This window comes from Pantoea sp. RCC30.1 (assembly GCF_058148845.1).
On record NZ_JBXUHX010000001.1, the window covers coordinates 1 to 115343 of the forward strand.

A 115343-nucleotide genomic window follows, 5' to 3' on the forward strand; every position below is an offset into this window, starting at 1 on the left:
GCCGTGGTGAAATCAGGCGGCAAAGCCCAGGTCATTATCTTTACCGACTCGCTGTATAAAATCGCGCTGGATAAAGCTAATGCCATGAAGCAGGAAATTGAGAAATGCAGCGAGTGTAAGGTCATCGATTTTATTGATACACCGCTGGCCGATACCTCTAACCGTATGCCGTCACTGACCTTCAGCCTGTTACAGAAGTACGGCGACCGCTGGCAGTATTCGCTGGCCATTAACGATCTCTATTTCGATTTTATGGCACCAGCGCTGAAAACCGCAGGCAAAGGCGGCAAAAACGCACCTTACAATATCTCCGCAGGTGACGGCTCAATCTCAGCCTTCCAGCGCATTCGCAATGGGGAAAGCCAGGTCGCTACCGTGGCTGAACCGTTGAAACTGCACGGCTGGCAGCTACTGGATGAGTTTAACCGCGCCTTCGCCGGTCAGCCATCCTCAGGCTATGTGACGCCCGCGCATTTGATTACCCAGGAAAATATCAGCCAGGATGGCGGACCGCAGAATAATTACGATCCTGCAAACGGTTATCAGGCGCATTACAAAACTATCTGGGGCGTGAAGTAACGGAGGCCAGCAGCATGCAGGTAGAAAAACTGTGTTCCCCTGCCATCTGGGCTGAAGGCCCGGTCTGGCTCCCGCAGTATGATGCGGTGGTATTCAGCGATGTAAAAGGCAACCGCATGTACTGCTGGCAGCGTAACGGTGAGCTTAGCATCTGGCGTCATCACGCTAACTATGCCAACGGCAATGCCCGTGATAGCCAGGGACGTGTCGTCAGTTGCGAACATGGTCGTCGGGCAATCAGCCGGACCGAAGCAGACGGCTCGGTCAGCGTGCTGATCGATAAAGTCGAGGGCAAACGCTTTAACTCGCCCAACGATCTGGCGATCCGTTCTGATGGCACCATCTGGTTTACCGATCCGCCTTACGGAATCGTTAATGATCACGAAGGCTATCTGGCGCCCAGCCAGGTGATTGGCTGCTATCTCTACTGCTATGACCCCAGTAGCGGGCAGCTCAGCATTGCGGCCAGCGATCTGCAACGTCCTAACGGACTGGCATTCTCGCCCGATGAAAGCCTGCTTTATGTGGCCGATATGTCGGTGGTGGACTTTCCGACGCTGGGACGCCATCAGCTCCGGGTTTACAGGGTAGAAGGACAGGAACTGTCACCCGGGCAATTTTTTGCCGATGTCACGCCGGGCTTTCCTGACGGATTTTGTGTGGATACCAACGGTGACATTTACTGTAGCTGCGCTGACGGCGTCATTATTTTCGACGCCCACGGGGCGCGTAAAGGCAAAATCCCGATCCCCGAGACGGTATCCAACTGCACCCTTGGCGGACCCGATAATAATGAACTTTATATCACCGCCAATACCTCACTCTACCGGGTAATCCTGCGCTAAAGCGACCGGGCAGGCAGAACGGGACGAAGTATCACACATGTCAGCTCATCGGGAGCTGACGGGTTTCCTGCGGGTAAAATCCGGCAAAAAAGCCTGAGATCACAAAAGCCAGCAATAAATATAACTACCTGTTTTGTATGAAATAATTTTCAGGTCATTTCTTTGACTGGTTCTGTTTTTCCCCATAGCATTTAGTTGAAATGACATTCCACATTATGAAATTAGCGGCAACGCCGGGAGTATCAGTCCTATGAGAATCAGCTATCAGCAGTTGTATGAGGAGTTTCTCCGCGTACTCACGAGTCGCAACGTGCCCCAGGATAAAGCCGAAGCCTGCGCGCGCATGTTTACCGAAACCAGTCTCAACGGCGTCTATTCCCACGGAGTTAACCGCTTCCCGCGTTTTATTCAGCAACTGGACGCGGGCCATATCGTTCCTGATGCTGATGCGCAAAAGGTCCTGTCGCTGGGCGCGATCGAGCAGTGGGATGCGCAGCGTGCCATCGGCAATATCACCGCGCATAGCATGATGGATCGCGCCATGGCCGTGGCATCTGAGCACGGTATCGGTCTGGTGGCGTTGCGTAATGCCAATCACTGGATGCGCGGCGGCAGTTACGGCTGGCAGGCGGCAGAAAAAGGGTTTGTGGGCATTTGCTGGACAAACTCTATTGCCGTCATGCCGCCCTGGGGTGCGAAAAGCGGGGCTATCGGGACGAACCCGCTGATTATCGCCGTGCCGGGCGAGCCGATTACCATGGTGGATATGTCAATGTCGATGTTCTCCTACGGCATGCTGGAAGTGAATCGTCTGGCCGGTAAAAGCCTGCCGGTCGACGGCGGGTTTGATGACGAAGGCAATTACACCCGCGATCCGGCCACTCTTGAGCAAAACCGCCGCATCTTACCCATGGGTTACTGGAAAGGCTCCGCGCTCTCGGTGGTGCTGGACATGCTGGCCACCCTCCTCTCCAACGGTGCCTCCGTTACCGAAGTCACCCACGACAACGGCGATGAATTTGGCATCTCGCAGATCTTTATCGCGATTGATGTAGACAAGCTGATTGATGGTGAAACCCGCCAGCACAAACTCGACCGCATCCGTGCATCCGTGATCAACGCTGAACGTGCCGACAGCGAGCAGGCCATTCGCCTGCCCGGCGATAAGTTTCCACCGCTGCGGGCTGAAAACCAGCGCCTTGGCATTCCGGTGGATGAAAGCATCTGGGCGCGGATTCAGGCGCTGTAAGGGGAAAATGATGATTACCGGACATATTGCGAACACTGACCCGCACCACTATCCCCCGGCGATTGCACGGGCGCTCGCCTGTCTCATTCGCCCTGACCTGACCACACTGGCTGCGGGGCGCTATCAGGACAGCGAAACGGGCTGGATCATGCAGGTACTTGATCTGCACACCGCCCTGCAAGAAGAGAACTACCCGGAAGCGCATCGCCTGCATATTGATGTGCAGTATCTGGTGGCAGGAGAAGAAGTTATCGGCGTTGCCACGCAGCCCCTGGATTTACCGGTGCATCAGCCTTACGACAGCGAGCGCGACATCATCTTCTACCAGCACGCGCCGGAAGAAACCCTGGTGCGTATGCTGCCGGGCACCTTTGCCGTGTTTTTTCCGCAGGATATTCACCGCCCGAATTGCGCGGTGGGAACGCCGGGGCCGATTCGCAAAGTGGTGATTAAGATCCCCACCCGCGATCTGGTTTAGGCAAGGAGGATGCCATGAGTCTGACATCGACCGCCGTTAATCGTGAGAAGATCCCTGCCCTGCGCTGGTTACGGATCATTCCCCCCATCCTCATCACCTGCATCATTTCTTATATGGACCGGGTCAATATTGCCTTTGCCATGCCCGGCGGAATGGATGCCGAACTGGGTATCAGCGCCTCCATGGCCGGACTGGCAGGCGGCATTTTCTTTATTGGTTACCTTTTCCTGCAGGTGCCGGGCGGCAAGCTGGCCGTGTATGGCAACGGGAAACGTTTTATCGGCTGGTCACTGCTGGCCTGGGCGATCATCTCGATGCTCACCGGTATGGCCACCAGTCAGTACCAGCTGCTGGCGTTGCGTTTCGCATTGGGGATCGCTGAAGGCGGCATGCTGCCGGTGGTGCTGACGATGATTGGCAACTGGTTCCCGGATGCCGAGCGCGGTCGTGCCAATGCCATTGTGATTATGTTTGTGCCGATCGCCGGGATCATTACCGCGCCGCTCTCCGGCTGGATCATCACCCACTGGGACTGGCGCATGCTGTTTTATGTGGAAGGTGCATTATCGCTGGTGGTCATGGCCCTGTGGCATTTCACCATCAGTAACCGACCGCAGGAAGCGACGTGGATCTCTCCCGCTGAAAAGCAGTACTTAATCACCACGCTGCATAACGAGCAGCTGATGATCAAAGGGCAGAACGTGCGTAATGCCTCTCTGCTGCGGGTCATGCGCGAGCCCGTGATGTGGCGGCTGATTATGGTGAATTTCTTTTACCAGACTGGCATTTACGGCTACACCCTGTGGTTGCCGACCATCCTGAAAGAGCTGACGCACGGCAACGTCGAACAGGTCGGTATGCTGGCCATTCTCCCCTACGTCGGCGCGATCTTCGGCATGTTTCTGTTTTCGGTTTTGTCGGATGCGACAGGACGACGCAAGTTGTTTGTGGCGCTGCCGCTGGCTGGCTTTGCATTATGCATGGCGTTGTCCGTGTTGCTAAAAGCGCATATCTGGTGGTCATACGCGGCGCTGGTGGGCTGTGGCGTCTTTATTCAGTCTGCCGCGGGCGTGTTCTGGAGTATACCGCCGCGCCTGTTCAATGCCGAAGTTGCGGGCGGAGCGCGCGGCCTGATCAACGCCCTTGGCAACCTGGGCGGCTTCTGCGGGCCTTATATGGTCGGCATGCTGATTGCGTTCTACAGCAAAGATGCCGGAGTTTACAGCCTTGCCATTTCGCTGGCGTTAGCTGCGCTGCTGGCAATGACGCTGCCTGCCCGTTGCGACTCTGCGAAACGGGAGGCCATATGAAACGCTGGCTGGGACTGGATTGCGGCGGCACCTTTATCAAAGCGGGTTTGTACGATATGCAGGGCCGTGAGCTTGCCGTTGCGCGGCAAAACCTGGCGGTACGGGTGCCAGAGCCGGGCTATGCCGAACGTGATATGACGCTGCTCTGGCAGCAGGCGGCAGCGGTCATTCGCGAGGTACTGACCAGCAGCAGTCAGGATGCCGCCGATGTCGCAGGATTAGGCATCTCTGCTCAGGGTAAAGGGCTGTTCCTGCTGGATAAAGATCGTAACCCGCTGGGGAATGGCATCTTATCCTCTGATCGTCGCGCCCTGAGTCTGGTTCAGCAATGGCAGCGGGAAGGCATGCCGCAGCAGCTTTACCCGCTGACCCGACAGACGTTATGGACCGGTCATCCGGTTTCACTCCTGCGCTGGCTTAAGCTGCATCAGCCACAACGCTATGCCGCCATTGGCAGCGTGCTGATGGCCCATGACTATCTGCGTTTCTGCCTGACCGGTGAACTGGCCTGTGAAGAAACCAATATCTCCGAATCCAATCTCTACGACATGCAGGCTGCCGACTGGTCGCCCGCGCTGGCTGAGATGCTGGATATCAGCGAAATCGTTCCTGCCCTGCCCCCGATTATCGGCTCAACGCAGATTGCCGGCTATGTGACCTCACAGGCTGCCGCCGCATGTGGTTTGCTGCCCGGAACCCCGGTGGTTGGCGGTCTGTTTGACGTGATGTCCACTGCCCTGTGTGCGGGCCTGAATGACGCAACACGCCTGAACGCGGTAATGGGCACCTGGTCGGTGACCAGCGGCATTACCGACTGCATCAGCGATGAAGCAGACTATCCCTACGTTTATGGCCGCTATGCCATAGAGGGTCAGTACCTGATCCATGAAGCCAGCCCGACCTCGGCGGCCAACCTGGAATGGTTCTGTGAGCAGTGGGGCATCAGCGACTATAGCCTGTTAAATAAGTGGGTCACGGATCTGGAACCCGCCAGCACCGCGCTGCTGTTTCTGCCTTTTTTATACGGTACCAATGCCGGAGCCGATCTGCACGGCAGCTTCTTTGGCCTGCAGGCTGGCCATACCCGCGCCCATCTGGTGCAGGCCATCTACGAAGGTGTGGTGTTTTCGCACCTGACGCATCTGAACCGTATTCTGCAACGTTTTCCTCAGGTCACCGCCCTGCGCCTGAGCGGCGGCCCCACGCGCTCTGCCCCCTGGATGCAGATGTTTGCCGACGCAAGCGGCCTGACGGTAGAAGTGCCACAGATCAGCGAAAGCGGCTGTCTGGGTGCGGCACTGGTCGCACTTACCGGAACCGGCGCTTACGCCTCGCTGCAACAGGCGCAGCAGGCTCTTGCGCCGGATATCGTGTCCTGGCAGCCAGACAGCTCAAGACATGCCCGTTATCAGCAGAAGTATCAGCGTTATCAGCATCTGATCCGCGTCCTGAGTGACGCACAAGGAGTCACTTTATGAGCCTGCCCTTACTCCAGCTGGCGCTGGATCATACCGAGCTGAATGCGGCGCTGAGTACCGCCCAACAGCTCCACCCGCATGTGGATATCATCGAAGCCGGTACCCTGCTGTGTCTGAGCTGCGGAGTGGAAGCCGTGCGCCGTCTGCGCCAGCAACATCCGGAAAAAACACTGGTCGCTGACTATAAAGTGGCGGATGCCGGCGGCACGCTGGCCGACATGGCCTTTACCGCGGGCGCAAGCTGGATGACGGTCATCTGTGCCGCTCCGCTGGCGACCTTTGCCAGCGCGCTGGAAGTCGCTCAGCAGCACCAGGGCGATATTCAGATCGAACTGTTTGGCAACTGGACGCTGGAGGATGCGCGGAAATGGCGGAAACTGGGGCTGAAACAGGCCATTTATCATCGTGGCCGGGATGCCCAGGCCAGCGGGCAGCAGTGGAATCAGCACGACCTGGACACCATGAAAGCCTTGTCAGATATAGGTTTCGCACTCTCCATCACCGGCGGGATTACGCCTCAGGACCTTTCACAATTTAAAGACGTTGACGTTAAGGCGTTTATCGCCGGACGCGCCCTCAGCGATCCCGCCAGCGGCATACAACGCGCCGCAGAATTCCATCAGGCCATTGCCAGCCTTTGGGGAACCGTATGAAACACCAGCATCCGTTAGGTATTTACGAGAAAGCCCTGCCCGCTAACCTCACCTGGCCAGAACGACTGGCACTGGCAAAAGCCTGTGGTTTTGATTTTGTGGAAATGTCGGTGGATGAAACCGACGCGCGGCTGGAGCGCCTGAACTGGAGCAAAGAGCAACGAATGTCGCTGGTGAATGCCACGATTGAAACCGGCGTCACCATTCCCTCTATGTGCCTGTCGGGACACCGCCGCTTCCCCTTTGGCAGTCACGATCCGGCCATTCGCCAGCGCGCGGACGACCTGATCGATCGGGCTATCCAGTTGGCAAAGGATGTCGGGATCCGCACGATTCAGCTTGCGGGTTATGACGTCTATTACGAACCCCACGACGAAAGCACCGTTGCGCGCTTTGCCGAAGGGCTATCACGCGCGGTGCAGCGTGCCGCCGCAGCTCAGGTGATGCTGGCGGTTGAGATCATGGACACCGAGTTTATGAACGCTATCAGCAAGTGGAAGGTCTGGGAGCAGCAGCAGGCTTCGCCGTGGTTTTCCGTGTATCCGGATGTCGGCAATCTCAGCGCCTGGGGCAACGATGTGACCGCTGAGCTGACTTTGGGCATTGACCGCATCGCCGCTATTCATCTGAAAGATACGCAACCCGTGACCGCAAGCTCACCCGGACAGTTTCGTGATGTGCCTTTTGGTCAGGGCTGCGTGGACTTTGTCGGCGTATTCCGCACGCTCAAAGCGCTGAACTATCGTGGGTCGTTCCTGATTGAAATGTGGACTGAGAAAGCCGAAGAACCCGTTGCCGAGATCGTGCTTGCCCGGCGCTGGATTGAACAGAAAATGCAGGAAGGAGGTTTAATATGAGTTTGGCCACAATGAAAGAGCAGGTGCTGGAAGCTAATCTTGCACTGCCGCGGCATAAGCTGGTGACTTTTACCTGGGGCAACGTCAGCGCTGTTGATCGCGCGCAGGGGCTGATAGCCATCAAACCCTCCGGCGTAGAGTATGACGGTATGACGGTGGACGACATCGTGGTCGTGGAACTGGAAAGCGGTCGCGTGGTGGAAGGCAGTAAAAAGCCTTCATCGGATACCGCGACTCACCTGGCGCTCTACCGCGCCTTTGAGAATATCGGCGGTATTGTGCATACCCACTCCCGCCACGCGACCATCTGGGCCCAGGCGGGTCAGGACATACCTGCCTGGGGCACCACCCATGCCGACTACTTTTACGGCACGATCCCCTGTACCCGATTGATGACCGAGGCCGAAATCGCTCAGGATTATGAACACAATACAGGCGAAGTGATTATTGAGACCTTCCGCACGCGGGGCATCAGTCCGGCCGCCATTCCCGCCGTACTGGTAAACGCTCACGGGCCGTTTGCGTGGGGTAAAGACGCCGACAGCGCGGTGCACAACGCGGTGGTACTCGAAGAGATTGCCTATATGGGTATTTTCTCCCGTCAGCTTTCCCCCGATATCACCCGGATGCAGCAGCCCTTGCTGGACAAGCACTTTCTCAGAAAGCATGGGGCGAATGCTTATTACGGTCAGTAATTAGGCCTCCTGAACCACTACTCAGAACGGCTTAACTCTGTTGTTTTAGGCGGATGGGATTTCAGGAATGGCCTTTCTGAAACACCTGAAGGCAAACTTAGCTTTGATATGTTTATGTCTTATGCAAGAAGCACAGCACCAGAGCTTACCTCTGGGCTTTCGCTAGACGATGAAGAAAGTGCAAGATGCTTTTTCAATGAATTAAGAAAGTACTCTGAAAAAAAGAAGGCTTATTCCCCTATAAGACACCAATTCTGCTTTGGGCGGGTGCTCGCGATCCTTATTACGCATCCATGGCTGAGATAGCATAACAACATGATTTATAGATAATTACTGGAAAAGGAGATCATTTGAGTGAATTAAACCATCCCGGCAAAACATCAATAATTGAAATTTTTAAATTTATTGAATCCCAGGAGGCTTCAAAGCCGCCTGTAGTCTGTTCATCAAAATATAAATTCTGATAGCTTTGCTAACGTCCGCTTTTGGCACAAAGCGGGCTGACGGCAGGCCAGGGTCCGCTATGAGCGAGAAGCATAAGTCGCTGCGGCGTGAACTGGAATAGAGCTTTGGTGGTGCGGCGGGCGAGAAGAACAGTCCGCATTCAAAAAGCTTTCTCGATGGCGTCAAAAAGTTCATCGACGATTTGACTCGCTAAGCGGAAACGCTGCGGTAAACATAAAAAGCCCCTGCGGTGCAGGGGCTTTTTTTATTGCTGTACTATTCAGCACAACGTATCCGTTAAGGCGTACTCAAAAATCTTTCTCATGTTTCCGCTTTCGTTGTCGATAACCTGATTGCTGGCTGAGTGATGATTTCACTCAGCATTTATTTTTTCATTTAAGGCGATAAGGATATTTATGAACAAGCTTTGTGTTGCGGCGTTGTTGGCTCTGAGTTTAACCGGCTGTGCGCAGCAGACTTTCGTAATGAAACAGAATCAAGTTGGCGCGGCGACGAAAACCACCAGCCAGCCGTTCTTTGTTTCAGGTATCGGTCAGCGTAAGAGCATTGATGCGGCGCAGGTGTGCGGCGGCCAGGAAAAAGTTAGTCGGGTTGAAGTGCAGCAGACGTTTGTTAATGGCTTACTGAGCGTGGTGACGTTTGGTATCTACACGCCACGTGAAGCGCGTGTTTATTGCGCCATCTGATAATGCCTCAGGCCGGTTCGCCGGCCTAATCCTGCACCTGTTATTAGATCGCATTAGTATATCGTAACTATTAAATTCTGCTGTCGCACCGCTGCGCGGCTTGCCTGCTGACGACGTTACCCGAAACGAGTTCAGGCAACGTCGTCCAGCCTGGTAAAAGCAGTGGTAAGCTGTTGAAGCATGTCAGTCCGCTTTGAGCGAACTTCGGACATTACTGACAGCATTCTATTTGAATCAAAAGTGGGGTCACTCCACACTTTCATCTGCTCGCTATAGATTGGCGTCTTGCGATGCTAGCAACGTCCGCTTCTGGCTCAAAGCAAACTGAAGCGCAGATTAGTTTCCGCTACGAGCGATAAAGGGATATTTTATAAAGTTTTTTTCATGAAGATACGGCTGGTTCCTTCGGGTTTGCAGTCAATACGGCCGAATTCTTCCCAACCATGCTTTAGGTAGAAATCAGGGGCCTGAAAGCTAATTGTGTATAAGAATGCTGCAGTACAGCCCCTTTTTCTGCCTTCCTCCTCAAAGCGGAAAAGGATTTCTGTACCAATACCCATTTTCCGCAACTCTGGTGGAAGATAGAAAAGGTCTACAAAAAGCAGACCTAACGAAGACCGTCCTTGAATACCGCCTATTACTTCACCATTTTTATTTGATTTTATTAATACAGATAATGGCTGACGATCACTCATTCCTGTCATTAAATCGTTGAAATCGTTCAGACCTGTTTCAATAGGTAGTAATTGTTCCGCATCTGGATCTGCGCAGACCTCTAAATTTATCCCGTCGACAAAGCCATTCATTTCAGATGTCCTTTCAAATTGAGTTACTGTTTAAATATACAGTATTAAAGTGCATTCTCCAGAGTTTTTCGTTTATTGTTGACGCTTAAGCCGCTCCATCATCATCTTTCGCTTCTGGCATAGAGCGGATATTCCTGCTCTGGAGTGAATGTCTGCGCTTCCACTCATCCACTACATCACCAAGATTTTTTGGTACATCATTTCGTATCCAGGCCATAAAATCGCGATCAAATCGGAAATCTGGTCCGCACTCACCCATCATGAAACGGCGAACGTTTTGTGTATTTTTGTAATGTTTATCAACGACTGTATAGCGTGTTAGTGAAGAACTATGCCAGTTAGTGTTCACTTCTTGAGTCCTGTTTTAAGCAAGTGATAGCAGCGTTTAACCTATCACACTGACTTTGAAATACCCGCTTCTGGCACTAAGCGGACCTGTCAGCACAATAAGTTTTGCTATGGCGAGGCACAGACATGGCACCCAGGGGAGAGTCTGGAAACAGTTTTGTTCAATCACCCATTTTGAGCTGATGCTTTCCTGAGCATGATACGTTATGTTGGTCACAATCATCCTGCAGGGCATGACTATGATAACAGTACAGAAATCAGATCCCTTTTCTTCAGAATCCCAACTTCTGATTGAATTGTTATCAACAGAACTTGCCGCAATTACTGGTGATAACGGCAAAAGCAATTTCACCGCTGAAGCCATGAGTGGTGACAAAGCATTATGGGTATTAGCAAAGAACTCTCAAGGCAAAGCGATAGGATGCGGTGCTATACGGCCGTTAACGCAAAATATAGCCGAACTTAAAAGAATGTTTTCAGACGGGAGTGTGTCAGGGGTTGGCAGTGCTTTACTCACTTTTCTTGAGAAATCCGCAAAAGAGATGGGGTATATCGAACTCAGTCTGGAAACCCGACAGGTCAATTATCGGGCTGTAAATTTCTACAAGAAAAATGGTTATATGCGTATTGAGAATTACGGCCCCTATATAGGCCGGATAGAAGCTGTCTGTTTCTCAAAAGTATTGCGCTAATCGTATTAACTGGATCTGACGTCCGCTTCCGGCATAAAACGGACATCCTTTCTTCACTTCAGTAATTTCCCCAGCGGATTTGAATATCAATTAACCCTTAATGCGATGATACAAATACCGGGGATTGCTGCACGAGCGGAACAGAAAAATAACGCTGCATGCGTTTTATCTCCTCAGCCGGGGCAGACCAAACAGACGTTTAAACTCGCGATTAAACTGCGATGGGCTTTCATAGCCCACTGCGTAGCCCGATGCGGCAGCGGTCATCTGCTGGCGAACCATCAGCATGCACGCCTGATGCAGGCGTACCGATTTCACATACTGCATTGGCGGCATCCTGATAATCGCTTTGAAATGAAGATGAAAGGTCGGGACGCTCATGCCCGCTTCGCCTGCCAGCTGCGTCAGCGTTAACGGCTCCGCATACGTTGCGTGAATGTGTTTTACCACGTTGCCCCGCTAGTCAGACGTCCATCGTCAGAAGCACGACGATAAAGGCATGGATTGTCGGGCTAATTCGGGATTTTTTCAGGACCGCGAAGATTTGTCCTTGCAACTCATTCTGCGATGGATATCCTATATACAAAACATATACGTTTTATATAGGGCTTGCATGGGTATCGTAAAAATCTCCGACCTGATGCATGAGAATCTGCGCATCGCCAGTCAGGCGATGAGCCGCTCCATCAACGCACAGGCAGAACACTGGCTGAAACTGGGCATGCTGGCTGAACTCTATCCGCAGCAAACCCAACATCAACTGACGCAGATGCTGATCCGGCTCGAACTGGAAGGCAGCGCTGATATTCGCACTATGCTCCCTAAAGAGAGCCTCACTACACAAGGAGACGTGTCATGAACACCGTTAAAATTCATACCGCCGCAGAGATTGAAATGGCGCGGGAAGCCGGACAGGCTGCGGCTCAGGTGCTGGCGATGATTACACCACACGTCCGTCCAGGCATTACGACCGAAGAGCTGGATGATATCTGCCACGACTTCATTGTGAATGAGCTTAAGGTGACGCCCGCCAACATCGGCTATCACGGCTATACCCGGACGACCTGCACATCGGTCAATCATGTGGTGTGCCACGGAATTCCGGCCAGCAAGAAACTGAAGGATGGCGATATCGTTAATATCGATGTGGCGATCATCAAAGATGGCTGGTACGGCGATACCAGCCGGATGTATTTTGTCGGCACGCCGTCGGTACGCGCCAAACGTCTGGTTGAGATCACCTATCAGTCGATGGTTGCAGGGATTAAAACCGTCCGTCCTGGCGCGACGCTGGGCGATGTGGGCGCGGCTATTCAGCGTGTAGCGGAAGGCGCTGGCTTCTCGGTGGTACGTGAATATTGCGGTCACGGCGTCGGTGAGATTTATCATACCGATCCGCAGGTCCTGCATTACGGCACGCCGGGTGAAGGGATGCCGCTGAAAGCAGGGATGATCTTCACCATCGAACCGATGATCAACGCCGGTAAAGCCGGAACCAGCGTGCTGTCAGATGGCTGGACGGTGGTTACTAAAGATCGCTCGCTTTCGGCGCAATGGGAACACACCATCGCCGTCACCCAAGAGGGTTTTGATCTGCTGACGCCGTGGCCGGAAGGCACTGGCGACTATCCGGCGATTTAAACATCGAGCCTGAGCTACAGTCTCAGGCTAAATTCTCTGTCTGCCCCTGACTTCACTCAGCGTTTCCAGCGTACCGGCATGCCACACCTGCACATCGTTGCGTCCGGCGCGCTTGACATGATAAAGCGCCTCATCGGCACATCTCAGCCACTCATGAATCGACGCCGCATCACTTGCCGCTGCAATTCCGATACTTACCGAACACTGAAAGGTGGATGACGCTGGAAGCCGCAGCAGAGCAATCCCCTGTTTGATCTGCTCTGCCAGCAACAGAATGCTGGTTTCATCAGCATCCCGCACAATCACACACAACTCGTCACCGCCAAAACGTGCAGGGATATCTTTAAGGCCGACGCTGTCACGCAGTAGTGCCGAGATCTCTGCCAGTAAAAAGTCGCCCGCTTCATGCCCGAAGGTGTCGTTAACCTGCTTGAAGTGGTCGACATCCAGCAGCATCAACCAGGCTTTACCCTCGCCTCGCTGCGTCCGCAAAAACTCACTTTCAAGCCGCCGCTCAAACAGACGACGATTGGGGATTTTCAGACCGGGATCCATCAGTGCGATGCGTTCGAGTTCGCTGTTCTTTTTGCGCAGCGTCAGGGTCAGATTGTGTGAAACCACGCTGAGTGCCAACAGATATATGCTGGCAAGCGGCAAGGTTAGCCAGACGGTGCGGGTACTGAACGTCAGCAATATGGGCGCTCTTTCCGCTAACCAGAACAGCATAAAGGCCAATAAAAAGGCCTGCAGCGCAGACTTCAGCTGAACCCAGCCACCCGCTGAATAACGGTCGGAGATCAAAACTGCCATGATAATAATTGAGGGAAGTGGACTGAGCGCCATAGTGGCAATCCAGAAGCCACCAAAAGCGGCATCCAGTGTCAGATTCTTGCGCTCAAAGCCTGTGGGGTCGCGCGATCGTAATGCCAGTCTGTAGGCTGCATAAGGCCACGCAAAGGCATTAGTAAACAGCAGCGCGCAGAGCTCCGGGCTTTTCCCCATCTCCATCAGAACCGACAGAATCGGCAGAAAACAGAGAAAGGTGCCTAGCTGGCGCATCATAAACATGCGGCGCACAAATCGCTTCGAGCGGCGCTTCAGTTGAACGTCATCGGGAGTGTAATAATTCATAAGCACACTGAAGCTGCCACAGGTTATGGCAGTTTATCGGCAAATGATGAAACAGGGTTAATTATTTGCAGAATATTCTTATTGCGTAACCACTACTTTCCTTGGTTATGGATGCGCACATGGCTCAGCCGATGATAGCTGAGTGAGAGTTATGGCGCGCAATGGCAGCGCGCACATGAAGATTATCGACGCCCTTTAACGATTGACGCCGACCAGTTGAAATCACTGACTTCGCTGGCGGTCAGTGAAGAAGGTTTCTTTTTACGCAGCGGTTTTTTCTTCGCCTTCTCTGCCAGCGCTCTTTCTTTATCCATTTTACTGGTCATGACGATCTGACGCGCTTCACTATTAAATTCTTTCTCTTTCTTACTATCAGGCTCTTTACCGGTTCGTTGACGGTACTTCTCTGCCAGGCCCTTATAGGTTTGCTCGACGGCCAGTCGTTCATCAGCGTTGAACTGATCAATGGATATCATCTTTTTATCGTTCATAGCGGCATGTCCTGTGGCGAGTTATCCGGGCAAGTGTACCGCATTTGTGGTCGGTTAACGCAGCGAATGGCATTAATCCGTTGGTCTGATGATTTCGGTTGCCCAGGCCGCCCGGTAATTCTTCTGAAACTCCCGCTTAACCCATGATAAAAACAGGGTTATCTCTTAATATAAAACTAATGTTCATCAGGTTTACTGGCAGTGACCACGTACTGCCGAGGAGCTGAAGGAATGATAAAAGAGACAGATCGCCTGTCACAGGCATTATTACGGCGGCATGGGATAGGCGTTAAACAGAAACGAATACACTTTCGCGGCAGAGATCTACTGTTTCAGCTGCATAACACCCACTATGATGTTTTCAACGGTGATCGTTGTATAGCGACCGTGGATACCAATAATATCAATGAAGCCATTAAGCAGTTTAAATCGCTGGACAATCCTGCGGAGAAATAACCATGCCAGACTATTGTCTGTTTCAGAAGGATCACACAGTCAAAGCCGTTAACGTGGTTCGGCAGGATCAGCAGGCCGCGTTAACTTCCATGGGCTTTGAGAAGGTGTGGGACGAGGTGCATGCCGATAATGCCGATGCCGCCATGCTGCGCTATCAGCAGATGCGTCATGAAGAAGATAATGCCGCACACTCTTTTGCAATCGTTTCAGTAGTAAGCAGTCTGTTGAGCCTGATATCCCGGTAAGCCAGTACGAGGTTGCCGGTTCGAAGCCAAAGTTACTGTTAATTCATCGCGTGCTGATTAGAATAAAGAAAATTCCCCGAATACAGGTTCCTGATGAAAATCACCATTCACAAAGAAGATGAGCTGTTTATGCACAACTTCTTTGCTGCGCCATGCCACACCATTGAAACAGATTCACCGCAGGCTCATCAAATTCAGCAATCGCTTCAGCTGGCTATTCAGCAAAAAGGATTGGAGGCCGATGGCGACTGGAAACGTAGCCTCACCTTTCTGCTGCTGTTTCTCTTTCTGTATGCGGCGTTGGGTGCCTCACTGACGCTTGATCTCAGCGCCGCCGGCACGGCCCATAAAAGTATCGCCTATGCGCTGGAAGCCATTCCGGTGCTCATCGCCTTCTCCGGCTTCTTCATCTCTATTCTCTATCTATTCCTGACGCGCGCCAGCGCGCGAAAACAGCGTAACTGGGAAAAGAGCATTCTGGTGCTGGAGAAGTACTCTATCGGCAACCTGTTTAAAGCGACCCACACCCAGGGCGGCGGCACCAGTAACTACTCCGTGCCTAACCTGTCCATTTCGCTCGCGCTGTTTATCTGCGTAACCTGGCTGGTGATTTATAACTATCTGACGTTTACAACCAGCGGCGTGTTTGGCAGTGTGATCTCCCTGTTCATCAGCACCATGGTGTATGTGATCCTCGATATTCAGCTGCTCAAGCCTTTTATTCATCTAGTTGAGCAGGATGAAACTGACAAGAGTAACGCGGATAAAGAGCAGGATTAACAGACAGCTTCAGGTAGCAATAGAAATACCCGGTCATCGAGCCGGGTATTTTTTTGCCCGGGTTTCGCTGGCAGGCTAATTGAGTGCAGGGGTTGATGCAGGCATGCAGTTACGCTATCAACTAACAGCATGTTGTAACTATGATGCGCCCGTTTCAATCTTCGGATTCCGGCCTGGGGCCAGGAGGAAAATGACCCGCCTTTACAGCGGGCCTGTGACTTACCAGTGGGTTTTCTGCATATCGATGACAAAACGATATTTCACGTCGCTGGACAGCATACGTTCAAAGGCCGTTTCGACCTCTTCACCAGTGATCATCTCCACGTCAGCCGTGATGTTGTGCTGACCACAGAAGTCGAGCATCTGCTGTGTCTCCTTAATACTGCCAATCGAGGTGCCAGTGATGCTCAGGCGGCGAAATACCATCGGGGTGACATTCGGTGACGGATGTGGCTGATCGGGGATCCCCACCAGCACCAGCTGGCCGTTGGTTTTTAGCGCATTCAGATAGGGATCGAGGTCGTGTGGCGCGGCAACACAGTCCAGGATGATATCCAGCGACGCCTGACAGGCTGCCATTTGTGCCGCGTCTCGCGAGACCACCACATGTTTAGCGCCGAGACGGCGCGCATCGGCCCCTTTTGCCGGAGAGGTAGTAAACAGGGTGACTTCCGCGCCCAGTGCGCTGGCCAGCTTAACCGCCATATGACCCAGCCCGCCCAGACCGACCACACCCACCCGATCGCCTGCTTTAACGTTGAAGTGCTGCAACGGAGACCAGACGGTCACACCGGCACACAGTAAGGGTGCCACCGCATTCAGCGCCAGATTGTCGGGCACCGTAACCACGAAATGCTGGTCGGCGATGACATGCTGCGCATAGCCGCCAAACGTCGTATTGCCGGTGTATTTATCGGTGCCGTTGTAGGTCGGCGTGAAGCCTGCCTCACAATATTGCTCTTCCTGCTGCTTGCAGAAGTGGCATTCACGGCAGGAGTCGACCATTACGCCAACCCCCACCGTATCACCGACAGAAAAACGAGTGACATTGTCACCTGCTGCGATAATACGTCCGACAATCTCATGACCCGGAACCAGCGGGTAGCGGCTGACGCCCCATTCGTTACGCGCCATGTGAAGGTCGGAATGACAGACGCCACAATAAAGGATTTCGATTTTGACATCGTCAGCCTGAAGGTCACGTAACTCCACCTGACCGGCCTTAAGGGGTAGATCTGCCTGGTCGGCTACCAGCGCGTTAATTTTCATCTGTTGCCTCTTCTCACCTGATGGTCTTAAAGAAAGCGGCCCACTATAGACACACAGACCCCCATTTGGTAGTAGTTACCTGTTGGTTACCATGAAACGGGAAGAGAGACTATGCCGGTCTGGGTTGAAGGAAAACTGTGCTTTTATGCGGACTCACCGCCGCGCCGTCTGCTGGAACTTTTTTCGGTCAAGTGGAGCACGATGGTGCTGCATGCGCTCTATCACTGGCCGCAAAATCGGGCACGCACGGGCGAACTGGAACGCAGCCTGCAGGGCATTTCAAAGAAGATGCTGATTCAGACGCTGCGGGAGCTGGAGCAGCGCGGACTGGTGTCACGTCAGGTCTGGCAGGTGGTGCCGCCCAAAGTGGAATACAGCCTCACGGCACTCGGCCATACCTTCGCAGAGCCGATCGAGCAGATGTATCAGTGGGGTCTGGAGAATCAGGCTGCGCTGGATGAGATGGAAAATCACGCGCGCAGCCATCAGAAGAGTGACGGGTAAAACCGTCACTGATGCACGTTAAAGGGTTTAATCGAACGGGAATTCGCGCGCCAGCACGCGCGCAATCACATTTAGCGCGCCTTCATCATTGTTGCTCTGAGTCTGATAGCGCGCCACGGCGGCGACCGCGTCAGCAGCATTCGCCATCGAGAAACTGAAGCAGGCCTGACGCAGCATCTCAATGTCATTAGCACTGTCACCAATCGCCAGCACTTCGCAGTCGCTGATGCCCCATTTTTCCTGTAACAGCGCAATGCCGTGTGCTTTATGGCAGCCGGGAATAATCAGATCGATAAAGCCAAAGCCGCTGGAAACCGGATGCATGATGTGTTCCAGCTCGCCCAGACGGGCATGCAGTCTTTGCAGCAGAGCATCCACACCTTCATGCTCCAGCTTCAGCGAAAATTTGAAAATGGTATCGTCGATAGCATAGAGGTCATCGCGTTTTTCCAGACGATGATAATGGTTTGCCAGTTGCGCCATCATCTCGTCAGAGGCGGATGAGTGCATGTAGGCACCATTGCGTCCACAGACAACCACCGCGATGTCGGGTTCATGCGCCAGGATGTCGAGGATCTTATGCACCTTCTCCTGCGCTAACTCTCCGCAGAAGATCTCTTCGTTGCAGTCAGAGACCCAGGCACCATTTTCCGCCACGAAAGCGATCTCATCTTTAATGTCGGGAAAATAGCGCTGTAGCTGGTAATACTGATTACCACTGGCCACTACAAAACGGATGCCCTTCTGCTTCAGCAGCGCATACTGACGTGAAAACCGCTGAACGTTGTACTGCTTATTGTCGTCCAGAAAGGTGCCATCCATATCCACCGCAATCATCTTAACCGCCATCTCGCCTGCCCCTATACGTTCGCCGTTCTGTCCTTTCGGCTGATTGATTTGATTCATAAAGCTTACTCGCTGTGTGGATTAATGAGAATGCAAATAGTGACTTCGCTAACGAATTTCAGAGCGTTCCGGTGCCTGAGTTGTGTTACCACTCACGGTTTTTACGATTAAAAGGATGTTAACCTCAGCCGCATATTACGAATGAAGGTTATTTTAATTACATTCGTAACTCAACCCCGAATATTGAGGAGCATGAGATGCGAGATGAAACCCGATCTACGCCGTTGCCTGACGATGTCAAAGCCGCTATTCACGCGATGAAAAGTCAGTTACGCCAGCAAATTGGTGATGTCGATGCCCTGTTCCGGGAGGTCTGCGACAACATCACTGACGCAATTGCCGAGGCAAAAGCGGATGAACAGCGTACCGGCAGCGCCTGGCCGGTGGTCCCGATGCAGGATATTTCAGAGGGAAAGGTTTCGGACGAAACCCGGGTGCTGATTAAACGTCGCGGCTGTGTGGTGATTAAGCAGCATTTCGCCCGTGATCAGGCGCTGGCCTGGGATAAGTCGATGCTCGACTATCTGGATCACAACCGGTTTGACGAACACTATCGCGGTCCCGGCGATGACTTTTTCGGCACGCTCGCTGCCTCGCGTCCGGAAATCTACCCGATTTACTGGTCGCAGGCGCAAATGCTGGCGCGGCAGAGCGCGGCAATGGCTGATGCGCAATCCTTTCTAAACCGGTTGTGGACGTTTGAATCACAGGGTAAGCAGTGGTTCGATCCGGATATCAGCGTTATTTACCCTGATCGCATCCGTCGCCGTTTGCCGGGCACGACCTCAAAGGGATTGGGTGCCCACACCGATTCCGGCGCGCTGGAACGCTGGTTATTGCCCGCTTATCAGCAGGTCTTCGGTAAGCTGTTTCACGGCGATTTTGCTGCATACGATCCCTGGGATGCGGCTCACCGCACCGAAGTGGATGAGTATGATCTGCCGGGTACCACCAAATGTTCCGTATTCCGGACGTTTCAGGGATGGACCGCGCTCTCCGATATGATCCCCGGTCAGGGGCTGCTGCATGTGGTGCCGGTGCCGCAGGCGATGGCTTACGTGCTATTGCGCCCGCTGCTGTCAGATGTGCCGGAAGATGAGTTGTGCGGCGTCGCGCCGGGTCGGGTATTACCCATCAATGAACAGTGGCATCCGCATCTGATTGCCGGACTCTGTTCAATACCTGCCCTGGAGGCGGGTGATTCGGTATGGTGGCACTGTGATGTGATCCACGCTGTGGCTCCGGTGGAGGATCAGCAGGGCTGGGGCAATGTGATGTATATCCCCGCCGCGCCAATGTGTGACAAAAACCGCACCTATGCACGGCGGGTTGCGCAGGCACTGGAACAGGGACGTTCGCCGGGCGATTTCCCGCCGGAAGATTATGAAGCGACGTGGGAGCAACGGTTTAAGCCGGAAGATCTCAACCTGAATGGACGCCGCTCACTCGATTTAGCCTAAGCAAAACCTCGCGCTCTGCACCGACGCGGGATAATCCCTGATACACTGCTGATTTGCTGCTGTTTAACGATGAAAACTCACTTATGAATCCGCGACATCATCAGATTATTCAACTGGTTAATAGCCGTGGCAGTGTTACGGTCAGTGAACTGGCGCAGCTTACCGGCGTTTCCGAAGTGACGGTGCGGCAGGATCTTACGCTGCTGGAGCGTGACCGGCTGCTGCTCCGGGTTCACGGCTCGGCGCTGGCACTGGATAGCGACAACGTCGGTACCCGCATGAATACGCGTTATCCCATCAAGCAGGCGCTGGCGCGACATGCGGCCAGCCTGGTACAGGCGGGTGAATCGGTGTTCATCGAAGGTGGCAGTACTAATGCGCTACTGGCGCGTGCGCTGGCTGACCGAGCCGATCTCACGCTGATTACCGTCAGCCACTATATTGCCCAGCTTCTGCGGGAAGCCGCCTGTGAAGTGATCGTGCTCGGGGGATTGTTGCAGAAAAGCAGTGAGTCGGTGGTCGGCCCGCTGACGCGTTACTCCATTCAGCAGGTCCATTTTCACCGGGCTTTTGTTGGCGTCGATGGCTGGCATCCGGAGACCGGCTTTACCGGCCGTAATATGCTGCGCTGTGATGTCGTGGATGCGGTGCTGGCGAAAGGCGCTGAAAGCTACGCCCTGACCGACGCCTCCAAATTTGGTCAGATTCACCCTTATCCGCTCTCATCCGGTTATCAGGTCGGCCATGTGATTACCGATGAGACGCTGGATGCCGCAACGGTCGCTCAGCTCAGAGAACAGACGATTGAAGTGATACAGATCGCGGCGGATTAAGTTAATCCCGGTCCTTTGGTGACGGAATCGCGCAGCATCAGGCTGGCCGTGAAAGGCGCCTGAGTATGCCAGTCACCGCCATCCAGCATGGTCAGCAGGCGGTTAATCGTCTCATCGATCATCTCCGGGACCGGCAGCTTCATGCTGGACAACGACGGCGTGATATAGGGTGCCAGCGGGATATCATCGAAGCCAATCACCGAGACCTGAGCGGGCACCGCAATATTGCACTCGGTCAGGCGCTTGATGGCACCAATCGCCATCTCATCATTACTCGCCACCAGCGCAGTAAAGGGGACGTTGCGTTCAAGAAGCCTGTCCACGGCAGCCATCCCGCTCTGCGCCGTCCATTTCCCTGCCACAATACGTCGATCGTCAGCTACCAGGCCCTTTGAGGCCAGCGCAGCGTGATAGCCGGAAAGACGCTCGACGCCAGTCGGGGAATCCAGCGAACCGGTGATAAACGCGATATCACGATGTCCCTGGTTCAGCAGATGACTCACCGCCATCGTGCTGCTGGCGTGCTGATCGCTGTAAATACAGTAGCTGTGATTGACGCGTAGTCGCCGGTTGATGACCAGAATCGGCTGTTTGTGGCGGGAGATAATCGCATCCAGCGCGTCAATGCTCAGGAAGCGCGGGTAGATAATAATGCCGTCACAGCGCAGGTCGAGCAGAAACTGAATAGCCGCCTCTTCCTGTTCAGCGGTGTGTTTGCCGTCCGCCAGAATTAGCTGGCGGCCCTGCTGCTCCATCATGCGTGCAGAATGCGCCATTAATTCAGTAAAGTAGCTGCCGCTGTAGAGCGTGTTGGTGATAACCAGTCCAATGGTCTGAGAGGTTTTCGTCGCCAGGTTGCGCGCCAGCAGATTGGGCCGGTATCCGGTTTCCGCAATCGCCTTTAACACCCTTTCACGCTTTTCCTGCCCGACATAGCCATTGCCGGAGAGCACGCGTGACACTGTCGCTTTTGAGACGCCCGCCCTGTTTGCCACTTCCTGAATCGTTGCCATCGTGATGCTCCTTTGCTGCGTCGTCCTGCAGTCTACCTAAGCCTCTCAAAGTTGGAAATATTTACACCGCCTGAGTGCGAAGTTAACAGCACCAGCCGGGTGACGTACTTCACAAAACAGAAAACTGTTTAATTTCAGCTCTTGTCGGCGCACTGAAAGCACTTCATGATTTTGTGAAACCGGTTTCCTATTTGCCTGCCTGCAGGCGCTAAAACATAAAAACTTTAACCGATTTACCCTACAGAGAAGAGCGATCATGCCCATGAACTATGCCGAGGTGTCACGCGCCATTGTCGATGCGCTAGGCGGCCTCACCAATATCGAAGCCGTCACTCACTGCATGACCCGTTTGCGGTTTGTGGTGAAAGATGAAACCAAGGTCGACACTCCCCGCCTCAAAGCGATTAAAGGCGTTATGGGCGTGGTGCACAACGAATCTCAGTGCCAGGTGATCATTGGTAATAACGTGTCACAGGCTTATCAGGCGGTGCTGGAAATGGGATCGCCCGGCGGCATTGCATCAACCGCGCCGGTGAAACGCAAAATCACCCTGAAAGGCATCGGCGCAGGTATTCTGGATGCGCTGGTGGGCACCATGTCACCACTGATTCCGGCCATTATTGGCGGGTCAATGGTTAAGCTGCTGGCGATGATCCTCGATATGGCGGGCGTGTTTGAAAAAGGCTCGTCAACGCTGGTGATCCTTAACGTCATTGGCGACGGTGCATTCTTCTTCCTGCCGATCATGGTAGCTGCCTCTGCGGCGCTCAAATTCAAAACCAATATGTCGCTGGCGATCGCCATTGCCGGTGTGCTGGTCCATCCCAATTTTGTTGAACTGATGGCAAAAGCGGCTCAGGGTCAGCCGGTCGAGTTCGGCTTCATCCCGGTGACGGCGGTGAAATATACCTACACGGTAATTCCGGCGCTGGTCATGACCTGGATCCTGTCGCACATTGAGCACGGCGTAGATCGCATAACCCCTGCCGTTACTAAAAACTTCCTGAAACCGATGCTGATCGTGCTGATTGCTGCCCCTATTGCGATTGTGCTGATTGGCCCGATTGGCATCTGGATCGGCAGCGGCATCTCCGCACTGGTTTATACCGTCCATGGCTATCTTGGCTGGCTGTCCGTCGCAATTATGGGCGCTATCTGGCCACTGCTGGTCATGACCGGGATGCATCGGGTGTTTACGCCGACCATCATCCAGACTATTGCCGAAACCGGCAAAGAGGGCATGGTGATGCCGTCTGAAATTGGTGCCAACCTGTCACTGGGTGGATCGTCGCTGGCGGTGGCGTTCCGCACCAAGAACCGTGAACTGCGCCAGACCGCGCTGGCGGCGGCAGCTTCCGCCATTATTGCCGGGATTTCAGAACCGGCGCTTTATGGTGTTGCTGTGCGCCTCAAACGCCCGCTTATCGCCTGTCTGATCAGTGGTTTTATCTGCGGCGCGGTAGCGGGCATTGGCGGGCTGGCCAGCCACTCAATGGCCTCTCCAGGCCTGTTTACCAGCGTACAGTTTTTCGATCCTGCTAATCCCATGAGTATTGTCTGGGTCGGTGCGGTCATGGTGTTGTCGGTGGTGCTGTCATTTGTGCTGACGCTGTTGTTAGGGTTTGAAGACATTCCTGAAACAGAGACTGAAACGAAATCCGAAGCCGGAACCGCCGCGCAACCTGCGCCTGTTACCGAACGCACTAACGCGATTAATAGCCATTAAACAGCCACTAAAGGAAAGGGTCACGCTGACCCGGAAAAGAGGATTGCATGTCTGATTCAAGGTTTCCGCAAGGGTTTTTATGGGGCGGCGCACTGGCCGCCAACCAGAGTGAAGGCGGCTATCGCGAGGGCGGAAAGGGCTTAACCACCGTCGATATGATCCCGCATGGCCCGCACCGTATGCCGGTCAAACTGGGTCTGGAAAAGCGATTTACCCTGCGTGACGATGAGTTCTATCCCAGCCATGAGGCCATCGATTTCTATCACCGCTATCCGGAGGATATCGCGCTGATGGCAGAAATGGGGTTCAGCGTATTTCGCACCTCGATTGCCTGGAGCCGCCTCTATCCCAATGGCGACGAACTGACGCCTAATCCGGAAGGCATCGCCTTTTACCGCGCAGTCTTTGAGGAGTGCCGGAAATATAATATCGAACCGCTGGTGACGCTCTGCCATTTTGATGTGCCGATGCATCTGGTCACGGAATATGGCTCGTGGCGCAATCGCAAAATGGTCGACTTTTTTGCCCGTTATGCCCGCAGCTGCTTCGAGGCGTTTGATGGGCTGGTGAAATACTGGCTGACCTTCAACGAAATCAATATCCTGCTGCACAGCCCGTTTTCCGGTGCTGGCCTGGTGTTCGAGCCCGGAGAGAACAAGGAGCAGGTAAAGTATCAGGCGGCCCATCATGAACTGGTTGCCAGCGCGCTGGTCACGCGAATCGCGCATGAGGTGAATTCGGCTAACCAGGTCGGCTGCATGCTGGCAGGTGGCAACTTCTATCCCTGGTCGAGCAAGCCGGAAGATGTCTGGGCGGCGCTGGAGAAAGATCGCGAAAACCTGTTCTTTATTGATGTGCAGGCGCGCGGCGCTTATCCGGCCTACGCCGCCCGCGTATTCCGTGAAAAAGGGGTGACGCTTGAGATCGCTGAGGGTGATGCAGACATTCTGAAAAATAGCGTCGATTTCGTCTCTTTCAGTTACTACGCCTCACGCTGCGCCTCGGCGGAGATGAATGAGCAGAACAGTAGCGCCGCCAATGTGGTGAAATCCCTGACCAATCCCCATGTGCCGCGCAGTGAGTGGGGCTGGGGCATCGATCCGCTTGGCTTACGTATTACCATGAATATGATGTATGACCGCTACCAGAAGCCGCTGTTCCTGGTAGAGAATGGCCTGGGGGCGCGCGATGAGATCGATGCGAATGGCGAGATTAATGACGATTACCGCATCAGCTATCTGCGTGAACACATCCGCGCCATGGGCGATGCCATTGAAGATGGCGTGCCGGTGATGGGTTACACCAGCTGGGGCTGCATCGATCTGGTTGCTGCCTCAACCGGTGAAATGAGCAAGCGCTACGGTTTCGTCTATGTTGACCGCGACGACCTGGGTAACGGCACGCTGGCGCGCACGCGCAAGAAATCGTTCTGGTGGTATAAGAAAGTGATTGCCAGCAACGGGGCAGATCTTGAGTGACGTTGTCACTTAAGAGCGCACACTCGCGCCGTTGTGCTCCAACAATAAATATCGTATAACAAATGTCTCCGAGGGGTGTCCTGTAATGGGCTGAGATGGCGCAAGCCGAACCCTTTGAACCTGATCTGGGTCATGCCAGCGAAGGGACGGGTCGGCAGAATTTTCTGCGTCATCTCCTGCACTATCCCCTGTTCCAGACCGTATGCCCGGATCTCCCTGTTACTGGAGATCCCATGTCTCATCCGCTTTTCGAAACCGGCTTCTATGGTCGTCTGCGCCAGCAGGCGGGCAGCCAATGGCACGCATATGTCAGGCACGATTTTGTGCAGCAACTCGGTCAGGGCATGCTGCCACCCGCCGCCTTCCGCCACTATCTCACCCAGGATTATCTGTTCCTGCTGCACTTCGCTCGTGCCTGGGGCCTGCTGATCAGCAAACTCTCTGAGCCAGCGGCCTTACGCAGCGCGACCGCATCGCTTAACGCCATCGTCAGCGAGCTACCGCTGCATCTGGCTTACTGCCAGCAATGGGGCATCAGCGAGGCGGCGATGGCGAGCGAACCCGAAGCAATGGAAACGATCAATTACACCCGCTACGTGCTGGACGTAGGTCACACCGGGGATGCGCTGGAGCTGGTGACGGCGCTGATGCCGTGTGTCGCCGGTTACGCTGAAATTGGTCTGACGCTGCTGGACGATACTGCGACCCGCTTTGAGGGGAATCCTTACGCGGCATGGATTGAGAATTACGGTGATGAATCCTACCTTAGCGGCGTCGGTTCTTCATTGTTGCTGTTTGAAACCCTGGCTCAGCAGCGCGCGGGTGAACAACGTTTTGATAGGCTGGCGGAGATTTTCACCACCGCGACCCGGCTGGAAGCTGCGTTCTGGCAAATGGGCCTCAATCATGCTGCCGATTTTCAGGTCAGCCCATGAATCAGCCGGATGATGCCGTGCCGCCGGGGATTACAGTTCGCCAGCTCTGCCTGACATTGGGTCAGCAGACACTTTTCAGCCAGCTTGATCTGGAGATTGCAGGGGGTGCATTTACCGCTTTACTGGGTGCCAGCGGCGTGGGTAAAAGCAGCCTGATGCGGGTCATTGCCGGTCTGACGCCCCCGACATCCGGGCAGATTAGCGGCAGCGACGGTCTGCCGCTGAACGGCCGTATCGCCTGGATGGGGCAACAGGATTTGCTCTATCCCTGGCTCACGGTGGAACAGAATGTCTGCCTCGCCAGTCGCCTGAACGGTGAGAAAGCCGATCGCGACTGGGCGCAGCATTTGCTGGAACGGGTGGGCCTGAGCCACTGTGCCAGTGCGAGGCCAGCGACGCTCTCCGGCGGGATGCGTCAGCGCGCCGCGCTGGCCCGTACCCTCTACACCCGTCAGCCGGTTGTATTAATGGATGAACCGTTCTCCGCACTGGATGCACTAACACGCACTCAGATACAGACGCTGGCCGCAGAAGTGCTGGTCGGGCATACCGTGCTGCTGATTACCCATGATGCTGCTGAAGCCTGCCGGCTCAGTCATCACCTGCTGGTGATCGGGTCAGCGGGGATAGAAGCCTGCCCGCCCCTCCTGGGTCAGCCACCACGTGCAGCAGACGATATACAGGTATTGCAGAGTCAGGCCGCGTTGCTAAAGCGGCTGAGCAGGATAGCCCGATGAAAAACCATTTCGCCGCTCTTCGCCGGGGCGTGACGCTGTTAACCGGACTGATTGCGCTGTGGTGGCTCGCCACGCTGACCGCCATTCCGGCGTTTCTGCTACCCTCGCCCGCTGCGGTCGCCGCCGCGCTGTGGCAGAGCGCTGACTATCTCAGCCATCACATGCTGATTACCCTGACCGAGATCCTCAGCGGCATGGCGCTCGGCGTGCTGCTGGGTGGCGCGCTGGCGCTGGGCATGACCTTTTCGCCATGGTTACAGCGCTGGATGATGCCGCTGGTGATCACCAGCCAGGCGATTCCGGTTTTTGCCCTGGCCCCTTTGCTGGTGCTCTGGTTTGGCTTCGGTATGAGCGCCAAAGTCGCGATGGCCGTGCTGGTGATCTTCTTCCCGGTAACCTCCAGCTTTTTTGATGGCCTGCGAGGCGTCACCCCCGGCTATCTCGATCTGGCTCGTACTATGGGTGCTTCACGTGCCTCTCAGTTGCGCCATGTCCGGCTGTTAGCCGCGCTGCCTGCGCTGGGTTCGGGCTTAAGGATGGCGGCGGCCGTCGCGCCGATCGGGGCAATCATCGGTGAATGGGTCGGTTCTGCCGAAGGGTTGGGCTTTGTGATGCTGAATGCTAACGCCCGGATGCAGAGCGACCTCTGTTTCGCCGCGCTTTTCATTCTGGTGCTGATGACGCTGGCCCTGTGGCTGACTATCGATCTCCTGCTGCGCCGCCTGATCACCTGGGCACCCGAGACAATTTAATGACCTCAAAAATGAGAAACCCTATGACTAAACTGCCCCTGTTTACCCTGCTGTTCAGCGCGTCCTTAGTGGCCCAGGCTCAGGCGATGGAAAAACTGACGCTGGTGCTCGACTGGTATATCAATCCCGACCACGCGCCAATTATGGTGGCTCAGCAGACCGGCGCGTTTGCGGCAGAAGGGCTGGAAGTTAACATCGTACCCCCTTCCGATCCGGCGTTACCGCCGCGTCTGGTGGCAGCAAAACAGGCGGACTTAGCGATTACCTATCAGCCGCAGCTGCATTTTTTTGCCGATCAGGGCCTGCCGCTGATGCGGGTGGGTACGCTGATTAACACGCCACTGAACACGCTGATGACGTTAGACAAAACGGTAAAAAAACCGGCGGATTTGAAAGGGAAACGCATCGGCTATTCGGTCAGCGGCATTGAACAGGCGACGCTGGCAACCATGCTAGCCCATGACGGTGTTAAAGCCGATCAGGTGAAGCTGGTTAACGTCAATTTTCAGCTCACCAGCGCATTGATGACAGGCCAGGTAGATGCAGTGATCGGTGGCTATCGCAATATCGAAGCCCTGGAGATGAAACTTGCGGGCAAAATACCAGTGGTGCTTAACGTCGAGGATTATGGTGTTCCGGCCTATGACGAGCTGATTATCGTCGCTAATCGTGATGAGGCACACTCGGAGAAAATCCAGAAGTTTCTGCGGGCACTGAAGAAGGGAAATGCAGAATTGCAGGCGCATCCCGAGGAGAACTGGCTGGCCTTTGCCCGCGCCCATCCGGAACTGAACACGCCGTTAAACCATCATGCATGGCGTGCCACCCTGCCGCTGTTCGCAGCCGATCCGGCGAAACTGGATCGCGCACGCTATCAGGCTTATGAGCAATTTCTGTTTGATAACAAGCTGATTAAAAGCATCACCCCGGTTGAGCGCTACGCCATCGGCAGTGAGTGATAACAGAGCCCGCAGCGAGTGCTGCGGGCAGGTTATTAGCGTGATTTCTGATAAAGCCAGTGTTCAATGTCGCTGGCGGGCAGCGGTTTTGAGAAGAAATAACCCTGAATCTGATCGCAACCGTAGGTTTTCAACAACCCCAGCGTTGATTCCGTCTCGACGCCTTCGGCCAGCACGGTGTAATTCAGCTCTTTCAGCATCTGAATAATACATCTGACGATGATTCTGGATGCGTCATCCTCACCCATACGCGAGATCAGCGACCGATCAATCTTAATCACGTCCAGCGGGATATCCTGCAGATAGCTGATGTTGCTGTAGCCGGTGCCGAAATCATCCAGTGAGATCACAAAGCCGTGGGATTTCAGCGCTTCCAGCCCTTTGATCGCCACATTACTTTTTGTGATCAGTTCGTTCTCCAGACACTCAATGCCCAGAATAGCGTTGGGCAACTGAGCCGCAGCCAGTTTTGCCACCAGCTGTTCGGCAAAATCTGCTTTTGCGAAGTCGCGCTGGCTGACGTTGATTGAGACCGGAATCAGATCGTATTCGCGATTCCAGCTTGCCAGCTGCTCAACGGTATGATCGATAACCCAGTTGGTCAGATCGGAGATCAGGTTAGTTTTACCCGCTAACGGGATAAATTCTGATGGGAAGAGCTCGCCCCGCTCAGGATGATTCCAGCGGATTAGCGCCTCCAGCCCGACCGTTTTACCGGTTTTAAGACAAACTTTAGGCTGCCAGGCCAGGTAAAGCTCTTCGTCTTTCTTCAGCGCCTGAGCCAGATCGTTCATGATCATAAAGTCATCGGTGCGACGCGAGTCGTAACTCTCGTCAAACGACATCGCACTGATGTTCTCATCAATCGCCTCATGCAGCGCGCTTACAGCCTGACGCACCGTTTCATTGGCATCCATCTGCCCCGGAACAAACTCTGTTTCACCGGTAAAGACATCCAGGTCGAGCGTGATATTTTCCGCCAGATCGGCCTTCATGCCCTTAAACAGGTCGGGCAAATTATGCGCGGTAAAGCGATCTGAATAAGGCTGTACGATGGCAAAACGGCCTGGAGCAAAAGAATAAAGTGTTTCGTTGGCTGGCAGAGTAAGCCGGTGAGCTACATCCTGCGCCATCTGCTTCAGCAATTTCTCCATCGGCGCAATACCCACCGCGCGGGAAAGCTCATAGGCGCGAATGATGTCGAGGCAGTCGATAAGAATCAGGCGAAATCGGCTATGCGGCGCGGTAAGGGTCAGCTGGTGGATATCACGAATCAGCTTTGGACGATTCGGCAGGTGCGTAATGACATCAGCAAAACCTGCGTTGTTCCAGGCATCCAGAAAAGAGGTTACCAGCGTCGCCAGTGAGCGCAACGTGGCAAGTTTCTCATCCGTAAAAGGATGTGGCTGCGTGTCGGTCACGCAGAGCGTGCCCAGCGTGGCGCCGTCGATATTCTGCAGCGAAACACCGGCATAGAAACGAATATGCGGATCACCTTTCACGAACGGGTGGGTGACAAAGCGCTCATCCAGTAAGGTGTCAACCACCACCAGATGCCCTTCTCCATCAACGACGTGGCGGCAGAGAGACTCATCACGGGTCGATTGCTTAAGATCGAAATTCCGTGACGCTTTAATGTATTGATTATGATCGTCAATAATCGAAATGAAGCTGCCTGAAATACCCAGCACCTGACTGGCAAGATTCACGAATCGCTCCAGCACTTTATCCCGGGCTTCATCCGGTGACAAAAGTACCTTGATCGCGCTCAGAAGTTTTACTTCGCTGCCATTTTGCTCGTTATGCACTGAAACCTCTCCTATGCAGGCGCAAAAATCGAAAATAATTTAGCTCAATAATGCTCAATTAGCGCCCAATTATCAGATGAATAGCGGCTCAACCTGACAGTACTTTCACAGCGAAACAGTGTCGCACGATATAGGATCGCTGTCGAAATCATTTAACGCTCTTCTTTCACGCGTGCAACCTTCGGCGATTCCGTCCTGAAGCCAAGACCAATCAGGCGTCCCAGCACAAATCGCAGGAACGGCAGGCGTTGAATAATCGCGGGAACCTTGCTGCTTCCTGTGGGTTTTCTTTTCGCTTTTTTGCGGCTCATTTTGATCTGCAAAAACTGCGTGGCGACCGTGGGGAACTGACGACGTTTCTGCACTTTTTCCAGATCACGCAGCTGCAGTTCACCCCGCTTCAGGGGATCGGTCAACAGATTCGCCGCCGCTACCGCATCCTGAATCGCCAGATTCACGCCAACCCCGCCAATCGGCGACATGGCATGAGCAGCATCACCAATGCAGAGCACGCCGGGTTTCGCCCACTTATCCAGCCGGTCAATTTTAATCGACAGCAGCTTAAACGCCTCCCAGTTCTCGATTTCTGCCATGCGCGTGGCCTCAAAGGGCGAGAGTGCCGCCACTTCAGCTTTAAACGCGTCGAGCCCGGCGGCCTGTTTCGCCTCAAACTCCCCTTTTGGAATGGTCAGCCCGCACTGCCAGTACTCGCCGCGATCGATAACGATAAAGTTCTGCCGGGGCCCTTTGTGTCCCATGCCCAGCTCAGGGTCGTGCGGCTGCTTACTTAAGCGGAACCAGATGACATCTCGCGCTGCGCCAAATTCCTGGCCGGTCAGACCGGCCGCTTCGCGCACGCGTGAATGACGACCATCTGCGCCGACTACCAGTTTGCAGCGGATGTGCAACTGCTGATTTCCGCGTGAGGCTGTCACGCCACTGACCGTGCCATTTTCATCAGTCAGAGACTCAAACGACGTCGATTGCAACAGAGTGAAACCCGGATAGCGGGCACTCTGTTCAGCCATGTAGTTCAGGAAATCCCACTGGGGCATAAAGGCGATAAAGCGACACTTAACCGGCAGGCGCGAGAAATCGGCCATCGTAATACTCTGCCCGGCGATTTCCGCCTCCAGCTTTTCGGCACGCTGATGCGGCAGCGTCAGGAAGGTTTCCAGCAATCCGAGCTGATACATAATTTCCAGCGTCGAAGGGTGGATGGTGTCTCCGCGAAAGTCGTGGAGAAAATCGGCGTGCTTTTCGATTACGACTACGCGCAGGCCCGCGCGGACAAACAGATAGCCCAGCATCAATCCGGCCGGGCCGCCGCCGACAATACAGCAGTCGGCGGTAAGAATTTCAGTGGAATGTGGCTGCATGTCAGCTCCCTTTCGCGCCAGTATTGCTATGATTATTGCGTCAACCGTGGCGATGTTGCCGCAGTCGCTCGATGGTGCTGTGCTCAGGCTAATCACTCAGTGCGATTAATTCCAACTGAAAACTGCCGAAGACCCAATCCTCTCTTCCGCAGTCAGGAGATCATCATGAACGTGATCCGCAACACGCTGCTTATTCTGCCGCTGCTAAGTCCACTTTTTGTGGCAGCCGCGCCCTATGACACGCTGAAGTTTGCGCTGCGCCAACAGCAGATTACCAATGATTTGCGCCAGAAGTGCCAGGTACCGCCTTCCACCTCTGATGAACAATTGCGGCAGACGTTTCTCAACGATAAGCAGAACCTGAAACAGAACCAGACAACACTGAACGCAGCGGTTCAGGCGATGAAAAACCAGGATAATCCAGCCTACCGCGAACGCATGGCTCAAGTGGTTTGTCCACCACAAACCGATTAACAATTTTCCTCTGAAGTAATTGATCCTGACGTTTGTATTCACCTTATCACTCAGTAAACTGGCACGCTGGTCTGGATGAACAAGAATGTCCCTCAATGAATGAAGAATCACCGCAGCCGGTTTATGTTCCGCGCTCCATCGCGGCGCGCAGCCGAATGTTTCGTGCCCTGCTCTATCGGGATAAAACGCCGCTGGCGATGCTGTTCTGTGCCGCACTGGTCGGTACGCTGGTCGGTCTGGCGGGCGTGGCGTTTGCCCGGTCCGTTGAAGGTATACAGCATTGGCGCGCCGACACGCTCACCCCCACGCACATTCAGGGCTGGATGCTCTACGCCGCGGCCTTTGTCATCTCGGCTCTGCTGGCGATGGTCGGCTATTTTCTGGTCAGACGTTTTGCTCCAGAAGCGGGCGGTTCGGGCATCCCTGAAATTGAAGGGGCGCTGGAAGAGCTGAGACCGGTTCGCTGGTGGCGTGTGATTCCGGTGAAATTCTTTGGCGGTCTGGGCACGCTGGGTGCCGGAATGGTGCTGGGCCGGGAAGGCCCGACGGTGCAGTTGGGCGGGAACATTGGCCGCATGGTCATTGATATTCTGGGTATGCGCAGCAACGAAGCACGCCATACGCTGCTGGCAACCGGTGCGGCGGCCGGTCTGGCAGCAGCGTTTAATGCACCGCTGGCAGGCATCCTGTTTATCATCGAAGAGATGCGTCCGCAGTTCCGCTATAACCTGATTTCGATTAAAGCCGTGTTTACTGGCGTGATTATGGCGAGCATCGTGTTTCGCTGTTTCAACGGCGAACAGGCGGTGATCTCCGTCGGCAAGCTGGCTGATGCGCCGGTGCAGACGCTGTGGCTCTATCTGGTGCTCGGCATGATCATTGGCATGGTCGGCGTGCTGTTTAACCGCCTGATATTTATGACTCAGGACCTGTTTGCCCGCCTCTATGCTGGTAAAACAGCGCGCGTGGTGCTGGCGGGTGCTTTGCTGGGCGGCGGCTGCGGTATTCTCGCTCTGCTGTTCGCACCTGGCGCAGGCGGAGGTTCAGCACTGATTCCACAGGCAGTTCATGGCGTCTTCCCGTTTTCCCTGCTGCTGGTTATCTTCCTGGTCAGGCTGGTCACGACGCTGCTCTGTTTTGGCTCCGGGGCGCCGGGCGGCGTTTTTGCGCCGATGCTGGCACTGGGCACGCTGCTCGGAACAGCTTATGGGGTAGCAATGACGGACCTGTTCCCGTTATATCATCTGGAGGCAGGAACCTTTGCGATTGCGGGGATGGGCGCACTATTTGCGGCGTCGGTAAGGGCACCGCTGACCGGGATCGTGCTGGTGCTGGAGATGACCGATAATTATCAGCTGATACTGCCGATGATCATTACCTGTCTGGGCGCGACGCTGCTGGCGCAGTTTCTGGGGGGAAAACCACTTTACTCATCTATTCTGGCCCGCACGCTGGCCCGTCAGGCTGAAGCTACCCGCTCACAGTGAGCAGGTAGCCAGGTCAGTTACTTACCCTCAAAATAATCAGCAGGCATCTGTCCAGGTGCCTGATTGATAACTTCATCGTTATCAGGTCCTTCGTTCTTCATGTAAGTCACTTTCGCAAACTCAGGAATAATCACGTACGGATAGGCCGGGCCTTCATCACGGAAGCGATGCATATCTTCAATGAAGTCATTCTGATAGCAGATAGTTTTTTCCGGATGCTGACCTTCTCCGGCAATCCACTGCGGGAAGAAAATCGTGCCGTGTACCAGGGTGCGATTCAGATCAAACAGCAGGCTCACGCAGGTTCCGGTTGGCTCGTGCCAGTCAACTTTGTAGATACCCGGTGCGAACTGAATCGCGTGCATTTTCTGGTTGGTCACCCAGCGACCACCCACCAGCCCCTGATGAATACGATAGTCGCAGGTAGTTTCATTGCGAGCATACCACTCATATTTCCAGCCATTATCATAGGTATAGACAAAATGCGTGCCGACGAATTGAGACAAATCGCTGGAGATATCATTTGGAGATTCTGTAGACATCGTTAACCTCTGGTTAAATAGCGCGTGTGAAATGCGCGGTTGAATATTGTGAATCAAGCTAGAGTGCAATTATTTGGTGAATATTGATTATGGCTCAGATTCTTTTTTTTGCCATCAACGGCCAGGAAGAGTTCTCTGCTTTCAAAATAACTTAAAAATTTGTTAACCGCTCTCTACAGCCAGCTTTAATAATAAACCCATGAGGTACGCTATTTTTTCAAAAACACAAAATCAGTCTGACACATGTCTTTTATCCAGCAGCAAGTGTCAGATTACTAAAATCCACTAACCCTATGATTTATATATAAAAATAATAGTATCAATAGGATAAGATTCCTGCCTTATCGCTGCCTGTTCTTCTTATGGCTGGTCAACCTTTACCGATTGGCGAACAAAACAGGAAGTGAATCATAATGACTCGCTATTTTATATAAATTGACTTAAATCAAGATATTAAGTTGAACATCAATCGCCTTCTTGCACAGCAATCGTCAAATGAGGATGAAATAATTTTTCGGTAATTTAGCGAGCCTTCCCTGACTTTAACTGAGGACAACGATAGTTCGTTAAACCCAATGGGCATGAAAATATTTTCTATCCGGTTTAGCTGAAGCGTATCCTCATCTGTCACATTGAAATAGTGAACGTCGAAAACAAACATCAGCGCCTGATGGTTAATGATCATATAATAATCCAGATAATTAATTATTGATTCAGGCATAAAAGCCTGTCGTGGAATGAACTTATTATAAGTTTAGCTTATAGGGGCATCTGACAACTTTTCTTACAAGCCAGTAAAATAATCCGCCACAACTGTCTGGACCTGAACATCGATTGCAGGGGTTTACAACATACAGCTATCGACGAATCAATAACTCATTATTCATGATTTTTAAAAATGCTCAGAATAGAAGCTTTATTGAGTTCTTTTCTTAAATCAGCCTGTTATTTGAAAAACATATAATTTTTGGCATGCACCTGTCTTTTTAGTATAACAATGCAACAAGTCGCGTTAACAAAGACTTTTTAAATGGCTAAGTGAGCATCAATTTGTGATGAGGTGTTCAGGCAGGCAGATATCATAAATGATAAAAGCCCCGACTGTGATAGTCAGGGCTTTTAAGGTACTACAGATTTAACGTTTACCATTAACTAACTTAATTGATAGGTACTGCTTCGGTACTGCTATTTATGGACAGATCCTGCGGATAATAATGATCACGATACTCCAATGTCATTATCATTATCGGTTTCAACCACCTGATAGTCTTTCAGGAGACAAAGACAGGTCAGGCCCGTATAAATCTGCACACCCCCATCGCGATATATACTTTTGATGCGTTGCCTTACTTTCATTACGACGTTTAAACCGCAATCGTATCCTGTCGTAACGTAACGTTCAGAACTACGAGGCCTTACATCATCGCGACGCGATACTACAACTTCAACTTCATACTACTAACTTCCAACTACAAACTTCTTAAAGACTTACTTCGACTCCATTTAACAGGGTTATGATTAACTAACGAACAGTTTCAAAAAACAATGTTTAACAGAACCGCCGACAACATAACTCAAAAATTCGTCGGCACCTTTACTCGTAACACCTTTGGTTTTCAGTCTATCAGGGCAACTGCACGCCGCTGATGAGTCCTACTCTACGGATATAAAAAACAATGTCAACACTGGTTTTAAAAACATGTTTATATTTTCAGTGGAACTGAATGAAGAATAATTCAGCCCTGAAAACCCACGGCAAACTTCTTATCAATGTTAAGAAAAATAGAGACCTACTCTATAAAAAAATAATTTACCCTGTCACTAGCAAACCTCTTATTCAACACCCGCAATAAAAAAGGCGCCCGCAGACGCCTTCTAAAATCAGCATGCTGTAAAGATGTTTATTTCGCCAGGCTTGCCAGTAAAACTTTCGCGGTCTCGGCTGATGAACCTGGGTTCTGACCGGTAATCAGCAAGCCATCCTGAACCGTGTAGGATTGCCAGTCATCACCGCGTGAGTAGAGGCCGCCATTCTGTTTCAGCACATCTTCTACCAGGAACGGCACTACGTCGGTAAGGCCAACGCCCTCTTCTTCGCTGTTGGTAAAGCCAGTGACTTTCTTACCTTTCACAAGAGGCGTGCCATCAGCATTTTTCACATCACGCAGGACACCCGGAGCATGACAGACCAGCGCAACCGGTTTGCCTGCCTGTAGTGTTTGCTCAATCAGCGAGATGGAATGTTTGTCGTTTGCCAGATCCCATAATGGACCATGACCGCCGGGATAGAACACGGCATCAAACGCTTCCTGATCTACTGAATCAAGCCTGATGGTTGAAGCCAGCACGGCCTGAGCAGCAGAGTCGGCATGGAAGCGGCGGGTCTCATCAGTCTGAGAATCGGGTTCATCACTTTTTGGATCGAGTGGAGGCTGTCCGCCCTTTGGTGAAGCCAGGGTAATCTCTGCGCCCGCATCAAGAAATGCATAGTAAGGTGCAGCAAGTTCTTCCAGCCAGAAACCGGTCTTCTTGCCAGTGGTGCCCAACTCATCATGCGAGGTCAAAACCATTAAAATTTTCATTTCCGCTCCATATAACAGTTAGTCGGTTTCAGGTGTAAGGATAGTCAGAACCAGCAGGTTTACCGCCGTCTTCTGCGTTGACCCGTTAATCATGGCGGGGTTAAGAATATTTATGAAATTTATTTCTTCAATTTCAGTTATTCACGTAGCATTATAGCTCCATGAAATACGATCTGAATTTACTGCCAGTTTTGCTGGTCATGATGGAAGAGCGCAACGTTACCCGCGCAGCGGAACGGCTTGGCATAACCCAGCCGGCGCTTTCTAATGCATTAAACCGGCTGCGTGAAACGCTCAACGATCCACTGTTTATCCGTGAGCGTTACGGGATGCGCCCGACACCGAAAGCGGAACAGCTGGCTCAGGTGGTCAGTGCTGCGCTGTCATCCATCGATAAAATGATCCTTGGTCAGCAGGACTTTGACCCGCTGCACGCCACCCGCCTCTTTACCCTCGCACCTAACAGTTATGTTGAATTCATCATGATGCCAGCCATCGTGGCTCGCCTGCGGACCTGTGCGCCTGGCATCAGACTTCGCCTCACCCCTTTTGGCAATGACGTCACAGAAACCGGTGTGATTTCAGGCAACACCGATATGGTGCTGGGACGTATCGTTGATCCTCCCGATAATCTGGTCGTGCAGCATCTGATGAATGAAGGTCTGGCCTGCGTATTACGCGCGGATCATCCGCTGGCAGGCGATAACCTCAGCGCAGAACAGTATGAGCAGTTAAAACACGTCAACGTCCTGCCGCCTGGCCGTATGCGCGCTGGTCTGTATCAGGCGCTTGAGCAGCGCGGCCTGCGTCGCCAGGTTGCCGTATCCGTCACCCACTTTCTGGCTGTGCCTGAAATGATTGCGGTCACGGACTATTGCGCGACCCTGCCGCGTCTGATTTGTCAGCATCTTTCACGAGATGAGCGACTCAGAATTGTTCCCGCGCCGGTTGACCTGGGTACCTTCCCGGTTGAGATGGGCTGGCATGCACGCTATCGCGACGATCCTGCCCATCGCTGGTTGAGGAATTTAATGACTGAAACAGCACGCGCCCTGGCTGACCCTCAGATCAACAGTTAGCAAGATCACCATTACCGCACTAATAGTTAATATTGATATGGTAACCTGAGTTACTATTATTCCCATCGGAGGCAAACAACCTCCTCATTCATAACTCAGGAATATGACCATGAAAAACGTAAAAGCACTCTCAATTGCCGCAATCGCTGCTCTTTCAATGATCTCATTTGGCAGCTTTGCAGAGACCGTTTCTGTCACCTCTTCCACCCTGGATGGCGCAGAATCAAAAATCGCTGCTCAGGCTCAGGAACAGGGCGCGCAGTACAAAATTACGGAAGCGAACACCAACAACCGTGTTCACATGACCGCAGAACTGTATAAATAACGGATGGTCGCAAAAGGAATTGCCAGAAGAGGCTGCCCATTGGGCAGCCTTTTTTGTGTCCGGTCAGGCAAGACGAGTGGCAGGGGAACTGCCGGTGCGCCACCATAAAATCAGCGCCGCCAGGGCTATCGCGCCGAGAACAGCAAACGCGGTACTGTAGGAATAACGTGCGGCAATCATGCCGGTCATGGCGGGACTTAGCGCGGCCCCTACGCCCTGCATCAGCATAATCACACTCTGCCCGGCGTTAACATGGCCGGTGCCCCGCATCAGCGAAACGATGTAGCCTGGCACCACCACACCCAGAATCCCGGCCGCAATGCCATCCAGCACCTGCACCGGAATAACAAAAATCGGCTCGGCAAAACCTGCCGCGATGACAGCACGCAGCGGTAAAATCATCAGGGCGACCATGATAAACAGGCGATAGCCGTGCGTTTCAACCCGCTTAGAGACCCACAGCGCGACCGGGATCATCACCAGCTGGGAAATCACCACCGTTGCCGCAGCATACAGACCGGGACTGACCGCCGCCTGCCCGCCTGCAGAGGCGACGCGCATGCTCAGCATCGGCAATAGCGCGGCATTGGCGAGATGAAACAGCAGCAGCGTCACACCCACAATCACCAGCGCTGGCCTACGCATCAGCATCGATAAGTTCAGCGCCGGCTGACGCTCTTCATTCTGTTCATACCCGCGCGCCACGTCGTTATCAATCTCATCACCGCGAATCGCCAGCGTCGCGAAGGCCGCGAATATCGCCATGACTGTCATGAGAATGAAAACGGCACCCATCCCCCAGTACCAGGCTGAAAAACCGGCCAGCAAGGCAGCAATCGTATTGCCGCCATGATTAAAGGCTTCATTGCGTCCCATCTGATGGTTAAAGCCCCGCTGGCCCGTTAGCCCCAGCGTGATCCCGGCCACGGTCGGGCCGATAAACGCCGCAGCAACCCCCGCGACAATTTGCGAGACCATCGCCGTCCAGGTCTGATTGCTGTACCACAGCAGCAGCGTGGCAACGGTAATGACCAGACAACCCAGCAGCACAATCATTTTTTTATGGCGGGTCGCATCGGCGGCGATCCCGGCAGGCAACGTAGCAATTAATCCGGCGATTCCGCCACAGGTCATCACCAGACCAATTTCATCGGGACGCCAGTGTCGCTCGGTCAGAAAGATGCCCAGAAAAGGCCCCAGACCGTCGCGGACATCGGCCAGAAAAAAGCTCATTAAACAGAGCGCAAAGAGTGAACGCTGAGACATGTAATTTCCCTGGAAGTATGTGTTAAAGGCAGTTGCGCTTCGGTTAACAGGGAAATTATGTGTTACAACCTGGAAAGTCACATTTCGTTATAGTAACAAAATGAAAAAGGCCATCCGACGCGATGAACGGATGGCCTTTGCTTTTCACTCATTAAGAGTGCGGATTATTTATCCGTGCCGAAACCCTGCTTCAGCAGTGCTGGCAGTACAGCCGGGAAATAGATGTTTTTGTAGTAACCGCTGACGCTCTCGCTCCAGCTCTCACCGTCGTTACGACCGATGTTTTTCCAGTGCTGAACCATTTCTTCGTTGTAAGCCGCAATCTGCTGCTCCAGCCCCTGGGTCTGATAAGTCTCATCATGACGGAACGTTGCCAGAGGCAGACGCGGTTTCTGATGAGCCGGCTCGTCAACGTGACCAATCACCACGCCCGCAATCGGGAAGGTCATTGGCGGTAGTTCCAGCAGTGAAATCATGGCCTGCGGATCACGACGAATACCGCCAATCGGCACAATTCCCAGCCCTTCCGCACGTGCAGCGGCCATCACCGAACCCAGCGCAATACCGATATCGGTAGAACCTGACACGATGCTCTCAATGCTCTGATGGGCAATCTGCTGCTGATCGACAGCGGCCATTCCCACCGCTGATTTATGCATATCCAGCACAAAGGTGATAAACACCGGTGCTTTGGCGATCCACGGCTGACCGCCAGCGATGGCGGCGATCTCTGCGCGACGTCCGGCATCACGCGTAATCACGACAGAAACCTGCTGCGAGTTGACTGATGTTGGTGCGCGATAAGCGGTACTGATAATACGATCCAGCACAGCTTCATCGACAGGTTGCTCAGTGAAACTGCGTTCACTTTTATGACTGGTAAAAATATTAATCAGTTCGCTCATGGTTCCTCCCATATAAAGCGCAAGAATAGCAGTAAGTCACAGGGAAAAACTTAACCGCACTGGTCATGTTGTCACGGTTTTTTCAGCCGCCCCAGCGGCTTTTAAGATAGCTCACCGCCTGCTGAGTCTGTGGCTGATTAAGGTAGTTCTCTCTGAACAGAATAGTGCCATTGATATTGGGATTTGATTCATTCAGGTCGAGCTGCTTTTTCAGTTCAGGTACACCACCCTGAAGCGTCCAGTCAGGCTCAATTTTTGACGGCTCGCCCACTTTGTAGAGTGCAAGACCGATATAGAGCCGGGTTTTAGTGGGCTTAACCACCTCTGCCCACCAGTTTGCCAGCACGTCATAACGGGCAGCCTGACGGGAAAATGGCCAGTAGAGCTGGGGGGCGATGTAATCCAGCAGGCCCTGCTGTACCCAGCGGCGGGTATCCGCAAAGGCTTCGTCATAGGCCGCCGCGCCGCGCGTATCGGAACCGGCAGGATCGTGCGACAGATTACGCCAGACGCCCGCCGGGCTGACACCAAACTCAACCTCCGGTTTCAGCTGCTTGATGGTGCGAGATACCTGCTCAATCAGCTGCTGAGTATTGTGACGCCGCCAGTCCGCTTTGCTGGTAAAACCCTGACCATAACGGCTGAAGGTCTGATTATCGTTGAGCAGCGAACCGGCAGATTCGGAATAGAAGTAGTCATCGAATTGCACACCGTCGATGGGATAGCGCGCGACGACCTCGGCCACAATGCTGGTGATCCAGTCACGTGCTTCGGGGATACCGGGATCGAGCACATAGCGATCGCCTGAGGTGCGGATCCAGTCGCGATGCAGCACAAAAACGCTGGCCGGATGCAGTGACAGCGTGCGGTTCAGCTCGCTGACGGTTGAAGGTTTGGTATTCACCGACACCCGGTAAGGGTTGAACCAGGCATGAACTTTAATACCGCGCTTGTGCGCCTCATCCAGCATAAACTGCAGCGGATCATAGCCCGGGTCGTCGCCGATTTTGCCAGTCAGCATATCGGACCATGGCAGGATTTTTGAGGGCCAGAGCGCAGTAGCATCGGGTTTGACCTGGAAAAAAACCGTGTTAATCCCCAGGCTTTTCAGCTTATCCAGCTTGTCGGTCAACGATTGCTGCTGCAGGCGAATACGCTGCGCCGGACTGGTGCCATTCACTGACGCCACCGGCGGCCAGTCGAGACGGGATACCGTGGCTAACCAGACGCCCCGCACCGGTTCATGCCCCTGAGACTGCGCTGGCTTACCAAGCGTCGGTAGCGGCTGTTTTGTCACGGGCGGAAAAGGCGTCACCAGCGATTTCGGCGGCTCAGATGCACAACTGACCATCAACAACGCCGCAGCCAGCGCGGCGCCACGCTTAATAGCGGTTCTGGCCGGTGCAGTAAAGGGATGAAAGACGATGATGAACTCCAGTATTGTCTGGTCGGGGGGCAAAGAGGTGTATTCTCGGTGACTCTGATTAAATGTCAATGCGTTAGCACAGCAGCAACCGTAAAATTGCCGCCCTTAAAATCAGGCCCTGAGCCCGCTAACGCTGCGGAGTGAATTTAATACCAGCGGAAGCCAGACAGGCTTTGAGGGTGCCAAATGCATCCTGACACTGCCGCTCATTGACGCAGGCGTAACCCAGCAGCAATCCGCGCTCCTCCTGCGGGTGCATGTAATATTGCGAAAGCGGCCGCACTTTAACTCCGCGCTTCAACGCTTCTGCGGCGATCGCCACGTCATCAGCCCCCGCAGGCAGCGACATCACCAGATGCAGTCCCGCTTCATGATTGAATGCCGGTAAAAAGGCGGGTCCCAGATAGCGCTCAATCAGCCTGCAAAGAAACTGCCGCCGCTGCCGATAAAGCAGGCGCATCCGGCGGATATGTTCCATGTAATGGCCCAGCCGGATAAACTCCGCCAGCGCCCGCTGAATCAGCAGATGTCCACCGCGATAGAGTTCTGCCGCCGCGATGCGCAATGGCTGTGCCAGCGGTTTCGGCACCACCATGTAGCCGATCCGCAGCGCGGGATAGAGCGTTTTACTGAACGTGCCCATGTAAATGACCGGTGCATCGGCTTCCAGCCCCTGCAGTGATGGATGAGGTTGCCCCGAAAAACGAAATTCGCTGTCGTAGTCATCTTCCACAATCCAGCTCTGATGACGGCGCGCCAGGGAAAGCAATGCCTGACGACGGGCGAGACTCAGATGCACACCCAGCGGATACTGGTGCGACGGCGTCACAAACACCATCTTTGGCGGTGGGCCGCTGTCCGGCACCAGTCCCTGCTCATCCACCGGCATCGCCCGGATCTTCAGGCCATTCATGCGTAACAGATTGCGCGTTCCCCAGTAGCCCGGCTCCTCCATCCAGACCCGATCGCCGGGATCGCATAATACCCGCGTCACCAGATCCACTGCCTGATGAACCCCTTCGGTAATCAGGATCTGGTCGGCATCGGCCCGCACGGAACGCGCCACACGCAGATAGTCCACCAGTGCATGGCGCAAATCAGGGCAGCCCCCGCCGCTGCTGTAAACCAGGCGGTGAACGTCAGGCTCACGGTTCAGCCGGGCCTGAATCTGGCTAAACAGCTTGTGGGGAAATTCGGTGACATCGGGCGCGCCGGGGACAAAAGCGCCCCACTGATAAGGCGAAGCGGTGGCATGCCCCAGCAGACTGGCTCCGCGCTTCGACAGCGTTGCTGGTCGCTGCACCCTCACCCCCTGAAGATCGGCAATCGCATCGCTCTGCAGACAGTTTTCCGGCAGCGTCTCGGCAACCCAGGTACCACTGCCGGTTCGCGCGGTGACGTACCCCTGCGCCATCAGGCTCTCATAGACATGCATAACGGTGTTTCGCGACACGCCCAGTTCACGCGCCAGATCACGGGTTGGCGGCAAACGGCTTCCGCGCGGGAACACCTCTTCAGCGATCGCGGACTGCATGCAGTTCAGCAGTCGCTGATGTAATGAGCCAGTTCTTAAAAACTGTAACCTCGCTAATAGATGATCTGCGTACAACAGTCGCAATTGGCTCCACCTTTCCTCTCACAATTGGCTCTGGCAACTCACCACGCCTCAGGCATAAATAAACGTGTTTGTCGGGAAATGTAAACATGCATATTAACGAGGTGGATTAAATGAGCGAAAAAAATAACCTGATGCAGCAGCGCAAAGCACAGGCTCTCCCTAAAGGTATCGGTACGCTGTGCGACTGGTACGTTGCCAGGGCAGAGAACGCCACCTTATGGGATCAGGCTGGTAATAGCTGGATCGACTTCGCGGGCGGTATCGCAGTCCTTAACACCGGCCACCGCCATCCACGTATTGAACAGGCCATTGCCGATCAGTTAACAAAATTTACTCATACTGCCTTCCAGATCACCCCTTACGAAAGCTACATCGCTCTGGCTGAGCTTATTAATCAGCGGGTGCCCATCGCGGGCGCAGCGAAAACGGCCTTCTTCACCACTGGCGCGGAAGCGGTAGAAAATGCAGTGAAGGTGGCGCGCGCCTATACCCGCCGTCACGGCATCATCACCTTTGGCAATGCATTCCATGGCCGTACCTTTATGACCATGGCGATGACCGGCAAAGTAGCTCCCTACAAACGGGATTTCGGCCCGATGCCGCCGTCCGTGTTCCACGCACGTTATCCCAGCGCGGTTCAGGGGATCAGCATTGAGGCCGCACTGACCAGCCTCGACGACATTTTCACTCAGGACATTGCGCCGCATGACGTCGCGGCAATCGTGCTGGAGCCGGTGCAGGGCGAAGGCGGATTCCACGCGGCACCCGCAGAATTTATGGTGCAGTTGCGTGAGCTGGCAGACCGTCACGGCATTCTGTTGATTGCGGATGAAGTCCAGAGCGGATTTGCCCGAACCGGCAAGCTGTTCGCCATGGAACATTATCCGGTAAAAGCCGACATCATCACCATGGCGAAAAGCCTGGCTGGCGGGATGCCGCTCTCTGCGGTCGCCGGTCGTGCTGAGGTGATGGATGCCCCTGCGCCAGGTGGACTGGGTGGAACCTATGCTGGCAACCCGCTGGCTATCGCCTCGGCCCATGCGGTACTGGATGTGATTGAAGAGGAGCAACTCTGCCAGCGCGCGGTTGATCTCGGTGCACGGCTTGAAGCTGAGCTGCAGGAGCATCAGCGCAAACATCCGGACATTGCCGAAGTGCGTGCGCTGGGTTCGATGGTGGCAATGGAGTTCTATCAGGCCAGCACCGCGCAGGCAGTTCAGAAGATGGCGATGGAACAGGGCCTGCTGCTGCTGACCTGCGGAGCCAAAGGCAACGTCATCCGCTTCCTCTACCCACTCACCATCCCTGATGCTCAGTTCAGCCAGGCACTGAACATACTCTCCACAGTGATCGATCAATGTGTCACATCTGCCGGAAATCCCGTCGTCCCAGCCTGATTTCGCTGGCGCGTTAACGCAAGTTTATCCCCCGTTCGTCCGGCCACACAGGCCGGACGCCGCCTGGAGACGTTTACATGACGATGACTCAGAATGCGAATGAAGATTCGCTGGCTCAAAACCTGAAACCACGCCACGTGCGTATGCTCTCAATTGCTGGCGTGATTGGCGCGGGGCTGTTTGTAGGCTCCGGCCACGCTATTTCTGAAGCGGGCCCCGCAGTGCTGATCTCTTATGCCGCAGCCGGTGTGCTGGTGGTCCTGATTATGCGTATGCTGGCCGAGATGGCCGTCGCCTCACCCGATTCCGGCTCGTTTTCAACCTACGCGGATAAAGCACTGGGACGCTGGGCCGGATTTACCATCGGCTGGCTCTACTGGTGGTTCTGGGTGCTGGTAATCCCGCTGGAGGCCAATGCAGCAGGCACCATTCTGCACGCCTGGTTCCCCGAGGTCGCTATCTGGCAGTTCACCTTCGCCATCACCTTACTACTGACCATCACCAACCTGCTCAGCGTGAAAAATTATGGTGAGTTTGAGTTCTGGTTTGCCCTGATCAAGGTGGTCGCTATCATCCTGTTCCTGGGTGTCGCGGGTGCGGCAGTGTTTGGTCTGCTGCCTGACAGCAACACCAGTGGCCTGTCGCATCTTTATGACACGCACGGATTTATGCCGAATGGCATGGGCGCGGTCGTAGCGGCTATCCTGACAACGATGTTCTCTTTTATGGGCACAGAAATCGTCACGATTGCCGCTGCCGAATCAAAAAACCCCGGCAAGCAGATCACTCAGGCAACTAACTCGGTTATCTGGCGTATTGCGCTGTTCTATCTGCTGTCGATTTTCTTTGTGGTCGCGCTGGTGCCCTGGAATACGCCAGGACTGGTGGACCAGGGCTCATGGCAGACAGTGTTAACGGCGATGAACATCCCGCACGCTCGTCTTATCGTTGACCTGGTGGTGCTGATGGCGGTGTGCAGTTGTCTCAACTCCGCGCTCTATACTTCATCGCGCATGCTCTACTCTCTGTCACGTCGTAAAGATGCACCGGCTGCCGCTTCACGCACCAATCGCAGCGGCACGCCGTGGGTTGCGGTACTGTTTTCTACCGCAGCTGCGTTTCTGGCGGTGATCGCCAATTATCTGGCGCCAAGCGTGGTGTTTGAATTTTTACTGGCAACGTCCGGGGCGATTGCACTGCTGGTTTATCTGGTGATTGCCGCATCACACCTGGTGCTGCGTAAAAAGCGCGAGAAAGCGGGTGAAGTTCTGAGCTACCGGATGTGGTTATTCCCGGGTCTGACGTGGGTGACTATCCTGTTTATCGTGGCGGTGCTGGTGATCATGTTGTTTGATGCGAAGCATCAGGCTGAATTACTGGCAACCGGTGGTTTAACGCTGCTGATAATTACCACCAGCCTGGTTCTGCGTCGTAAAAAGGAGAAACGTCAGAGTACGAAGTACTTTACTCAGCGCTCGTCTGATCCTTCGTGATTTCCAGGCACGTTCACTAAAAAAATAATGCCCACCTTTAGTCATTAAAGGTGGGCATTTCTGTTTATTCATCAGCTAATCCGTTCAGAACTTAAAAACCATTCAAATGAAATGGGTTTACTGAATTGCCTGCATCATCAGCATGCACTGTTGAATCCGCTTACCTGAATTTCACTGTGTACTTTCCGCTGGCTGTCCCCACTGAATAAATGCGTGAATAATTAACCGTTATTGAGCCAGGAGATTTATCCTTTACTCATTACATACGTGCTACCACCCGCAGATTGCGCTGGCGTTATCAGGTTAACAGTAAAATAAGTTGTAAGAATTACAGATAGCTGACTTCAATAATCCCTTTGGTTTTCTCAGGGTTAAACCAGTGCATCTTTACTTCTACCGGCAGGCCGGTCAGGGATTTGAGGTTCATCAGGTTAGCAGTAGTCACGACAGCCTTGCCACGGGCGGGATCGTAACAGTCAAACACGACATGATTCTGGCCGATATTCATATTACATGAGTCATTAGTGATGGCTCCCCTGAAGGTGATAGTTCCTGAATTTGAATCTGCACTCGCTGGACCGGCCAGGGTAATCAGCAGCGTAGTAAAGCAGATAATTAAAAATGATTTCATTTTTCTCGTTCTCCAGAGTATGTGTTACCGGTTATCGGCTCACAGACTCAAAGATTAAGTGCTGAATGAAAGAATAAATGTAAAGTTTCAGAAGCCTGGTCCAATGAAATCCATTAACAAGGTAGTGTTAAGAATCATCCTAATCCTGCCAGTAAAAGTGAGGATAGTGTAATTAATATTTTTCACTCATTTTTTATATTTATCAGATGATATTGACAAAAACCTCGAGAACCCGCATAGCAAGCGGCATCGATAGCCTCCCTTTCTCACCGTTTACGATTCATCATGGTGAACCACCAGGCGTTACGGAAACAACTAACGCAGCAGGATGAGAAAGCCTTTTTAATAAAGACTTCACGCTTACTATTTTCGCAGTTTTAATTTATTTCGGATGGGATAAATAAAAAGCAGACACACAATGAGTTAGTTAATTAGCTACCTCCACCCTCATGGATTCAGATATTTCCAGACAACTTTTCAGCTTATTCCAGATACTGACAGAAGCGCAGCAGGTAACCATCCGGATCCTGTACCAGAAACTCCCGCTGGCAGGCGGTAGTCTCGCCGATGTCATAGTGGGTATCACGAAGCGGCCGATAGAGCAGCACAGCATGCTGCTGCAAACGCGTAAGCACAGCCTCAATGTCATCCACTTCGATCTGGAAATTTATGCCCCGCCCCAGCGGCCAGCGTAGATCGGCGGTGTTCCAGCCCTGCGGATGGAACTGCTCAATCATCAGTTGGGCCTCACCATAGCAGAGGTATGCGAAGTCAGGCTGCTGGCGCTGGATCCTCACCTCAAAGCCCAGCACCACAGTGTAAAAATGCAGCGAAGCGGCAAAGTCAGTGACGGTCAGTTCTGGCACCATGCGGTTCCAATAGAGGTTTTGATCATCATTCATAAAGGCGTCCATTTTTGTCAGTTACGATCTTTGCTCAGCATGCTGTTCTGCAGCTCATCCAGCATCAGCCGCAATGCGGCAGACTGATGCTCGCGCGACAGGTAAAGCCCCCAGATGCCAATGCGTTGCGGTTCATAATCGGGCATTAGCGTTATCAGCTTACCCGTTTCCAGTGCGTGGCGAGCCTCCTGCTCGGGCACCATCGCTATCCCGCAATCTGCAATTGCCGCGTCACACAATAGTGAAGAGATGCCGGCACTGAAATTCCCCTTAACGGCAACCGCGATTTTCTCGCCTTCCGCCGCCGTGAAATGCCAGCTCTGTCCGGCAAAGCGACTGTAGTAGAGGCAGTTGTGCTGAGCCAGATCGTCCGGCGTTTCAGGAATGCCCCGCTGCTGCAGATACGCAGGTGAGGCGCAGAGTACCGAGCGACATTCCCCAAGGCGACGTGCGATAGCTCCCGGCTCTGGCGCATCGGTGATGCGAACAGCGAGATCGATGCGCTCGCTAATCAGGCTCACCGGCTGATTATTGATTTCAAGTTCGATGCGCAGTGCGGGATAACGTGCGAGAAAATCGGGGATCACCGGACCGACAAGATGAAGTGCCGTAAAGTGGGCACAGGCGATGCGTAACGTTCCGGCCGGAATGCCCTGGGTGGTCTCCTGCTGGATCGCCTCTGAAAGGAGGGCCAGCTGACGGGTCTTTTGCAGAATCGCCTCACCGGCAGGCGTCAGGGTCAGTCGCCGCGAAGAGCGATGCAGCAGACGCGTTCCCGCCCACTTTTCCATCTCTTCCAGATAGCGGCTGACCATCGGGCGAGAAATCCCCAGCGCACGTGAGGCGGCACTCAGGCTACCGAGCTCACAAATCCGGTTAAAAACGGCTGCCGCCGTCACTCTGTCCATCACACCCACCTGTTCGGATTATGAAACTCAGCATCTCTGATTGCGGGAATTCTAACAGATAGCCAGATGGGTAGAATAGCGCCACTGACACTAAACATCGCCCGATACGCCTGCCCTGATGCGGGCATTTATCTCTGAGGATACTCAATGAAAACCACGCTATTACCTGTGATGCTGATTCTGGCTTCGGCCTCCGCCAGTGCAGCCACCCTGCATCTGGAAACCTACAACCCGCAGGAAAACGGCATTTTCCCTGTCTCCTCAACGCTGGTTTCAGGGCCAACCGAAGCAATTCTGTTTGATGCGCAGTTCAGCACGCTCGACGGTGAAAAACTGGTTGAGATGATTAAAAAGAGCGGAAAAAAGCTGAAGGAAATTGTGATCACCTCTGGCGATCCCGATTTCTACTTTGGTCTGGAGCCGATTGTTAAAGCCTGGCCGGATGTAAAAGTGGTTGCCGCGCCTGCGGTGGTGAAACATATCCAGCAGACGCATGACGCCAAGCTGAAATACTGGGGTCCACAGATGAAGCAGGGCGCGCCGGATAAGGTGTTCGTGCCTGAAGTAACGCATCAGATCCGTTTTAGCGTCGACGGCGAAGAGCTGGAACTGCGTCATCCTGAGCAATATGCCGCTTACATCTGGATCCCCTCTGCGCGCACCATCCTTGGTGGTACCGCTCTTTCCTCTGGCATTCACGTCTGGACGGCTGACACGCAGACCGTTCAGAGCCGCGCGGAGTGGCGTCATATTCTGACCGAAATGCAGACGCTGAACGCGAAGAGTGTTATTCCGGGCCACTACCTCGGTACACGTCCAGCCGGTTCACAGGCTGTGGATTTCACCCTGAATTACCTGAAAATTTTTGAAGCGGCACTGTCACATGACAAAACCTCAGCAAAGGTAATTGCCACCATGAAAGCCGCCTGGCCGAAACTGGCTGAGCCAGCTTCGCTGGAACTCAGCGCCAAAGTAAACACCGGCGAGATGAAGTGGTAACGCCCGCTGTGAGGTCAGTTAACCGCACAGTGCCCAGCCTTCCAGCGGCTAACTCCCTGACCTGAATAGAGATGTCCAGGCGCTATTTTTTAGCCAGATAGCGTCTGTCATCACGTGCCTGTAACCGCGCCTCGGCAGGTGTCGGAAAGATATAGTGAAACAGATCACGGTAAAAACTCAGGTGCTTCAGTAATCCTTCCTGAATAGACTTACTGATGTCTTTAATCAGAAATTCCTGGGTGGTATTGAAATTAGCGACGCTAAAAAAGGTTTTGTCATAAACGTTGACGACGCCTTCCCATTTCATCACCTGCTCCTCCGGGGAAGCGCCCTCCGAGGCGATGAACATGCCTTTATGGGATTTCACACCCTGTTTGCTGACATAGGTCGTTAAGGCGTCATAGCCGCGCTTGTTGCGCCAGCGGCAGAATTCATACGGTACATCGTAATGCGGCAGCACAAAGTCCGGACTACGAAAATGTTCATCCCCAATCAACCCATCCAGCGTGACCGTGAAATGAAGAAAGTCCTGCAGGAAGTCGAACTGGCGGGTTTTGGTCAGCGTGACATTAATGGCGTAGTGACCCGCCTGCACATACCAGTAGTTGGTAAAGCCGGTGACCAGAATACAGAATGCCTGCCAGTCACTGAGTCTTCGATCCCCCGCCAGCCCCCTGAAACGGCTGATCATCATCCGTGATTTGGGATGCTGATACGCTTTCAGCAGCGGATCGTTCATACCTTTCAGTAACATCAGGCACACTCCTTGATAGATTGCGCTTATCCTGCCACGCCCTGATCAGGGTGAAAAGTGTCGTTGTTCTGAATGTGACCCCGTTAAAATCTGGCCGGAGGCGTGAAACGGACTGCGGGATCGGGTGAGAGGGGTAGCCATTTTAGACTCTTCAGAGAGGGAAAGCGGAAGCATCCATAATGAAATGGGATAGTCGCGGCTATGGTTTGATTTCCGCTGGGAAAGTGAATCAGCCTTTCTCCGCCCGCGGCTGAAAATGTTACCCCGGCGCTAACCAGCATGCAGAAGGTCTTTTTTAAACTCATTTGTGATTCCATTATGTGACATAAGATTAATTTACTGTCTGGACCCTGAACAACAGACATTGTGGCCCGGCCCATACCTGGCTTACAGAAAAATTAATTTCCTGATTAATCATTAATTTCAGCTTCTGAATAATGGTCCGTTTTCTATTCGGCTTTGGTCGACCCGCAACCACACTTCGTGTATTTCCTGTGATTCAGCCACTGAACGGTCCAGGGATAAGTTTTTCCGTATCACATGTTCATCTTGCCGCTGTTATAAGTCCCGCATACAATCTTAATAAAGGAACCAAATTAAAATAACATTCTCATTATGAGATGTTAATTGTGGAACTTATTCACTGCATATCACTATCTGGAGAAATAATGATTTCAGCGTTGAGATACAGACCGGCAATACAGGCATTTTTAATATCCGTGGCTGCGTGCATGGTGTTGGTTATAGGAATGGGCTATGGGCGGTTTGCATTTACCGGGGTAATGCCGGTTATGTTGCACGAAAATGTTCTCAGCCTTTCGGCTGGTAATCTGGCTGCGTCCGCCAATTACGCAGGGTATCTCCTTGGTGCCCTGCTGTTGTCAAAAGTAAGGCCAACAGATGCGCGACATCTGTGTTTCGGTTCAGTATTCGCCACGCTCATCTGTATGGTATTTCTGGCCTGGCTGCGATCCCCTGTTGCTATCATTGTTGTCAGGGGAGTTGCCGGTATTTGTAGCGCAGTAAGCCTGATTTCAGCGTCTCTCTGGCTGCTTCAGCACATGAAACATGCTCACGGAGCACCCCTGATGTATTCAGGTGTCGGGCTTGGGATCTTTATTTCAGCTGAGTTTATTTCGTTGGGCAAAGCACTGTCGCTTTCCAGCCATTCAATCTGGATGATCTGCTCGCTCAGTGCGGCGCTGTTTTTTCTTATCATTTCCCGACTGCTCAACAGCCCGCCTGAAATGCTCACTAACTATCGCAGCCCATCCGTTATGGGTAAGGCAGGCGGGGAGGTTACAAGGGCAGCTGCATTCCGTCTGCTGATTGTTTATGCCCTTGCCGGATTTGGCTATATTATAACGGCCACCTATTTGCCACTTTTCCTTTCCGGTTCGCTGTCAGGCATCGATCCTGTTCAGGTCTGGGCCGTATTTGGTCTTGCTGCTGTTCCTTCATGCTTTTTCTGGCATCGTCTTGTTTTACGCTGCGGTTACCGAATCAGTCTCATATTGAATCTGCTTATTCAGGCGGTGGGCGTCATACTGCCAGCTTTCAGTTCTTCCCTGGTAAGCTGCGTAGCCAGCGCACTGCTGGTTGGTTTCACGTTTATGGGCACGGTCACGATTGCCCTACCGGAAGCGCGACGACTGGCAGATAGCGTCAGCTTCAACATGATTGCAGCCATGACAGCAACCTACGGTATCGGGCAGATTGCGGGGCCACTTGCTGCAGGCGCCCTTTACTCCTCAAGCGGATCATTTACTCCTTCTCTTATCGCAGCATCTCTGTCGCTGTTGATTGCAATTGCAATCATTCTTTCTGATGCGGGCGAAAATCGTATGAATAAGGAAAAACATCATGAGTAATAAGCTGCTGATCCTCGATATCAGCCACCATGGGCTTTCTGTTTCAGAATTTGACCTTAAAGCAGGCAGCTCATTACGTCCTGAGCATTATTCCTTTATGGACTACCGGGACATTCATGCCGCGATAGAAGATTGTTTCAGGCAAGGGCTGGGTGGGTTACCGCAGGCATGCTGCGTCATATGTGATGCCATCATCACGCCGGAGTGGCTTGTTTTCTCGCACAATCCGCAGATGCGGCTTTCTGTTCAGTGGCTGAAATCTTTGCTGGGTTTAAAGCAGGTCACTTTCATGTCATCTGCGGACGCTCTCGCCTGCAGCGCACCTGTAATTCAGAAAAACGGTTTCATGCAGCATTTGACGGGAGAAGATAGCCTTTATACCGGAAACACGGTACTCACGGTTGAAATCGGGAACACACTTCGGTGCCGCCTGCTCAGTAAAAGAAATGACGTCTGGCTGCTAAGTGCTGTACATAGCAACGAAGCTAATTTCATATCAGATGAACCCGCCCTGAATGATTTTATATACCATTATGGCCCGCGTGCTCTGCTGAGTGAAAAAGGCCTGGTTCTTCTGTATGGCTATTTTTGTGCTCTGGGCGGGAAATCGGTCGAATGCCTGACGTTTGCTGATGTTCTCATGGAGAGAAGCCCGAATACGAAGCAGGAAACCGATGCGGCTAAAATTACGTACTTCAAACTTCTTTTCCACTTTTTAGAGAGTAAACGTACCGCGGCGGATGAGACCGGACAGGGCGTTGCTTATGCAATTTATTCTTCTCAACCTGAACTGTTTGCGACGTATATCAGTCAATATACGACGGCTACTGAAGCAGAAGCTTTTACGCTTTCAGTTTACGTAAACCGGTGCGTAATGCCTCGTTTGCAGGGGGCCGCAGCATGGATTTCCTGGAATGCCCCGGCTTGCCAGAACAGGGACTGAATCCTGATACGTGCTTAGCCTGTAAGGTTGGATGTGTTCTGCAACAGCCTCAGCAGGCTGTCAATGGCGGGTGAGTTGTAACCCTTACGCCAGATAAACTGGGTGACTGCAGACCCTGCGGGAAGAACAGTTAGCCCATCAGGGAGTTGCAACAGGCTGAGCACGCTTTCAGGCAGCATGCACATATACCCCCCGGACGCCACGCAGGCCAGCATAGAGTGGTATGAACTGACCTCCTGAATCTGGATTTTCTTACCGTTTCCGGACATTTTAGCCAGCAGGGCTGTGGCAATTTCACGGTAGGTACACCCACTGGCAAATGCGGCCAGACGCCCCTCACTTATATCGGCCAGGTCACGGATAAGGTTCATTCCGGTTGGCAGCACGAGCAGCAGTTGCTCAATGAAAAGAGGCCGGAAGTTCAGACCCGCCGGGCATTCAACTTCTCCGTCTTTCCTCAGCGGAAGCGCAACCAGCGCACAGTCAAGCTCAGAAAGCAGTACTTTTTCCGTCAGGAATTTAGTTGGCAGAGTGCAAAGGTTAAGCCTGACCTCGGGGCATGCCTGGCTGAATGTTGCCAGCGGCTCTGCCAGCCGGCTGGCAGCGGTACACTCCATTGTCCCCAGCGCGAGCGTGCCGCTCGGTGATCCGGGATGCAGACTCTGACGGGCTTCCTGGGCGAGACTAAGTATCTTTATGGTATAAATCAGGAACTGCCTGCCCTGCGGAGAAAGGCGCAATCTCTTGTTTTCCCTTATAAAAAGCTGTGTATCCAGCTCTTCTTCCAGCTGCTGAATGCGCGTGGTTACATTGGATTGCACACGCCCCAGACGCTTTGCCGCCTTAACAATGCTCAGCTCTTCTGCCACGACACGGAATATTTCGAGTGAAGTATGGTTCATTTATCATTCTCATTTTAAAAACAACATTGATTTTTATATCTCCTGAATGGATTTTATGACTCACCCCCTACAAACATCAAGCAGGTAGATAAAATGAAAAAAACACTGTGTCAGGCACTGAATCTTAAGTATCCCATTATCCAGGCTCCCATGGCGGGTGTTTCAACACCTGAGCTGGCGGCGGCTGTCAGCAATGCCGGAGCACTCGGTTCAGTCAGCGCCGGAGCCTCAACGCCGGAACAGGCGGAAGCAATGATCAGGAAAGCAATGTCCCTGACAACCGGGCCGCTCAACATAAATGTTTTCTGTCACGCACCGGTGGAGCGGAACCTGCAGCTTGAAAAGGCCTGGATAGAGCGGTTTCGTGAAATATTTAACCGTTACGAGGCAGAACTTCCCATGCAGCTGTCGGAAATTTATCAATCATTTCATAATAATGAGAAGATGAGGTGTGTACTGCTTGATACCTCTCCTGCGGCAGTCAGCTTTCACTTCGGCCTCCCTTCAACGACCTTTCTGAAGCAGCTTAAAGCTCAACATATCGTCACGCTCGCTTCTGTAACCAGCACAGAGGAAGCCCTGGCCGCTGAAGCAGCTGGCATAGACTTTGTGGTAACGCAGGGTATTGAGGCTGGAGGACATCGGGGCATATTCAGACCCGAAGAAGAAGATCATCAAATGAGCACGTTCACGCTTGTTCAGGCCGTGAGGAAGGTTTCTCGTGTGCCGGTTATCGCCGCAGGGGGGATTATGGATGGCGCGGGTATAGACGCCATGCTCAGACTTGGCGCAACCGGTGTTCAGATGGGCACGGCCTTTGTCCTGTGTCCGGAATCCGCTGCTAACGATGCCTACAGGCAAGCGCTCAGGAGTGAAAGTGCTGCAAGTACGGTGATGACAACAGCCATTTCCGGTCGCCCGGCAAGATGCATAACCAATGATTTCTGTCATCTTGCCCGGGAGTTCACCCGCGACAGTATTCCCCCTTATCCTCTGGCTTATGCGCTGGGCAAAGCTCTCGCTGCCGCAGCATCAGCAAAGGGAGCCCATGGTTTTGGGGCTCAGTGGGCCGGACAGGGTGCCGCATTGGCCCGTGCAATGCCCGCTGAAGAGCTCATCCGGACGCTGGTAGCAGAATGGCAGGCGGGCTGATATTTATCCTTACGGTGGCATCCGGCTGGAGTAAAGGTCAGGTCGTTGCGCACTCATGGAAAGGGAAAACAATGACGATCTGTGGCGCTGGAGTGAGCAGTGGCCGTTAATTACAGCATGGTTTGAACTGGAAATCGCCACTGTGAACGCACTGGCCGAGGCCGATCTTCTGGCGCTGAGTGACGGTGCTTTTGCTGATTTTGTTTTTGGCTGGAACTACGACATGTTTGGCGACGGCAGCAAGCTGCGGCGGGCAGGCTTTCACGGTTATCGTGCAACAGATAAGATGTTCTGCGATCTGTTTGCCCGCTTTCGGGCGGCGCGGATTATTCTGTAATGCGCAAGTGAAAACGCAGAGAGCGCGGATGTCGCTCTCTGCATTCAGTCGTCTTAGCGCCCTTTCTTCTTACGTCCTGGCTGGACAAAGCGCTTGCGTGAGGCACCGTTAGCATCCGCTTTTTCAGCCGGTTTCGCGGCACTCTTCTGTGGTTTTGCGGTGGCCGCTTTCGCCGGGGCTTTCGCTTTCTTCGCCGGTTTATCTTCTGAAGAGGAGTTCTCCAGCAGTTTAAACAACTCAACGAGTTCGTCGTCGGTGAGATCGCGCCATTCCCCCAGCGGCAATCCTTTGAGATTGACGTTCATGATGCGCGTCCGCTCAAGCTTCGTCACTTCAAAGCCAAAATGCTTACACATGCGGCGGATCTGGCGATTCAGGCCCTGAACCAGCGTGATACGGAAGACAAATGGTGCTTCCTTTTTCACTTTGCACTTTTTGGTCACCGTACCCAGCATTGGCACGCCCGCGCTCATCCCGGCGATAAACTCATCAGTGATCGGCTTATCGACGGTAACGACATACTCTTTTTCGTGATTGTTACCGGCCCGCAGGATCTTGTTGACCAGATCGCCGTGGTTGGTGAGGAAAATCAGGCCCTGAGAATCTTTATCGAGGCGACCAATCGGGAAGACGCGCTTGCTGTGATTGACGAAGTCGCTGATGTTATCGCGCTCACCCTCTTCCATGGTGGTGATAATTCCCACCGGCTTATTCAGCGCAATCAGCACCAGATCGTCTTCGTCGCGTGGTTCAATCAGCTGACCATTTACCTTCACCACATCGCCTGCAAATACCTGCGCGCCAACAGAGGCGCGTTTGCCGTTAATGAAAACGTTGCCCTGCTCGATGTAACGATCGGCGTCACGACGGGAGCAGATGCCGCTCTCGCTGATGTATTTATTAAGACGTGTTGATGAGCCTGTCAGCATGATTCCTCCAAAAAACGCGGACTATACCTTACCGGCGGGGGCTTGCGAAGTCTTTGGCCGGGAAACTTTTGCCGCTTTTTGCCAGTCTGGCGGTTGTCCGCAATTACAGGTCAATCTCCATCGCCATACAGCGCAACGCGCAGCCCGCCAGCTTTGACGGATAGAGACTTTCTCCCAGCTGATGGAAGCCATGCTGCTGATAAAAGCTCACGGCGTTCGGCGTCGACTCGAGCGTCAACCGGCGGTAGCCACGCTGCAGCGCCTCCGCTTTGATGGTGTCGATAATCAGGCCCGCCATTCCCTGTCCGGCGAAGTTGGGGAGCGTAAAAATGGCTTCAACACTGGCGGCGGCCAGATCCAACGATCCCGTGGCCACCGGCACGCCGTCCGGGCCATCAATCACGAAGAAGGGATTCACGCGGATCATCGCGGGAAAGCTGGCGGGCATGCGGTCCGGCGTCCAGGCGGCAAGAACATCGGGTGGATAGGCGTGCTGGCAGCCGTGACGGATGGCCAGATTGCGGATATTCCATAGCGTGTATGCCTCTTCGGGCGATGCCTGTCTGACAATCATGATGGCCTCCGGCTCTGCAACAGAGCCGCTACGTTATCACATCGCGTTATGGCTATCTGCGAATACCGCCGTATTCAGGCGGCCGTGACCTCCCCCCAGTTACGCGCGGTCATTAAGCGCTGCTGCATCAGCAACCGGGCTGTTTCCGTGTTGCTGCATATGCAACAGCACGTTCATGCAAAATTCGATTTTAATCCAATAAAAACAGATTATTACGCTCTGGCACGGTTACTGCTTGGTCCTTTCTTTTATATCTGAAAGTTTGGAAAAATTAACTGTTCCATTAATCCAGCTATATGCCAGGAGAAAATCATGTCACTGAACCAACCTCTACAGTTCGCCTACTGGGTGCCGAATGTCTCGGGCGGACTGGTAATCAGTCAGATAGAGCAGCGTACTCGCTGGGATGCCGAATACAATCGCAAACTGGCGCAGATCGCTGAACAGGCGGGTTTTGATTATGCGCTGACGCAGGTTCGGTTTACTGCCGGATATGGCGCAGATAATCAGCATGAATCGGTCACATTCTCGCAGGATTTACTCAGCCACACCTCGAAATTAAAAGTGATTGCAGCACTTCTGCCCGGTCCGTGGAATCCGGTATTAGCGGCAAAGCAGATTGCCACCATCAGCCATCTTTATGGTCCACGCATCGCCGTTAATATTGTCAGCGGCTGGTTTCGGGGCGAGTTCAAGGCGATTGGTGAACCCTGGCTCGATCATGAAGAGCGCTATCTGCGTTCAGAAGAATTTATTCGCTGCCTGCGGGGCATCTGGCGTGAAGAGAGCTTTAGCTTTGCTGGCGATTTTTATCGCTTCCGCGATTACGTCATGAAACCCAAGCCGTTATCACCGCTCCCGGAAATTTTCCAGGGTGGCAGTTCACGCGCGGCGCGCGACATGGCCGCCAGGGTGTCAGACTGGTATTTTACCAACGGTAATACCCCGGACGGCGTCCGTCTGCAGGTCGCGGATATCCGTGAAAAAGCCGCACGAAATCAGCATCAGGTCAGAATAGGACTGAATGGTTTTGTGATTGCCAGAGAAAGCGAACAGCAGGCGCTGGCGGTGCTTCATGAGATTATAAGCAAAGCCAACCCGGATGCAGTAAAAGGCTTTCAGCATGAGGTCAAAAATGCAGGCAGTGCTTCACCCGAAGGAGAGGGAAACTGGGCGAAGTCGTCGTTTGAGGATCTGGTGCAATACAACGACGGCTTTAAAACCAATCTGATTGGCACACCCCAGCAAATTGCTGAACGAATTATCGAGCTGAAGCAGGCCGGTGTGGATTTGCTGCTACTGGCATTTCTGCACTTTCATGAGGAGGTCGAATTCTTTGGCCGCGAAGTGATACCGCGGGTGCGCGAGCTGGAGGCGCAAGCTTTGATCGAAGCATGAAAAAGGCATGCCACAGATAAGAGTTACAATCGACTGCATCCGGGGAGTGATGAACCCTCAGTTCTGCGACAACGTCGCCCGCCGCTATCCTCCTACGATAACGACCGGCGACGCTGAACGCTTAAAAGCGGGCGTTAAGCCCGACGTTCCATGTCACCTGATGTGTGTCACTGTTACCTGCCACCGCCGAGACGCCAGCGAATGCATTGACTGATGCGCCAATTGGCACGCTCGCCCCAACTGCCATATCGATCCAGTTGTCATCACGGGAACCACTGCTGCGGGTAAAGGCGGTGCGGGTCGACTTCAGTCCGGCTGTCACAGCAGAGTCGCTGTCACCAAACTGATGGTTGTAGCTGACCTGCGCCCAGGGATTGATCAGTAAATCTTTGCTGTCGATGCGCCAGCCCACCGATCCGATTTGGGAGTGCAGCGTCTGGTCGCCAAAGCGCATAGCGGTGCTGCTGTTGCCCTCTTCCTGATAGCCATCAACCTGGGTGTAGTCAAGCGCATAGCTGGCCATCGGGCCGGTGGAGACATAGCGGCCCAGCGGTAAATCCCAGCCGGTCTGCAAACGCATTCCCAGCACTTTACCGTCGCTGCTGCCTTTCTCGGTGCGGGTCGCCGGTCCCAGCCTGATCTGACGCTCGATATCATCAAAGTTGAGATCGGCATAATGGGCGTCCGCATTAATCCATCCGCCATCGAGATAATTGAACTGACTCCAGAGCGCCACCAGATTGCCACGCAAACGGTAATCAAAGCGCGACGAGGGATCCTGCCGTTGCGATGTGGTAGAGAGCAAGGCTCCGGCCTGCCAGTGATCGGTCAGCTGGTAGCCCACACCCACGGTGCCGGTGGCGCTGGTGGCATCGCCATCCAGCAGACTGTCGCCGCGGAAATCACGCTGCTGCCCGGCATAACCGCCGAAAACAGTAAACTCGCCAGCGCTGGCAGGCTGCTGACGCTGCTGCTGCAGATGTCCATCGAGCGTATTATGCGCATCACCCACCAGCATTGACGGTGCCTGACTTAGCGCCGCCACCTGCAGCGGTGCATTCAGCACCGACTCAATATAATCAGCGATCAGCGCATGCACTGCCGGGCTGGGATGCAGCCGGTCGGCGAACAGATATTGCTGCGACTGCGAGAATCCTGGCGTTGAGGAGGTGCAGTCCATTGATGAAACACCGGGCGGACAGGCCATGCCAGCCGTATTGCTCAGTCCATACAGACGCGGATTATCGATCACCTCATTAAACAGGCCATTGATATCCACCCGTGCGATGTTGCCGCGTGCCGCCACCAGCCCCTGCTCCTCAGCCTGATTGTAACGGTCGGTAAGTGTTGCAGCCTCCTGACTCAGTAACTGCCAGGCGGCAATCAGCTGTTGCGCCAGGGCATCGCGGATAAGCGGGATCGAAGAAACCTGTCCAGCCGCCTCGTTCAGCGCGGTCTCAATCGCCTGCTCTCTTGCGGCCCGATCAGGCGTGGTGGTAGTGCTCAGCGATTGAAACAGCGCCGCCGTAGCGGGTTGCGCGGCCGGGCCAAGCACCTGCAGTATCGCCTGCAATAAAGCAGGCGTTGCTCCCACATTCGGCACCGTCGGCACAATTACCGTTCCGGCCCCGGCATTCAGCAACCGGCTGACCTGTGAGGCCGCTTCACTGGCACTGTTATCTACGATCTGCTGCGCAGCAAGAGGCGCAAGCGCCGCTGCCGCTAAATCATTGCCGCCAATCCAGTGAATATAGAGACCGTTCGGGTCGGCCCGACCGCCACGCGCCGCAAGGTAGCTATCGAGCTGATCCTGAGTATTAAACAGGGGATTGATCGCCGGCACCGCAACGGCGCCACCTTCGGCATAGTTGCTTCCTCCCTGGGATGAGGGACGCAGGGTATCACCCAGCGACTGCGCCAGAATCTCGTCATAAAGCGGATGGGTCGCGCCATCATAGGTAAAGCGTCCTACGTTGCCGCCATCACTCAGGCTATCGCCAAACACGGTAAGATCGCTCCAGGCAAGTGCAGGCAGAGGGGAAAGCAGGCTCAGGGTCGCACAGCAAAAAAGGTATTGCGCGTGAAGGGGTTTCATCAGCAGCTCCGCACAAAACAAAATTAAAATGAAATGAAAGTAAGAGCCGCACCCGGTGGCGCGGCAAGCTGTAAGCGTAGACGTCTGAGAAAAGTGGCAGAAGAAAAGACGCGATCGCCGTCGCAAAGCGGAGAAATTTGACTTAAAGGAAGCAGTGACACTCGGTCTATCGGGAAATACCGGTCACGGCTTAGTGATACAGACTATTTTTTGCTGGCGGGTTTCAGCCCTCGATAGAGATCCTGTAACCGTTTCATCGTCTTAACCGTGCGCTGCGGCAGCGTCGAGGCCACCGACAGGATCAGCATCTCCAGACACACCATAATTGTTCCGTGTAGCGGAATGCATCCTTTTTCGCCACCGCGAGGCACATTGATCAACACATCCGCCTCCCGCGCAAAAAAGGAGTCGGTGGCGTTAGTCAGCAGAATGATCGGAATATCAAGCCGTTTCGCTTCACGTACCACGGTCGTTCCTTCCCGGTGCGCCGACTGCTGCGCCATCATCACCAGCACGTCGCCACGCTGCAGCGCCAGCATCTGTTCTGCCAGCGCAATACCGGCGCGATTCAGGGAAAAGGCGGGCAGACCGATACGATTCAGCAGTCGCACGCTGTAGTCCGCCAGAATACCCGAGGCATTAATGCCGAAAATAGCCACTTCCCGCGCTTCGCCCAGCAGTGCCACGGCATCTGCCACCGCCAGCCGATTCTGCGGCTGCGACAGCACCTCACAGGCGTGCCGGTGGCCGCTCAGCACAAAGTCGATGGCGCTGTTCACGTCGCTGGTCACCTCACTAACGGTGGTGATCATCTTATCTTCAGAGGTCAGCGACGGACCAAACCAGGCTTTCAGCGTCTGTTTGAGGTCGCGCAACCCGCTAAAGCCCAGCGCCTGAATAGCGCGGATCACGGTGGCATCAGAAGTGTTATTTGCCACGGCGATCTCCATCGCGGTGCTTTCGAGCACCGTTTCGCGCTGCTGGTCGATATAACGCGCCACGGCCAGAAGACGAGGTGAGAGCTGCTTTTCGCGGGCACGAAGACGCTCTGCCACCACATCCACTCTGTTTTTAACCTGCCTGTTCTGTTTCATGCTGCTCCTGCTGGTAGCGTTATAGGTCTGAAAGGCTTATTACCGGTCTGGTTAAAGGAGGACATTTTACAGTCTGAAAATGTAGTGAAAACGTCCTGCTGTTTAACATTTCACCTTTAAAGTATGGGGATTTAGCGCATTACCCCTAACCACTAATGAATAGATAATCATTTATTTCAATAGAATAAAATAACTGCTCAGCCTGTCACTCAGCAAAAGCGATACGGCAAAAATGTAGCAGAAACTCTTCAAATTATGTTTACTACTACATTACCGGATGTTTGAATGATTCTCAATTACAGATGAGAGGTATTGTCGTCCGGACGGCGTAATGAGCTGAAAACCCTGATGCGCTTCTCCTCTGCTTAACGCGCTGCATATTGCAGACCACCTCCAGGGAAGCCCTGCATGACAAACAGCAATCAGGGCGTATTAGCTTCAGAAACTGCCAGTAACAGACACGAAAAGAAAATGAAAAACAAAGAATCACGATATCCGGCCCGGCACCCCGCACTGGTCGTAGCGATTTGCGGCAGCATGATGCTGCCGCAGGTCAGTGCAGCAGCCGACAGCGCTTCGGATATGACCGTGACCGCGGATGCCAGCGCAGAGGGAAATTACAGCGCCAGCGAGACTAGCGTTGCCAGCAAAATGCCCACCCCGCGACTCGATGAGGCACAATCGGTCAGCGTGGTGACACAACAGCAACTGGAGGATTTCCAGGCCAGTTCACTGGCGGATGCGATGCGCTTTGTCAGCGGCGTCTCAGAGGCGAACACGCTGGCAGGCACCGAAGATGGCTTTGTACGACGCGGTTTTGGCAGTAACGCCGATGGTTCAGTCTACCGGGATGGCATCCGCAGCAGTCAGGGACTCAATTTTGATGCCACGACCGAACGGGTTGAGGTGCTGAAAGGCTCCTCCTCGCTGCTGTATGGCATTCAAAATCCGGGAGGAATTATCAATGTGGTCAGTAAAAAACCTCAATACAACTGGCACTCCAGGGTCACCGGACGTTACGCCAGCGAAGGTGGCGGTGCAGGCACGCTGGATGTCACCGGCCCGCTGGGCAACGGCTTCGCCTTCCGGCTGATCGCCGAAAAGCAGAATCAGGATTACTGGCGCAACTTTGGCAGTGAAGAGCACACGCTGCTGGCACCATCACTTCAATGGTTCGGCGAACAGGCAAGCTTTCTGATCAGCTATGCTGACTATCGCTATGACATTCCCTACGATCGCGGCACAGCCTTTATCGACGGCAAGCCAATCGATATCGGTTACAAAGATCGTCTGGATGACAAAGCCAACCACGCCTGGGGCCACAACAAAACCCTGAATGCCCACTATGACTGGCAGTTTAACGATGAGTGGCGCACCCGGTTAACGCTGGGCTGGAACCAGCGGCGCTATGACAACAATGAAGTGCGCGTGACCGCGGTGAATGCCACCAGCGGCGTGGTCACACGTCGCGCCGATGCCAATCGCGGTTTTAACCACAAAACCAAATATGTGAGCTGGGACCTGCTGGGCAACCCGGAAATCCTGGGGATGCAGCACGCGCTGGTGGTGGGCACCGACTATGAGATGAACCAGACTTACCGTGCCCATCAGTATCAGGGCAAGGTCAATCGCCAGTTCAACTATTTCAATCCCGAATATGACATGCTGTCACCGCTCACGGACGACAGTACGGAAAACAGCGCAGCAGCCAATAATCTGAACCGTATTCATAGCCGCTCGCTCTACGCTAAAGACAGCATTTCGCTCACACAGGAGTGGATTGTGGTGCTGGGTGGTCGTTATCAACATTATGAGCAGCGCGCCTCGCGCGGCTTTAATCCGCAGGTGGAGACCCTGAACGACGAGGGCAATAAGTTTCTGCCGCAGGCGGGCGTAATCTACAAACTTACGCCGGATCTCTCTTTCTACACTAGCGTCAGCAAATCCTTCACGCCTTCCACCGACGTGGATGATGACGGCAACGTCGGCAAACCGGAACAGGGCACCAGCTGGGAAGTCGGCAGTAAATGGCAGCTTTCGCCAAAACTGCTCGCCACCGTGGCGCTGTATCGGATAGATGAAAGGGCGATGTCGCTGAATATCAACGGCAGCACGCGGGCGATTGATAAAGCCCGATCGACTGGTGCTGAATTTGAGCTGAACGGCGAGATTGCTCCTGGCTGGGATTTGAGTGCGAACTACAGCTATGATCAGGCAGAAATTGTCAGCGATCGGGTGAATCCGGATAACAACGGCAATCGTCTGCAGAACGCCCCGCGTCATGCCGGTGCGCTTTACCTGAGTCATGAGTTGCAGGTCAGCAGCCTGCCCGGCTCGCTGCGGCTCGGTGGCGGTGCGCGCTATGTCGGCAGCCGTGCGGGCGATCCCGATAACAGCTTCACTCTGCCCGACTATGTGGTGGCCGACAGCTTCGTGGCGTGGAAAAACCACCTGTTCGGCGAAAAGACTGAGCTGCGTCTGAACATCAATAACCTGTTTAATCAGCACTATTACACTTCAAGCGGCGGCAATCTGCGCGTCCGTGAAGGCGAAACCCGCAATATGATGGTACAGGCCAGTGTTGAATTTTAAATCGCTACGTTCTGCGCTGCTTTTGCTCAGCGTGATGCTGGTCAGTGCGGGCGCACATGCCCGCACGGTGACCGACATCACCGGTCGTGAGGTGAGAATCCCCGATCATCCGCAGCGTATAGTGCTGGGTGAAAGCCGGATGCTTTACAGCGTTGCGCTCCTGACGCCAGGCAACCCGCTGCAACACATCGCTGGCTGGCCGCAGGATCTGAAAAAGTATGATCCTCAGACCTGGCAGATTTTTGCCCGCCAGTTTCCACAGATGGAGCATATTACGGTACTGGGTCTGGATGGCGTCAATGACATGAATCCCGAACAGGTGATCGCGCTCAAGCCTGACGTGGTGATCCTGCCGCAGCTGGCGCGTGGCAGTGAAAATGGTGCCCTTCTGGAGAAGATGCTTGCTGCGGCGAATATCCCAGTGGTGAAGATCGATCTGCGGGTTGAGCTGCTGAAAAACACCGAACGCAGCATCACGCTGCTGGGCGAGGTACTGAACCAGCCCCAGCGGGCCGCTGACTTTAATCGCTTTTACCGCAGCCACATGCAGCGCATTGCGAGTCGCCTGGCGGATTACCACGGCCCGAAACCGTCCGTGCTGTTGCAACTGCATCTTGGACGACGCAGTGAATGCTGCGTGACGTCGGTAAATGGCAATCTGGGTGAGCTGCTGAAGTTTGCTGGTGGCAATAACATTGCCAGCCAGAAGATCAAAGGCGTGTTCGGGCGGCTGAGTGAGGAAAGTGTGATTGCGGCCCAGCCGGATTACTACTTTGCCACCGGCACCGGCAGCGCTGATGAAGCGGGCGCGCTGAAGGCCGGCCCCGCCGTCACCACGGCACAAACCCGGCAGAGCCTGCTGGCGCTGACCAGTCAGCAGAATGCGCTGAAGCAGCTCACCGCGCTGCACGACGGTCATGCCGGCGCTATCTGGCACAATTTTTATCTCAGTCCGTGGCACGTCGTAGCGACCGAATTCTTTGCTACCACGCTCTATCCACAACTGTTCCACGACGTCGATCCTGAGCAGACATTGAAGCAACTGTTTCGTGATTTCCTGCCGATCCCCTATTCGGGCAGCTACCTCTATCGGCTGGCACCGGAGGCAAAACCAGCATCAGGCGGCTGACTGCCCGCGATTTTTCACCCGGACGATATCGGCCATGACAGAGAGCGCAATCTCCGCCGGCGTTTTGCTGCCGATGGGCAGGCCGATGGGCGCATGGATGCGGTCCAGTTCGGCACGATCCATACCCGCGATCTGTTGCAGTCGCGCCCGTCTTTTCTCGCTGTTTTTTACCGAACCCATGATGCCGATATAGAACGCGGGTGTGGCAATCGCCTCCATCATCGTCAGGTCATCAATGCGCGGGTCGTGGGTTAATGCCACAATCGCCACCGCTGCATGCGCGCCGTTCAGCTCCAGCCAGCGCGCCGGATGCTGTGACACCAGCGTCACGTTATCTGCGCCGCTGAAGTGGCTCTCCAGTTCCGTCAGCATCTCGGGGCGGTGCTCACAGACCCGCACATGAAAACCCAGGATCTGCCCGAGCCGGATGCACTCATACGCTACGCTGGAGTAGCCCGCGATGAGCAGTTCCGGTATCGCGCCGACTGGCAGTAACATCTGCTCCTCGCTGGGATCCAGCGCGGGCAGTGCGCGATCGGCGGCGACCACTTCCCACTGCGCACGTTCGCCGGGCCGTATCACTTTCACCATCGGCTGCTGTCCACTCAGCGCGCGCTGCATCGCCGTCAGCAGCGCCAGCGTGGCGTCATCGGGCGGCAGAAACTCAATGACAATCTCCAGGCTGCCGCCGCACGGCAAATTAACGTCAGGACGTATTCCGCCCTCACCGTATCGCACCCGCTGACTACTGGCGCGATAGGCACCCGCCGCCAGCTGCGCCAGAAAATCTTCTTCGATGCAGCCACCCGACAGCGAGCCGCAGTACGCTCCGGTTTCGTTAACCGTCATCAGCGTACCCGGCGCACGCGGCGAAGAGCCATAGGTGCGCAGCACCGTGCACAGCCAGACCTGCTGGCCCGCCTGGCAACTGCTTAGTGCCGCATTAATTACGCGTTGATCCAGCGTTATCATGAACATTCCTTTATTAACTGGAGATCGGCGGGGAGATCGATATCACACAGACAGCCGCGATCGTGAAGCAGCAACTGCACGGCCAGTGACTTCACCGCCGCCTGTGGTCCGGCATCGTCCTGTAACGCGTTCAGCATCGGATAGCATTGCTGCTGAAAGCCCACCGGATGACCAGGCCTGCCGTCAATCCACGGCCTGACGATCGGCGCATCCGCCAGCGCGGCGCTGACGGCGCAATAACTTTCAGGCGTCACGAAAGGCATATCGCCCAGCGCAATCAGCCAGCCGTCGTAGTCATGGCTGGCATTAACTCCCGCTGCGATCGATTCGCCCAGCCCGCCGCTGTCACAGAGCACTAAAGTCGCCTGCGAACAGAGCTTGTGGATTGCTGATGCGTCGGGACGCGTCACCACGAACAGGTCAAGCCCGCTGGCAGCGGCCTGCTCCAGTGTGTGTTGCAGCACCGGTTTGCCCTCCAGATCAGCCAGCAGCTTATGCTCGCCTGCCTGCTGGCGAAAACGGCGACTCAGCCCGGCTGCCAGTACGACCAACGCTATCTTCACACTCTTTCTCCGCTCAGGGTGTAAAACGGGCGCAGGCTCCAGCCCACGCCCGCAAAACGACAATCTGATCTGCTGTCAGCAGATCAGGAACTGGCTCAGATAATCTTGTCGAGCGTAATTGGCAGGTCGCGTACACGCTTGCCGGTGGCATGGAACACCGCATTACTGATCGCTGCCGCAACCCCGACGATACCCAGTTCACCCACTGGTTTACCGCCCATCGTGGTCGCCTCAAAATCCGGCTCGCCAACGTTGATGGTGGTAATGTCAGGAATATCGCCGTTAACCGGCACCAGATAATCTGCCAGGTTGTTGTTGATCACCCGACCGTTACGCGGATCGACAATGCCCTCTTCCATCAGCGCCTGACCGACACCCATGATCATGCCGCCAATCCACTGGCTGCGCGCCAGTTTAGGATTATAGAGACGACCGCTGTCGAGCGCCGCCACCATCCGTTTTACCCGAATCGTGCCGAAATCTTCATCGACACGCACTTCAACAAAATGCGCACTCCAGCTGTGGGCAGAGAATTTTTCAGGACGGGTCCCGTCATTGAGGTTGCGCACCATCTTGTCGCGCTCACTTTCTGACATATCGTCCGGGAAGGTTCCGCCTTTCACCGTCAGACTCTCCGACGGTGCCAGGCTCGCCAGCTGCCAGAATGACACGGCCAGATTGCTGCGCTGATTATGCTGCACCCCGTCGCCTTTCAGCGTGAGCTGGGATACGGGAGTTCCCTTCAGTGGCGACTGTGGCAGCTCACTGGCCAGCTTCAGCAGTTGGTCGCGCATACGTTTAGCGGTGTCGTCCACCGCGGCGGTTACATTGCCAGCCAGCTGCGAACCGCCCGCTACGCCAGCGCGCGGCAACTCGGTATCACCCAACTGAACCTCAATGGTGGTGGAGGCGATGCCCAGAATGTCGGCAGCGGTCTGCGCCAGAATGGTATAGGTTCCGGTGCCGATATCCGCACCGCCGCACTGCACCACAAACGTCCCCTGCGGCGTCAGGATGATTTTCGCCTCAGCCGGCAGCTTGTTGACCGGATAGGTGCCGGAGGCCATGCCCCAGCCAATCAACTCTCGTCCTTCGCGCATCGATCGCGGCGTCATGATCCGCTGGTCCCAGCCAAAAGCTTCCGCGCCTTTCTGATAGGCTTCTTTCAGTCGGCGTGAACTCCACGGCAGATCAAGTTGATAATCTTTATCTGCCCAGTTGCGCAGACGCAGTTCCAGCGGATCGATGTTCAGGGCATAGGCCATCTCATCCATCGCGACTTCCAACCCAAAGGCGCTGGGGTTTTCGCCTGGCGCACGCATCCAGCCTGGCGTAACGGTGTTGATCGGCCTGATCTGATGCTGAGCGGAGACATTCTCCACCGCATACATGCGGGCGGTGACTTTGCTGCAGTTCTCGGCAAACACATCGATGAGTGACGTTTCACTGAAGCTGCGCTGAATAATCGCCTGGATTTTGCCGTCACGGGATGCGCCCAGCTCCAGCTGCTGCGAGGTGGCGGCACGTCCGCCGAGGCCGGTAAAGGTCTGCGGACGGGTCAGCGACACCTTGATCGGGCGGTTAAGCGCCCGCGACGCCACACTCGCCAGCGCGACGTGGGTGTAAGGCACCGGCTTTGAACCAAATCCGCCGCCGACATAAGGCGAGATGATGCGCACGTCCTCAACCTCAATGCCCATCCACTCGGCGATTTCCACCTGCGCGCCCGCTACCCACTGGCTAGGTTCCCAGACGGTGATGCGTCCATCCTGCCACTGCGCTACACAGGCGTGCGGTTCCATCGGCATGTTGTATTCGCGCGGCGTGGTGTAGCGCTGACTCAGACGCACCTCGGCCTGCTGCATCGCCGCCTGCGCATCGCCCATATCGATATCCTGTTTCGAGACCGGTTTCGGCTCGACGCCCTCATCGGTAGCAAAAATCAGCGCGGGTGAGGTTTCATACTCAATTTCCACCAGCGAGGCGGCATAGGTCGCCTGCTCAAACGTCTCTGCCACCACCAGACCGATGTTCTGGCCGTTGTGAATAATCACATCATCCTGAATCGGGGTGTAGGTTGACTGCGCCGCGCCGCCGTCGGCAATCGCGGTGGGTTTGTTGATCTTTAGCGTGTTCAGGTGGGTATAGACCGCCAGCACACCAGACGCCTGTTGCGCCTTTTCCGTCGACATCCGGCTGATACGACCGCTGGCGACGGTAGACTGGATCACCACGCCATAAAGCGAATTTTCCGGCTGATGTTCGACCGCATAACGCGCTTCACCGGTGATTTTCACTTTGCCGTCGCCCCGCGAGCGTGGGGCGCCCAGTCCTTCAATGGGTTTTTCTGCCGCTGAGCCCGCGTTGACCAAATCCGGACGCGCTTTGTCGTTTACGTCACTCATGCGGTTTCTCCTGCTGCCATCAGCGCGCGTGCAATCACACGCGGCGCCAGTTTTACTTTATAGGCGTTGTGGGTCAGCGCCTGCGTTTCCTGAGTAATCAGTTCTGCGGCCTGGAACACCGTCTCTTCATTAAACGGCTGGCCTTCCAGCGCCTGCTCCACTGACCGTACCCGCCAGGGTTTGGTCGCAACGCCGCCCAGGGCGATATGCACCTGACGCATCACACCGTTCTCCAGCGTGAAGCCTGCCGCTGCGCTGGCTGCAGCAAACTCATAGGAGCTGCGGTCGCGGACTTTGAGATAGTGAGAGTGCCGGAGAGCGTCGGTTTGCGGCACTTCAATGGCCATGATGATTTCATCATCGCGCAAATCGTGCTCACGGTCGGGCGTGTTACCCGGCAGCAGGAAGAAATCATCAATCGCGATGCGGCGGGTTTCGCCCTGCTGATTCTGCAGGACCACGATAGCGTCAAAAGCCACCAGCGCGACCGCCAGATCGCCGGGATAGACCGCGATGCAGCTGTCGCTGGCACCCAGAATGGCATGGTTGCTGTTGACGCCATCCAGGGCGGCGCAGCCGGAACCCGGATTGCGTTTGTTGCAGGCGGTAAAGGTCGCCGGATCGCGGTAATAGGCACAACGGGTGCGCTGACGTAAATTACCGCCCAGCGACGCCATGTTACGAATCTGCGGCGACGCGGCCTGCCACAGGCTGCCATAAATGGCTGGCGCACTCTGCTGGCAGTCGGGATGATCCGCCAGCTGACTCATGGTGACCAGCGCGCCGGCCGTGATTTTATCGTCGTCAAACTGCAGATTTTTAAGCTCTGTTAATCCGCTGATACCGATTAACTGCGGTGGCGTGAAGACGCCACACTTCATCAAATCGAGCTGCGTGGTGCCGCCTGCCAGCAACTGGCTGCCTGACTGCTGTTTCAGGGAAGCGGCTTCCCGAGGAGACTGCGCGACTTTCCAGCTGAATTCATTCATGCGGACTCCTTCGCCATCTCTGCAGCGGCCTGTTTAATCGCATCGACGATGTGCGGATAAGCTCCGCAACGGCAGAGGTTGCCGCTCATGTATTCACGGATCTCATCGTCCGAACCGGCGTGGCCCTCTTTGATGCAGGCGACGGCGGACATGATCTGACCCGGCGTGCAGTAGCCACACTGGAAGGCATCATTTTCCATAAAGCAGCGCTGCACCGGGTGCAGTTCGCCCTCGGTGGAAGCCAGCCCTTCAATGCTGGTGACTTCCGCGCCGTCCGCCTGCGCCGCAAGCGTCAGGCAACTCAGCACCCGCTGACCATTAATCAGCACCGTACAGGCACCACACTGCCCCTGATCGCACCCTTTTTTGGTGCCGGTCAGGTTCAGATGTTCGCGCAGCGCGTCGAGCAGCGTGACACGCGGATCGACCTGCATCTGCTGCGACTGCCCATTAACCTGCATTGTTAGCGATATTTTATCCGACATTGTCTGCTTCCCATTGTTGTGGGCTAAAAGATGATTTTTTATTGGTATTTTTCTGACGGGAGTTAAATCGGGGAAAATCGTGATAACCCTAATCTTTACGCGCGTATCTCTGCCTTTAGGTTTAGCAGCTTTTTGGCAATCTGGTGGGGAAGTCGGGAAAAGTCAGCGTTATCTGAACCACAGAGCGGGTTGAGGATCTGCTATGTGCCGCAGGATAGCGTTGCGGAACACCTTAAAAGTGGCCGTCTGGTTCAGGTGCTGGCTGACTGATGTGAGCCTTTGCCGGGTTATTATCTTTACTATCCCAGCCGCAGACAGCACACCAGCGCCTTTACACTTTTGATTGATGCGGTGCGCTATCACGGTTGAGAGAAAGCCGCGATAGCCAGTCAGCTGGCATTAAGCCGCTGCCGTTCCATTTGTCGCGTTTTTCGGCCCGCAATCACCATCGCCACGATAAATACCAGTGCAAACAGCACCACGATCGTGGGTGCTGGCGCGCTGTCGATAAAGAACGAGAGATAGACCCCACTCAGCGACACCAGCACCGACACTACGACGGCCACCAGCAGCGCATGTGAAAAGCGTCGGGTAAGCAATACCGCGATAGCACCGGGCGCAATCAGCAGGGAAATGGACAGGATGATCCCTACCGCTTTCAGTGTCGCGACAATAGTCAGCGAGACCATGCAGAGCAGCCCGTAATGCAGTAATCGTGCGGGTAAGCCAGAGACCTGCGCCTGCTGCGGATCAAAACTAAACAGCATAAAATCACGCCACTTGACCGCAATCACTATGACGATCACTGCTGCGATGAGTGATGTCTGAATAATGTCCGCGCCGGTAATGCCCAGCATGTCGCCAAACAGAATGTGATCGAGGTGCACTTCAGGTTTCACGGCAATGTAGAGGATCAGTCCCACTGCAAACATGCCGGAGAAGACAATGCCCAGCACAGTGTCCTGCTTGATGCGGCTGTTATCCTGCAAAAATCCACTGGCGACTGCGCAGAACAAACCGGCGACAAACGCGCCCACCGCCAGCGGCAACCCCACCATCCAGGCAAGCACAATGCCAGGAAACACCGCATGGCTCATAGCATCGCCCATCAGCGCCCAGCCTTTCAGCACCAGAAACACCGACAGCAGCGCACAGGGGATCGCCACCACCAGCGCGATAAGCAAGGCGCTATTCATAAACGCGAACTGGAAAGGTTCAAAGATCCACATCAGCCAGGCTCCTTTTCGGGTTGCTGACGGCCACGACGCCGGTTAGCCAGAAGGCCATGTTTCGGCGCAAAGACAAACGCCAGCAGGAACAGCAACGTCTGCGCCACCACAATGATCCCGCCCGTTGCGCCATCCAGGTAGTAACTTGCCCAGGCACCAAGAAAACTGGTGATGCTGCCAATGGCGACGGCAATCATCAGCAGACGCGGAAAGCGATCGGTCAGCAGCCAGGCCGTCGCGCCGGGCGTGACCACCAGACAGATCACCAGAAACGCGCCGACGGTTTGCAGCGCCGCCACGGTTGAGACCGCCAGCAGTGTAAAAAACAGAATTTTCAGGCGTTCAGGCCGCAGACCGATGGCGCGTGCATGATTTTCATCAAAGAAAGTGACCATCAGATCTTTCCACTTAAACAGCAGAATGATGATCGACAGCCCGCCAATCAGGGCCAGCTGGAGAATATCGGCGGGTGCAATCGCCAGAATATTGCCGAGTACGATGGTCTGAATGTTCACTGCAGTCGGATTGAGCGACACCATAAACAGGCCCAGACCAAAGAAAGAGGAGAAGATCAGCCCGATAATCGCATCCTCCTTTAAGCGCGTGCGCTGATTGAGCAGCAGCATACTACCCGCCGCCAGCCCACCTGACAGAAACGCCCCCAGCGCAAACGGCAGCCCCAGCATGTAAGCGCCCGCCACACCCGGCACGATGGAGTGCGACAGCGCATCGCCAATCAGCGACCAGCCTTTAAGCATCAGATAGCAGGAGAGAAACGCGCAGAGGCCGCCTACCATGGCTGAGACCCACATCGCGTTGAGCATGTAATGATAACCAAAGGGTTCCAGTAACAGTTCCATGGTTAACTGCCCTCTTCGGGTGCAGCGCGAGGCGCGATAAAAGGTCGTTCATCATCGGTGATAATCTGATCGTCCAGCCCTTTTACCATCACATGACGCAGTACGCCGCTGAATGCACGCTCAAGATTGGCGGCGGTAAAAGTGGTCCGGGTCGGACCGCTGGCCAGAACGGTGCCTTTTACCATCACCGTGTAATCACAGAACTCCGTGACCGATCCCAGATTATGGGTTGAGACCAGCATGGTCTTGCCTTCATCGCGCAGCTCTCCCAGCAGGCTGATGATTCTGGCCTCGGTCTGAACATCCACGCCGGTAAACGGCTCGTCCAGCAGGATGACGCTGCCCTGCTGAGCAATGGCGCGCGCCAGAAAGACCCTTTTCTTCTGCCCGCCAGAGAGTTCGCCGATCTGGCGATGGCGATAGTCCAGCATATCGACCCGCGCCAGCGCCTCACTGACAATCTGCTGGTCGTGCGGTTTAGGCCGGCGCAGCAGGCCCATGTGACCATAGCGCCCCATCATCACCACATCTTCCACCAGCACCGGAAACGACCAGTCCACCTCTTCCGACTGCGGCACATAAGCGACCAGACTCTGGCGCAGTGCCTGGCGTGTCGGCATACCCAGCACCGAGATGCTGCCACTGGCGAGCCGGACAAATCCCATTAACGCTTTGAACAGGGTGGACTTGCCTGAGCCATTCACGCCCACCAGTGCCGCAATCGATCCGCCCGGCACGCTGAAACTGGCGTCATGCAGCGCAGTATGCCCGTTGCGATAGGTTACGGTGACACCGGAAACCACGATGGTGTCTGTCATTGCGCTTTCTCCCCCGCTTTGATGCCCTGCACCAGCGTCTCTGTAGTGACTTTAAGCAGGTCAAGATAGGTCGGTACCGGTCCCTGCGCGTTGCTTAAGGAGTCAACGTAGAGCACGCCACCGTAATGCGCACCGGTTTCCCGTGCGACCTGACGGGCGGGCTTGTCCGAGACCGTGCTTTCACTGAACACCGCCGGAATGGCATTTTTCTTCACCTGATCGATCACTTTTCTTACCTGCTGCGGCGTGCCCTGCTGGTCAGCATTGATCGGCCACAGATAAAGCTCTTTCATGCCCAGATCACGAGCCAGATAGGAGAAGGCGCCTTCGCTGGTTACCATCCAGCGTTTATCCTCCGGGATGTCGGCAATCTGCTGACGCAACGGATCCAGTGCGGCGGTAATTTTTTGCTTATAAACAGCGGCGTTCTGACGATAGGTTTCCGCATGCGCAGGGTCATACTTCACCAGCGCATCGCGAATGTTATCAACATAGATCAGCGCATTGTCCGGTGACATCCAGGCGTGCGGGTTTGGTTTACCGTTGTAAGGCCCCTCACCAATGCCCATCGGTTTTATCCCGGCAGAGACTACCACTTCCGGCACCCCTTCCAGATGCTGATAAAATCGCTGAAACCAGAGTTCGAGATTCAGCCCGTTCGCCATGATCAACTGCGCGCCCTGCGCCCGCTTAATATCGCCGGGTGTCGGCTGGTATTCGTGTATTTCAGCACCCGGTTTGGTAATGGATGTGACTTCTGCAGCATCGCCCGCCACGTTCCTGGCCATGTCAGCGATTACCGTAAACGTCGTCACTACCTTAAATTTTTCTGCTGCATAGCTGCTGGTCGCCATCAGGCTTGTCAGTAGCGCACTCAGTAGCAGCATGGTTATTTTTTTTATCGGGACCATAGGGCGATCTCCAGAGGTGATTAAAAACAGAACATAATTAGCATAGGCTATTTTTTATAGCACAGGCTATACCTTTGAGACAGCGAAGGGTTGTGAAGTTTCTTCAGCGTTATGGACCGGGTGTGAAGTTTTGTAAATTTTCGTTATTACTTATTGATATGTAATGGTTTAAATTTAATGACGAAGAGCATGTTGCAAAGGTGCCACGCGGTGAAACGCAGATTTCCTGAGCCCTCTTATCCCACTTCGGGTAAGCCGCAGAAGCAGGAACAGGATTAAGACCCGCTCCGCCACGACCTTCGTTTTACGCAGTGGAATTTGTCACTGGACTAGACAGGTGTCAGGTGTACAGAAGTTCGACGATTAAAATAATCTTATTGATAGGCTGAATTGATTAAGCTTCGTAAATTTTTTTGCTACAGTTAATGTTACTTACCGCAACCACCCAGGAGGATAATTTGTATTTTTCCAGCGACGAAAAAGCGAATGTCATCATTGGCGAAGCCGCAATGAACCTGTTTAATGCCGGTCAGGAAGTGAATGTTGAACTGCTGATTAATGAGCTAAGAGTCATGGCTAACTCTGAAGTTAATGAGAATCGCCTTGAGCAGATGCAGCATGCGCTTCAATGGCTGTTGGGATTCAAAACTATCGGTTCTCGCAGCACAGCCCCAGCGAACTGGCTTTCCAAAACCATTGGCAAAGAGGCCGCTGCTTCCGTCTCTGCTGATGACATCTTCTTCAAACACTAATGTACGTGTCCCGTTCCCCGCCGGCCTTAATATTCAGGTCGGAGCGTCGGTGGGGTGTTAATGATACAAGAATCTGGTACAATTTTTACCTCGCTACAAACTCCTCGTAACACCCTGTTTTAAAAGCCTTAGCACTTTTTGCACAAAAAAATTAATCCCAAAAATCCAAAATCCTGTACAAGTTTTGCAAAGATGTATAACTTGCGCATCCAGAGTGCATACATTTAAACCACCTGAGGACAACAACATGCGTCAGAACGGTCAAGCCCCGGAAACGATCAGCGATATTGCCCGTTACTTTAATCAGGCCAGCTCACCGTCGCAACAGGAGACGCTGGGTTCGGTTGTGGTGGAAATTCTGCGCGCAGGTCATAGCCTTAGTCGGAAAACGATTTGCAGTAAACTGCTGAGTCGCCTTGAACTGGCTGCCACGCCAGAAGAAGAGAGTCATCTGCATGAACTTATTGCGATGCTTTTTCGTCGCGAAGATTAATGCCCTCTCACGGTCGTGCATGTTAATCAGGACACCTGTTTCAGCCATCACCCAGGAAGATCTACCGTAGCAATAAAGCCCAGTACTGCTTCCCGTATCGGGTGCGCTAATGTCGCACCCGCTGACGCATACGGACCCGCAGCATGGCCATTGATTCGCAATCAGAGAAGCCAGTATGTACAGAAGTGAAGATGAGAAACTGACAGATGTTATGATCGGCGAAGCCGTTCTGACATTACTCAAGTCAGACAAACCGGTATCCAGCAATGCCTTAATCGCACAGCTCGAACTGATGGCTGCTGATGCTGACGACGAAGTGAAAGTGTCAGTGATTCGCAAAGCCATCACTGAAGTCCGTAATGGTATGGTTGCCGCGCGCAAACGCGTGCATGGCGACGTTACCGAACGTGATAACACGGCTCATCGTATGAACAGTGATGGCCCGCCTGAAGGTTCGAAAAAGCACTGATTGAGTGTACTGCGTACCTGATACATGCGGCTAATTTTAAGCGAAGCGGCAGACCTGAATAGAATTTTTAAGGCGGGCTGGGCAAAACGAAAACTGCGTCTACATTCGTTTTTGACTTCAACCATTAACCATTGCGTCTGACCCATTTTCCTCAGAGAAAGAAAAATCATGCAGCATTCATTATCAGATTCTTCAATCATTGACTACTTCCGTAGCGCAGGCGATCAGCTTGCTCCGGAAACCGAACTGCTGGGCGCAGTGATTCGTGACATTGTTGCTGATCAGGGACGTGTAACCAATAAAGCCATCATCCTCTATCTGATCGCAGAACTGGAATGCACTTCAGATGTTGTCAGGCTGGATGTGTTACGCAAAACGCTGGAAATCGTGGTTGGCCGCACGCCAGACGATACCGGCATCTGATACCCTATCCTGCGTTACTTCTGGTAACGCAGGGTACCCTTCCCACCTGGCCCGCTTTTGCAACCGTCCATCACTTTCGCTGTATACCCGATATGCCACATAGAAATTATCAGATATAAAAATCCTTTTGCAGATTAATGATGTGGCAGGGATTTGATCCCGACGATAACGCTTTTTTGCGATCATGCCAGATGATGAGCACTCAGGTTTAATAACTGCTGCAAAATGAAACTACGTACTTCTTTATCTGAAATCCGCTACCCATAATTAATAATCAACAGAAGGATCTGACTGACATTTTTTAATGTGGTCACTAACCGTCTCGCTGAATAAAAAAGAAACGACCGACTCACAGAAAAATCCGTTTTAATGGCAGTCAGCAATATGCCATTCCTCTTATTCTCGCCGATGTGAAAGGTCGCTGGGCCGCTATCATCAGGCCCCCGGCATAACGCCCGGCATCAGCCCTAATGCATCTTGCGGGTGAAAAAGCTTATCGCTTCCTGGCACAGTGCTTTCAGCCTACTGTCGCGCGTCTCTTCGCTCAGGCGAAACAGAGCGTCCGTAATGTCGTGAAAATGAACCGGCTCTCCAGCCTTGATCAAATCACTGACAACCGCACCAACCAGCGCACGGATTTCATTATCGTTGTCGTACTTCACACGACCTCCCGATGGTGTATGCATATACAGTCTATCATTAGCGGGAGCCAAAAAACAAAAAAGACATCAAGTGGCAAATATAAGCGAAGCGTCAATAAGGTTATTAACTATACAGTCTCAGAATATTATCTGGATTTATTTTCACCCGGCGCAACCCTGAAGCTATAAATAACTAAAACGGGGGCGGCAACCGCTGCAATCTATTTCTGCCCGTGTATGACGTAGTCGAATCTCTATATATTCCGAAACCAGGCTGTTCGCTGAAAGTGTTTAAAAGATATTTTCCCGATTAACTGTTTGTTCCGATAACCTGCGCGGCAGGTTTACCGGCCTGATATGTTCTGACCAGCCTTTCTCAAATGATCATCAGACAATGGCCAGCAGTATGATAAAACTATCGTCATACTCTGGTGTCACGAGCAGCATATGGCTAGATTCACCCTGAAACAGATCGCAGCTCAGTCAGGACTTAGCCTGGCCACCATCGACCGTGCCCTGCATCAGCGCGGCAACGTGCATGCCCGGACACAGCACCGAATCCAGCAGGCGATAGCGGATCTTGAACTGATGCAAAAAGCAGGACTCGCGAGAGGAAGAACGATCTATTTCGACGTAATCATGCATATACCTGACCGCTTTCAGCCACTGATACGTGAGGCACTCAGCAGTCAGATCGCCAGTTTCTCCGCCTTTAAACTTCAGCTGCGTTTCCACTTCGGGGCGAATTTCACGGTGGAAGCGATAAATGCGCTGTTGAACAAAAAAGCGTGTCACAGTCACGGCGTCATTCTTAAGGCGGCCTGTTCCGGAGAGCTGAACCCCATCCTTGAATCGCTGCTGAAACAACGCGTTCCGGTGGTTACTATGATGAGCGATTTACCTGGCAGCGCGCGTCTGCGCTATATCGGCATGGATAATTTTGATGCCGGTAAGGTGGCGGCGTTTCTGATGTCGAAATGGCTGCGGGTTAGCCGATCCCACATCGTTGCGGTAACCGGCAGTCGCGATTTTATTGGCGAACAGGAGAGGATCCAGGGTTTCCAGCGAGGGATGCAGCAGTTTGCGCCCCAGCATCAGGTGAGCGTGGTCGCAGGCGGGTATGGCATTGATGACCGGATGCATCATTCGGTGACGCAGTTTTTGCAGAACCATCCGGACGCAGACGCGGTTTACACTGTCGGCGGCGGCAATCCAGGGATACTGCGCGCATTTGATGAACAAAAGCGCCAGGTGAATGCCTGTATCGGTCACGATCTTGATCAGGAGAATTGTGCCCTGCTGCAGGCCGGTAAAATTGATGCGCTGATTGAGCATAATTTACAGCTCGATGCGCTGCACGCCTTCAGAACGCTACTGGAGTTTCATGGATTTCTGCCAGCGTCAGCACCGCCTGCGCCTTACTCTAAGATCAACATCATCACCCAATACAACATGACGGCCTGAATAGCGTTTTTATTAATAAGCCCTGCTTATAGCCCTATGCGCACAGCGCGGGCTAACCACTCTCCGGTCCACAGGTTACACTTTAACTCACCCTTAACAGCAGGAGTCAGTTATGAAAATTATCGCCAGCGGATCCCAACCTTCACGTAAAGGGCCAGTAGACTATTTTACCGGCACAGTCCGGATTGATGCGCCATTTCAGGCAACCGAACCTGCCCGCGTGGGCGGTGCGACGGTGACCTTTGAACCGGGCGCCCGCACCGCATGGCATACCCATCCACTGGGGCAAACGCTAATCGTTACGCAGGGACAGGGCTGGATTCAGTGTGAAGGTGAAGCCATTCAGGTGATCAATACCGGGGATATCGTCTGGATCCCGGAGAATGTGAAGCACTGGCACGGCGCAACGCCGGATAACGCCATGACACATATTGCTATCGCTGAGTCACTGAATGGCTCGCCGGTTGACTGGCTGGAGCACGTCAGCGATCAGCAGTATCAGCGCTGATTGACAGGGTATTCCGCCCTGTTCATAACCTGACGTGATCGATCAACGCCCTCAGCTTGGGGGCCAGGTTTTTGCGGCTTGGGAAATAGAGATAAAACCCGGCAAAAGCAGGCAGCCACTCATCGAGTAAGGTCACCAGTTCGCCACGCGCGATGTAAGGCTGGAAGGTCTCTTCCATACCAAAACTGATGCCACCTCCCGCGCAGGCGGTGCGAATCATCACACCCATGTCATTGGTAGTGAGCTGAGGATTGACGGCGACATCAAACTCCCGTCCCTGCTCAGCAAACTCCCAGCGATAAGGTGCCAGGCCCGGACCTTTACGCCAGCCTATGCAGCGATGATTGACCAGCTCTTGGGGATGTTGCGGCGTTCCTGCCCGCGCCAGATAGGTGGGCGACGCCACCGCGACCTGACGCTGCGCGGTGGAGACCGGCACCGCAATCATATCCTGCGCAATTACCTCCCCCAGCCGCACACCTGCGTCATAGCCCTGCCCGACAATATCAAACTCCTCATCGGTGACGGTGATATCCAGCTCCACCTGGGGATAAGCGGTAATGAAGCTCGCCAGCAGTTCTCCCCCCAGCATCCGCTCTGCAATTGAGGAGATCGCCAGCCGCAGCTGACCGCGCGGCTCAGCCGCCAGTTCGGCGATATCGGTGACAGCGCGGTTAAGCTGGTTGATCGCCGGAGCCACTTCCGCATAGAGCCGCTGTCCGGCTTCGGTCAGCTGCACCGCGCGCGTGGTGCGCTGCATCAGCGTGATGTTAAGCCGATCCTCCAGCCGCCGCAGACTCTGACTGATCGCCGGACGCGTAACGCCCAGCTGTTCGGCTGCCAGCCGGAAATTTCGCGTCTGTGCCACAATCACAAAAACTTCGAGAGCATTTTTATCGGCATTCATTGGTCAAATTCAGTTACCAGTCCGTAAAGTTTTTGGTGGATTATCTTTATAATCCAGCCGCCGTATGATCGCCAGTGACAACCTGACTGGAGAAGTAAAATGACTCAGAAAGTGATTTTAATTACAGGCGCATCAAGCGGCATTGGTGCCGGCATCGCACGTGAACTGGCTAAAACAGACGCCATTCTGCTGCTGGGCGCACGACGCGAAAGTCGCCTGGCCGCGCTGGCTGAAGAATTACAGTTCAATGGCGCGGAGGTGGCAATCAAGGCGCTTGATGTCACGCGCCGCGACGATGTGGCGCAGTTTGTGGATTATGCACTGGAGAAATGGGGCCGGGTCGATGTGATGATCAACAACGCTGGTATTATGCCCCTGTCACCGATGGCATCGCTGCGGGTGGAAGAGTGGGAGCAGATGATCGATGTGAACATCAAAGGGGTGCTGTATGGCATCGCGGCGGTGCTGCCGACTATGCTGACCCACCAGCGCGGCCACATCATCAACATCGCTTCCATAGGTGCGCTGACGGTGTCGCCCACTGCGGCAGTCTACTGCGCCACCAAGTTCGCGGTGCGGGCGATTTCCGACGGACTACGGCAGGAGAACAGCCAGTTGCGGGTGACCTGTGTTCATCCCGGTGTGGTTGAGAGCGAACTGACGTCCACCATCACAGATCCAACAGCCGCCGAGGCGATGCAGCACTATCGCGCTATTGCCCTGCAGCCGGACGCCATCGGTCGCGCCGTGCGCTATGCCATTGAGCAGCCTGAAGAGGTGGATGTGAATGAAATCGTGGTGCGGCCAACCCGCACGCAGCAGTAAGCAAACGGCCCGATGCACGATGCATCGGGCAGCACGATCAGTAGAGGCTTCGACGGGTGCGCTGGACGGTGACGGCGATGGCCGTCAGTGCCACCAGCATCAGAAACACGCCAAGACCAACCATCGCGTTAAAGCCATAGGCTTTAAACAGCAGCAGACCGGCAATACAGCCGCTCAGGAAAGAGAACACTGTTGTCAGATGGGTATGAAGAACCTTCTGGAAGAAGCGACGATCGTCAGTTTCAAGATGCACAGCGTGTGACGTGTGGGCAAATATCCAGGAACCCAGCGCAATGCCCGCATCGGTCAGCGTACCGGTGATGTGCGTCGACCTGACGCGGCCATTGGAGAGCTGCGTGGAAGTCGCATTATGAATCCCCATTAAAAAGCCCAGCATCAGCAGCACTTCCCCATTAAAACTTGGCCGGTAGAACACGATCTCAAAGATCGATGCCGCCGTGAGTACCGCCCCTTCCACGAGAATGATCAGACAGAAAATGGTGCGCAACTTATGTCTGATCCCCACTACCACCGCCAGCCGGGCAACGGTACAGCCCAGCACAAAGGCAATAATCAGTGCCATTAAAAACAGCATGGTGTGAAGGTCGCTGGTGGTCACTTCCTGAGATATCTGCGAGGTGTTTCCCGTCATATGCGACGGGAAAAATCCAAACGCGCCCAGCGCCATAGCATTCAGGATGCCGGCGGTAGTGGCCAGCACCAGCGCCAGCAGTCGGTCTTCGGTATGCGAACGAACTTTCTTCTTTTTTATCAGCACAGGCTTCCCCACATCAGGTGAATGCAAAACGGTCTTATAGGGCTTCAAGCATACAACCTGATGGAAATTATTCCTGTCAGAACCAGATAACTCTGATGAAATAAGCCATTAATTTTGCTGATTTTTATAAAGCAGATTCAGTTTACTTTTAAAAGTGTCAACGACGCGATGATTCACCAGCAGATGACCATAAAAGAGGCGGATAGCAAACTCAGTCAACGATAAAGAGCTGCGCGCCAGTAGTGGTAAACGAACGATGCGGTTCAGCCTCGTCCGCCACCTGATAACTAACGCCGGGTGTCAGTACGAAACGGCGTCCATCGGCCAGTTCAGTGTGAAGCTCGCCCGCCATGCAGAGTAAAATATGGCCCTTGGTGCACCAGTGATCGGCCACATAGCCCGGTGAATAGTCGACCATGCGAACCCGGATATCGTTAAATTTTACGGTTCGCCACGTCGCTTTTCCCTGGTCGCCTGGATGAATCGTTTCTTCAACCTGATCCCACTGCGTCAGGCCAAACGGCAGATTGTCTATTTTCATGCGATTCCCTTATTGAGGATAAACGTTAAGACAGAGCCATAATAACCGCCTCTTCCGCGTGGATCAGCGTGGTATCAAATAGCGGCACGCTGGAATCGGTGGCATCAACCAGCAGTGTGATTTCAGTGCAGCCCAGAATAATGGCCTCGGCCCCCTGCACCACCAGCTTCTGCATGATCTCCCTGTAACGACGTCGCGAGACGGGATTGATTTTGCCCAGACAAAGTTCCTGGTAAATCACCTCATGCACGAACAGACGGTCCACTTCATCTGGCGTGATTACCTCAAGGCCAGACTGCTGTTGCAGTCGCCCGCGATAGAAATCCTGTTCCATGGTGAATCGGGTTGCCAGTAACCCGACCTTACGCACGCCAGCCTGCTGAATGCGCCGTCCGGTGGCGTCGGCGATATGCAGCAGCGGGATGCCTGTTGCGGTGCTGATTTGTGCTGCTACTTTATGCATGGTGTTGGTACAGAGTACGATGAACTGCGCGCCAGCCCGCTCCAGATTACGTGCCGCTTCAGCCAGAATCTCACCTGCCTGCTGCCACTTGCCCGCCGCCTGAAGCTGCTCGATGTGCTGAAAATCAACGCTGTAGAGCACCAGCTCCGCCGAGTGCAGTCCACCCAGTTGCTGCTTAACCTGCTGATTGAGAATGCGGTAATAGAGCGCAGTAGACTCCCACGACATGCCGCCTAACAGACCAATGACTTTCACACTGCACTCCAGGTTCAGGGATTTCACTTCAGCATGCCAGATCGGCCGTGTTCGGCAACGGCTTTATTCAGGCTGCCCTGATTTGGGGTCTGAAGCGCCAGGCCATCACCATCAGCAGCACCACGCCAACGCTCATAATCAGCCATGCCTGGTTCAGTGACGCACCGCTGTCACGCACCCAGCCCGCCACCAGCGGCATCAGCGCCGCAATCAGGTATCCGCCACCCTGCACCCTGGACAGCAGAATCCCCGCCTCTCTGGCGCTGCGCGCATGGTCCAGCGTCACAATCAGCGACAGCGGAAAGAGTGCGCCGATGCCTGTACCCAGTAACAGCGCAGAGAAAACCGGCATCGTGTCCGGATAAAACACCAGACTCAGCAGCCCCGTCAGCAGCAGGGCCAGCACGCCGAGCAGCAGCGGGCGACGATCGGGAAAGCGATGTAATGCCGCCGAGACGATGAACCCTGCCACCACTTCGGTTAACGTCAGCGCAGCGAGCAGATAACCACTGTGACGCGCACTCCAGCCCAGCTGAATGTAGAATGGCGGCAGCCAGGCCAGAACCAGCGTGTAGGCCCCGGTGCCAATCCCGAAAAACAGTGTCAGCAGCAGGGTCCGCTGCACAGGCAACGTCGCCATATCCGAAGTCAGACTCACCTGCGTTGACCGCCTGACCGAGGTCAGCCAGATCAGCAGCGTCACCAGCGCTAATCCACCGGAGATCGCCAGCGCGGGTTGCAGGCCCAGCCACGAGAACAGCGGTTCAGCACTGGCAGCGGTCAGTGCCGCGCCCGCCATAATGCCAGTGCTGAACAGTGCCATCAGCGTCGGCGCGGCTTCAGCAAAGCGTTGCCGGATCAGGGCGGGCATCAGCGCCTGTATCACGCCAATCCCTGCGCCTCCCGCCAGCGCAGTTAACATTAGCTGAGCGGAAGTCAGGTTAACACCGCGCCACAGGCAGGCAGCCGCAAGACAGAGCAACCCGGCGGCGATGCCCGTTACCGGTCCGATGCGGGCGATGAGCCACGGGCCGGAGAGTGCCGCCAGGCCCATCATCGCTACCGGCAGTGTAGTCAGCAGGCTGAACGCGGTGGCTGACAGCCCGGCCTGCTGTTGCAACACCGGAAACAACGGGCCGATAATCGCCAGCATCGGGCGCAGGTTCAGCCCGATCAGGAAAGCGATCACGGCAAACAAAGTGGGGAATAAGAGTTTATTTTTCATCATAGACGCTCTGACAGAGGATTGACGTTGACAGCACCGGGCTGTCACTATTTATCTTAACGTTAAGATAAATTTCGTCCACTGTTAAGAGGGTGAGCACAACCCGACAAAATAACCCCAGCATCTACAGGTGATTTATGCATGACCATATTGATTTCGTTGTCAGCCAGTGGGACAACGCGATGCCCGATCTTGATGCCTCTTCCATGCGTATCTTCGGCAGAGTGCTGCGTCTGATGAAACATCTGGCCAAAGCGCGCAGTCAGGCACTGGAGCCGTTTGGTTTTCAGGAGGGGGAATTTGATGTGATGGCGACACTGCGACGGGCGGGATCACCTTATCGCCTGTCACCCACTCAGCTCTACCAGGCGCTACTGGTGACCTCCGGCGCGATGACAAATCGCCTGAACCGGCTGGAGCAGCAGCATCTGATTGAACGTGTTGCCGCGCCGGATGATAAGCGCAGCATGCTGGTGGGGCTGACGCCGCGCGGGCAGCAGCAGATTGAGGATGCACTCCGCGTTCATACTGCCACGCAGGAGGCGGTGCTGGCCCCGCTGGCCGCGTCAGAGCGCGCTGAACTGGAGAGACTGCTGAAAACCCTGCTGCTGACGTTTCCCGGCGAAGCAGCAGTCGCAGAGTAGCGCCTTCAGCGCTGAAGTTCGGCCACCGTCATGGTGAAGATAACCGGCTGGTGATCGGCACTGGCATAGGCGTGCGGTATATCGGTACGCGCAACAGCAGCACAGCCCTGCTGCACCACCAGGATCTGCTCGCCCACAGTTAATGCCAGCGTGCCCTGCTCAACGTGCAGCAGTTCGAGCGTGCCGGAAGAATGGCCGGTTGAACTGAACACTTCGCCCGCAAACATCTGCCAGCGCCATAGCTCGATCATATCCGGCCCGCGTGTTCCCGCCAGCAGCTGCGCACTGCCGCCCTGCTCACCCTGCCACAGCACGGGCATGTCGCTGTTTTCTATCAGCCAGGCGTCAGGTGCATGCGAAACGTTAACGATATCCGCCACCGAGATGCCCAGCGCGGCAGCCACTTTACAGAGAATGGCAATGCTGGGATTGGCAGCGCCTTTTTCGATCTCGACCAGCATCCCTTTACTGACGCCTGCGCGTCGGGATAACTCGTCCAGCGAGAGTTTCTGGCGTTTACGCCAGCTTTTGATGCTGTCTGAAACAGCCTGATTGACGCTGGCGACATCGGCACCCGCATCGGTCGTTATATTGACTTTATTGGTCATCGGTCATTACTATGAAATAAATTAGTCACTGAGAGAGTATCCGATGTTATCTGTTCATCCGTCAATCGATCCCGCCGTTTTCGCGCTCGCCCCCGGCTTTCGTGCCATGAGTATTGTGGTCGAGGCGACACCCATTATCCGACCTGAGATCGCCAGCGAAGCACTGAAGAGTGCATGTCAGCAGGTGGTAAATGATGATGCGGCCTGGGCAGATGCGCATCTCGCCGCCTGGGCTGAGGTGTTCAAAGCCTTTGGTGCCAAAGCGAAACGCACGCCCTGCTCTGCTGAAGCATTGCGCAAGCGCGTGCTGCGGGATGGGGCATTGCCTGCTATCGATCCGGTTGTCGATCTCTATAACGCCATCAGCATTCGTTACGCCCTGCCGGTCGGCGGTGAGAATATCGCGGCTTACGCTGGCGCGCCGCGTCTGGTGATTGCTGACGGCAGTGAACGTTTCGATACCGTCAAAGAGGGCGAGGTAGTTTACGAGTCACCGGAACCCGGCGAAGTGATCTGGCGTGATGATGAGGGCGTGACCTGCCGCCGCTGGAACTGGCGTCAGGGTGTACGAACCCGACTGGATGCCAGCGCGCGTCAGATGTGGTTCATTCTGGAAAGCCTGCCCGCTATGCCACTCACCGCGCTCCAGCAGGCCAGCGACGATTTGGTCTCGGGATTACAGCAGATGATGCCGGATGCGCAGATTAGTGCGACGCTGGTTGAAGCGCCCGTAGTCTGAACATTGCCACACGGGGTTAACGGTGAGCGTAATCTGTGGCAGGATACGCGCCCTGCGTCTGGCCATCTCCGGCTGACTTAACTGCCCACAACCGGTGACTCCGATGGCTAAAGTAAAATACATCCTGCCCCTGCTGCTGATCCTTGCTCTGGCCGCATGGTGGTTTATCCCGCACGACAGTGAGGAAGATAAGGCGTATTACGTCGCGGTGTTCTGCGCGATTGATCAAAACAGTGTGCAACCGCTGGATCAGCAGATGCAAAACGTCATTGAAGGCGGCAACTCTGACTATGCGTTGCAGAAAATTGCCTATAAACCGGGGCTGGGTCGCAGTGTCATTAGCCGCTGGCAGCAGCTAACGACTGATGAGCAACAGCGCGCAGCGAAGGATAACCTCGCTTGCCAGCAATTGCTGAAGCGCTGATTTCCGCTGAGTGTGTTTAACGGATCTTTCATATCATTTCGCGCAGGTCATTATAATGGCCGCGCCCGTCCTGGCTTATTCCTCAGTACCTGAAATCGCCGTGGGTTTTCCGTTTACGGCTGAAAGAGATGCATTGAATCGTATTAGACGCTATCGATGGCGCTGAAAGCAGTATCGTTATGATGGCATACAGCTTCAACAGTGAGCCGATTGCGGCGGCACTGGTGTACGCGAAAAATTGCGGTGTAACTGTCCAGTTAAGTGACGATGAAAAAGCCAGCAGCGACCGGGACACAGCCGTGACCTTTCTGGCCGATCTGGGTGTGGCAGTGCGACTAAATAGCCGTTACGCCATCATGCAAAATAAATCCATGGTGATTGACGATAACACTCTCAAGACGAATTCTTTTAATTACACCTCATCTGCTGAGAAGCGTAATGCCGGGAATGCACTGGTCATCAGAGACAACTCATTCCTGAGTAAGAAATATCAGAATGAATTTAACCGGCTTTGGGCAGAGTCATCGCCCGTACAGTGCAATTATTCATGATCGACAGGCGAAATATAATCTGCTTAGCGGACTGTATATGACAAAGAAAAAGGTTTATCCGGTCAGCCCACGCTTTATTCTGCTGGATTCCCGCGATGAGGGAGCTGTGGAAGAAAAGCTGAGGCAGGAAAAACGCGCTTTTATCAAGCTTCTACGCTACGACGGTGAGGAAGACGTCTTTCCGGATTTTGTGCTCAAAGATATTCCCGGTGTGGATGCGCTGCCGATGGATATGTTCGGCATGAACTCGCCGGAGTACCTGCTGCGCAAGCAGGTAAAAACCTCTCACTATGAGGCGGAATATGGGCCCGGGCGTTGGTGGTACTGGAATGCTGCTGAGAAGTCAGACATGCCTGCATTTCCCTGCGTCTGAAACTGATGTCTTTTAACTGCAGGGAGATATGGCTGAAGTACCGTATCTGTTTATCCTGTGCCTGACAGGTTGTCAGGCCTGAAGGCGGGAGGTATTGTTTAAGAAGCGTCAGGACGATAAATGAAGGGAACTTGAGGGAGTTGACAATGGACACCACTGAAGAACTCAATAACACCTATTTCTACGCGGGCAGACCGAACCTCACCGCTGGTGAGCTATTTTTCATCAATTTCTGTGAAGAGGTCGCTGAAAAGCTGGGCATCGATGACTTTGGCGCTATCGAAGCTACCAGAATCGCTTGATAATTTCGTAATGGTACGGCATGTGAAAAATGCGTAATGACGCTAACAGCGATTGAGCCTGCCATTGCTGCTCCCAGATAGGAGACAAAGAAGCAGCTGAACAGCGTCGTTCTGCTCTTGGAATCGATATTTGATCCCATAAGAGAGTTCCCCAACGACAGCTGTGCGATCATTCCGGAAAGTATTAACCCAAGCGTAACGGCATTTCCCCAGACCGTTGTAAGCATCGGCAGAAGAATAAATGGCAACGCGTAGATGAATGCAAAAATTAACAGCAGCTTCTTCTGAGACATCCGTCTGCTGGCAAAAATCAACGGAATTACTGCTGCCGCCATCATCGTCATAGCTACAGCATAGATGTGTCCCGTTGCAGTTTTATCAACGCCACGTGCCTCCAGGTAGAAGTTATAAACGGCATCGAACATGCCATTGCTCAGCCCCATCAGGAAGGTAGCGAGTAAAAAACTGTGAGCGGCTGAGCCAAATTTCTTCATTTCCCCAAACATCTTTAGTCCTTTTCTCTAACACTCAGTAATGCGATACCCGTAAAGTTTTCAAACAGACGCTCACCCTCCGGCCATTCACCATACCCCGCGGCCGTGTGAAGATGTCCCGCGCCGCTGAACAAGTGGGTTTTACATCTCCATTCCGCAGCCAGGGCGTGCGCGCGCGCTTCGCTAAGATGCTCGTCATTGTCACTGTGAATGAGCAGAGCATTGTATCCCAGCGTTCCTTCGGGTAACGGTCGCTGTTGTCTGATAGGAACTATCGCTGTCTCAGCGTCTACATCTGCCGGTGCTACAAGAATCAGAGATTTAACCCTATTGCATGAATGCGTAGCAGCCCACTGTGCTACGGCAACTGCACCACAGCTGTGACCAAGCAGTACTATGTCCCCCTGCGTGCCGACAATTACTTGATTAAGTCTGTTAACCCATAAAGAACAAGGTGTATTCCAGTCATCCTGCTGAACACGCTTAACATTGCTGTACTTCCTTTCCATAAATGACTGCCAGTGATCAGGGCCTGAATTTGTATATCCCGGAACAATTAGATATGTGGTCGTCATTGGCTTCTCGCGTCAGTAAGTTTTTCAGGGGAAATTTTGATCCCGAACCTTGTTGACAGCAGTTGTGCCATTTCCTCCCTGTCAGTTATTTCCCTTGATAAGGTACTTAATCCATTTACCTCGGTAAAAGTATTGTTTCGTATGCTAATTCTGCCGTTCTCTGTTGGAAGACTTGCGACCCTGTTTGTGTTAAGCAGACTTTCTAACGAAAAGAGAGTGTAGAAATAAGCCATGTTGATATCGGCGGGGTAAGTAGCAACATCATGAAATGAATAAATGTTTTCCCAGACCGCATCATTTTTACTGTTTTCTTTAACGGAGACTAACCAGCCAAGCTCAGGATGACGGCTAACTCTGGAGGACAAAAAAGGATGCTCATGGATGTAACCGTCAGTAAGTAACAGAGGTGCTCGTGGGCCTTTCGCACCAAAACCTACATCAAAAATCCACTGTTCGTTGTCTACAGTCACAATAAATAACTGGTGTGTTGCAGGCGTCATAAAGGGTATCAGAACCCTTGCCAGACGTGTCTCATACATAAAGCCGATATGATCAAACATCTCTTTTAGCAATATTGAAAATTCGAAGCAGATCCCACCCCTATTGTTAAATATTATTTTATCGGCAATCACGTCACGTGCTAAGTCTCCAGACGCATTATCCCGCATACTGAAGTTTTCAAACGGTACTGAAAAGAAGTGGGCCCTGTGTATAACCGAAAGGAACGAACTATCCCGTCTTGGCTTTTCTATTAAATTCAGTCGCTTTAAGTAACCAGAAATGTCCTTTATGTTGCTTTCCTTGAAGCTCTCATAGAGTTTTTCATATGCCCCGCCTACACATCGGGAGGAGATAGTAAGAGAAAAATGTGACAAAACAACATAATTATCACTGAAAAATATTAAAATCTCTTAATTATAACGCTATGATTCCGAAAAGATATGTTAAACCAGTAACCCTTAATAACTAAGTGGATGTAATTTATGTATTTAATATATGTGAATATGTATATTCTTAAAGGTTATAAACAAAATTCACATTGCTTTACTTCTTAATGACTCGCCTTATAAGGTTCGTTGCGTATTTGTTATGCATACTTTATTTTTATGTTTAAAAAAGTCAGCATTATTTTAACATGGTTGGGGTGGTGATGATTTTCGTTTCTAAACAGCAGATGGGCGGAAGTGAATCGCTGAGGGTTGGCAATCCCCCCATTTTTAACGGCAGTAATAAGTAGAATCAGGTCATACGTTGAATATGCTGCATTGGTGTGAAGCCATTTAACGCCATATTCGGTCGTTCATGATTGTAAAACCATTGCCACTGAGTGGCATAGTCCTGCAATTCATCCAGTGATTTAAACAGATGTTGCCCCAGTCAGTCATAACGTACTGTTCGATTATATCGCTCAATATACGCATTCTGCTGAGGTTTGCCCGGCTGAATAGAACGAAGGGTTATCTTCTGCTGAACTGCCCATGACGTCAGTATTTTTCCTGTATATTCCGGCCCGTTATCACACCGTATAGCTGTCGGTTTTCCTTTCCATTCGATGAGCCGTTCCAGTGTTCGCACAACCCGATTCGCCGGTAGAGAAAAATCGACCTCTATTGCCAGTGCCTCACTGTTAAAATCATCAATAACATTCAGCAGACGGACTGAGCGACCATCCGACAGCTGATCATGCATGAAGTCCATCGACCAGCATTTGTTGCTGCTTTCAGGCACCGCCAGCGGTGCAGGTTTATCCCGTTTCAGCCGTTTTTTCGGCTTAATTCGCATGTTCAGCGACAACTCGCAGTAAATCCGGTACACCCTCTTATGGTTAAACCGGAAGCCTTTTACGTTGCGCAGGTATAAAAAACACAGGCCAAATCCCCAGTTCCGCTGGCTGTCAGTGATGCGGAGCAGCCAGTCGGCAATGAGGTCATTTTCTGCATTCAGTTGAGACTGATAGCGATAGCAACTTTCACTGACCACAAACAGCTTACAGGCAAAACGCACGCTGACGTTTCGGCTTCTGACCGCGTGCTGCGCAATCTGCTTTCGACGCGATGGCGTCACCACTTTTTTGCCATGGCTTCCTGAATAATTTCGGCTTTGAGCCGCTCTTCAGCATACATTTTTTTGAGGCGACGGTTTTCGTCTTCCAGCTCTTTCAGACGTGTCATCATGGAAGCGTCCATACCACCAAAGCGTGAACGCCACTTATAGAAACTGGCATTACTCATGCCATGCTCGCGGCACAGTTCGGCCACCGGTGTTCCGGCCTCGGCTTGCTTCAGGATGGACGTGATCTGGCTGTCAGTGAAACGTGATTTTTTCATAGAGATCTCCCCGCTTCAGATTACGAGAAAATTCTACTTATCAACACACCGATTTTTCGGGGGGATTACCTGCAGGGGTTCAGACCATTTCCCAGCGAGCTGTGCAGAAAGGCCGGCTGACCGGCGGAAATCATCTTTGTTCATCGGATTATTTACTTATCAGGTTAAATGTTTCGCGCTGGTGTTTCCGTGTGTAAATAAGCTGCAGAAAATTTGCAGGGAATCGCGGATCTGTTCAGCCTTTAAACCCGCGCTAAGCGTGTCCGGGCAGTCTCGGGAGGCAGTGAATTAAACTGATAAACCTAATCTTCAGCAGTGCTTATGATTATGCTGTTCCGGTACGTCAGGAGGTTTCGCTGGGAATGTGACGGAACGGGACGCGGGCGCTTACATTCGCCCGGCAGTCTTTGTGGCAGTAATTTCTCATGATAATTTACCTTATAGGATAAATCTTAAAAACAAGCTAACAAAACGCTTCTGGGTGAACCATGCGCTGTGCCAGTTTTTTCAGGCGGACAACTGTCTGCCTGACCACCGCTTTTGTCATATTTTGTTCTGTGCCAGCCGCCTTAGCGCTGTCAAGCGGCTGCGCCGCGGTAAATGCCCTGTCGGGCTCCTCCACCCTTGCCTTCAGCACAAACCGCTACCCGGCTTCTGACTTTGCGACCGGTGATGCCCTGACGCTGAGCTTTACCGACAGCGGTGGGGCATACGGTGGAAGCGCGGCGATGGCCGACAGCGTCAGCATCGCGCGTTACAACCTCAGCAGTTTCCAGACCTACAATGCCGCCAGCGCTACCAGTAGCTCGCCTCACACCGAGACTATCACCGTGCCCTCAGGCAGCCTGGAGGCAAACGGCGTCGCCCTCCGCGCCACGACGTCGAACGGTCAGATAAGCAACCTGGTGTTCAGCTGCACCAGCGCCTCCACCGCCTCCGCCGACGCCACGCTTTCCGGTCTGACGCTTTCGTCAGGCACGTTGTCACCGGCAGTCAGCGCCGCAACCAGCAGTTACAGCGCCTCGGTCGCCAGCAGCGTGTCATCTGTCACGGTCACCCCCGTTGTCGCCGAGAGCCACGCCACCGTGACAGTAGACGGTACCGCCGTCGCATCCGGCTCGGCATCCCAGTCCGTCAGCCTGACATCCGGCAGCACGACCAGCATTTCCGTCGTCGTCACGGCGCAGGACGGTACGACCCGTGCGTATACGCTCAGCGTCACCCGCGCGGAAGCCGCCCCGGTGTCGTCAGGCAACGCCGCTACCGTCGCCGCTGACAGCACGAACAACGTCATACCGCTCTCCCTGAGCGGCGGAGCGGCGAGCTCAGTGACGCTCGTCTCCTCCCCGGCTCATGGCAGCGCGACGGTCAGCGGGACCTCGGTAATTTACACGCCCGCAGCCGGCTATTCCGGCAGCGACAGCTTTATCTGGAATGCGTCCAACAGCGGCGGCACCTCTGCCGATGCCACCGTATCTCTGACGGTTACCCCGCCGGTGCTGAGGGTGACGCCGGCATCAGGCACCCTGACCGCTGCCATCATGGGGAGCGCGTGGTCACAGAATCTGACGGTCTCCGGCGGTACCTCTCCCTGGACCTGGTCCGCCACCGCACTGCCCGCCGGGATCACGTTCGACGCATCGGCCGGCACACTGTCCGGAACGCCCTCTGCCGCAGGCAGCTACAGCTTCGAGGTCACCGCAACGGATGCAAACGGTGCGACCGGCAGCGCCAGCTATACGCTGGTCGTCAGCGCCGCCTCACCGGTGGCCAGCGACAGCACGGCCACCGTGGCCGCCAACAGCAGCAGCAATCCGGTCACGCTCAGTCTCTCCGGTGGAACGGCCAGTTCGCTCAGCATCGTGAGCCCGCCGGCTCACGGCAGCCTGGCAGTTTCGGGTCTGACGGTGTCCTATACGCCTGCCACGGGGTATGCGGGCAGCGACGGCTTTACCTATACTGCCACCAACAGCAGTGGCACCTCTGCCAGCGCCCGCGTGTCGCTGACCGTGACACCGGTGCTGCTGACGCTCTCACCAGGCAGCGGCGCCCTGCCTGCGGCCACGGCGGGCAGCAGCTGGAGCCAGACGCTGACGGCCTCGGGCGGCAGCGCACCCTATACCTTCAGCGCCACCGCCCTGCCCGCCGGGGTTACGCTGAACGCGGCAACGGGGGCGCTGGCCGGAACACCGACCGCGTCCGGCACTTATCGCTTCCAGGTTACCGCCGCTGACAGCCTGGGCAACAGCGGCACGGCCAGCTACTCGCTGGCGGTCAGTGCCGCCGTATCCGCCGCCCTACAGCTCCAGCCCGCGGGCGGCGCCCTGCCAGAGGGAAAAGCCGGGCAGGCATACTCTCAGGCCCTAAGCGTCACGGCCGGCACCGCGCCCTATCGCTGGCAGCTGAGCGGCACCCTGCAGCGTGGACTGACGTTTAGCGACGGCCAGCTGTCGGGTACACCGCAGTCTTCCGGAAGCAGCACGTTCAGCGTTCTGGTGACCGATGCCACCGGCAGGGCTCTGCAGGCGGGATACTCGCTGAACATTGGCGCTGCGGCACCGTCCGCGGCTGACCATGCCGCCACGGTGGCCGCCGGACAGTCGGTCACCGTCAGCCTGACCGGCGGGGCGACCGGCGGCCCGTTCACCGGCGCGCGGCTGCAGGAGCAGCCGGACACCAGCCTGGGTAAAGCCTCAGTCCAGGCTACGGGTGACGGCTATCAGCTGCTGTTCAACGCCGCCGCGCAGGCCAGCGGCACCCTCACGCTCCGCTATATACTGACCAGCGCGGCCGGGACCACTTCGCCAGCGCTTATTACCCTGACCATTACCGCGCGCCCCGACCCGTCCAGGGATGCTGACGTCATCGGACTGGTGAGCGCGCAGTATCGGGCTGCACAGAATTTTGCCCGCGCGCAGCTGCGTAACTTCAGCGACCGCCTGGAGCAGCTGCACCGCGGGACCGACCTGCCTTCTGACATGAGCGGCGTCCGTTTTTCTATGCCCTCCTCCGGGCCTGAGCACGACGCCGACCGGAATATGTGGACGACGGCCTGGCAGCAGCAGAAACCGGGCCTGTCGGACGCGCCGCGCCAGCCTGCCGCTCCGGCACTGCCTTTCGCCGGCGAAGCGCAGGCGCAACGGCTGTCGTACTGGACCGGAGGCTATGTTGATTTTGGCGGCGACAATGCGGACGGCGTGCGCTTCAGTCACACCACCGTGGGCGTGACCACCGGGGCCGACTACCGCTTTAGCGAGACCTTCACCGGCGGCGCGGGCATTGGATTCGGCCGCGACGTCAGCGACGTTGGCGACAGCGGCACCCGGACAAATGGTCGCGCGCTCAGCGCCGCCCTCTATGGCAGCTATCACCCGGGTCCCTTCTTTGTGGACGGCTTGCTGGGACACGGCACGCTGAGCTTTGACAGCCGCCGTGCGGTCACGGATTCTGACGCCGTGGCCCGCGGTTCACGGTCGGGGCGTCAGATCTTTACGTCGCTGACCTCGGGTTATGAATTCCGTGCGCCTGACCACCTGCTTTCACCCTACGCCCGTCTGCAGTACACCCGCACGTCGCTGGACGGCTTCAGCGAGTCGGGCGCCGGTGCGTTCAGCCTGGCCTACGCGTCACAGACGGCTGAGCAGGTCGTGACGGCCGCCGGCCTGCGGGGTGAACGCACCGTACCGGCCCGCTGGGGCATCCTGCGCCTGCAGGGACGCATTGAGTATGCACAGACGCTCAGCGACGCCGGTACCGCGCGGATCGGTTACGCAGACACCGCTGACGACACCTGGCGCGTGGCGCTGACGGAGACCAGCCGGCAGGCGATGACGGTCGGCACCGGGATTGATTTTCTACTCCCGTACAACATCACGCCGGGCATTGCCTATCAGGGCACGCTGGGGCTTGACGCGCAGCGCACGCGCGAGCAGATGGTGATGATCCGGGTCAGCATTGGTTTCTGACGACAGAATAAGCAGCCCCGCACGGGGTCTTTATCACGCAGTTTCATCACTTCAAGAGAGAGTTCAGCAAGATGGTACCGGAAAACGACAGCAAGGGTGGAGAAAACGACACGCCAAATATCTCCGCTTACATGCCGCACAAAGACAGCCAGGGCAGAACCCCGGAGGAGAGGCTGGCCAGACTGCAGAACAGTGATGAGATGATGCGGCTCAGTAAAGCGGAGAAAGACGCGGAAGAACGCAAGAAGGCGGACGAAAGAGAGACGGCCGACAGGCGGTCTGCGCTGCTGAATGCGGTCCGGGTCAGTACGCCCGATCTGAGTACGAAACTGTTTGAGGAAATGAAGGCGCTGGCCTCACGGGACAAAAGTTTTTCCAGCCGGGATGCGATTGCCCTGATGAATGCGACGGGCGTGACCCTGAATCCTTCGCACGATTTTTACGACCTGAACACCGCGCAGCGAAATGACCTGCTGGATCGCATCGGATTTTACCGGGGGGTGGTCATTGACCAGACCTCGGCCAATACCGTGGAGTCCGGGTTTCGTGAAGTTATCAGGCGCCCTGACGACCAGTCGTCCGGGGATGATGAGGACCGCGAGAGCATTCCCGCCACGCTTTTTTACCGCCGCCCTAACTTCTCTGGCTATTTTGAAAATAACCATACCAGCAATCATTCCGTCCATCAGATGCAGAAAAACGGGGTGACCAATCTCGCCTTATCACTGAACGTCGCAATGGGATCGATTAAAAGCGCTGCAATTGGAACCGAGTACGCATCGTCAAGCCAGAGTCGGATCACCGCGGGAGGGATAAACAGGACGCTGTACACGACGGCCAGTTTTTATCTTCCCATGATCGAATTATCCTTCGATGATTCAGAAGTGTGCGCCAGCCAGGCATTTATCCGTGCCTGCCGGACCGCGCTGACAATCTCCCTTCCAGATTTAGCCGAACCCGCTAAAGACGATGCGCCGGCAGAAACCGATGCAGATCTGAAGGATCGGCAGGCCAGTGAGGCAATGAAAGCCCGGTTCAGACGCCTGAAAAAGGTGCTCGATACATTCGGTCATTTTGTGCCGGTCAGTACCCGGGTAGGCGGGCGCCTGTATGTGACCGAGGAAAAGCAACTGACGACGAAGGAACAGAGCACTGACCTGACCGAGCGCTTTGCGGTCGCTGTCAAAGCCAGCTTCTCTCACCCGGTTGCCAGCGGTGATGCGGGGCTGAAATATGAAAACTCGGTCCAGACGACCTTCTCAGATGAGGCGTCAAGTGAAGCTCAGCACCTTATTTTTCAGGCAGTCGGCGGGGAAGGGGCTGCGGTTCAGAATGCCAGCCTGTGGGCAGATTCTCTGGCTGATTATCGCCGCTGGTCTGCCATTCAGCGTGAAAATTTAGTGCCCACCGTCAACCTGCTGCCGGTGGCGCTAAGAGAGGAAGCATGGCACGTGCTTGAAAAATTTTCGCAGGCCAGTGATAAGCGTTCTCTTCTGAATGATGAGGATGCCTCATTTTTATTCTTCGGCGAATATGGAGAAAGAGCCGGTTCAGAAGCGCGGGAAATTTATTTCAGCATTCAGAACCTCGCCAGGCCGGCCGCGGTATCGCTGGGGCTGACTCCGCCGCGGCAGGGGGATACGGCCGTGCTGTCTCATCCTTCACTCAGTCAGGCGCAGATATGGCACCTGACTGCAGACGGGCAAATCATCAGCTACATCAGGGTCAAACCCGGAGCGACAGGCCCGCGCGAGGACATTGCTTTTGCACTGACTGCCGGTACGGAAGATAAGGATTCAGGATATCACGTCCTGATCCGTAAAGTGGGGTCTTCGCCGCTTCAGCAATGGCAATGCACAGAAGCGGGTGAGATTGTTAATACCGCCTTGTCTGATACTGAAAACCGGTTTGTTCTGACGGCAGGCAGCAGTGAAAAACTGACGCTGACAAAACAGACGCCGGGCTCTGATCTGACCCAGCTGTGGACACTGCAGGAGTTTTCGCACAATGAGATAAAGGACAGCAAGCCGCCGGTTATTGCCGAGAGCAGGGTCAGATTCACCTGTAAGGATAAGAAGCTGGCGCTTTCGGTGCTGGAAGGTGCGTATCAGAAAGAGCTCACAGACGCGAAACGCTATACCGTCTGCGCGCAGCCCTTTACAGGCGGAGCGCATCAGCTGTGGCAAAAAGACGCGGCGGGAAATATTACCTCGTGTCTGAAAACGGCCACCGGAAAGGATGTCTATCTGTCCTCGGCGGATATTGCCGGGGCTCCTTATCCTGTCGCCACGACCTATGATGCATTGCTGACTCAGCGCTGGAAAAACGACGTCAACGGCCATCTGATGCCGGCGAGCGGGCCACTGGCAGACAGGATGATGTCAGTGAATGCCCAGTCTGATGAAAGCCAGCCTGTGTACCTGTCCGAAGCAAGAGCTGATATCCATACCGCATGGAAAATGGAGGAGGTTTCAGAACACGAGATTGCCAGCGAAGCAGAGTATTCCCTTCTGGCCGGTCAGGCATTTGAAGAAAAGAAGGAGGTGTTTACGGTGGACTCACGGGAGCTGGTGATTAACGGATACATCCGTGAAATCAGCCTGTACGCAGTAGACCGGAAAATTTTTAACTTCAACGGGATAGGCATTGGTGAGGGCTGGGCCCTGCAGATGCGGCTGAAAACGCAAAGAACGGGCGGCGGAGAAGAAAACATACAACATCAGGGGGCCCCCAACCGGGATAATCAGCTGTTTGAGGAGCTGTCACCGGTGTACGTTGAGACCGCCATGGTCTACCTGCCCGACTGGCCCATTTACTCGCTGCGCCTGTCCATCCGGCGGGGCGTGAAAAACGTCCTCTGCTTCGAATATAAACCGAGGAAAGAAAGTGACTGGGTCGGAGCAGATTCCGATGGCAGCACCCTCACAGAGTGGCAGCCAGGCTATGTGGAGGTAGGCAAAGGCGTAATGAAAAGCAGTGGGCCCGGTATCGCCGGCCTCGGCCTTCATTATGAAAGGAATGCAGCCGGGAATGCAGCGCGCATTTCGCCCAGACTGTTGCTGAAGAAATAATTAACCTGGTGACAGCCCCCGGTTGTCACTGTTTTTTATCAGGAGGACATATTTGCGCCTGTTTATGAGTTACCTTTTCAAAAAAAATGAATTTGATGAAGACCATAATAAAGATAATTCTTTTTTGGATAAGGAAAAAAAAGGGTTGATTAAAAAACATCCTTTCTTCTATGAATATTTTGACGAGGCGCCGGTATGCCCTTACTGTAATGAGCACATTGATTATAAGCACGCCGCCGTAGACCATATAATTCCTTTTAAAATGTTTGCGCGTTATCATTTACTGAAAAATATCAGTATGGATATCGATACTTTTCTGGATGCTGGTATATATGACCCAGAAAATTTTTGTCTCTGCTGCGCCAGCTGCAACTCATCCAAAGGTAACAGGCTGGCTATAGAAAAAATCTATATGGCTATAGAAAATTTCACAGCGGCCGGGGTTGATACGGGTATGTTCAGGAAGGCCTTGATGATAGCCACGGATATTCTGGAGACGCTTCCTGCCTATCAGGCTATGTATTGTATGAAAGGAATCTACTGGAAACCAGATGTTTCATTATTAAAACCAGAAGTATTAGGTGAAGAGTTAAAAAGATGTGATAAATGGATGTCATCTTTTATCGGGGGGAAAGAAGTCAACCTCAATGATGCTGTGTTATGGCTTTCTGAGAAAATAAGCGACAACCTGGCTGCCCCCACCCATTCAGCCTTAATCAACCGCCATTTACTTGGAATAGCTAAATACAAAGTTGGCACTGTCAAATTTACCGCTTTAGTGAGCATCAGAAAACCCGCGGATGCAGAAAGTAAAAATAAATTATTAAAAGTGTCTATCGACCACGGTCATCACGGACACGAGAAATATCTGAATGAGGTACAGTTCAACGGCCTGAGCCTCGCATATGTACTACGAACTGTAGAAAGTATTCTGATGAATATGCCAAAAGAACAAAAAACAATAATCGAGGAACAGAGTCAATCGGAGTCTGAAGCTGGCACAATGGCACCTGTAAACGTATCGTTACTCCTGTCAAACCCCGCAGAGGATTGCGCCGGCGATGATGAAGATGACGATGAATATCTGTATGACTCTGATTCAAGAGGCAGAAAAAATAAAGTCATTGCGGATGTGAAACCGGAAAAACCGCTTCCTCTCCAAAAGGAAAACGTGGGTGATCCCTATCTGAAAGGGAAATATCTCCGGAAGGCACTGACATTAAAACAGGTGTTTAAGAAAAAGCAAAGCCTGCCGGTTCTTTGCTGTTGTTATTGCCTGGGTTTTTATCCTTCGAGTTCTTTCCAGATAGACCATATAGATTCTGGCCTGAAAAAAAGTAGGTACCATCTGAGTTACAACCTGCTTGCTGTCTGCCAGGGGTGTAATAATAATAAAAGAGAAAAGAGGCTCACAGCGGATTTTCTCAAGAAACGTATTGAAGACAGACTGAAGTCAGACAGAAAGACAGGACTGGAAAGTCAGATAACAGAGAGCTCTCTGTATAATTATACCCCGATGTTTATAGCCAGGTGCATGCAGGCTTACGTCCTGCGGGAACACATCAAAACTTCATGGGGAAGCCTTGACGAAAATTACACTGCTGAAAGGATTGAAATTCTGAAAGAAACACAGATGGATTTTTCTTTGCCGGTAGACTTTACTGAAAACTATGAGAAGTTTAAGCAGAGATGAAAATTACGTCCGGGACTGACAGAGTCAGGGAGGTACCCGGTACCGGGGAATTGTCCTCTGGCAGAAGTAGTGCGTGAGTCCGCGCTGGTGAGGCTGTGCCCGCATGTACCCGGCGGACCGCGAGCTGCTCTGGTTATGCCACCCGGCTCATGCAGGCACATAGCCTGAGAGCGTATCCGGATGATGATAATGGTTGCACTTCTGTTTATCGGCCCTGAACGTTCGAGCGTGAGCAGTAACCACGCCAGTGGCGGCAGTTATCTCTGCTCTGCAGGGTTATTACTCTTCAGCACCCCACCCGTCTTTAAGCAACTTTTCATCCCAGATGGAAAAATTCTGTTTTATTCACTGTATCCAGCACTTGCTGCCTCTGTTAAATCCTGCAGATTCGGAAAAAGGAAAAGTCGGAACACACAAAAACTGACGCACAGGTGTTTACTCATTACCACCTGCAATTTCATAACGTTATACTGTGATAAAACAGGAGGCTGGCGTGAAACTGAAAATGCAGGAAATGAGACTCTTTAACCTCGTGTTTGAGAGCGATCCCGGCTGGATACTCGATTTCTCCAACCGTACACTGTCGGCTTTTTTTGATGAAGAGCTGAACATTGATATTGATGATGAACGTTATCAGGCTGAGGGAACCTCAAAAGCCAAACGGGTCAGATGTCTGCTGAAGCAGGTGGATCGCGAGACCGCCCTGCGGGTCCTTGGTGCCCTCTGGCAGTACAAAATGGAGTCCATGCCTGAACAGGCCGAACAAAGCCGTAATGACTATCTTGCACTCATTTCCCGTTTGGAAAACGCTGACACCGATACAGCCAAAGGTGACAGGCCGGCTCAGGTATGGAACGGTGTTGACTGGCCTTCACTGATAGCCGAAATGAACGCCATGAAATCCCTGGCCCCCCATCCCCGGGGCTTCCGGTTTGAAACCTGGCTTGCTGAACTGTTCAGTACCTTTAGGCTTGCCCCCCGTTCGTCATTCCGTAATACGGGTGAGCAGATTGACGGCAGCTTCCGGCTGAATGATGACTTTTACCTGATGGAAGCCAAATGGCATCAAAACCGAACGCCGGCGGCAGATTTGCACGTATTCGAAGGTAAACTCAGCACCAAGGCAAAATGGGCCCGGGGAGTGTTCATCAGCTGGATGGGGTTTACTGATGAAGGTCTGACGGCCTTCGGAAAAGGGAAACGGGTGATCTGCGTCAGTGGTTATGATCTTTATCATTCACTCAGTCATGGTATCGCCCTGCCCGACCTGCTGGAAGCGAAGCTCCGGCATGCGGCTGAAACCGGGAAGCCTTATGCTGAGCTCGACAGGCTCTACACCCTTAAGAACAAAATACCCGGCACGCCGAAATAACCTGCCGGGTAATACAAGATATTACCCTGAAAAGAGTGGCTTACTTCGCCCAATCTTCAAATGTTAACCCCGGCACCCGCTCAAATTCCCGCGTGTTGTTTGTCACCAGAACGGCGCCGGCCGCAATTGCATGCCCGGCAATAGCCGTATCGTTCGGGCCGATCGGCGTCCCGGCCAGGCGCAGCGCCACCTTAACGTCCGTGGTGGCGTCGACCGCTGCGCGATCCCAGGGGAGGATGGCATCGAGGCGGGCGCAGAACGCGTCAACCAGCTCAATGTGGCGCGGCGAGGCCTTCGGGCCGGTGGCGCCGAAGCGCATCTCGGAGTAGGTAATGGCCGAGACCACGATACGCTGATTTCGCAGCACCGCCTGCGCCAGGCGCTGCAGTACTGCGTCCGGCTGCTCGCGCATGATGAACGAGCAGATGCAGGTATCGAGCATGTAAATTTTGTTCACAGGTCAAATCGCCCTTCGTCGCTGACAACGTCCTCGCGATCCGCCAGAAAGTCCGGATCGGCCTTTTCGAGGCCGGCGAACGAGCCCCAGGTCGGCCGGGCGGGACGCAGGATGATGCTGTCCCCTTCCCGGACGATCTCCAGCTCGCTTACGCCTTCAAAGTCCATATCCCGGGGCAGACGGATGGCGCGGTTATTGCCGTTTTTGAATACAGATACAGTTCGCATAGTTACTCCTTCCGGACGTGTTTACGACACCCTGCCGTTACCGGCCTTTTTGTGCAGCCATAACCGGTCTGCATAGGTCCAGTATATGCAGAAAGTAGATGTATGTATAGGTGCAGTATATGCAGATGCTTAACATATCCCCATTACTCTGTTTTTCATTAAAGATCCGGAAAAAGGCAAAACCGGAATAGAGACTAGATGTCTGCACTCGTTAGTTGCTGCGGTGATTCCCCGCGCGCAATTTGTTGCAGATACTTGTCAATTTTTTCCCGGGTTTCGCCTGTACGAGTGAAATCCACACTTTCGTGATGTCTTTCTAAGGAGTCGAGAAGGGCTTCTAAGTGACTGACTCGATCATAAATATGCCAGAGGACACAGACCATCTTCCACTGACGATCTGGATAACGATGAGTCTTTATGGTACGGGAATAAGCATCTTCTACGTTCGGATTATAAAGACTGTTCAGTGCGTTAGCGTCTTCAATGCGACAAGCTTGCTCTTCTCTGATTTGGTTTATCAGCAATGCATCGGCACCAGCTTTATCCTCTATACCGATAAGCTGCCATACCTTTGAATAATGCGATTCTTCGTGAAAAGCTGCACTCAGCAGTAGTAATTCTCCGTTTCTACCAGAGAGTTGAGCCACCACCTTTTCCTTCAGCTCGCTGCAGTATCTCCTTAAGTTAGGATCACGGGCGAGCGAAGAAGGCTCGTAGGCTGCACGGGCATATATGTAGAACAGCAGAGTCTCGACATACATACGTCCTGTCTGTTCAGTTTTATGTAGAAGTTCATAACTCCATTTGCTGACAGGGGTCTGTTCCGGCATTGCTTCCCGTAGCAGCCTTAGAACCGGACCAGCCTGGAAAATGACTTCTTTCCATTGCTGATCTTGCTTACTTTTTTCGTCTACTGAGCTGGCAAAATTCCATTGCGTGAAAAGATCTTCATAGCGACCAGCAAGTACCTCAAGCTGTTGTTTTTCCTGCTGTTGAAGCATTATCCGTGTACGCTGTTCCTCATGTATCTTTAACCCCTTCCCGATTTGATCATTGACGAAGTTGATCAATGGAAACAGGTCAGGAAACAGGTATTGTTTGGGGCTTTAAGGCGCAGGAATCAACTTCAATATGGCGCTAAGCTTTTCTTCACTGATAAACGGCCCAGAAAACTGTCCCGTACCACTATTACGGAACCCTGCAAATAGCTCGTATCTACTCATTATTATTTCCTAATGCTTTTGGTGGCCACACACGAACGCTAGTTGATCGCTCTCTAAGCTCGGATTCTCTTCCAAACACCTAAGGTGATGGTATCCGGGTGTTTCAAACATATTCAGTACAATTTATACATAAAATTTTTTAGTACATACATGGCTTACACTATTTTCCGCACATCCTTAAAAAGGATGAAACGGAGAGCGTACTACATCCTGATAAGCCCTAAATACCGCTGTATTAGTCTCTTAATCCTGATTAAATGACAGGTATTCAGCAGATATACTGATGCAAACTTACAAACCTCTGGTGGAAGATATGATGAAAACGCCACGGCTGGCGGGGCTTCTGGCTCTCGTTAAGGCTGAGAACGAAGAAGAAAATGAAGTGACATATGATTATGATGCGCTGACGCCGTCACTAATGAATGAAGAAGATGCAAAGCATTATATCAACGCGCTGAACTTTGCATGTCATAAACCTGATATCAAAAACATTGCCGTTACCGGCCCTTACGGGGCGGGAAAAAGCTCTGTCCTCCTTACCTGGTCAAAACGCCGACAGGGAGATTTGAAAATCATGACGGTTTCGCTTGCTGATTTTGACATGATCCGGACTACAACTGAGACTGACGACAAGTCCGCAGAATCCGGAACAAAGACTGAAAAAAAGACCAAGCAGGAAAAATCTATTGAATACAGTATCCTGCAGCAAATACTGTACAAAGCCCGCAAAAGCGACCTTCCCTATTCGCGTATCGAGCGGATCGCAGATGTCACACCGTTACAGATGCGCAAAATGGCTCTGGGCCTGCTGGCGACAGTAGGATGTGGTCTGTCAGGCCTTATATTTCTTTTCCCCGACTATTTCAGAAACAAACTGTCGGTTTCCACCGCGTTCAGCGAGTTCATACTTAATATTCCCTCTGTCTTAAGGATCGGTGTTCTGGCCAGCGGCGCGTTCTTTGTCATGTTTTACCTCCTTCTCAGCAAACTTCACCGTATGGGAATATTTGACCGACGCGTAAGCATAGACAAGATTGATCTCTCAAAAGGGGCTACCATATCGACCCGGCCGTCGGATCCCTCACTGCTGAACGTTTTTATTGATGAAATAGTCTATTTTTTTGAAAAGCAGAAATATAATGTAGTCATTTTTGAGGATCTGGACCGGCATAATGATGGTGCTATATTTATTAAGCTGCGTGAAATTAACCAGATAATAAACAGCAGCCGGACCTCTGATGATCACGTACGTTTTATCTACGCTGTCAGAGACGACATATTCAATTCTCCAGAAGCACGCACTAAATTTTTTGACTTCGTTATGCCCGTGATCCCAGTGATGGACAGCCAGAATGCAACAGACCATTTCTTAAAGAAATTCAGAAAAGAAGAGATCGATGTGGCTGGTTTTGAGCAGTGTATTTCCCGGATCGCAATTTTTATTCCGGATATGCGTGTACTTAACAGTATAGCCAATGAATTCCGGCTTTACAGGAATTTGGTCAACAATGGCGAGGACATTATACGGCTTCTTTCTCTTATCGCTTACAAAAATATCTGCTCGCGAGATTATCACTTGATAGATTCAAAGCAGGGTATTTTATATGGCGTAATAAATGCTCATATTTCAGGCGGGCTCTCTTCCATTTTTGAGGAAAGGATTGCGGCAGAACTAGATAGCCTGAATACCCAGATTTCAGAAATAACTGACGAGACTGAAAAGGATAAATCAGGTTTAATCAGGGACATTCTCTCAGTTTACATCAGTGAAAAAATAAAAGAAGAGGTTCAGTTCTGTGATCATTATGGTACGACGTTTTCCTTAGATCAGGTTGTTAATGATGAAGATATATTTTTTTCCATGCTGGAAAAACAGGGATTGTTTGTAAGGACGAACACCCGCGGATTAAACCTGAAAAATATAACGTCCGCAGAAACTGAAAAGATATTACGTGAATATCAAAGGCGGTGTGAGCTTCTGAATTCAAAATCTGACGGGAAACTCGCTGATGTTGAAAAAAGAGCGGGACATCTTCGCCAGCGGAGGCGCAGACTCCAGTCAATCCGCCCAGGAACGCTGATCGAAAGAATGGGAAGTGAAGGCTTCAGGAGCTGGATAAGTGATACTCTGTACATCGACTGCAGCCCTGACAGCCGTGAAGGTTATACTGCCACACAGGTTGATTTTATTTACTCTCTTCTGCGTTGGGGATACCTCTCCACGGACTATATGTCATACCGATCGGTGTTTATTCCCGGAAGCCTCAGCAGCAGCGACAACGATTTCATCCGCGCCGTCAGCGCAGGAAGGGAACATTCCACCACAACCGCAATGATGCTTGACAGGACAGCTAACGTTGTCGAAAAACTGAAGGAGCTGGGGCTGCTGCTGCAGGACAACGCGTGGCATGCCAGCGTACTTCTTTACCTGCTTGAATACGACCAGCGTCAGTTAGGCGAAATAATTCAAATCCAGCTTGAGGACGGGGAAGAGCACCGGCTTGAGCAGCTTTGCAAGCATGCCTTCTGCAGCTGGTCAGCAGAAAAGAGCATTGCATACACAGAGCTCATGACTTCCGATACCTGGGCAACCAAAGAATTTTTAAGCCGCCTCTGTAATATGAGCGATAAAAAATCGGCAATGAAGCTGCTGGTGACCCTCTTCTGTGCTTCAGAGCTGCGCTGGAATAACGAAACAACCGACATGAGGGAAGCAGCAGAGAAGATATTCTCTGAACACGGCGATATTCCTGACGTGGTTCCGGACGGTTATGCAGAATTATTTACGTATAACCTCAGGCGGACACGGGTGATCCTGTTCCGCATCGGAGAATGTAATTCCGATCAGGGGGGTGAAATTGTGTCTGCAATCGCTTTTTCTGAATTATGGCAATATTCAAAAGATAACCTTTCAAACATCATCAACATACTCTCCGGTTATGACAGTAGTATATATGAAAACTTCCTGAGAGAACCATTCAGCACGCTTGAGACTTTTAAGGTACCACCGCTAAAAAAAGTTATAGATCAGAATGTAAATGGTTTTATTACTGATTTTTTCATCTCTTCTGAGGAATATAATAGGATTTCTTCAGTATTAAATAATTCGGCATCTTCAGTTGATAAAATACAGATGATTGCACGGGAAATGACATTTTTAATCGAGGATATCAGTAATATTAAGGAGCGCAGCGGCGTATTTCTCAGTTACAGAAAGATCTCGGCTGAAACAAGCATCTATACGGTGCTTCTTGAAAAGAATCGCATTGCGCCCACCTGGAATAACGTTGAATACCTGCTTAATCTGAGCAGTGACCTTGCACCGTGGTTTGCCATCTGGTTTGATATAAACCACTCAAAGATAATCGATATTCCCTCGGCGTTGTCTTCTTTTGATGTATACAGTGAATTAATTCATAAGATTTATTCCTCAGGCGCCTTAAACGAGGCGGCCCGGCGAACTATACTTTCCGCTATAGAACTGACGCTTCTGTCACTGCCGGAAATTCTCACCGTTGACGAAGCAGCACTGCTGATTGAATATCGTAGACTGGCTCCTCTCCGCAGCGTCTATCAGCAGATATACACCGCCTTCCATGAGGAAGGTAACCACGTTGTTCCGCTGCTTGCGGGCCTCGTCCTGCAGCGCCCGGCGTTGCTGGAAAAGGATCCTGAATTCATTTTAATCAACAACGGCGCGTTTTCTCCTGTGCTGGCCATGCAGCTTCTGACGAGCAATGGATTGCCGGATTCACTTCTTACATCTACCCTGGAGTGGCTCTGGGAATACGATCCTGAGATTTTTGATGGCCCCCTGTTTATCAACGCATCTACGCTGCTGCAGCTATTAATACTCCACAAAAATGAAAGCATATTGCGGGCGCTACTCGTCCAGCTGCTGAAGGCGGGTGCTATGACATACGATACGATTGCACGGACTATTCGCTCATTCAGCGACTCCGTTTCAGGGTCTTTTATCAGCGACCTCAACCACAGAAGCATTGACTTTTCTGAGGACGAACTGGAGCTGGCCCGACTGCTGGAGTCGGTCGGCTTTATACGGTCGTTAAATCCGGAGAAGAAAGAGGGGCGCTACCGGTTCATTCCCCATAACAGTCCGGTTTTCCGGCGTGATTAATACCTTATGAATATAAATCCTGCATGCGGCGGTATATCTCTCCGTGATGCAGGTTTTCTTTCTAAAATCCTTTTGATGCCTTAAAGCATTTTTATTCCCCCTCCTTAAATATTTTTGCCTAATTCACTGCATTCAGCCGGTTTGTGTTTTTAAATCCTCAGGATCCGGAAAAAGGAAATTTCGGAAATCTGATTGGACTGGTAATGAGTAACGACTAAAAATAAGGCACCTGTGGAAAGGTGCCTGAGAATCACTGGCCGATATAGGTCAGGGCGGTGTTTACAGCAACGGTTAATGCAGGCAGCGCGCCTGCGACAGTGACAACATTCGCCACGTCGCTCAGTAGATCGGAAATTTTCTCACCGAACCTGCTGTTTGTGCCCTTACTGATTTCTTTGCGGTACTCCGGATTCAGAACGGCCAGGCCAAGAGTTGACTGCACGGCATCCATTACCGGCTCAACGCCGGAAATACCGTATGTTTCCAGTGCTTCCTGGATTTGTGAAAGCTGTTTCAGCAGCAGGGTCTTCATCGTGGCAGGCAGATCAGCCTCCCGGATATCGTTACGCAGTTCGGTTAACCTCTCCAGCAGAGCTTCAATTTCTTCTGACTGCATAGCCGCGTGTGCGCCACGGGTTTCAAAAAGGTCTGACAGCATACTGAGTTCTGAGAATGTGCGGTCATCAATATGCTGCATGAACGACTGCCAGGTACTGTTGAGAGCCTGTGAAACAAATGCCGTATCAACGCATGTTTTCCAGTGCGTGGATTTTCCCCTGAGAGCGGAGAAATGATCCTCTCTGACCTGCACTATTCTTCCTGGCAATTCCATGACCCGGGCCAGGCGGGAAAGAAGATGCTGCTCATTATTTTTCTGAGCCTGCAGGAGAAAGACCCATACCGAGCGACAGTTTTGGTCCCGATTTTGTGTTTTTCCTGCTTCAAGAATATCCAGTAATCGCTGAGCCGGATTGTCAATTTTCAGTTCATTCATTCTTTTAATATCCTGCAATTCATATCCGGCTTTATTATACCCAGTCTTCCAGAGCCAGGTCCGGAACACGCGCAAATTCCCGCGTATTGTTCGTCACCAGCACGGCGCCAGCCGAGATGGCGTGCCCGGCAATCGCCGTGTCGTTCGGACCGATCAGCGTCCCGGCCAGCCGCAGCGCCACGCCATGCTAAAACGCCCATTGTTCGAGCGTGCGGCAGGCAAATTCCGGGCCCTGATCGGTTCTTATCATAGCCAGCCGAGAAAAAGCGCAATGCTGTCCAGAATACGTGTGACCTGCACGCCTGAAATCCCGAAGGCAACGGTTACCCTCAAGAACAGTTTTTCGCCATCCGACCCTGCCGCAGGCATTGAGACAAGCTTACTGACAGGATCGATTCGCGAATAATATCCCGACCCGCTTTTCCTCTGCGTGCCCGTAAACGTCAGTGTCAGACCAGGAGTGACATTGCCATTGGTTGTTCAGGTTGCGATACCCTGTCCGGTGGCCAGGACTGCTTAACAAGTATTTATAGTCGCAATCTGAAGACCTGATAATCAGTCTCTGGAAAAGGCTGGCGGTTGATTAAACTCCTTACAGGCCAGATCAGATACTCTGTGACCCACACCGGCCCGAATCTACCCTATTTCTTATCCAGCGACCACGTCGCACTGCGGATATCGACCTTCACCGGCAACAGACCAATCCGGGTAAAGGTATCCGCCAATGCCTGCTGCTGGGTGAAGACTTCAGGCGTCATCCGCTCTGCCCCAAACGGCATTCTCGCCAGCGCCCGTTGCCAGATAGGTTGCGGCAGACTGGTTGAGGTGGACATGATTTTCGCTGCCTCTTCCTGATGCTGATTGGCCCACGTACTCAGGGTGCCAAGCTCATCCACGACCTGACTGGCGATCTGCGGATAATTCTCTGCAAATTTACGGCTGGCAAGATAGAAGGTGTAGTGCGGCACCAGGCCTTCGGCATTCTTAATCAGCCGCGCGTGAGCGTTGGTTTCAACTTCTGCGTAGTAAGGATCCCAGATAACCCAGGCATCGACCGCGCCGCGCTGGAAAGCGGCACGCGCATCGGCGGGTGGCAGATAGACCGGCGTAATGTCTTTATAACTCAGCCCGGCCTGCTCCAGCGCCGTGACCAGCAGATAGTTCACGTCAGAGCCTTTATTCAGCGCCACGCGCTTTCCTTTGAGATCTGCCACGTTTTTGATGGAGGAGTCGGCTGGCACCACAATCGCCTCGGTTTTCGGGTTGGCCGGTGAGTGTGCCAGATAAACCAGATCGGCCTGAGCAGCCTGTGCAAATGTCGGAGGTGCATCGCCGGTGGCGGCCAGATCGATACTGCCGATATTTAAACCTTCCAGCATCTGTGGCCCGGCCGGGAACTCAACCCAGTGAACCGCAATCCCCTGCTTCTTAAATTCCTGATCCAGCGTGCCGCGATATTTCAGCAGTGCGAAGATATTGGCTTTCTGAAAACCGATATTTACCGTTTCGGGTTTCTCTGTGGCTGCCTGGGTGTTGAACATTAAGCCAGCCTGTGCGGCAATAATTAATGCGCTGAGTAAAACTTTTTTCATCTCTCATTCCTGAGTCAGGTTGTTGTCAGCGCAACATAACAAACGCAGGTTGAAGCGCTTAGCGATGAAATGTTCGAAGCTTAGCGTCAAAAACGCTATGGATGCCAGATCGATTCGCGAACCCGAATCGCACGGCTGAATAATCCCAGTGCATAGAATCGATCAGCAATGGTCTGCTGTTCCCTGATGATGGCTAAGTTCATACGCTGGGTCTGATGACTGCGGCGTGCTAAAGCGTGCATCAGTGATGTCGCAGAGATGCCAAGTTCGGTGGAGAGCAGTCCGGCCGCCTGAGCGCGGTGTGCATCGATGTAGCGGCCAGTCTGTTCCAGCGCGGTGAGCAGAATCTGAAGCAGGTCACCGGAGTGTGCCGCAAATCCGCGTTCAGCAAGGTAAAACTGATGATTTTTAACCCGTCCAGTACCATCCGCGATGACCCGGAACTGCCCGCTGTTCTCTGCATCGCTGAGAAGCGGATCCCACATCATCCAGGCATCTACAGCGTTGAGGTCGCTGGGCGTCAGCGGATATTTCGGCGGGGAATACACGATACGCACATCGTCCAGTGCTAAACCTGCTTCATCCAGAATCTGCAATAAAAGATAGTGGACGTTGGAACCGCGATTCACAGCAATGCGTTTTCCTCTGAGATCTCCAATCTGCTGAATCGTGCTGCTCTTCGGCACCAGCAGCGCCACGCTCTGGGGCGCTGCCGGTTCCCAGGCGACGTACACCATCGGGCTGTTGCTGGCCTGCGCGAACAGGGGGGGAACTTCACCGGTAGTGCCGAAATCGATCTCCTGATGACTGAGTGCATGCAGCAGCTGCGGACCCGCAGGAAATTCACTCCACAGCACGCTGACACCCTGATTGGCCAGCTGTTGCTCCAGCGACTGACGCGCTTTCAGGATGCCGAGATTACCAAACTTCTGATACCCAATACGCAATTCCCGCTCCCTTACAGGGTGCTGAAAAGAAGAGGCATCACGCTGACGCGGTGAAGAGCGGCGCGGTTTAATCACACCCAGATGGCCGAGTTGGGTACGCAGTGTATGACGGCTGATACCCAGCATCGCGGCCGCCTGCAGCTGATTACCCTGAGTCAGTTCCAGCGCATTTTTTACCAGTGCGGCAATCACTCTGGGATAGAGCGGTGTCTCGCTCTGCTGCATCTGCAACCGCAGAAACTGGTCCAGCGCCTCTTCTCCCTGAGACAAATCGCTGCCTGTAATAGCGTTCAGCCGCAGCTGTTGCGGCGTGACCAGCGAGGTTTTGCTCAGCAGCACCGCATTATGTAACGTATTTTCCAGCTCACGGATGTTACCCGGCCAGCTGTAGTCCATCAGCGTGGAAACAGCGTCTTCGCTGAGGCGTAACTGAGGTCGGCCCAGACGGCGCGCGTACAGCTGCAGGAAGTGACGGGCCAGCACCGGGATATCTTCGCAGCGCTCCCGCAGCGGGGGCAGCGTGACGCTGGCTACATTCAGTCGATAGTAGAGATCTTCCCGGAACAGACGTTCACGAATCGCCACGCCCAGGTCGCGGTTGGTGGCCGCGATAAGCCGCACATTAACCTTTATCGCCTTAGACGAGCCCACGCGGGTAATCTCGCGCTCCTGCAGGACGCGCAGCAGCTTCACCTGCAGCGACAGGCTCAGTTCACCGACCTCATCCAGCAGCAGGGTGCCGCCCTCTGCTGCTTCAAACCAGCCGCGATGGCGATCCTGTGCGCCGGTAAACGCTCCTTTCTCATGACCAAACAGCTCCGACTCCGCCAGGCTCTCGGTGAGCGCGCCGCAGTTCACAGCCAGAAACGGCTGTTTGCTGCGCGAACTGTGATGATGCAGATAGCGCGCCATCACCTCTTTACCAGTGCCGGTTTCACCGATGATCAGGACGGTCGCATCGGTGGGTGCGAGCTGATCCAGCACGCTTTTAAAGGCGCGCGATGCGGGGTCTATCAACTCAGGACTCGAAATCTGCATCTCATTTACCGGGTTTGCAGGAAAGCCATGACCATACCGCGCGGCAGACGCGGAAACGAGGGGCGAAATGAGCAGAATTGTTGCCATTGCAGCAGGCTGCCACTCTGGCTGTTGCAAACGCAGCAGTCTGGGGTGGGCGAGAGTTTATCTATCCCTCTGAATAATAAAGATAAATATTTAAAATTACTCTGGCACATATCCTGCTAACAGCTATATAACCAAAGAGTTTTTCTCTATGTGATAAATTCAAATATAGTTATAAAGGAATCTGCTAATGAGCCATGTGACACAGGAAAATCTCAACCTCTTCTGGTTTCTGCCTACCCACGGTGATGGGCGCTATCTGGGTACAACTGAAGGTGGCAGAGCGGTCGACTTACCCTATTTACAGCAGGTTGCGCTGGCGGCAGATAATCTGGGCTACTACGGTGTTTTAATTCCGACCGGCAAGAGCTGCGAGGATTCATGGCTGGTCGCTTCAGCGCTGGCACCCATCACCAAAAAGTTGCGCTATTTAGTGGCGGTCCGACCTGGGCTGCAACCGCCAAGCCTGGCAGCGCGGATGGCGGCCACGCTGGATCGGCTCTCTGGCGGACGTTTGTTGATTAATGTGGTGACGGGTGGCGATCCGATTGAGAACAAAGGTGACGGCATCTTCCTGAGCCATGAAGAGCGTTATAAAGTGACCCAGGAGTTTCTTGAAGTCTACTCCCGCCTGATGAAAGGCGAGAAGGTCGATTTTGCAGGCGAGCATATCCGCGTAGAAGGCGCTGAGATCCTCTTCCCGCCGGTGCAGGAAAATGGTCCGCCACTCTATTTTGGTGGTTCGTCTGATGCGGCTATCGATGTTGCAGCGAATCAAATCGACACCTATCTGACGTGGGGCGAGCCGGTTGAACAGGTAGCAGAGAAGCTGGCGGTGGTTCGTCAGCGGGCGCAGGAGAGCGGCCGTACCCTCTCCTATGGCATCCGTTTGCATGTGATTGTCCGTGAAACCGAAGAGGAGGCCTGGGCGGCTGCGGATCGGCTGATCTCTCATCTGGATGAAGAGACTATCGCCGCCGCGCAGAAGATCTTTGCCCGTATGGACTCAGCCGGACAGGCGCGGATGAGCGCATTGCATCAGGGCTCGCGAGAGAGCCTGCGCATCGGCCCTAATCTCTGGGCAGGCGTCGGTCTTGTGCGCGGCGGCGCCGGAACCGCGCTGGTGGGCAATCCGCAGCAGGTTGCCGATCGCATCCGGGAGTATCAGGCGCTGGGTATCGGTAACTTTATTTTCTCGGGCTATCCGCATCTTGAAGAGGCACACCGCTTTGCCGAACTGGTGATGCCGCTGTTGCCGCTGGCCGCCAATGTCGAAAAGAAACAACGTAGCGTGAATACCGGTCCGTTTGGTGAAACTATTGGCGGTGACCGTCGTCCTGCTAAACAGGCCAGCGCCAGTTAACAGAAGAGAAGGTTTGCATATGTCACATCAGAAGATTGTCATTATCGGCGGCGGATTTACCGGCACCGCGCTGGCGATCCATCTGGCCCGCGCTGGTCAGGCAGGATTGCAGGTGACGGTCATTGAACCGCGCGCGCAGCTTGCGCAGGGAGTGGCATATGGCACAACCGATCCGGCTCACCGCATTAATGTTCCGGCGACCAGAATGCAGCTTGCGGGTGATGAAGAGGGGATATTTGATCGCGATTATCGTGCATCGCCAGCCTTTAAAGCCGATCCGCAGGCGCTGTGGCGTGACGGTAACGTTTATCCGCAACGCGGTGAGTTTGGTCGCTGGGTCAATGCGCAGTTTGAGTATCAGCAGCAACACTCGCCCGTAAAACTTAGCCATCTGCGTGACAGCGCGGTCGCCTTTAAAAATGGGGTGGTGATTACGGCTTCAGGGCAGCATATCCGGGCCGATCAGGTGGTGCTGGCAATCAGCCATCCACCGCCGGACCTTCCTGTTCTGCTCAAGCCGCTTCAGGACCATCCGGGGTTAATTGCTAATCCCTGGCGCAGCGATGCGCTGGCATCGGTGGCCCCTGACGATCGGGTTGCGATTATCGGTTCAGGCCTGACCATGTCCGATGTGGTGGCGTCGCTGCATCGCCAGCATCATCGCGGAGAGATGACCGTCTTCTCCCGTCGTGGCCAGCTGCCACGTGCCAACCTGAGTGGTAGCGATGAGACATACACCCTGGATTACAGTCAGCCGCAGCCCGCCAGCGCGCGCGGCTGGTTACATCGGGTGCGGCAGGAGGTCAGACACGCTGCAGCGATGAATTTGCCCTGGCAACTGGTGCTGGATGATATCCGCCGTAATGGGCAGCACATCTGGCAGAGCCTCTCTTTGCATGAGCAGCAGCGTTTTCTGCATCATCTTCGCCCCTGGTGGGATGTTCACCGCTACCGGATTGCCCCTCAGGTCAGCCAGATTCTCAGCCAGCGGCAGGCGAGCGGTCAGCTGTCGCTGCTGGCGGCGCGTCTGATGGCTGCTGAAGCGGTAGACAACACTCTCCGGTTGACGCTGCGCCTGCGTGGCGCGCAAGCAAAAAGGCTGGAGGTGGATAAAGTCATTGTCACCACCGGCCCGGCGCACAATGCCCTGCTTAACAGCAACGCGCTGTTGCGACAGCTGCACGGTGAGGGCGTGATACAGCCCGATCCGCTGGCGCTGGGCATCCATGTTAATGCGCTGTCACAAACGCTGAATGCGCAGGGTAATGCTAATCCTTATCTCTTTGTGGCTGGCCCTGCCGCACGCGGGCGCTTTGGCGAACTGATGGGATTACCGCAGGTGGCGGAACATGCTGAGTCCGTTGCACGGCAGCTTCTCGCCGCCCCACCGCTCTCCTTCAGCGAGCGATGTCCCGGCTCACTCACGTACTGAATCATCTTTCTAAAACACACATTAAAAGGTGGGCGGCAAGCAATTGCCGCATCCGCTCAGGAGTCGCTATGTCATCGCAACGAGAAATTCGCCTGAATGCTTTTGATATGAACTGTGTCGGTCATCAGTCACCCGGTTTATGGGCGCATCCCCGCGACCGTTCCTGGCAGTACAAAGACCTGGAGTACTGGACCGATTTAGCGCGCCTGCTGGAGCGCGGCAAATTTGATGGGCTGTTTATTGCTGACGTGCTGGGCGTCTACGACGTGCTCAATGGCAATAATCA

At 53.7% G+C, this 115343-nt stretch carries 106 protein-coding genes, 8 pseudogenes and 1 riboswitch (1 of these 115 running past the window's edge); of the genes and pseudogenes, 62 read left to right on the top strand and 52 right to left on the bottom strand.

What is annotated here, in order from left to right:
* The 11 genes and pseudogenes from AC2LB6_RS00005 to AC2LB6_RS00055 form a co-directional block, all read left to right on the top strand.
* The coding region (locus tag AC2LB6_RS00005) for a type 1 periplasmic-binding domain-containing protein (protein WP_490091876.1) at positions 1-579 on the top strand (579 nt) is incomplete at its 5' end.
* A gap of 14 nt (positions 580-593) precedes the next feature.
* Positions 594-1424 carry an SMP-30/gluconolactonase/LRE family protein gene (locus AC2LB6_RS00010; protein ID WP_490091877.1) on the top strand — a complete coding sequence of 277 codons (831 nt, stop codon included), beginning with the start codon at positions 594-596 and terminating at the stop codon, positions 1422-1424.
* 250 nt (positions 1425-1674) lie between these two features.
* Entirely contained in the window at positions 1675-2673 is a 999-nt protein-coding gene (gene yiaK / locus AC2LB6_RS00015; RefSeq protein ID WP_490091878.1) for a 3-dehydro-L-gulonate 2-dehydrogenase, read from the top strand.
* A 10-nt stretch (positions 2674-2683) separates the two neighbouring features.
* The gene (locus AC2LB6_RS00020; protein WP_490092285.1) at positions 2684-3151 is read left to right on the top strand and encodes a NanQ anomerase/TabA/YiaL family protein; all 468 of its coding nucleotides are present in this window, start codon (positions 2684-2686) and stop codon (positions 3149-3151) included.
* Between the two features lie 14 nt (positions 3152-3165).
* Entirely contained in the window at positions 3166-4461 is a 1296-nt protein-coding gene (locus AC2LB6_RS00025) for an MFS transporter (RefSeq protein WP_490091879.1), read from the top strand.
* Positions 4458-5939: an FGGY-family carbohydrate kinase gene (locus tag AC2LB6_RS00030; protein ID WP_490091880.1), complete on the top strand. Its 1482-nt coding sequence runs from the start codon at positions 4458-4460 to the stop codon at positions 5937-5939. The genes AC2LB6_RS00025 and AC2LB6_RS00030 overlap by 4 nt, the downstream gene beginning before the upstream one ends.
* A complete protein-coding gene (gene ulaD / locus AC2LB6_RS00035; protein ID WP_490091881.1) occupies positions 5936-6592 on the top strand; it encodes a 3-keto-L-gulonate-6-phosphate decarboxylase UlaD in 657 nt (218 codons plus the stop codon). Before AC2LB6_RS00030 ends, ulaD begins: the two co-directional genes overlap by 4 nt.
* A complete protein-coding gene (locus AC2LB6_RS00040; protein ID WP_090965173.1) occupies positions 6589-7449 on the top strand; it encodes an L-ribulose-5-phosphate 3-epimerase in 861 nt (286 codons plus the stop codon). The genes ulaD and AC2LB6_RS00040 overlap by 4 nt, the downstream gene beginning before the upstream one ends.
* Positions 7446-8144 (top strand): L-ribulose-5-phosphate 4-epimerase, encoded by a 699-nt coding sequence (gene araD, locus AC2LB6_RS00045; protein ID WP_490091882.1) that lies wholly within the window; start codon positions 7446-7448, stop codon positions 8142-8144. Before AC2LB6_RS00040 ends, araD begins: the two co-directional genes overlap by 4 nt.
* A gap of 523 nt (positions 8145-8667) precedes the next feature.
* Positions 8668-8802, top strand: a pseudogene (locus tag AC2LB6_RS00050) (molecular chaperone DnaJ); the annotation flags it as partial.
* A 202-nt stretch (positions 8803-9004) separates the two neighbouring features.
* Positions 9005-9295 (top strand): Bor family protein, encoded by a 291-nt coding sequence (locus AC2LB6_RS00055; RefSeq protein ID WP_009089453.1) that lies wholly within the window; start codon positions 9005-9007, stop codon positions 9293-9295.
* Between the two features lie 368 nt (positions 9296-9663).
* Here AC2LB6_RS00055 and AC2LB6_RS00060 read toward each other — a convergent pair whose 3' ends face one another.
* Together AC2LB6_RS00060 and AC2LB6_RS00065 are read right to left on the bottom strand one after the other, a co-directional pair.
* Complete coding sequence (locus tag AC2LB6_RS00060; protein ID WP_490091883.1) at positions 9664-10101, bottom strand: GNAT family N-acetyltransferase; 438 nt, start codon at positions 10099-10101, stop codon at positions 9664-9666.
* 85 nt (positions 10102-10186) lie between these two features.
* Positions 10187-10450 carry a DUF6434 domain-containing protein gene (locus AC2LB6_RS00065; protein WP_490091884.1) on the bottom strand — a complete coding sequence of 88 codons (264 nt, stop codon included), beginning with the start codon at positions 10448-10450 and terminating at the stop codon, positions 10187-10189.
* A gap of 205 nt (positions 10451-10655) precedes the next feature.
* Between AC2LB6_RS00065 and AC2LB6_RS00070 the strand changes: the two genes are divergently transcribed.
* The gene (locus AC2LB6_RS00070; RefSeq protein ID WP_490091885.1) at positions 10656-11141 is read left to right on the top strand and encodes a GNAT family N-acetyltransferase; all 486 of its coding nucleotides are present in this window, start codon (positions 10656-10658) and stop codon (positions 11139-11141) included.
* Between the two features lie 97 nt (positions 11142-11238).
* Here the strand turns inward: AC2LB6_RS00070 and AC2LB6_RS00075 are convergent.
* Positions 11239-11597: pseudogene (locus AC2LB6_RS00075) on the bottom strand (helix-turn-helix transcriptional regulator); the annotation flags it as partial.
* 157 nt (positions 11598-11754) lie between these two features.
* Here AC2LB6_RS00075 and AC2LB6_RS00080 point away from each other — a divergent pair.
* The gene (locus tag AC2LB6_RS00080) at positions 11755-12000 is read left to right on the top strand and encodes a ParD-like family protein (RefSeq protein ID WP_490091886.1); all 246 of its coding nucleotides are present in this window, start codon (positions 11755-11757) and stop codon (positions 11998-12000) included.
* On the top strand, positions 11997-12782 hold the full coding sequence (gene map, locus AC2LB6_RS00085; protein ID WP_490091887.1) for a type I methionyl aminopeptidase: 786 nt from the start codon (positions 11997-11999) through the stop codon (positions 12780-12782). Before AC2LB6_RS00080 ends, map begins: the two co-directional genes overlap by 4 nt.
* Positions 12783-12809: 27 nt before the next feature.
* Here the strand turns inward: map and AC2LB6_RS00090 are convergent, their stop codons facing one another.
* Positions 12810-13913 carry a diguanylate cyclase gene (locus AC2LB6_RS00090; protein WP_490091888.1) on the bottom strand — a complete coding sequence of 368 codons (1104 nt, stop codon included), beginning with the start codon at positions 13911-13913 and terminating at the stop codon, positions 12810-12812.
* A gap of 182 nt (positions 13914-14095) precedes the next feature.
* Entirely contained in the window at positions 14096-14404 is a 309-nt protein-coding gene (locus AC2LB6_RS00095) for a hypothetical protein (RefSeq protein ID WP_090965154.1), read from the bottom strand.
* 231 nt (positions 14405-14635) lie between these two features.
* Here AC2LB6_RS00095 and AC2LB6_RS00100 point away from each other — a divergent pair, with 231 nt between their 5' ends.
* From AC2LB6_RS00100 to AC2LB6_RS00110, 3 genes are all read left to right on the top strand, one after another.
* Complete coding sequence (locus AC2LB6_RS00100; protein ID WP_490091889.1) at positions 14636-14860, top strand: hypothetical protein; 225 nt, start codon at positions 14636-14638, stop codon at positions 14858-14860.
* Positions 14861-14862: 2 nt separating this feature from the next.
* Positions 14863-15105 (top strand): hypothetical protein, encoded by a 243-nt coding sequence (locus tag AC2LB6_RS00105; protein ID WP_490091890.1) that lies wholly within the window; start codon positions 14863-14865, stop codon positions 15103-15105.
* A 93-nt stretch (positions 15106-15198) separates the two neighbouring features.
* A complete protein-coding gene (locus AC2LB6_RS00110) occupies positions 15199-15885 on the top strand; it encodes a RipA family octameric membrane protein (protein ID WP_490091891.1) in 687 nt (228 codons plus the stop codon).
* Between the two features lie 219 nt (positions 15886-16104).
* Here AC2LB6_RS00110 and AC2LB6_RS00115 read toward each other — a convergent pair whose 3' ends face one another.
* Positions 16105-17154 carry an NAD(P)-dependent alcohol dehydrogenase gene (locus AC2LB6_RS00115; protein WP_490091892.1) on the bottom strand — a complete coding sequence of 350 codons (1050 nt, stop codon included), beginning with the start codon at positions 17152-17154 and terminating at the stop codon, positions 16105-16107.
* A 111-nt stretch (positions 17155-17265) separates the two neighbouring features.
* Here AC2LB6_RS00115 and AC2LB6_RS00120 point away from each other — a divergent pair, with 111 nt between their 5' ends.
* Complete coding sequence (locus tag AC2LB6_RS00120) at positions 17266-17658, top strand: winged helix-turn-helix transcriptional regulator (RefSeq protein ID WP_490091893.1); 393 nt, start codon at positions 17266-17268, stop codon at positions 17656-17658.
* Positions 17659-17685: 27 nt separating this feature from the next.
* Here AC2LB6_RS00120 and AC2LB6_RS00125 read toward each other — a convergent pair whose 3' ends face one another.
* Positions 17686-18507, bottom strand: coding sequence for a Cof-type HAD-IIB family hydrolase (locus AC2LB6_RS00125; RefSeq protein ID WP_490092286.1), 822 nt, complete (start codon positions 18505-18507; stop codon positions 17686-17688).
* A 254-nt stretch (positions 18508-18761) separates the two neighbouring features.
* Between AC2LB6_RS00125 and AC2LB6_RS00130 the strand changes: the two genes are divergently transcribed.
* A complete protein-coding gene (locus AC2LB6_RS00130) occupies positions 18762-20024 on the top strand; it encodes a DUF1479 domain-containing protein (protein WP_490091894.1) in 1263 nt (420 codons plus the stop codon).
* 83 nt (positions 20025-20107) lie between these two features.
* Positions 20108-20857, top strand: a complete 750-nt coding sequence (locus AC2LB6_RS00135; protein ID WP_490091895.1) for a DeoR family transcriptional regulator — start codon at positions 20108-20110, stop codon at positions 20855-20857.
* On the opposite strand, the gene AC2LB6_RS00140 is transcribed toward AC2LB6_RS00135, so the two are convergent.
* The gene (locus AC2LB6_RS00140; RefSeq protein WP_490091896.1) at positions 20854-21870 is read right to left on the bottom strand and encodes a LacI family DNA-binding transcriptional regulator; all 1017 of its coding nucleotides are present in this window, start codon (positions 21868-21870) and stop codon (positions 20854-20856) included. The genes AC2LB6_RS00135 and AC2LB6_RS00140 overlap by 4 nt on opposite strands.
* A gap of 256 nt (positions 21871-22126) precedes the next feature.
* Here AC2LB6_RS00140 and ascF point away from each other — a divergent pair, with 256 nt between their 5' ends.
* The 6 genes from ascF (at position 22127) to AC2LB6_RS00170 (ending at position 28457) form a co-directional block, all read left to right on the top strand.
* Positions 22127-23596, top strand: a complete 1470-nt coding sequence (ascF, locus tag AC2LB6_RS00145) for a PTS cellobiose/arbutin/salicin transporter subunit IIBC (protein WP_490091897.1) — start codon at positions 22127-22129, stop codon at positions 23594-23596.
* Between the two features lie 47 nt (positions 23597-23643).
* Positions 23644-25074, top strand: coding sequence for a 6-phospho-beta-glucosidase (locus AC2LB6_RS00150; protein ID WP_490091898.1), 1431 nt, complete (start codon positions 23644-23646; stop codon positions 25072-25074).
* 61 nt (positions 25075-25135) lie between these two features.
* Positions 25136-25238: riboswitch (TPP riboswitch) on the top strand.
* Between the two features lie 69 nt (positions 25239-25307).
* The gene (locus AC2LB6_RS00155; RefSeq protein WP_490091899.1) at positions 25308-26009 is read left to right on the top strand and encodes a TenA family protein; all 702 of its coding nucleotides are present in this window, start codon (positions 25308-25310) and stop codon (positions 26007-26009) included.
* A complete protein-coding gene (locus AC2LB6_RS00160) occupies positions 26006-26746 on the top strand; it encodes an ABC transporter ATP-binding protein (RefSeq protein WP_490091900.1) in 741 nt (246 codons plus the stop codon). The genes AC2LB6_RS00155 and AC2LB6_RS00160 overlap by 4 nt, the downstream gene beginning before the upstream one ends.
* Entirely contained in the window at positions 26743-27498 is a 756-nt protein-coding gene (locus tag AC2LB6_RS00165) for an ABC transporter permease (protein WP_490091901.1), read from the top strand. Before AC2LB6_RS00160 ends, AC2LB6_RS00165 begins: the two co-directional genes overlap by 4 nt.
* A 23-nt stretch (positions 27499-27521) precedes the next feature.
* Entirely contained in the window at positions 27522-28457 is a 936-nt protein-coding gene (locus AC2LB6_RS00170; protein WP_490091902.1) for an ABC transporter substrate-binding protein, read from the top strand.
* Between the two features lie 35 nt (positions 28458-28492).
* Here the strand turns inward: AC2LB6_RS00170 and AC2LB6_RS00175 are convergent, their stop codons facing one another.
* Positions 28493-30265, bottom strand: a complete 1773-nt coding sequence (locus tag AC2LB6_RS00175) for a sensor domain-containing phosphodiesterase (RefSeq protein WP_490091903.1) — start codon at positions 30263-30265, stop codon at positions 28493-28495.
* 152 nt (positions 30266-30417) lie between these two features.
* Positions 30418-31644: an FAD-dependent oxidoreductase gene (locus AC2LB6_RS00180; RefSeq protein WP_490091904.1), complete on the bottom strand. Its 1227-nt coding sequence runs from the start codon at positions 31642-31644 to the stop codon at positions 30418-30420.
* A gap of 165 nt (positions 31645-31809) precedes the next feature.
* Between AC2LB6_RS00180 and AC2LB6_RS00185 the strand changes: the two genes are divergently transcribed.
* Together AC2LB6_RS00185 and clcA are read left to right on the top strand one after the other, a co-directional pair.
* Complete coding sequence (locus AC2LB6_RS00185; RefSeq protein ID WP_490091905.1) at positions 31810-32118, top strand: YicS family protein; 309 nt, start codon at positions 31810-31812, stop codon at positions 32116-32118.
* Positions 32119-32213: 95 nt separating this feature from the next.
* Positions 32214-33605 (top strand): H(+)/Cl(-) exchange transporter ClcA, encoded by a 1392-nt coding sequence (clcA, locus tag AC2LB6_RS00190; RefSeq protein ID WP_490091906.1) that lies wholly within the window; start codon positions 32214-32216, stop codon positions 33603-33605.
* 17 nt (positions 33606-33622) lie between these two features.
* Here clcA and AC2LB6_RS00195 read toward each other — a convergent pair whose 3' ends face one another.
* Both AC2LB6_RS00195 and AC2LB6_RS00200 read right to left on the bottom strand, forming a co-directional pair.
* Positions 33623-34147: a phenolic acid decarboxylase gene (locus AC2LB6_RS00195; protein ID WP_490091907.1), complete on the bottom strand. Its 525-nt coding sequence runs from the start codon at positions 34145-34147 to the stop codon at positions 33623-33625.
* 1901 nt (positions 34148-36048) lie between these two features.
* On the bottom strand, positions 36049-36729 hold the full coding sequence (locus AC2LB6_RS00200; RefSeq protein ID WP_490091908.1) for a type 1 glutamine amidotransferase domain-containing protein: 681 nt from the start codon (positions 36727-36729) through the stop codon (positions 36049-36051).
* Positions 36730-36890: 161 nt separating this feature from the next.
* Between AC2LB6_RS00200 and AC2LB6_RS00205 the strand changes: the two genes are divergently transcribed.
* Together AC2LB6_RS00205 and AC2LB6_RS00210 are read left to right on the top strand one after the other, a co-directional pair.
* Positions 36891-37808: a LysR family transcriptional regulator gene (locus tag AC2LB6_RS00205; protein ID WP_490091909.1), complete on the top strand. Its 918-nt coding sequence runs from the start codon at positions 36891-36893 to the stop codon at positions 37806-37808.
* A 109-nt stretch (positions 37809-37917) separates the two neighbouring features.
* Positions 37918-38133: a YdgH/BhsA/McbA-like domain containing protein gene (locus tag AC2LB6_RS00210; protein WP_003848189.1), complete on the top strand. Its 216-nt coding sequence runs from the start codon at positions 37918-37920 to the stop codon at positions 38131-38133.
* A gap of 63 nt (positions 38134-38196) precedes the next feature.
* Here AC2LB6_RS00210 and AC2LB6_RS00215 read toward each other — a convergent pair whose 3' ends face one another.
* From AC2LB6_RS00215 to pdxR, 4 genes are all read right to left on the bottom strand, one after another.
* A complete protein-coding gene (locus AC2LB6_RS00215; RefSeq protein ID WP_490091910.1) occupies positions 38197-39399 on the bottom strand; it encodes an MFS transporter in 1203 nt (400 codons plus the stop codon).
* Between the two features lie 164 nt (positions 39400-39563).
* Positions 39564-40304, bottom strand: coding sequence for a nitroreductase family protein (locus AC2LB6_RS00220; RefSeq protein ID WP_090965105.1), 741 nt, complete (start codon positions 40302-40304; stop codon positions 39564-39566).
* 82 nt (positions 40305-40386) lie between these two features.
* On the bottom strand, positions 40387-41763 hold the full coding sequence (locus tag AC2LB6_RS00225; protein ID WP_490091911.1) for a glycoside hydrolase family 10-like protein: 1377 nt from the start codon (positions 41761-41763) through the stop codon (positions 40387-40389).
* 94 nt (positions 41764-41857) lie between these two features.
* Entirely contained in the window at positions 41858-43348 is a 1491-nt protein-coding gene (gene pdxR / locus AC2LB6_RS00230; protein ID WP_490091912.1) for a MocR-like pyridoxine biosynthesis transcription factor PdxR, read from the bottom strand.
* A gap of 110 nt (positions 43349-43458) precedes the next feature.
* Here pdxR and gabT point away from each other — a divergent pair, with 110 nt between their 5' ends.
* Both gabT and gabP read left to right on the top strand, forming a co-directional pair.
* A complete protein-coding gene (gabT, locus tag AC2LB6_RS00235) occupies positions 43459-44745 on the top strand; it encodes a 4-aminobutyrate--2-oxoglutarate transaminase (protein ID WP_490091913.1) in 1287 nt (428 codons plus the stop codon).
* 77 nt (positions 44746-44822) lie between these two features.
* The gene (gene gabP / locus AC2LB6_RS00240) at positions 44823-46238 is read left to right on the top strand and encodes a GABA permease (RefSeq protein ID WP_490091914.1); all 1416 of its coding nucleotides are present in this window, start codon (positions 44823-44825) and stop codon (positions 46236-46238) included.
* A gap of 328 nt (positions 46239-46566) precedes the next feature.
* On the opposite strand, the gene AC2LB6_RS00245 is transcribed toward gabP, so the two are convergent.
* The 3 genes from AC2LB6_RS00245 to AC2LB6_RS00255 all read right to left on the bottom strand — a co-directional run bounded on the left by AC2LB6_RS00245 (position 46567) and on the right by AC2LB6_RS00255 (position 48679).
* The gene (locus tag AC2LB6_RS00245; RefSeq protein ID WP_490091915.1) at positions 46567-46869 is read right to left on the bottom strand and encodes a type 1 fimbrial protein; all 303 of its coding nucleotides are present in this window, start codon (positions 46867-46869) and stop codon (positions 46567-46569) included.
* 482 nt (positions 46870-47351) lie between these two features.
* Positions 47352-47771: a bleomycin resistance protein gene (locus AC2LB6_RS00250; RefSeq protein WP_490091916.1), complete on the bottom strand. Its 420-nt coding sequence runs from the start codon at positions 47769-47771 to the stop codon at positions 47352-47354.
* Between the two features lie 17 nt (positions 47772-47788).
* On the bottom strand, positions 47789-48679 hold the full coding sequence (locus AC2LB6_RS00255; RefSeq protein ID WP_490091917.1) for a LysR family transcriptional regulator: 891 nt from the start codon (positions 48677-48679) through the stop codon (positions 47789-47791).
* Positions 48680-48826: 147 nt separating this feature from the next.
* Between AC2LB6_RS00255 and AC2LB6_RS00260 the strand changes: the two genes are divergently transcribed.
* Positions 48827-49678, top strand: coding sequence for a Vmh family MBL fold metallo-hydrolase (locus AC2LB6_RS00260; RefSeq protein WP_490091918.1), 852 nt, complete (start codon positions 48827-48829; stop codon positions 49676-49678).
* A gap of 82 nt (positions 49679-49760) precedes the next feature.
* Here the strand turns inward: AC2LB6_RS00260 and AC2LB6_RS00265 are convergent, their stop codons facing one another.
* Positions 49761-50432, bottom strand: coding sequence for a hypothetical protein (locus AC2LB6_RS00265; RefSeq protein WP_090965088.1), 672 nt, complete (start codon positions 50430-50432; stop codon positions 49761-49763).
* A gap of 668 nt (positions 50433-51100) precedes the next feature.
* Between AC2LB6_RS00265 and AC2LB6_RS00270 the strand changes: the two genes are divergently transcribed.
* Entirely contained in the window at positions 51101-52303 is a 1203-nt protein-coding gene (locus tag AC2LB6_RS00270; RefSeq protein WP_490091919.1) for a YbfB/YjiJ family MFS transporter, read from the top strand.
* Positions 52296-53246 (top strand): hypothetical protein, encoded by a 951-nt coding sequence (locus AC2LB6_RS00275; protein ID WP_490091920.1) that lies wholly within the window; start codon positions 52296-52298, stop codon positions 53244-53246. The genes AC2LB6_RS00270 and AC2LB6_RS00275 overlap by 8 nt, the downstream gene beginning before the upstream one ends.
* Positions 53247-53260: 14 nt before the next feature.
* On the opposite strand, the gene AC2LB6_RS00280 is transcribed toward AC2LB6_RS00275, so the two are convergent.
* Positions 53261-54148, bottom strand: coding sequence for a LysR family transcriptional regulator (locus tag AC2LB6_RS00280; protein ID WP_490091921.1), 888 nt, complete (start codon positions 54146-54148; stop codon positions 53261-53263).
* A gap of 93 nt (positions 54149-54241) precedes the next feature.
* Here AC2LB6_RS00280 and AC2LB6_RS00285 point away from each other — a divergent pair, with 93 nt between their 5' ends.
* Positions 54242-55300, top strand: coding sequence for an NAD(P)H-dependent flavin oxidoreductase (locus tag AC2LB6_RS00285; RefSeq protein ID WP_490091922.1), 1059 nt, complete (start codon positions 54242-54244; stop codon positions 55298-55300).
* Between the two features lie 67 nt (positions 55301-55367).
* Positions 55368-55637 (top strand): annotated as a pseudogene (locus AC2LB6_RS00290) (SDR family oxidoreductase); the annotation flags it as partial.
* Positions 55638-55690: 53 nt separating this feature from the next.
* Here the strand turns inward: AC2LB6_RS00290 and rluF are convergent.
* Both rluF and AC2LB6_RS00300 read right to left on the bottom strand, forming a co-directional pair.
* On the bottom strand, positions 55691-56566 hold the full coding sequence (gene rluF / locus AC2LB6_RS00295) for a 23S rRNA pseudouridine(2604) synthase RluF (protein WP_490091923.1): 876 nt from the start codon (positions 56564-56566) through the stop codon (positions 55691-55693).
* 103 nt (positions 56567-56669) lie between these two features.
* On the bottom strand, positions 56670-57140 hold the full coding sequence (locus AC2LB6_RS00300) for a GNAT family N-acetyltransferase (protein WP_490091924.1): 471 nt from the start codon (positions 57138-57140) through the stop codon (positions 56670-56672).
* Positions 57141-57452: 312 nt separating this feature from the next.
* Here AC2LB6_RS00300 and sfnG point away from each other — a divergent pair, with 312 nt between their 5' ends.
* Entirely contained in the window at positions 57453-58538 is a 1086-nt protein-coding gene (sfnG, locus tag AC2LB6_RS00305; RefSeq protein ID WP_090965078.1) for a dimethylsulfone monooxygenase SfnG, read from the top strand.
* Positions 58539-58659: 121 nt separating this feature from the next.
* Here sfnG and AC2LB6_RS00310 read toward each other — a convergent pair whose 3' ends face one another.
* Together AC2LB6_RS00310 and AC2LB6_RS00315 are read right to left on the bottom strand one after the other, a co-directional pair.
* Positions 58660-60633, bottom strand: a complete 1974-nt coding sequence (locus tag AC2LB6_RS00310) for an autotransporter outer membrane beta-barrel domain-containing protein (RefSeq protein ID WP_490091925.1) — start codon at positions 60631-60633, stop codon at positions 58660-58662.
* A gap of 203 nt (positions 60634-60836) precedes the next feature.
* On the bottom strand, positions 60837-61727 hold the full coding sequence (locus AC2LB6_RS00315; protein ID WP_490091926.1) for a MurR/RpiR family transcriptional regulator: 891 nt from the start codon (positions 61725-61727) through the stop codon (positions 60837-60839).
* A 471-nt stretch (positions 61728-62198) separates the two neighbouring features.
* Here AC2LB6_RS00315 and AC2LB6_RS00320 point away from each other — a divergent pair, with 471 nt between their 5' ends.
* On the top strand, positions 62199-64319 hold the full coding sequence (locus AC2LB6_RS00320) for a TonB-dependent siderophore receptor (RefSeq protein ID WP_490091927.1): 2121 nt from the start codon (positions 62199-62201) through the stop codon (positions 64317-64319).
* 34 nt (positions 64320-64353) lie between these two features.
* On the top strand, positions 64354-65448 hold the full coding sequence (locus AC2LB6_RS00325; RefSeq protein WP_490092287.1) for an ABC transporter substrate-binding protein: 1095 nt from the start codon (positions 64354-64356) through the stop codon (positions 65446-65448).
* Here the strand turns inward: AC2LB6_RS00325 and AC2LB6_RS00330 are convergent.
* The 5 genes from AC2LB6_RS00330 to AC2LB6_RS00350 form a co-directional block, all read right to left on the bottom strand.
* On the bottom strand, positions 65437-66420 hold the full coding sequence (locus AC2LB6_RS00330; protein WP_490091928.1) for an XdhC family protein: 984 nt from the start codon (positions 66418-66420) through the stop codon (positions 65437-65439). The genes AC2LB6_RS00325 and AC2LB6_RS00330 overlap by 12 nt on opposite strands.
* Entirely contained in the window at positions 66417-66983 is a 567-nt protein-coding gene (locus AC2LB6_RS00335) for a nucleotidyltransferase family protein (RefSeq protein ID WP_490091929.1), read from the bottom strand. The genes AC2LB6_RS00330 and AC2LB6_RS00335 overlap by 4 nt, the downstream gene beginning before the upstream one ends.
* 95 nt (positions 66984-67078) lie before the next feature.
* Positions 67079-69388 (bottom strand): xanthine dehydrogenase family protein molybdopterin-binding subunit, encoded by a 2310-nt coding sequence (locus AC2LB6_RS00340; RefSeq protein ID WP_490091930.1) that lies wholly within the window; start codon positions 69386-69388, stop codon positions 67079-67081.
* Positions 69385-70377 carry an FAD binding domain-containing protein gene (locus tag AC2LB6_RS00345; protein ID WP_490091931.1) on the bottom strand — a complete coding sequence of 331 codons (993 nt, stop codon included), beginning with the start codon at positions 70375-70377 and terminating at the stop codon, positions 69385-69387. The genes AC2LB6_RS00340 and AC2LB6_RS00345 overlap by 4 nt, the downstream gene beginning before the upstream one ends.
* Entirely contained in the window at positions 70374-70838 is a 465-nt protein-coding gene (locus tag AC2LB6_RS00350) for a (2Fe-2S)-binding protein (RefSeq protein WP_090965064.1), read from the bottom strand. The genes AC2LB6_RS00345 and AC2LB6_RS00350 overlap by 4 nt, the downstream gene beginning before the upstream one ends.
* Positions 70839-71042: 204 nt before the next feature.
* Between AC2LB6_RS00350 and AC2LB6_RS00355 the strand changes: the two are divergent.
* Positions 71043-71231: pseudogene (locus tag AC2LB6_RS00355) on the top strand (LysR substrate-binding domain-containing protein); the annotation flags it as partial.
* A 20-nt stretch (positions 71232-71251) separates the two neighbouring features.
* On the opposite strand, the gene AC2LB6_RS00360 reads toward AC2LB6_RS00355, so the two are convergent.
* The 4 genes from AC2LB6_RS00360 to AC2LB6_RS00375 are packed head-to-tail and all read right to left on the bottom strand — an operon-like array spanning position 71252 to position 74680.
* Entirely contained in the window at positions 71252-72091 is an 840-nt protein-coding gene (locus AC2LB6_RS00360; protein ID WP_490091932.1) for a metal ABC transporter permease, read from the bottom strand.
* Entirely contained in the window at positions 72091-72951 is an 861-nt protein-coding gene (gene sitC / locus AC2LB6_RS00365; RefSeq protein WP_090965044.1) for an iron/manganese ABC transporter permease subunit SitC, read from the bottom strand. The genes AC2LB6_RS00360 and sitC overlap by 1 nt, the downstream gene beginning before the upstream one ends.
* Before the next feature lie 2 nt (positions 72952-72953).
* The gene (locus AC2LB6_RS00370; protein ID WP_490091933.1) at positions 72954-73769 is read right to left on the bottom strand and encodes a manganese/iron ABC transporter ATP-binding protein; all 816 of its coding nucleotides are present in this window, start codon (positions 73767-73769) and stop codon (positions 72954-72956) included.
* Positions 73766-74680: a metal ABC transporter substrate-binding protein gene (locus AC2LB6_RS00375; protein WP_490091934.1), complete on the bottom strand. Its 915-nt coding sequence runs from the start codon at positions 74678-74680 to the stop codon at positions 73766-73768. Before AC2LB6_RS00375 ends, AC2LB6_RS00370 begins: the two co-directional genes overlap by 4 nt.
* Positions 74681-75138: 458 nt before the next feature.
* Between AC2LB6_RS00375 and AC2LB6_RS00380 the strand changes: the two genes are divergently transcribed.
* From AC2LB6_RS00380 to AC2LB6_RS00395, 4 genes are all read left to right on the top strand, one after another.
* Positions 75139-75432 carry a hypothetical protein gene (locus AC2LB6_RS00380; protein ID WP_490091935.1) on the top strand — a complete coding sequence of 98 codons (294 nt, stop codon included), beginning with the start codon at positions 75139-75141 and terminating at the stop codon, positions 75430-75432.
* Between the two features lie 247 nt (positions 75433-75679).
* Positions 75680-75925, top strand: coding sequence for a regulatory protein YcgZ (gene ycgZ / locus AC2LB6_RS00385; RefSeq protein WP_010246891.1), 246 nt, complete (start codon positions 75680-75682; stop codon positions 75923-75925).
* A 175-nt stretch (positions 75926-76100) separates the two neighbouring features.
* Entirely contained in the window at positions 76101-76394 is a 294-nt protein-coding gene (locus AC2LB6_RS00390; RefSeq protein ID WP_490091936.1) for a hypothetical protein, read from the top strand.
* A gap of 168 nt (positions 76395-76562) precedes the next feature.
* Positions 76563-76817 carry a biofilm/acid-resistance regulator YmgB/AriR gene (locus tag AC2LB6_RS00395; protein ID WP_490091937.1) on the top strand — a complete coding sequence of 85 codons (255 nt, stop codon included), beginning with the start codon at positions 76563-76565 and terminating at the stop codon, positions 76815-76817.
* A gap of 467 nt (positions 76818-77284) precedes the next feature.
* Here the strand turns inward: AC2LB6_RS00395 and AC2LB6_RS00400 are convergent, their stop codons facing one another.
* Positions 77285-77479 (bottom strand): hypothetical protein, encoded by a 195-nt coding sequence (locus AC2LB6_RS00400; protein ID WP_010246886.1) that lies wholly within the window; start codon positions 77477-77479, stop codon positions 77285-77287.
* Positions 77480-77905: 426 nt separating this feature from the next.
* Between AC2LB6_RS00400 and AC2LB6_RS00405 the strand changes: the two genes are divergently transcribed.
* Together AC2LB6_RS00405 and AC2LB6_RS00410 are read left to right on the top strand one after the other, a co-directional pair.
* Positions 77906-78922 carry a substrate-binding domain-containing protein gene (locus tag AC2LB6_RS00405; RefSeq protein WP_490091938.1) on the top strand — a complete coding sequence of 339 codons (1017 nt, stop codon included), beginning with the start codon at positions 77906-77908 and terminating at the stop codon, positions 78920-78922.
* Between the two features lie 112 nt (positions 78923-79034).
* Positions 79035-79430 (top strand): (R)-mandelonitrile lyase, encoded by a 396-nt coding sequence (locus AC2LB6_RS00410; RefSeq protein ID WP_490091939.1) that lies wholly within the window; start codon positions 79035-79037, stop codon positions 79428-79430.
* Between the two features lie 22 nt (positions 79431-79452).
* On the opposite strand, the gene AC2LB6_RS00415 is transcribed toward AC2LB6_RS00410, so the two are convergent.
* Positions 79453-80337, bottom strand: a complete 885-nt coding sequence (locus AC2LB6_RS00415) for a LysR family transcriptional regulator (RefSeq protein ID WP_490091940.1) — start codon at positions 80335-80337, stop codon at positions 79453-79455.
* A gap of 99 nt (positions 80338-80436) precedes the next feature.
* Between AC2LB6_RS00415 and AC2LB6_RS00420 the strand changes: the two genes are divergently transcribed.
* Positions 80437-81162, top strand: a complete 726-nt coding sequence (locus AC2LB6_RS00420; protein ID WP_490091941.1) for an SDR family oxidoreductase — start codon at positions 80437-80439, stop codon at positions 81160-81162.
* 37 nt (positions 81163-81199) lie between these two features.
* Here AC2LB6_RS00420 and AC2LB6_RS00425 read toward each other — a convergent pair whose 3' ends face one another.
* The 4 genes from AC2LB6_RS00425 to AC2LB6_RS00440 form a co-directional block, all read right to left on the bottom strand.
* On the bottom strand, positions 81200-81940 hold the full coding sequence (locus tag AC2LB6_RS00425) for a YoaK family protein (RefSeq protein ID WP_490091942.1): 741 nt from the start codon (positions 81938-81940) through the stop codon (positions 81200-81202).
* Between the two features lie 211 nt (positions 81941-82151).
* Complete coding sequence (locus tag AC2LB6_RS00430; RefSeq protein ID WP_490091943.1) at positions 82152-82481, bottom strand: DHCW motif cupin fold protein; 330 nt, start codon at positions 82479-82481, stop codon at positions 82152-82154.
* Positions 82482-82506: 25 nt separating this feature from the next.
* On the bottom strand, positions 82507-83199 hold the full coding sequence (locus AC2LB6_RS00435) for an aspartate/glutamate racemase family protein (RefSeq protein ID WP_490091944.1): 693 nt from the start codon (positions 83197-83199) through the stop codon (positions 82507-82509).
* A gap of 67 nt (positions 83200-83266) precedes the next feature.
* Complete coding sequence (locus AC2LB6_RS00440; protein WP_490092288.1) at positions 83267-84424, bottom strand: MFS transporter; 1158 nt, start codon at positions 84422-84424, stop codon at positions 83267-83269.
* 137 nt (positions 84425-84561) lie between these two features.
* On the opposite strand from AC2LB6_RS00440, the gene AC2LB6_RS00445 reads away from it, so the two are divergent.
* Complete coding sequence (locus AC2LB6_RS00445) at positions 84562-85068, top strand: MarR family winged helix-turn-helix transcriptional regulator (RefSeq protein WP_490091945.1); 507 nt, start codon at positions 84562-84564, stop codon at positions 85066-85068.
* A gap of 5 nt (positions 85069-85073) precedes the next feature.
* On the opposite strand, the gene AC2LB6_RS00450 is transcribed toward AC2LB6_RS00445, so the two are convergent.
* On the bottom strand, positions 85074-85676 hold the full coding sequence (locus AC2LB6_RS00450) for a helix-turn-helix domain-containing protein (protein ID WP_490091946.1): 603 nt from the start codon (positions 85674-85676) through the stop codon (positions 85074-85076).
* 43 nt (positions 85677-85719) lie between these two features.
* Between AC2LB6_RS00450 and AC2LB6_RS00455 the strand changes: the two genes are divergently transcribed.
* From AC2LB6_RS00455 to AC2LB6_RS00475, 5 genes and pseudogenes are all read left to right on the top strand, one after another.
* The gene (locus AC2LB6_RS00455) at positions 85720-86415 is read left to right on the top strand and encodes a B3/B4 domain-containing protein (RefSeq protein WP_490091947.1); all 696 of its coding nucleotides are present in this window, start codon (positions 85720-85722) and stop codon (positions 86413-86415) included.
* A 103-nt stretch (positions 86416-86518) separates the two neighbouring features.
* Entirely contained in the window at positions 86519-86839 is a 321-nt protein-coding gene (locus tag AC2LB6_RS00460; protein ID WP_490091948.1) for a hypothetical protein, read from the top strand.
* 179 nt (positions 86840-87018) lie between these two features.
* Complete coding sequence (locus AC2LB6_RS00465) at positions 87019-87390, top strand: phospholipase D-like domain-containing protein (protein WP_490091949.1); 372 nt, start codon at positions 87019-87021, stop codon at positions 87388-87390.
* A gap of 37 nt (positions 87391-87427) precedes the next feature.
* A complete protein-coding gene (locus AC2LB6_RS00470) occupies positions 87428-87763 on the top strand; it encodes a hypothetical protein (protein ID WP_490091950.1) in 336 nt (111 codons plus the stop codon).
* 146 nt (positions 87764-87909) lie between these two features.
* Positions 87910-88050: pseudogene (locus AC2LB6_RS00475) on the top strand (STM2901 family protein); the annotation flags it as partial.
* A gap of 523 nt (positions 88051-88573) precedes the next feature.
* Here AC2LB6_RS00475 and AC2LB6_RS00480 read toward each other — a convergent pair.
* From AC2LB6_RS00480 to AC2LB6_RS00490, 3 genes and pseudogenes are all read right to left on the bottom strand, one after another.
* Complete coding sequence (locus AC2LB6_RS00480) at positions 88574-89134, bottom strand: RBBP9/YdeN family alpha/beta hydrolase (protein WP_490091951.1); 561 nt, start codon at positions 89132-89134, stop codon at positions 88574-88576.
* Entirely contained in the window at positions 89131-90009 is an 879-nt protein-coding gene (locus AC2LB6_RS00485) for an arylamine N-acetyltransferase family protein (protein WP_490091952.1), read from the bottom strand. The genes AC2LB6_RS00480 and AC2LB6_RS00485 overlap by 4 nt, the downstream gene beginning before the upstream one ends.
* 364 nt (positions 90010-90373) lie before the next feature.
* A pseudogene (locus tag AC2LB6_RS00490) lies at positions 90374-91461 on the bottom strand (IS3 family transposase).
* Positions 91462-92018: 557 nt separating this feature from the next.
* Between AC2LB6_RS00490 and AC2LB6_RS00495 the strand changes: the two are divergent.
* The 4 genes from AC2LB6_RS00495 (at position 92019) to AC2LB6_RS00510 (ending at position 101562) form a co-directional block, all read left to right on the top strand.
* Positions 92019-95426 (top strand): autotransporter domain-containing protein, encoded by a 3408-nt coding sequence (locus tag AC2LB6_RS00495; protein ID WP_490091953.1) that lies wholly within the window; start codon positions 92019-92021, stop codon positions 95424-95426.
* A 71-nt stretch (positions 95427-95497) separates the two neighbouring features.
* On the top strand, positions 95498-98497 hold the full coding sequence (locus AC2LB6_RS00500) for a hypothetical protein (RefSeq protein WP_490091954.1): 3000 nt from the start codon (positions 95498-95500) through the stop codon (positions 98495-98497).
* A 52-nt stretch (positions 98498-98549) separates the two neighbouring features.
* The gene (locus tag AC2LB6_RS00505) at positions 98550-100190 is read left to right on the top strand and encodes an HNH endonuclease (RefSeq protein WP_490091955.1); all 1641 of its coding nucleotides are present in this window, start codon (positions 98550-98552) and stop codon (positions 100188-100190) included.
* Positions 100191-100683: 493 nt separating this feature from the next.
* Complete coding sequence (locus AC2LB6_RS00510) at positions 100684-101562, top strand: restriction endonuclease (protein ID WP_490091956.1); 879 nt, start codon at positions 100684-100686, stop codon at positions 101560-101562.
* Between the two features lie 40 nt (positions 101563-101602).
* Here the strand turns inward: AC2LB6_RS00510 and AC2LB6_RS00515 are convergent, their stop codons facing one another.
* From AC2LB6_RS00515 to AC2LB6_RS00525, 3 genes are all read right to left on the bottom strand, one after another.
* Entirely contained in the window at positions 101603-102019 is a 417-nt protein-coding gene (locus tag AC2LB6_RS00515) for a type II toxin-antitoxin system VapC family toxin (protein WP_480371756.1), read from the bottom strand.
* Positions 102016-102246 (bottom strand): type II toxin-antitoxin system VapB family antitoxin, encoded by a 231-nt coding sequence (vapB, locus tag AC2LB6_RS00520; protein WP_480371755.1) that lies wholly within the window; start codon positions 102244-102246, stop codon positions 102016-102018. The genes AC2LB6_RS00515 and vapB overlap by 4 nt, the downstream gene beginning before the upstream one ends.
* Before the next feature lie 194 nt (positions 102247-102440).
* Positions 102441-103247: a hypothetical protein gene (locus AC2LB6_RS00525; protein WP_490091957.1), complete on the bottom strand. Its 807-nt coding sequence runs from the start codon at positions 103245-103247 to the stop codon at positions 102441-102443.
* A 505-nt stretch (positions 103248-103752) separates the two neighbouring features.
* Here AC2LB6_RS00525 and AC2LB6_RS00530 point away from each other — a divergent pair.
* Positions 103753-107607: a YobI family P-loop NTPase gene (locus AC2LB6_RS00530; protein WP_490091958.1), complete on the top strand. Its 3855-nt coding sequence runs from the start codon at positions 103753-103755 to the stop codon at positions 107605-107607.
* A 250-nt stretch (positions 107608-107857) separates the two neighbouring features.
* On the opposite strand, the gene AC2LB6_RS00535 is transcribed toward AC2LB6_RS00530, so the two are convergent.
* From AC2LB6_RS00535 to AC2LB6_RS00555, 5 genes and pseudogenes are all read right to left on the bottom strand, one after another.
* On the bottom strand, positions 107858-108601 hold the full coding sequence (locus AC2LB6_RS00535) for a hypothetical protein (RefSeq protein WP_490091959.1): 744 nt from the start codon (positions 108599-108601) through the stop codon (positions 107858-107860).
* Between the two features lie 34 nt (positions 108602-108635).
* A pseudogene (locus tag AC2LB6_RS00540) lies at positions 108636-108782 on the bottom strand (PIN domain-containing protein); the annotation flags it as partial.
* A gap of 9 nt (positions 108783-108791) precedes the next feature.
* Positions 108792-108937 (bottom strand): annotated as a pseudogene (locus AC2LB6_RS00545) (IS3 family transposase); the annotation flags it as partial.
* A 305-nt stretch (positions 108938-109242) separates the two neighbouring features.
* On the bottom strand, positions 109243-110193 hold the full coding sequence (locus AC2LB6_RS00550; RefSeq protein WP_490091960.1) for a sulfonate ABC transporter substrate-binding protein: 951 nt from the start codon (positions 110191-110193) through the stop codon (positions 109243-109245).
* Between the two features lie 95 nt (positions 110194-110288).
* Entirely contained in the window at positions 110289-112178 is a 1890-nt protein-coding gene (locus AC2LB6_RS00555) for a sigma-54-dependent Fis family transcriptional regulator (RefSeq protein ID WP_490091961.1), read from the bottom strand.
* Positions 112179-112452: 274 nt separating this feature from the next.
* Here AC2LB6_RS00555 and ssuD point away from each other — a divergent pair, with 274 nt between their 5' ends.
* The 3 genes from ssuD to AC2LB6_RS00570 form a co-directional block, all read left to right on the top strand.
* Positions 112453-113625, top strand: a complete 1173-nt coding sequence (ssuD, locus tag AC2LB6_RS00560) for an FMNH2-dependent alkanesulfonate monooxygenase (protein WP_090964994.1) — start codon at positions 112453-112455, stop codon at positions 113623-113625.
* 19 nt (positions 113626-113644) lie between these two features.
* Complete coding sequence (locus tag AC2LB6_RS00565) at positions 113645-115057, top strand: FAD/NAD(P)-binding protein (RefSeq protein ID WP_490091962.1); 1413 nt, start codon at positions 113645-113647, stop codon at positions 115055-115057.
* Positions 115058-115125: 68 nt separating this feature from the next.
* Positions 115126-115343, top strand: partial view of an LLM class flavin-dependent oxidoreductase gene (locus AC2LB6_RS00570; RefSeq protein ID WP_490091963.1) — the 5' end (the start) only. 1195 nt of this gene lie beyond the right edge of the window; only the first 218 of its 1413 coding nucleotides appear in the window; the start codon lies at positions 115126-115128; its stop codon lies off the right edge, out of view.

Excerpts from the sequence above, each read along its gene's own strand:
- AC2LB6_RS00010 (WP_490091877.1), top strand. The coding sequence starts at position 594 with ATGCAGGTAGAAAAACTGTGTTCCCCTGCCATCTGGGCTGAAGGCCCG.
- yiaK (WP_490091878.1), top strand. The coding sequence starts at position 1,675 with ATGAGAATCAGCTATCAGCAGTTGTATGAGGAGTTTCTCCGCGTACTC.
- AC2LB6_RS00020 (WP_490092285.1), top strand. The coding sequence starts at position 2,684 with ATGATTACCGGACATATTGCGAACACTGACCCGCACCACTATCCCCCG.
- AC2LB6_RS00025 (WP_490091879.1), top strand. The coding sequence starts at position 3,166 with ATGAGTCTGACATCGACCGCCGTTAATCGTGAGAAGATCCCTGCCCTG.
- AC2LB6_RS00030 (WP_490091880.1), top strand. The coding sequence starts at position 4,458 with ATGAAACGCTGGCTGGGACTGGATTGCGGCGGCACCTTTATCAAAGCG.
- ulaD (WP_490091881.1), top strand. The coding sequence starts at position 5,936 with ATGAGCCTGCCCTTACTCCAGCTGGCGCTGGATCATACCGAGCTGAAT.
- AC2LB6_RS00040 (WP_090965173.1), top strand. The coding sequence starts at position 6,589 with ATGAAACACCAGCATCCGTTAGGTATTTACGAGAAAGCCCTGCCCGCT.
- araD (WP_490091882.1), top strand. The coding sequence starts at position 7,446 with ATGAGTTTGGCCACAATGAAAGAGCAGGTGCTGGAAGCTAATCTTGCA.
- AC2LB6_RS00055 (WP_009089453.1), top strand. The coding sequence starts at position 9,005 with ATGAACAAGCTTTGTGTTGCGGCGTTGTTGGCTCTGAGTTTAACCGGC.
- AC2LB6_RS00060 (WP_490091883.1), bottom strand. The coding sequence starts at position 10,101 with ATGAATGGCTTTGTCGACGGGATAAATTTAGAGGTCTGCGCAGATCCA.
- AC2LB6_RS00070 (WP_490091885.1), top strand. The coding sequence starts at position 10,656 with ATGTTGGTCACAATCATCCTGCAGGGCATGACTATGATAACAGTACAG.
- AC2LB6_RS00080 (WP_490091886.1), top strand. The coding sequence starts at position 11,755 with ATGGGTATCGTAAAAATCTCCGACCTGATGCATGAGAATCTGCGCATC.
- map (WP_490091887.1), top strand. The coding sequence starts at position 11,997 with ATGAACACCGTTAAAATTCATACCGCCGCAGAGATTGAAATGGCGCGG.
- AC2LB6_RS00090 (WP_490091888.1), bottom strand. The coding sequence starts at position 13,913 with ATGAATTATTACACTCCCGATGACGTTCAACTGAAGCGCCGCTCGAAG.
- AC2LB6_RS00095 (WP_090965154.1), bottom strand. The coding sequence starts at position 14,404 with ATGAACGATAAAAAGATGATATCCATTGATCAGTTCAACGCTGATGAA.
- AC2LB6_RS00100 (WP_490091889.1), top strand. The coding sequence starts at position 14,636 with ATGATAAAAGAGACAGATCGCCTGTCACAGGCATTATTACGGCGGCAT.
- AC2LB6_RS00105 (WP_490091890.1), top strand. The coding sequence starts at position 14,863 with ATGCCAGACTATTGTCTGTTTCAGAAGGATCACACAGTCAAAGCCGTT.
- AC2LB6_RS00110 (WP_490091891.1), top strand. The coding sequence starts at position 15,199 with ATGAAAATCACCATTCACAAAGAAGATGAGCTGTTTATGCACAACTTC.
- AC2LB6_RS00115 (WP_490091892.1), bottom strand. The coding sequence starts at position 17,154 with ATGAAAATTAACGCGCTGGTAGCCGACCAGGCAGATCTACCCCTTAAG.
- AC2LB6_RS00120 (WP_490091893.1), top strand. The coding sequence starts at position 17,266 with ATGCCGGTCTGGGTTGAAGGAAAACTGTGCTTTTATGCGGACTCACCG.
- AC2LB6_RS00125 (WP_490092286.1), bottom strand. The coding sequence starts at position 18,507 with ATGGCGGTTAAGATGATTGCGGTGGATATGGATGGCACCTTTCTGGAC.
- AC2LB6_RS00130 (WP_490091894.1), top strand. The coding sequence starts at position 18,762 with ATGCGAGATGAAACCCGATCTACGCCGTTGCCTGACGATGTCAAAGCC.
- AC2LB6_RS00135 (WP_490091895.1), top strand. The coding sequence starts at position 20,108 with ATGAATCCGCGACATCATCAGATTATTCAACTGGTTAATAGCCGTGGC.
- AC2LB6_RS00140 (WP_490091896.1), bottom strand. The coding sequence starts at position 21,870 with ATGGCAACGATTCAGGAAGTGGCAAACAGGGCGGGCGTCTCAAAAGCG.
- ascF (WP_490091897.1), top strand. The coding sequence starts at position 22,127 with ATGCCCATGAACTATGCCGAGGTGTCACGCGCCATTGTCGATGCGCTA.
- AC2LB6_RS00150 (WP_490091898.1), top strand. The coding sequence starts at position 23,644 with ATGTCTGATTCAAGGTTTCCGCAAGGGTTTTTATGGGGCGGCGCACTG.
- AC2LB6_RS00155 (WP_490091899.1), top strand. The coding sequence starts at position 25,308 with ATGTCTCATCCGCTTTTCGAAACCGGCTTCTATGGTCGTCTGCGCCAG.
- AC2LB6_RS00160 (WP_490091900.1), top strand. The coding sequence starts at position 26,006 with ATGAATCAGCCGGATGATGCCGTGCCGCCGGGGATTACAGTTCGCCAG.
- AC2LB6_RS00165 (WP_490091901.1), top strand. The coding sequence starts at position 26,743 with ATGAAAAACCATTTCGCCGCTCTTCGCCGGGGCGTGACGCTGTTAACC.
- AC2LB6_RS00170 (WP_490091902.1), top strand. The coding sequence starts at position 27,522 with ATGACTAAACTGCCCCTGTTTACCCTGCTGTTCAGCGCGTCCTTAGTG.
- AC2LB6_RS00180 (WP_490091904.1), bottom strand. The coding sequence starts at position 31,644 with ATGCAGCCACATTCCACTGAAATTCTTACCGCCGACTGCTGTATTGTC.
- AC2LB6_RS00185 (WP_490091905.1), top strand. The coding sequence starts at position 31,810 with ATGAACGTGATCCGCAACACGCTGCTTATTCTGCCGCTGCTAAGTCCA.
- clcA (WP_490091906.1), top strand. The coding sequence starts at position 32,214 with ATGAATGAAGAATCACCGCAGCCGGTTTATGTTCCGCGCTCCATCGCG.
- AC2LB6_RS00195 (WP_490091907.1), bottom strand. The coding sequence starts at position 34,147 with ATGTCTACAGAATCTCCAAATGATATCTCCAGCGATTTGTCTCAATTC.
- AC2LB6_RS00200 (WP_490091908.1), bottom strand. The coding sequence starts at position 36,729 with ATGAAAATTTTAATGGTTTTGACCTCGCATGATGAGTTGGGCACCACT.
- AC2LB6_RS00205 (WP_490091909.1), top strand. The coding sequence starts at position 36,891 with ATGAAATACGATCTGAATTTACTGCCAGTTTTGCTGGTCATGATGGAA.
- AC2LB6_RS00210 (WP_003848189.1), top strand. The coding sequence starts at position 37,918 with ATGAAAAACGTAAAAGCACTCTCAATTGCCGCAATCGCTGCTCTTTCA.
- AC2LB6_RS00215 (WP_490091910.1), bottom strand. The coding sequence starts at position 39,399 with ATGTCTCAGCGTTCACTCTTTGCGCTCTGTTTAATGAGCTTTTTTCTG.
- AC2LB6_RS00220 (WP_090965105.1), bottom strand. The coding sequence starts at position 40,304 with ATGAGCGAACTGATTAATATTTTTACCAGTCATAAAAGTGAACGCAGT.
- gabT (WP_490091913.1), top strand. The coding sequence starts at position 43,459 with ATGAGCGAAAAAAATAACCTGATGCAGCAGCGCAAAGCACAGGCTCTC.
- gabP (WP_490091914.1), top strand. The coding sequence starts at position 44,823 with ATGACGATGACTCAGAATGCGAATGAAGATTCGCTGGCTCAAAACCTG.
- AC2LB6_RS00245 (WP_490091915.1), bottom strand. The coding sequence starts at position 46,869 with ATGAAATCATTTTTAATTATCTGCTTTACTACGCTGCTGATTACCCTG.
- AC2LB6_RS00250 (WP_490091916.1), bottom strand. The coding sequence starts at position 47,771 with ATGAATGATGATCAAAACCTCTATTGGAACCGCATGGTGCCAGAACTG.
- AC2LB6_RS00255 (WP_490091917.1), bottom strand. The coding sequence starts at position 48,679 with ATGGACAGAGTGACGGCGGCAGCCGTTTTTAACCGGATTTGTGAGCTC.
- AC2LB6_RS00260 (WP_490091918.1), top strand. The coding sequence starts at position 48,827 with ATGAAAACCACGCTATTACCTGTGATGCTGATTCTGGCTTCGGCCTCC.
- AC2LB6_RS00265 (WP_090965088.1), bottom strand. The coding sequence starts at position 50,432 with ATGTTACTGAAAGGTATGAACGATCCGCTGCTGAAAGCGTATCAGCAT.
- AC2LB6_RS00270 (WP_490091919.1), top strand. The coding sequence starts at position 51,101 with ATGATTTCAGCGTTGAGATACAGACCGGCAATACAGGCATTTTTAATA.
- AC2LB6_RS00275 (WP_490091920.1), top strand. The coding sequence starts at position 52,296 with ATGAGTAATAAGCTGCTGATCCTCGATATCAGCCACCATGGGCTTTCT.
- AC2LB6_RS00280 (WP_490091921.1), bottom strand. The coding sequence starts at position 54,148 with ATGAACCATACTTCACTCGAAATATTCCGTGTCGTGGCAGAAGAGCTG.
- AC2LB6_RS00285 (WP_490091922.1), top strand. The coding sequence starts at position 54,242 with ATGAAAAAAACACTGTGTCAGGCACTGAATCTTAAGTATCCCATTATC.
- rluF (WP_490091923.1), bottom strand. The coding sequence starts at position 56,566 with ATGCTGACAGGCTCATCAACACGTCTTAATAAATACATCAGCGAGAGC.
- AC2LB6_RS00300 (WP_490091924.1), bottom strand. The coding sequence starts at position 57,140 with ATGATTGTCAGACAGGCATCGCCCGAAGAGGCATACACGCTATGGAAT.
- sfnG (WP_090965078.1), top strand. The coding sequence starts at position 57,453 with ATGTCACTGAACCAACCTCTACAGTTCGCCTACTGGGTGCCGAATGTC.
- AC2LB6_RS00310 (WP_490091925.1), bottom strand. The coding sequence starts at position 60,633 with ATGAAACCCCTTCACGCGCAATACCTTTTTTGCTGTGCGACCCTGAGC.
- AC2LB6_RS00315 (WP_490091926.1), bottom strand. The coding sequence starts at position 61,727 with ATGAAACAGAACAGGCAGGTTAAAAACAGAGTGGATGTGGTGGCAGAG.
- AC2LB6_RS00320 (WP_490091927.1), top strand. The coding sequence starts at position 62,199 with ATGAAAAACAAAGAATCACGATATCCGGCCCGGCACCCCGCACTGGTC.
- AC2LB6_RS00325 (WP_490092287.1), top strand. The coding sequence starts at position 64,354 with ATGCTGGTCAGTGCGGGCGCACATGCCCGCACGGTGACCGACATCACC.
- AC2LB6_RS00330 (WP_490091928.1), bottom strand. The coding sequence starts at position 66,420 with ATGATAACGCTGGATCAACGCGTAATTAATGCGGCACTAAGCAGTTGC.
- AC2LB6_RS00340 (WP_490091930.1), bottom strand. The coding sequence starts at position 69,388 with ATGAGTGACGTAAACGACAAAGCGCGTCCGGATTTGGTCAACGCGGGC.
- AC2LB6_RS00345 (WP_490091931.1), bottom strand. The coding sequence starts at position 70,377 with ATGAATGAATTCAGCTGGAAAGTCGCGCAGTCTCCTCGGGAAGCCGCT.
- AC2LB6_RS00350 (WP_090965064.1), bottom strand. The coding sequence starts at position 70,838 with ATGCAGGTTAATGGGCAGTCGCAGCAGATGCAGGTCGATCCGCGTGTC.
- AC2LB6_RS00360 (WP_490091932.1), bottom strand. The coding sequence starts at position 72,091 with ATGTGGATCTTTGAACCTTTCCAGTTCGCGTTTATGAATAGCGCCTTG.
- sitC (WP_090965044.1), bottom strand. The coding sequence starts at position 72,951 with ATGGAACTGTTACTGGAACCCTTTGGTTATCATTACATGCTCAACGCG.
- AC2LB6_RS00370 (WP_490091933.1), bottom strand. The coding sequence starts at position 73,769 with ATGACAGACACCATCGTGGTTTCCGGTGTCACCGTAACCTATCGCAAC.
- AC2LB6_RS00375 (WP_490091934.1), bottom strand. The coding sequence starts at position 74,680 with ATGGTCCCGATAAAAAAAATAACCATGCTGCTACTGAGTGCGCTACTG.
- ycgZ (WP_010246891.1), top strand. The coding sequence starts at position 75,680 with ATGCGTCAGAACGGTCAAGCCCCGGAAACGATCAGCGATATTGCCCGT.
- AC2LB6_RS00390 (WP_490091936.1), top strand. The coding sequence starts at position 76,101 with ATGTACAGAAGTGAAGATGAGAAACTGACAGATGTTATGATCGGCGAA.
- AC2LB6_RS00395 (WP_490091937.1), top strand. The coding sequence starts at position 76,563 with ATGCAGCATTCATTATCAGATTCTTCAATCATTGACTACTTCCGTAGC.
- AC2LB6_RS00405 (WP_490091938.1), top strand. The coding sequence starts at position 77,906 with ATGGCTAGATTCACCCTGAAACAGATCGCAGCTCAGTCAGGACTTAGC.
- AC2LB6_RS00410 (WP_490091939.1), top strand. The coding sequence starts at position 79,035 with ATGAAAATTATCGCCAGCGGATCCCAACCTTCACGTAAAGGGCCAGTA.
- AC2LB6_RS00415 (WP_490091940.1), bottom strand. The coding sequence starts at position 80,337 with ATGAATGCCGATAAAAATGCTCTCGAAGTTTTTGTGATTGTGGCACAG.
- AC2LB6_RS00420 (WP_490091941.1), top strand. The coding sequence starts at position 80,437 with ATGACTCAGAAAGTGATTTTAATTACAGGCGCATCAAGCGGCATTGGT.
- AC2LB6_RS00430 (WP_490091943.1), bottom strand. The coding sequence starts at position 82,481 with ATGAAAATAGACAATCTGCCGTTTGGCCTGACGCAGTGGGATCAGGTT.
- AC2LB6_RS00440 (WP_490092288.1), bottom strand. The coding sequence starts at position 84,424 with ATGAAAAATAAACTCTTATTCCCCACTTTGTTTGCCGTGATCGCTTTC.
- AC2LB6_RS00445 (WP_490091945.1), top strand. The coding sequence starts at position 84,562 with ATGCATGACCATATTGATTTCGTTGTCAGCCAGTGGGACAACGCGATG.
- AC2LB6_RS00450 (WP_490091946.1), bottom strand. The coding sequence starts at position 85,676 with ATGACCAATAAAGTCAATATAACGACCGATGCGGGTGCCGATGTCGCC.
- AC2LB6_RS00455 (WP_490091947.1), top strand. The coding sequence starts at position 85,720 with ATGTTATCTGTTCATCCGTCAATCGATCCCGCCGTTTTCGCGCTCGCC.
- AC2LB6_RS00460 (WP_490091948.1), top strand. The coding sequence starts at position 86,519 with ATGGCTAAAGTAAAATACATCCTGCCCCTGCTGCTGATCCTTGCTCTG.
- AC2LB6_RS00465 (WP_490091949.1), top strand. The coding sequence starts at position 87,019 with ATGATGGCATACAGCTTCAACAGTGAGCCGATTGCGGCGGCACTGGTG.
- AC2LB6_RS00470 (WP_490091950.1), top strand. The coding sequence starts at position 87,428 with ATGACAAAGAAAAAGGTTTATCCGGTCAGCCCACGCTTTATTCTGCTG.
- AC2LB6_RS00480 (WP_490091951.1), bottom strand. The coding sequence starts at position 89,134 with ATGACGACCACATATCTAATTGTTCCGGGATATACAAATTCAGGCCCT.
- AC2LB6_RS00500 (WP_490091954.1), top strand. The coding sequence starts at position 95,498 with ATGGTACCGGAAAACGACAGCAAGGGTGGAGAAAACGACACGCCAAAT.
- vapB (WP_480371755.1), bottom strand. The coding sequence starts at position 102,246 with ATGCGAACTGTATCTGTATTCAAAAACGGCAATAACCGCGCCATCCGT.
- AC2LB6_RS00525 (WP_490091957.1), bottom strand. The coding sequence starts at position 103,247 with ATGCTTCAACAGCAGGAAAAACAACAGCTTGAGGTACTTGCTGGTCGC.
- AC2LB6_RS00530 (WP_490091958.1), top strand. The coding sequence starts at position 103,753 with ATGCAAACTTACAAACCTCTGGTGGAAGATATGATGAAAACGCCACGG.
- AC2LB6_RS00535 (WP_490091959.1), bottom strand. The coding sequence starts at position 108,601 with ATGAATGAACTGAAAATTGACAATCCGGCTCAGCGATTACTGGATATT.
- AC2LB6_RS00550 (WP_490091960.1), bottom strand. The coding sequence starts at position 110,193 with ATGAAAAAAGTTTTACTCAGCGCATTAATTATTGCCGCACAGGCTGGC.
- AC2LB6_RS00555 (WP_490091961.1), bottom strand. The coding sequence starts at position 112,178 with ATGCAGATTTCGAGTCCTGAGTTGATAGACCCCGCATCGCGCGCCTTT.
- ssuD (WP_090964994.1), top strand. The coding sequence starts at position 112,453 with ATGAGCCATGTGACACAGGAAAATCTCAACCTCTTCTGGTTTCTGCCT.
- AC2LB6_RS00565 (WP_490091962.1), top strand. The coding sequence starts at position 113,645 with ATGTCACATCAGAAGATTGTCATTATCGGCGGCGGATTTACCGGCACC.